The sequence below is a fragment of the Aquimarina macrocephali JAMB N27 genome, assembly GCF_000520995.1.
Taxonomy (GTDB): Bacteria; Bacteroidota; Bacteroidia; order Flavobacteriales; family Flavobacteriaceae; genus Aquimarina; species Aquimarina macrocephali.
In genome coordinates, this window is sequence record NZ_JACA01000022.1 from 57,672 (window position 1) to 173,014 (window position 115,343).

Below are 115,343 nucleotides of genomic sequence, written 5' to 3' on the forward strand. Positions count from 1 at the left end.
GAGTTAAAAATTAATTTGACCTGATAAAAGCTGAAGTCTTTAGTTTTATATTACAAGTAAACTATTATCTGTAGCAGCAAAATCGTTCCACTGATATCCATCAGCTTCGATTTCATTTGTCCATTCACCATCTACAATATATTTAAATTCAAATTTATTGTCTTTAGGAAGATTGATGGTTCCTTTAAAGTTTCCATTTTTTAACTTTTTCAAAATGGTAGCTTCTGTATTCCACTCATTAAATTCTCCAGCTACGCTAACATTATTTGCTTCTTTCGCAGGAACAATAAAAGTAACTTTACAAATAGGTTTAGATTTTAAATATTGCTTAGTAATCGCCATAATTTATATACTATTAAATATTGGTTAATAAATTAAAAACTAAGTTACTGCAAAACATTAAAAACGAAAAGAAGGAAATGTCAGATTATCAGTAATTTAATCAACATTTAACAATAAGATATTAACGATAACGATGTAGTATATCAAGTAGTTTTTCCAGGTCCTCTTTTGTGTTATAAAAATGAAGGCTAACTCTAATACCCTGTCCACGAAGAGAAGTAATTATTTGATGTTTTTTTAAATATAAATGTAATTCCTGATCGCCCTTTATATTAAAAATAGTACTATGTTTTTGTCGCTTTACCACATCTTCTTCTAATAGATTTAGTTTGGTGAATTCTGATTTTGCATACTCACATAATTTGTTCATATGATCTTCAATAGTTGCGATGCCTATTTTGTTCAGAAAATTCAGAGAATATTGTAAGCTTCCAAAATTAAAGGTATCCAAATGGCCACATTCAAATCTTGCTTGCAAACTTGTATATGATGGATCATAATTGGTATTGGTAGCAGCATCGATATATGAAGAAGGTGTAATCTGATCTAATATTCGATGGTTAAACAACATAAATCCATTACCATATCCTCCCAGTAACCATTTATAACCACTACATCCCAAAATATCAATTCCCGAAGCATTAAAATCGAAAGTTCTAGTGCCACAAAACTGTGTAGCATCAGCAATAAAAAGCACATCAGGATATTTGGCTTTTAATGAAGTAAGAAAATCAAGATCTATTGCAATGCCATTAATGTATTGTATTAAGCTAAATGCAAAAATATCAGGCTTGTGTTTTTGTATGGCACTTTCAATATTTTGTTCTACTGTAGCATCTATTGTAGCATAGCAAACATTAAATCCTTTACTGGTCACGGCAAAGTTAATAGAAGGGTAATCTTCATCTAATAATAAGACTTTTTTATTTTTATCTAACCCACTCAATATTGTATTGAATCCTAAAGAAAAATTAGGAGTTAATACCACATTGTTATCAGAACTTCCAAAAAATGTTGCGATAGTTTTACGCACATTATTTAAAAAAACTTGTTGATGATCTCTAAACAGGCTTCCCCCAATAAGAAAATCTAAATCATGCTCCTGTCTAAAATCTAAAAGCGAATCATAAAGTAATCCAGAAGATGCTGTATTGAGATACGTATTATGAGATAAAACAGGAAACTCTTTTCTTAAATTCTTCATAAGTAATTTTAGTGCTTTTTGGTAAAAACTATATCTTTACTCGCCGGTACTAAGTTAGCATTAATATGTTTTCAAAAAAGAAAGAAACAACACAAATTGATCCACAGCAACGTGAGCTATATGAGCATGCACGTAAACGTGTTATTCAGAAAAAAAGATTATTTCAGCACTTTATTATTTTTATAGTTGGATCAATATTCTTAGCAATTCTCAATCTAGTATTTGGTTATGGAAAAGAGGTTACCTTATTAGGGATAGACTGGTATATTATTGCAATACTATGCTGGGCATTCCTTTTGGTAATACATTTTTGTAATGTATGGTTGTTTAGTACATTTATGGGGCAACAGTGGGCAGATCGCCAGATGGAACGATTAATTACCAAACAAAAAGAAGAAATTGCTTTACTCCAAAAAGATGTAGATTTAATGTACCCCAAAGCAGAATTGGTTAAAAAGAAAGAAGGATTTATAAAAGGAAAAACATCAGAGATTGTGGGAGAGTTAAAAGAAGCTAAGAATATGATTACAATGATTGCAGCGGCAGGAGAAAATAATGCCTTAGGTAAGGATAATGATCTGGTTTGGCATTTGCCAGATGATTTTAAACGGTTTAAAAAACTAACGACCGGTCATCATATTATTATGGGACGTAAAACTTTTGAAACTTTTCCTAAATTACTTCCAAATCGCGTACATATTGTTATTACCAGAAATACAAACTATCAGGCAGAAGGTGTAATAGTAGTGCACAACATGCAGGATGCTTTAGAAATTGCTAAAGGTGATGCACAACCTTTTATTATAGGAGGAGGCGAGATTTATACGATGGGGATGGATTATGCAAATTGTATAGAGTTAACCCGGGTACATGAGTCTTTTGAAGCGGACGCTTTTTTTCCTGAAATTGATGCTAAAGCCTGGAAGTTGGAGAAAGAACAATTTCATGATGTAGACGAAAAGCATAAGTATCCTTTTACGTATTTGACGTATATCAAAAAATAATGCGCTCTTCAAAATTTATATCTCATTTTGAAGAATTACTTTCAGAAAAGATAATAGCGATACAGCCATTATCGGGGGGAGATATTAATGAGGTCTATCTTATACAGACTAGCCATCAAAAGGTTGTTGCTAAACTTAATAGTGCTTCAAAATTCCCTGGGATGTTTGAGGCAGAAACCAAAGGTCTTGAAAAACTTAAAAACTCAAACACATTTACGATTCCGGATATTATTTGTTTTGGTGAATTTGATGATATTGCTTTTTTGATATTAGAATATATTGATTCTGGAAAACAAACAGATGATTTTTGGGAAATGTTTGGAGAACAATTAGCGGCCTTACATCGACAAAACGAATCTTATTTTGGTTTTGAAAATGATAATTATATAGGGAGTCTACCACAGTACAATACAATAAGTGATTCTGCATACGAATTTTATGTAACCCAGCGATTACAACCACAATTTGAATTATCGCGACAAAAAGGATTTAAATTTTCAGACTTAGATGCATTTTATAAAACGATTAAAGATGAAATTCCAGACGAAAAACCTAGCCTGATTCATGGTGATTTATGGAATGGTAATTTTATGATTGATATGCAGGGATATCCTTGTCTTATTGATCCGGCAGTTGCTTATGCACCCAGAGAAATGGATATGGGTATGATGCATCTTTTTGGAGGTTTTAATTCTACAGTGTTTGATGTCTATAATGAAGTTTTTCCTCTTGTCGGGAATTGGAAAGATCGATTATCGATTTGGCAATTGTATTACCTTTTGGTTCACCTTAATCTGTTTGGGAGTTCATATTACAATGAAGTAAAGAGTATTGTGAATAGGTATTCTTAATTTGAAACGAGATGTCTGCGTCAGGGATAGTAGTAGAAATCCCGAAGTATTATCTTTTTAAGCTCGCTATACTGAGCTTGGCGAAGTGTTGTCGAAGGTTAAAAATACGAGGAATTGTAACGAATAGCCCGCCCGGACGCCCAAAACAAAAATTCTAGTTACTCGTACCAACTTTATCCTTACTTTTGTCAAAATTTTAAATACACAGTATCATATGAACGCATATGTATTTCCTGGTCAAGGAGCCCAGTTTTCAGGAATGGGTCTTGATCTATATGAAAACTCAGATATCGCTAAAGAACTTTTTGATAAAGCAAATGATATCTTAGGGTTTGAGATTACCAAAATTATGTTTGAAGGAACAGCAGATGAGTTAAAACAAACTAAAGTAACACAACCTGCTATCTTTTTACATTCTGTTATCTTAAGTAAAGTATTAGGAGATAGTTTTAAACCAGATATGGTTGCGGGACATTCTTTAGGTGAATTTTCTGCCTTAGTTGCTAACGGAACTCTTAATTTTGAAGATGCATTACGATTGGTATCCAAACGAGCGATGGCTATGCAAAAAGCATGTGAGTTGAAACCATCTACAATGGCAGCTGTTTTGGGATTAGAAGATGAAGTAGTAGAGCAGGGCTGTGAAACAATAGATGGAATTGTAGTAGCAGCAAATTATAATTGCCCTGGGCAATTAGTAATCTCTGGCGAAGTAGAAGCTATCGAAAAAGCATGTGAGTTGATGAAAGAAAAAGGAGCTCGAAGAGCACTGGTATTACCTGTAGGAGGAGCTTTTCATTCTCCGTTAATGGAGCCAGCTAGAGAAGAATTGGCCGCAGCGATTGAAGCTACAACATTTAATATACCTAATTGTCCTGTGTATCAAAATGTAACAACAAAAGCAGTTACAGATCCCGAGGAAATTAAAAAGAACTTGATCGCACAACTTACTGCACCTGTAAAATGGACACAAAGTGTACAAAATATGATCAAAGATGGTGCAACATCATTTACCGAAGTTGGACCAGGAAAAGTATTATCAGGATTGGTGAAAAAAGTAGATCGATCTATGGAAACTATTTCGGCTTCGATGTAAGAATTTCAACGATAAATTATAAACCTCGCAGAAGATGCTAAAATAAGCTTAGCATCTTCTGCGAGGTTTTTTATAACCGATATGTACAGTTTAATGATTTGATCTTGGAGCTTATTCGTTTTTTAAATCAGATAGATCTTTTTTATATTCTTGTAATCTCCAATCAGAATTTTTCTTTCCAAGTTGAATAGCACGTTTATAATAAATCATAGCTTCTTTTTTATTTTTTAAAACACGATAAACATCGCCCAATCCATTAACCGGGCGTGCCGAGTTAGGGGATTTTTTACTAAAAAAAGCATACAGTTCCTTTGCTTTTTCGGGTTGGTTGTGTTTCATGTAAAATGCAGCAAAAACACATCCCCAATTTGTTCTTAGGTGTTCGAGAAAATCATTAGGTTTAAACTGATTCATAAAAGTATTGAATGCGGTATAATTATCTTCATCAGAAGCTTTTTTTACAAGATTCCACATTGTAGGTTGTGCAACTTTTTCGGGAAAACCAAATTGTTCTGCTCTCTTTTTATAATAGGTAACCACATTATCCATTCCCCCCAATTTTTTATATTCTTCTAAGGAGTTAAACCGAAGTTCTGGATAGTAATGATAATACTGTTTTAAACCATGATAAAGGGTGTGATATGGGGTAGAGCGATGCTCCTCGTTTTGTAGATAGGTATATTCCCACCTCAAGGTATCGGGAGCTTCTGATTCTAGTTTGTTTTTAAGGTATTCGGTACCGTCTGTTACTACACCTTCATGAATACTAGAAGTAAAAAACAGAAAAGTTTCGAGTTTTTTCTTAGAGTTGAGGATACTATCTAGAGATTTCATTCTGTTTACTGATATGGGTAAACTTGTATCATGAATAGGAAAAGGACTTGCTGCCAGATATCCATTAAATAGCTCAGGGTTTTTGGTCATAGTCTCAATAACAAACCCACCAGCATATTCCCATCCAAACAATAATCGTTCTTCAGATGTTTTAAACTCTTGATCTACATATGGAATAAGTTCTTGAGTGATAAAACTTAAAAAGGTTTTTGCTCCAGAACTAAAATGACCAAATCGTTTGGGATATGTATTTGTAATCCCGACAATGATACATTCTGGGGTGAGTTTAAATTTTTTAAAGGATTGTGATAAACTTACTGCATGAAGAAAAAGCCGTTGCCCGTCTAATATATAAATTACAGGGTGTTTTTTTGAAGAATTATTATAATCTTCTGGTAGAAAGATTTGAATTTTTCTTTCTTCATTTAGTATTTTAGAAGGAATTATAAAGTTCTTTCCTATAGTATTTTCTGTTATCTGGATTTGCGAGAATGAAGAACAGAAGAGAAAATTAAATAGGATACATAGTAAAAATGGATTTTTAATCTTCATAGTAATAAGATGTATTGAATAATAGAAATTAACCTGTTGTGTATTTTAAAATTAATACTATAAAAAAAGCGTCAATTCGAGTGATTTTTCATAGTGAAACGAAGAAAAATTGTATCGAGAATAGCTTTTTTGATCCCAAATCCTATTCTCGATACACTTCTTCCTATGGTCGAAGCACTCGAATTGACGAATTTGGGATTCAAAAATATCAAAATGCACAACGGGTAGAAATTATCATTTCCCATGTTTCTCAAGTTTGGTTTTAATTTTAGCCAATTGCTCTTCATATTCAGATAGGTATTTGGTATCATATTCTTTGGCGAGCGCTATTGCTTTTTGTTGAGTTTCAAATGCAGCATTGAGTTGATTGTTTTTTTCTAATGCTTCAGATAGACTGCTATATGCCCATGGAGATTGAGGGCGGTACTGTATTCGTCGTTTAAAAACCTGTATAGATTCTTTAACTCTTCCATCTTGTAATAATTTTCTACCAATAAATCGTAAAGAATTTACACTATTCCATCGTTCAGCTTTTGGAAGGATAGGAAAACCATATGTTGTTGAGAGTTTTTGATGAAAAGCATCAATATTCTTTAAAGCATTACCGGGTTGTTTAATAATTTCCCTAAATCTTGGAGACCATTTTTCTTTCGGAAAAATCATTTCTACTGAGGAAAGCAGTGCTTTTATGATACATGCATAATGATCTTCATTAGGGATGACTTCAACTTTTAAATTTAAGTTTTTTGAAGTAAATGGAGATAAACGTTTTTTCAACTCCTCCATGTTTTTGATGTATGGTTTGTCTTTACTAATATCATTTTCAGAGACACCCAGGTAGAATTGTGCTTTACGATTGGGGTTTTTAACAAAACTCTCTTCAAAAGCATCTATGAAGGTGGTGTTGGACTGATAGCCCATACCAATCATATCTGCTGTAGCAACAGTAATATGTGCCTGAAATAGATCTGGCTCCTTTGCAAATGTGTGTAGTGGGTATACGCTACTTCCTGATACACCAACAATAATTCTGTAATCGGCAGCACGATACTGTTCTTTTAAATACGGAAATAACTCTTCTTTAAGATGTTTTGTGAATTTATCTGGATCGGCGTTAAATTCGAGTTTCTCTCTACTTCCCCACATACCATTGTTGTACACATTGGGAGCATAATGTGTTTCTTCCTCAAAACTAATAACAATAGCTTCGGGCATTCGAGTAACAGAACTTAGATGTCGTATGACCCCAGATATCATTTGAAAAAACTTAACGCCATGAGAACCACTTATCATTACTACAGGATATGTATGGTCTTTTGAAGCTACGTGAAAACTTTCTGGAACGTAAATATTCATGACTCTATTTTCATCCAGAATCTTAGAATGAAAAGTAATCTTTTCTGCATAAGTGATTGGGGAAGAGGAGATTTTGGATAATGAAGATTTATGAGACTGTTGCGCTTTCCCGGTAAAAATAAATGTGAATAAAAGGATTGTAATTATAGAGAAATTATTCGTTTTCATAATGTGATTGATGAGGTTTTTTACTAATAATTGATTTGTTTTTAATATCAAATCATAATGGTCGATGATTGATTCATGACTACCAATATTCTTCGATATAGTAGATTTTATCTTTTCTAAATTTTATAAGCGTCATTTTACTTTCGGTTTTATTTTCTTGTAATTCTTCAATAACAATAGCATTTAATCCAATAATCATATTTACAATTTTGCTTTTTGGAAAATCATTATACCTACCTTTTTTTAAGTATTTAACGGTATTGTTATAAAGCAATTCTCTGGAATAAATACCGCCATATCCGGGGTGGTTATATTCAAAATCTGTTGTGTAAAAACGATATAAAAAGTCTACGTCTGCTACTGTAGATCCTTTTTTGAAGACTTTTTGGTGAGCATCTTTATATTTTTTGAAAATTGATTTTAATTCTTCCTTAGATAAAGGTTTAATTTTTTCATATTCGGCTGCTACAATTTCTGTGACTTCTTTCCACCTTGGATCAGTATATAGAGATTTTAAATCGCTATCACTCGTTAGCTGCTTATAATTAGAAAACTTTCCTTCTTTTGCTATTTTGAATAATTGTACAAATGCAGCATCAGATTCTTTTGCTAATGCCCAGGCGCATGCAGCATTAAATCGATTAGAAACCTCTTTGTTAGACATATTTGATTGATTACCTAATACAGCGAATGCTTCTGTGTATTTTTGCCCAGATGTATAAAATTCTTTAGATTGGTATAAACCCCAGGCTTCTTTTAATAATTTAGAATAAGATTCGTTTTCTTGCCCAAATCCATGGTGCATTAAAAAACTAATCAACACGACTACAATTTTATTTTTCATATTTTTAGTAATAACCTGAGCTAAATATAGCATGTAACCCAAAAGCTAATCTTAAAATAGTGATGAATTGGGGCAAAAGAACAGTAAAGCGTTTCTTTTTACCGTTGAAGAATTAAAGTAAGTACATGCTTAAAATTGTACCCATTTTCTGAATGCAGAAGTTGTACTTGAGCTAGTGATTACACTTTGCTCAACTCCATCCAGAATAATTAATAATCTGTTTTTACTATGGCTGTCCATTGCTTTGATGTGATTAATATTCACCATTTGACTTCTGTTAATTCTGAAGAAAACTTTAGGGTCTAGCTGATCAGTTAGAGTGCCTATTTTTTGCGTTGCTCTATGTATATTGCCTTTGGTGTCTGTGATCTTACAAAAATCTCCATAAGCCTCAATTAGTGATATTGTACTTGTATCGATTAGCTTGATGCCATTTCCTTTTTTAATCACAAAACGTTTTAGGAATTGTCTTTTTTCGGGAGTCATTAATTCTTTAAGCTCTTTAAAAACATTTTTACCTACAGAAGGCGTGTTTTTTGGCAATGCAATAAGAGTTTCATATTTACGAAGTGCTTCAGAAAGTTCTTCTTTTGAATAGGGTTTTAGGATATATGCAATACCATTAGTTTTAAAAGCATCTAATAGAAATGTATCATAGGCAGTACAAAAGATAATAGGAGAAGATATTGGTATTTGATCAAAGAGATCAAATGCATTGCCATCTAATAATTGAATATCTGAAAGGATTAAATCATACTGGTGTTTGGATAACAAAACTGTGGCCTCATTTACCGATCTGGACCAATCCAAAGTAAGATGTGACTCAAAATATTCAGTAAGATATAGTTCAAGTTTTTCATAAGCTGGAATTTCGTCTTCTAAAATCAGAATATGCATAGGATCAACGATGTCGTTTTAATCTTTTAATGTTAGAAGTGGTAGCGAAACAGTAAAATACGCCTTATTTTCTTCAATAGTTACTTCTCTATCAGAAAGCAAAAGATACCGTTTTTTTATATTCTTCAACCCACTTCCCAAAGAATGATTAGTTTCTGAAATGTTTGAGGTATTATTTTTTACCAGGATATGATCTTCGGTAATCGTGATTTGCGTAGTAATAATTTGATCGCTAGTTGGTTTATTATGTTTTACTACATTTTCAATAACGGTCTGTAATGCTCCAGTAGGTAAATACTTGTCTTTTGGTAAGTTGGTTTCTGGTATTTTAAATTCATAAGAATGCCCAAATCGAGTTTTAATAAGAAAGAAATAATTTTCGGCTAATTTTATTTCTTCTTTCAAAGAGACAACTTCCTGATCCTTGGTTTGGATTAGATAGCGATATAATGCAGCTAATCGCGCAGTATACACTTTTGCTTTTTGAGGAGAAGAATCAATAAGCGCATCCATAGTATTTAAGCTATTAAACAAAAAATGAGGATCAAACTGTGATCGTAATAATTTAAGCTCTGTTTCTCGTTGTTCTTTTTCAATTTGATTAACTTTTATAAAGTTTTCATAGTACTTTTTACCCAACAATAACCCTAGGGGCATGGCAATATCTATTGCAGAGTTATAGTAGCTTTTAAAGAACAAAAGAGTTCCCATATTAGAAAAATCTAGTGGATTACCATTAGACCAAAACTCAATAATAAGAGATCCAAAACCGATTAAAATAACACTTGTCAGTGCCAAAATAAAAAACAGAATATACTTTTTACTCTTAACCAGTAATTCTATGATGAGGTATTTAAAAAGAAAGAGTAGAATAATTGTTTTTACCCAAAAAAGAGGTAGGTTTACTACATATTGTAATAAGGACATATCCAAAATGTAGTACCTAACGGCATCCCAGAGAGTAGCTAGAATAAAGTAAAATATAAGAAGCTTATAATCTGATTTATTAAGTTTTAAGTATGTCATAGATTACAAATATAGCATTCAATTCAAATAGGAAGTTTTTACTTTTTGATTTTGAATTGTATTTGTTATTTCGCTTTCGCGAAAGCTATTTTTACAGCTAATCCTGTTAATACAGAGGCCATAAACCACTTTTGAACCCTTACCCATAATGGGTTTTTGGCAAACCAACCCGCCATTTTTGCTGCCGAAATAACGATACCAAAATTAATTGAAAAACTAATAATAATCTGTATGATTCCCAATTGAAAACTTTGTCCTAAAATTGATCCGTATTCTGGTTTAATAAATTGAGGAAAAAATGACAAGTAAAACAATGCCATTTTGGGATTGAGTACATTGGTAAGAAGCCCAATATTAAATAACTTAAAAGGTTTGTCTTCTTTTAAAGAACGATCGGTGTCGAATATTTTAGTGCCACCAGATCTAATAGTATTGTATGCCAAATACAATAAATAACCAACTCCCAGAAACTTAACAATCACAAAAGCATAGGGCACTGCAAAGAATATGGCAGTTAACCCAAACGATACCATAAGAATATGAAATAAAAATCCGCAGATAACCCCAAAAAGAGAGATAATCCCAGCTTTTTTTCCTTGGGATAAGGATCTAGAGATAAGGTAGATCATATTAGGTCCGGGAGATAAAACCATAATTAGAGAGGCAAGGGCAAATATAAGAAGTTCGTTGATAGGCATCATATACTTTGATTACAGATTCATGGGATAAAAGTATTGTTTTTTTTGCAATTTCGAATACCGATGCGTAGTACTACCCTCAAAAATTTGATGTCAAATGTAAATGTCTTTAGACAAAATTTAAAATACATCGGAGTTTACAGATATCTGTATTTATCTCTTACGGAAAAACCATAATTTCGATTTTTATTACGATGTCAAAACCATAAAGAATACTATTAAAAAGAGCAATTTCTCATATTTCGTAGTACAGTGTACATTTTTAATCTATAGTTATGAATTTGATGGTAAAGCAAATACAATTGATAGAGCGAATGGATCAACTCATTCGCATGCAAGCTACGGGGTCGCCAGAAGAACTGATCTCTAAGTTAGGAATTTCAAAAACCAAACTGTATCGCATTATTAATACCATGAAAACTTTGAATGCTCCTATTGAGTATGACATTACTCTACAAAGTTTTGTGTATGCCGAACCGGTAGGATTTACTTTTGGATTCTATACAAAAAGTCAAAAAACAAATATTCTTAATGGTTTTGGAGGGTAACCAGAAGTGTGGATTGTGTAAAGTCAAATGCTACATATGAGATCCAAAATCATAAACCTAGTCCCCATTCTTAAAAAAACTTCATTTTTTCAGTTCCGTTTTTCAGAACTAGTATGTTTTATCATTATACACAATTTATTTATTAACTACGATGTATTGTAAAATTTTATAGCATGCAATAGATCACAAAAACACTAATATCATGTCTAAAGAAAATTATGACGTAAAATTAGCCGTATTAGAAGCACTACCACAAGAAAAAATAAAGGCACCAACACTTCCTGTTGATGTATTTATTCAGGAAGCTGAAAACTTGTATGTGTGGACAGAGGAAGACAAAGAAGTATTACTAGCCAAAGGGCTGGGTTGGGAGATGTTTATAGAAGATTTACCTATTAGGACGGGAGCTTGTCGATATGCTCAGGCCATGTGGATGAAAGAGCGGTATAGCCGGGAGGAAGCCTCCAAAGTTTGGAAAGAAAAATCTCCTAAAGCATACGAGTTTAGAAATGATTTGCTAGCCGATTTGCGCTTTGCGTTTCGAAAAAGACCAGACCTTATCGCTCGTGTACGAGCTATTGCAGATGGAGAAGGGGATGCAGATATGATCCAGGATTTGATGGATATTAGTGTATTGGGTAAAGCCAATGTGCGAGAACTCGAAAAAACGAAATACGATCTTCGAAACTTAGAACTGGCAGCACAGAAATCAGATGCTCTTGCCGAATTACTGGCCAAAGCTAATGGAACTACCTTAGATAATTCTAAAGTCAAAGAAAGCCGGGATAGAGCCTTTACCCATCTTAAAGAGGCTGTAGATGAGGTTCGGGACACAGGCAAATATGCTTTTAGAAAAGATCCTGAGCGTTATAAAGGATATATCAGTCAATATAAACGGCGATAATCGAGAGCTACCCCCGCTCCCGCTAGCGTCTCGCTAGTTGCGTCAAAGCTTGGAGGATAAGAATGCATAAATGATAAGAGCTAGTTACAGTGATGTAATTGGTTTTTTTATTAGGATTACAATATTCTAGTTTCATTTTTTGAAACTGTAATATTGTATTTTGGTCAGATGAGTAGAAACTACAAGTTTTATAATACATCAGGTTTGTACTTTATAAGTTTTGCTACAGTGTATTGGATAGATGTATTTATACGAGAACAATATTTATCTGTTTTGTCAGAAAGTATTACATATTGTAGATCAGAAAAAGGTATGGAGGTTTATGCGTATTGTTTTATGCCTAGTCATATACATTTGGTATTTCGTTCTTCAAATGATGATCCTTCTGGGTTGATTAGAGATTTTAAAGGGTATACTTCTAAAACGTTGTTAAAAGCAATAGAGAATAACCCTCAGGAAAGTAGGAAAGAATGGTTGTTATGGATGTTTGAGAAGGCGGGTAAAAAGAATGCTACTGTAAGCAGAATGCAATTTTGGCAGCAACATAATAAGCCTATAGAATTATGGAGTGATAAAGTGATTCAACAAAAAATAGATTATATTCACAATAATCCTGTCGAATCAGGTTTTGTAACAGATCCGGTAGATTGGAAATATAGTAGCGCAAGAAATTATCAGGATGACCATACAGTGTTAGAGATTGATAGCGATGGATATCTATTTGGATTAACAAAGCATTGATGCCACTAGCGAGACGCTAGCGGGAGCGGGGGGGGTTCTATCACATAAAAAGTTGAAAAAAGCAAAGAAGGAAAACCCTAAAATTAATATTAAATGGTTAAATATACTTCTTAGATCAGGGCTTATATTATGTGTTATCTGGCTGGTAATTTATTCATTAGCTACAAAATTTAGCCTTGGAGGTTTAAAACTTTACTATCCAATATGGTTAGGGATATCTATTATGTTCTATTGGATCGGTTACAGAGGGTTATATCAGTTTAAATTAGCAAAAGACCGTAAAGCTATTAATGAGTTACTTAAAGAAATTTCTGCTAATGAGAATCATAGTAGATTAAACAATCGTAATGTAGAAGAATACACAGAAAATCATCCAATATTTAGAAAGTTTAAAGATTTAGTTGAAAAAGAACGTGTCTATAGGCAGCAAGATTTAACTTTGGATTCAATGGCTGTACTATTAGAGACAAACAGATCGACGCTTTCTAAATTAATAAACCAAGTTTCAGAAAAAAGATTTACAGATTTTATCAATACGTATAGAATTGAAGAAGCTAAGGAGTTATTAGGTAACCCTGATTTTGATAAGTATAAGATTTCTGCAATAGGTTTTGAAGTAGGGTTTAATCGTGCAGGTACTTTTTATGATGTTTTTAAGAAGTATACAGGGGTTACACCTACAAAGTTTAAACAAAATATTAGCACTTGATTTCATTTTTTTATTGATAATTTTATCAAAAAGTGATGTATGAATATACTGGAAAAATTAATAAATGATCTTGATGGAGATTATCATCAGGATGATCTAAAAAAAAGGCATACAACAGGGGGAGCATTTATTAGTCAAAATAGTTATGGTATAATTAAAAAAGAAAATTATTCAATAAAAATATATTGTTATGATAATATGGGGATTAGGGCAGTTAATACTCTTGATGGATCCCCTTTTAAAATAGTATTAATCTTACCGTTTATTCTAAAAAAAGCACAAAGTATTTTTCCTAAATCTTTTTTTCAGAAAATGTTTAGTGTTCCAATATCTAAAAATGTGCTATCTGTTAATGCAAAAAAATTACTGAAAAAGTATAATTTAAAAGGCAATAAGGAATTAACCAATTATATTTTGAATGATGATATACTAACAGAAATATTACCAAATCATATTTTGTACATAACTACAAAAATTCAAAATGGTGATTCAACTCTAAGTCTTCGACCTAATGAATCTGTTACTACTGTTAAAGAGTTAAGAGAATTATATGATATTATGAATAGATTAGGACAAGTTGTTTTTGAACACAAACAAAAGGTAATCTAAGTAATCCAATCGCTCAGATATGATAGCACAGAAATGTTTTCTGTGCTGGGTAAGAGTAGGTGGTATGTATACTAAAAACTAAAATGATATTATCTGTATTATTTTGTTTTAGTTTCTCCTATAATTACGCCAAAGTTACCGTCTAATTGGTTCCAGTTTTTAGAAGGTAAGTATGCTCTGGATACAAATCCATCCAGATACAATGCATTTTTGCAACCGTTTTGTTTAAAATAGGAAGCAAAATCATAAAAATTTGTTTTCTCTTTAGAGATGGCAAAAAGTAAATTTCCATTGGGCAAGATTCCTACTCCGTTTCTAATATGAACATTAGAAGATCCTTTTCTAAATTTGGGATGGATTTTTCCGTCAATCAGGAGCATAGGCCCAGATTGTGTGGCATATTTGATATGCTCACTATCCGTAAATATCTTTGTAGTGCAAATGACGGGTTTGTTTTTTTTAGTCAAATAGAATATCCCATTGGGTTGAAGGTAAAAGTTACCATATCCACTTTGAGATGTGTCAATTCTGGCTTTGGTTTCTCCATTTTCAATATAAAGCCCTTGAGGGGATAAGTCTTTGTTATACATCCCCCCATTCATTGCAAAAATCAATTCCTTGTTTTCTTTTTCAAGTTCTGATTTTAAGTTTTGAAAGCTTTTGTAAGTATTAGTATTCTCATTTTTCCAATAGAAATGTAGTTCCTGTTGCAATGGATTTACCTCGTAGCTTAAAAATCTGGACTTGTCAACCTGAGTTTCTGATTTCTTAACAAAAAAGAAACTGGTTAATAGTACCAGAGCTCCAAGTATTACTATAGAACCAATGAGTTTTTTCATTACCTAGTGCCTAGTCTGAAATAGGCGATTTTTATGATTTGAATTATTTTTGATGGAATTTTGATTTTCTTTTTTGACACAGATGCCTTAGTATCAGGTGATAAAAGATAAATTGAAATTGCGCAAAAAGAAACAAATCTAATAGTGATCTATTTCCGATCAGGCACTACCTACTATTTCTTATATATTTTTCCTTCTTTCATTACAAACACTACATTCTCCATCGTATTTATTTTTTGGGTTGGATCATCATTTACTGCTACGATATCGGCTAAGAAACCTGGAGTAATTTGTCCGATCTGATCTTGCATATTCAGGATTTTGGCGTTGATAGTAGTAGCACTTTGTATAGTTGCCATTGCAGGCATACCCGCTTCGACCATAAAACCAAACTCTTTTCCGTTTTGTCCGTGTTTAAATACTCCTGCATCGGTACCAAAAGCGATACCTACCCCACGATCATATGCTTTTTTAAATGTATTTTGGATTTTTGGACCGATCTCTAGTGCCTTAGGAACAATGATAGCAGGGTAATAACCATCAATAGCTGCTTTTTCGGTAACCTCTTTTCCTGCAGTAATGGTAGGTACTAGATATGCATTATGCTGTTTCATTAAATCCATCGTTTTCTCACTCATTAATGTACCGTGCTCAATAGTTTTTACACCACCCAGGATGGCACGTTGCATTCCTTCATCGCCATGTGCATGTGCTGCAACATGAAATCCATAATCTTTTGCAGTTTCGCATATAGCCTTAATCTCCTCTACAGTAAATTGAGGGTTAGAACTGCTTTTTGCTACACTTAATACACCTCCGGTAGCTGTAATTTTGATAAGATCTGCGCCATTTTTATAGCGTTGTCGTACTGCTTTTTTTGCATCTTCGATACTATTTACTACACCTTCTTTTGGGCCTGGATCACCAATTAATGACCTTTTACTTCCGTTGGTAGGATCTGCATGTCCACCAGTGGTAGCCAGAGACTTGCCAGCTGTAAATACTCTGGGGCCTTTAATACGGCCACTTTTAATTGCTTTTTTAAGCGAAATATTTACTCCGCTCCCTCCCAGGTCTCTTACTGTAGTAAAACCTGCCATTAGTGTTGTTTTAGCAAACTGAACTGAGTTAAAAGCGACATCTGCTTCGCTATCGGTATATTTTTGAAGATATGCCTTTGGATTTGTTTCACCTTCTAGATGTACGTGCATATCAATCAAACCGGGCATCACTGTTTTATTTTTAAGATCTATAATGATATCATCTTTTTTACCGACTACAAAGCCATTTTCGATTTTAATAATTTTATTTCCGGAAACGACAATCGTTTTTTCGGTAAGGATTTTACCTGTTTTGGTATCGGTTAGTTTTCCGCATTGTAAATACGTGTTTTGAGCTAAAATGGTCGTACTTATAAAAACAAAAAGCACTGTGTATAGATATCTCATAAGTGATGGTGTGAAAAATTACTATAAATTAAAATTGAGTTTTGAATATAGAAAAGGAACAATTTAAAATAAATTGTTGTGATTAAGAGGTTGATTATGATTTCTTTTAGAAATATGGGAATTGGTTTAAGGCCTCACAAGTTTTTAAAACTTGTGAGGCCTTAGGTTTTTTATAAATAGTATCAAATTATTTTAGTAACTCTTCTAGATTTTGTTCTATGTACTGAGGGATAGCATTAATATCAATAATCTCATCAGATAAACCTTTTTTCTTTTCCTGTAGTTGCAGTATTTTTTCTTCGATAGTATTTTTGGTAATAAATCTTGTGACCATCACATTATTGATTTGTCCTATACGGTGAGCTCTGGCAATTGCTTGCTTTTCAATAAATGGATTCCACCATGGATCTAATAATACTACATAAGATGCTTTGGTAAGGTTTAATCCAACACCACCTGCTTTTAATGAAATGAAGAACAAATTGATATCATCATTTTTCTGAAACTCATTTACAATAGCTTCTCGATCGGCACTCTTGGTTTGCCCGGTTAATGTTAAATAGGATACATTATGCGTCGAACACCATTCCTGATACAAATCAAGATGAGATACAAAGGAACTGAATACGAGCACTTTTTTGTTGGCTTTGACCAGTGTGTCAAGGTAATGAGTAACATCCTGAAATTTCCCTGATAAATCTTTTGTTTTATCGTCTACAAGTTTAGGATGATTTACAATCTGGCGAAGTTTTGTGAGTGTATTAAGAACATGGATCTTATTTGTTGATGCAGAATCAATACCTAGTAATAGATTTCTGGCTGCCGATTTCTGAGATTCGTATTGCTTTTCCTGTTCAGAAAGCATCTCTGTGTATATTGTCTGTTCTGATAATTCGGGAAGATCTTTGGCAACCTGTTCTTTAGTTCTTCTTAGTATAAAAGGGTCTATTAACGCTTTTAACTCTTTGATGCATTCTGGATCTTGATGTTTTTCTATCGGAGTTTTAAAACGATCCTTAAAAAATGGATAACTGCCTAACATTCCTGGGTTAATAAATTCCATCTGAGACCAAAGATCAGATAATGAATTTTCTATCGGTGTACCACTTAGAGAAATTTTATGGGTAGTGTTTATATTATTTATCGCCTGAAATATTTTAGACTCTTTGTTTTTGATCTGTTGACTCTCGTCTGTGATTAGATAGGTGAAATTTACCTTTTTTAAAGCAGCGATATCCTTTGATACTGTAGTATAGGTTGTGAGAATAATATCGTAGGTCTCTAGGTATGGAGTGATTTTTTTGCGATCAGGACCTGTGTATTTAACAATATTGAGATGCGGAGCAAACTTTAATATCTCCTGTGCCCAATTAAACACCAGAGAAGAGGGAAGTACGATCAAAGCTTTGAGGTAGGTTTTTACCTCTAGAGGATCGATAAATAAGTCTAATCGAATTTTTTCAAGCTTTTTATCTACAGGCTCTAGTCGTTCTTTTGCATAAACTAGCATCGCAATAGTTTGCAAGGTTTTTCCTAATCCCATATCATCTGCTAAGCAGGCACCTAATTTATTGTAATGATGATTAACCAACCATTGCACTCCTTCTTCCTGATAAGGGCGTAATGTTGCTTTAAGTTTAGATGATGGTTTATAAAGATGACTGGTAGAGTCTTCTATACTAATTTCTTCTGGTGGAATAATATCCTTTAACAGGATGTAGTTACTTTTGGTGATACGTATATTTTTATCTTGTATCTGACCAAAATCTACAAGTTTTTTATATCGTGTCATCCATTCGTTAGGGATAATAAAAACCTGATCCTCATCAATTGGGAAAAAACGATTATTTTGCTTGATATATGTTATAAATTTTGAAAAAGGAATTTCCTGACTCCCAATAGTAACAACCCCTTTAATATCAAACCAATCATTCTCTTGTTGACTACCAATCTCAATGGTATGTGGAGCAAGATTAACCGTTCTCTCGCCTAGTAAAGGTAGGTTTATCTCAAAACCATCTGCTTCTAATTGGGTTTTGTTCAATTTTAACCAATTTAGAATTTCAAAAGGGTCATCAGAGGCTTTAGTTTCTAATAATAGATTATTATTAACCTCTAGCCCTTTGGATGTTAGTAAACTAATGATTTTCTGCTCAGCTTCTGGATTGCGTTTGGTTTGGATAATTTGAATTTGATCATCATTTCCGAAACGTACATTAGAAACCGTAGTTTTTGTACTGTTATAATCAAAATGAATAGTGTTGTATTCAAAAACAACCTTAATTATATAAGTGTTCTGGATAAAATCCTGGATAATTTCTATCCCATATGATGCTATATTTTTATGTGTAATAATATCAAAACCATGGGTTATAACATCTACATTTTTGATAATGGGTATGATTACTTTTTCTAAGTAAATTTTGATATGCTTACGTGCAATGGTAATTTTTTCTTTATCAAAAAAAGGTTTTAATTTATTAGCATTTAAGTTTTCAATTTGGTACAAGTATTTATCTACGATAATCCACGAAGGCTCGTTAAGTAATATTTGGATATCATTATTTTTAGGTATAATGAGCGTATCTTTGTTTTTTAGAGAAAAAGCATATTCAATGCCTTCATCTATCTTAGTGAATTCGAGAATAGGCTTTAGTGTAGTATTGCCAATTGATAATTTATGGTTTTCGAAAGGATCTTTTCTCTGGGCATTAATAGTTATTGCATATTGATGCGAAACAATCAAGGAATAGAAAACGGATAATTTTTTGCTTATATAATCAAGTACAACATCGTTTACTTTTGGATCTTTTAATACATCTGAAAAGGTTAAACTTTTTCTCCTTTTTACAGGCATAAATTGTTGTTCTAATGCTTTGATTTTTAAGCACGAGCATATCTCTAGTAATTGCTCATGAGGAGTGTCATGAAATATGATTTCGTAGCTTTCTAAAGTTTCAGGCGTTGCTTGTTTTTCTACATAACCAAGATGGCCATTCGTTATTGGTACAACATATGCTTCTGGTAAAAGGGGAATTTTAGAAAGACTGTGATCAACAAGGTTATAACAAATGCAAAGGGAATCCATGAAAAAGGAATAAGTTTAAGAGATTAAATTAGATTTTTAGAAGATAGATTTCTTTTTCTTCTATTATTTCAGACAAAGTCAAAAAACATTAAAGAAAAACTTCTTTAATGTTTTTTGACTTTGTCTTATGTTTTTTTAATGTTTTAGATTGTTACAGATTTGCCTACAAAATCAATAACCGTTTTGGTGATAAAATCAATTTGTTCATCATCCAATTCTGTATGCATTGGCAAAGAAATAACTTCTTTTACCAACTGATTAGTTATAGGGAAATCAGTTTCATTATAGCGTTCATCCTGATATGCTTTTTGACTGTGCAGAGGGATAGGGTAATAAACGCCACAAGGAATTCCATTATCATTTAAATGTTTAGCCAGAGCATCACGATCTATATCGATTATTCTAAGCGTATATTGATGAAACACATGTGTGTCTTCTTTGTCAATAATAGTTGGAGTAATAATATGCTCCTGATCGGCAAAAGCCGCAGTATATTTTTTTGCTGCTTCCCGTCGGGCATTATTATAGTGATCCAAATTAGGAAGTTTTATTCTTAGCACTGCTGCCTGTATAGAGTCTAAACGAGAATTTACCCCCACGACATCATGATGATATCTTTTATACATTCCATGATTTACTACTCCACGTAAGGTATGAGCCAGATCATCATCATTAGTAAAGATAGCACCACCATCTCCATAACATCCTAGGTTTTTAGAAGGGAAAAAAGAGGTAGACGCTACATGACCTATGGTTCCGGATTTTGAAGTACTCCCATCTTTAGAATGATAACTTCCTCCAATACCTTGAGCATTATCTTCAATTACATATAAATCATGTTCTTTGGCAATAGCCATAATAGCATCCATATTGGCAGATTGACCAAATAGGTGTACAGGTACAATAGCCTTCGTTTTTGGAGTAATTGCTTTTTTAATGGCTTCGGGATCAATATTAAAAGAATCAGGTTCAACATCTACCAGAACAGGAGTAAGTTGTAGCAATGCAATTACTTCTACTGTTGCAGCAAAAGTAAAATCTGCAGTAATTACTTCGTCACCAGGTTGAAGGCCTAATCCCATCATTGCAATCTGTAATGCATCTGTACCGTTAGCACAAGGGATAACATGTTTTACACCGAGATAATCTTCTAGTTCTTTTTGAAAACTATGTACCTCTGGGCCATTAATAAAAGCTGTAGATTGTATAACGTCGAGAACAGATGAATCGATATGTTCTTTGATTTGTTGATATTGCCCCTTAAGGTCAACCATTTGTATCTTCTTCATAAATGTTTTATTGTAACCTTACGAAAGTACAAAATATTGATGCTATTGCCAATGCGATACAAGGTTTTGATATAATTTTTATTAACGATAAACAATATATGAGCATGGATTTATTCTTTAATAAACTTAATAGATTTAAAACCTTGAATATTAAGAAAATAAACGCCGCTGCGTAATGTTTTCAGTTTTTCTGAAATATGATATTGTGAATTTTGATTTGTTCGAATCCTGAAGTTCTTAATTTCTTTTCCTGTGATATCGTATATTTTTATAGAAAATGGATCTGGTAAAACATACCCCAGAACAGATAAAAATGCTTGATTTTTGACTGAATTTGGTGTTATCCAAATTGCTTTTTCGGATTTATATATGTGACTCTCATCCTCGACCTCATTTAAACTGTTTTCAACATCTCCAACTACAAATCCAGAAATAATACTTCTTCTGAAATTATTTTTATTTTCTGAATTTAGAAATAAACTATACACTCCTTTTTCTAGATTTTTAGTGTTAAAATAGAAGCTATGGTCATTCTCATCAAATGTAATCATCTCGGGATCACTTTGTACTGGTGTACCATCTATTTCTGAAGTTTTGAGTATTACACCATGAACTTGAGTATTCAAAAATAATTGAGAATCTTTTTTATCCGAGTATAAATCAACTTTTAGTATTGGATACCTACTCATAGAAAGCTGCTCTAGAGACATTAATATTCCACTGTTTTGTTTGATAAATGCCGTAAATCGAGAATTACTTTTTAAGGTTATATTATTTTCGGAAATAGGAATAATGGTTTTATGATTTTCATGGCTAGAGCTTTTGCGAATATTCAATTTTTGAAGGTTTTTATCAAAAACTTCAAAACTAGCAGTTGGATTTTCATGTATGACTTCGGCTACCGCGTAACTAGAACCTTTATCCAGTAGTATTTGATCATATTCATTTTCAGAATAAATAATATAATAGTTACTTGTTATTTTGGAGCTATCGAATTTACTATCCGGTACAATAGCACTTTTTAAAGAACGGTTTTCGATATAAGATTTTATATAAGACCAACTAAACTGTCCAAAACTAATATCCAGGTGATCAATAATTGCTCTGGGATCATTTTTTCTGAAGACATATTCTGCACCAGGTCTAAGTGTACTTTTATACGGTGCTACTCCATCATTAGCTCCTTGAATTGGAAATAGAAACCCTCCTGTTAGTAAAAAAGCTGGAGCAGCAATGGTAGATCCTTTGTAAAAACCAGAAGCTCCCAATACAATAAACTTTTCTGGTTCGTTATCCGGATGATTATCCAGGTAAGGTCGTACTACATCTCTACAATAATATGTGGTCGAGGTTTGTGCTCCTTCGTTTAATCCAGTAAGTTTCCATGCCCAGTTTAACCAGGGCATCTGAGAAATATCTGCCAGATATGTTCCCCAAAAAGGAGTTCCAAGAGCAAAGGCCAATGCTACTTTATCCTTTTTTTTATAAGTGAACATTGCTGCTTCTGAAGCTTTTCCACCATTACTATGCCCAACCAGATATACCTGATCTACATTAAATTTTTGGGTAACAATATCGATAGATTCTGCTAATAATTTTCCGTTTACCCAGATTCCTCCACCTCTCGTAGTGGCAACAAAAACAGCTTGATATCCTTCATTGTATGTTTCTTGATAAAAGGAATTATTAAACAGAAACTGAGATTGATTAAGATCTATATAACCATGGTTAAAAAGGATTATTTTTCCATTATAATTAGGAGGAGTGGCGCCATAATGAATTGTGGATTTAAACAAGGGGCCAATAAAAAAGGGAGATACCTTGTCTGGTTTAGGAAGCTGTACTTCGTTAAAGTTTTGAGAACATAATATTGCACATGAAAATAATGCGATTAAAGTAAGTTTTAATTTCATAAATATAGAGTTTGTGTAATAGTTGATGTTAATTTAACTATTTTGTTGCTTTTCTTTTGTGAAAAAGATCATTTTGTTGGGTTTTATTTACTTTAAATTAAATATTAATGCAGTTATCTTAACCCTTAGAATCAGGTTTTTGTGATAGATAATTACCTTTTTTAATAGGAAGAAATGTATTTTAGCAATTCATAAAAATTATCATTCTTGGGCATTTTATATAACATCTTTATTGCAATATTTAATGGTTTACTTCCTGTAATAGGTCTGTTAAGCCCTAAACTCAAATTGTTTGCTAACGGAAGGAAAACAGTTTTTGAAACTCTTGAGAAACATTTTCCTGCTCAAGATCGTATTATCTGGTTTCATTGTGCATCTTTGGGAGAATACGAGCAAGGTGTTCCTGTAATAGAAGCGCTAAAGAAAAAGTATCCTACTCATAAAATAGTAGTCACTTTTTTTTCCCCTTCAGGTTACGAAGCCAAAAAAAATAGCACTTTGGCTGATATTATTGTGTATCTACCTATGGATACAAATGCAAATGCTATTCGGTTTATCCAGCTTGTAAAACCTGAACTTGCTGTCTTTGTAAAATATGAATTTTGGCCTAATTACCTAAAAGTATTAGAAAGCAGAAACATTCCGGCAGTGTTTATATCTGCGGCATTTAGAGAAGATCAGGCGTTTTTTAAATGGTATGGTGGTTTTATGAGAAAAGCTTTGCAGACCATAGATCACTTTTTTGTTCAGGATAAAATATCCCAAACGCTAATAGAAAAACAAGGTTTCACTAATGTTACTTTGAGTGGGGATACACGTTTTGATCGTGTGTCACACCAAATTGAAATGGATAACCATGTTGATTTTATTTCAGAATTTATTAATGAACGACTTTGTATAGTGATGGGGAGTTCATGGCCAGAAGATGAAGAAATTTTTATGGAGTATATAAATTGCGCCTCTAATGAGGTTTGTTTTATTATTGCTCCTCATGAAATAAAAGATAGTAGTACAAATGCATTAAAACAAAAGATTAAAAAGAAAACCGTTTTATATTCTGAAAAAGAAGGAATAGTGCTGAAAGATCAGCAGGTGTTTATAATGAACACTATCGGATACTTATCTCGGGTATACAGCTACGCAGATATAGCATATGTTGGTGGGGCTATGGGAACAGGAGGATTGCATAATATTTTAGAACCAGCAACTTTTGGAATCCCAATCATTATTGGTAAGAATTTTGAAAAATTTAGAGAGGCTAAGCAACTTCAAAAATTGGCAGGGTTATTTTCAGTTTCAAGTGAAGATGAATTTAATCAGATATTAAATAAACTTGTCGAGGATAAAAAGTTTAGAGAAAAAACGGGGATGATTTCTGGTCACTTTATCAATAGTAATACGGGTGCTACGGCAATGATTATGGCGTATTTAATTAAGAAAATTAATTAGAATAAAAACAACAAAGTGTCATGCTGGTTTTTACTTTTAACAACTATACGGTAACAGCCTGATTAAAATACCGCCTAAACGGAAGCATTTCTTTATACACTGTAATCACCTTATTCATAAAATCTTCTTTAAGGATATCTTCTTTGGTTAAGGGGTGAATTACAGCAAATGTTTTATGACGAAGCAGATCGATATATTCATGATCAGAAGGGTAACCTTTGGGAGTAGTTTTTAGCTTATCCTTATCTAAGTACATCTCTCCAAAAGTGTGTTTGAAACTTTTTTTATTCAAAATCTTAACTAGTTCTTCACCATTATAGTCAATCGCTTCTCGAATACTGTTAAGCATTTTGTTCTCTGGCCTCCAATAACCACCAGCCAATTCACATTCGTTAATCCCAATTTGGATATAAAAATCGCCTTGCTTGGTGCGTTGATCCAATCCAGCAGCAAAATGATCTTTGTATACAGGTTTATTAGGATGAAAAAGTAAATTGTTGTTAATGCGATTAATTCCTTTTTTACCCGATGTAGGATAGTAATTGGGGTCGATTGCGGCTAATTTCACATCCAATTCATCTAGCCATTGTATAAATGAATTACGAACAGTTTGATACTGTTTTCTATTAGCATCCATCCATTCTTTATGATTATTGGCCTGTAAACCTTGTAAAAACTGAAAGAGTGCATTAAAATCCATCTCGATTCAAAGATTAAAATAACCCGTTTAGCTCGGCATCAATGCGATTTATAATGTTCCCCAGATCTTCTGGATTATCCACAAAATTGATATTGTCTACATCCACAATAAGAAGATTGCCTTTATCATAATCATGTGCCCAAGCTTCATATCGTTCATTAAGCCTGCTTAGATAATCAATACTAATTGTATTTTCATATTCACGTCCACGTTTATGAATCTGATTTACTAGATTAGGAATACTACTTCTAAGATAAATCAATAGATCAGGACCTTCGACTACATTTTCCATAAGATCAAAAAGAGACCTGTAGTTTTCAAAATCACGATTGGTCATAAGCCCCATTGCATGTAAGTTTGGGGCAAAAATATAGGCATCCTCGTAGATCGTTCTATCCTGGATAATATCTTTTCCGCTTTCACGAATATCTAATATTTGTCTAAAACGACTATTAAGGAAATAAATCTGAAGGTTAAAAGACCAACGCTCCATTTTATTATAAAAATCCTCTAGATAAGGGTTCTCTAATACATCTTCAAAATGAGCTTCCCATTTATAATGTTTAGCAAGTAATCGGGTCAATGTAGTTTTTCCGGCTCCGATATTTCCAGCTATTGCTATATGCATAGTTGATTGTTTTTCTTGAGGTGTTTTGTAAAAATGTACGTTATAGTGTGGGCGTAAATATAGTGGATTTTATGGCGAACATAAAAAGGATAGAAAAGAATTTCGGTAAGATGCATGTTTTAAAAACTTAAGTGCTCGTTTAATCAATATAAGTAACGTACAAAAATTGATTTTAGCATACTAGTTTATATCCATATCCTCTTACATTAATAATTTGGATGGATTCATCTTGTTTTAGTTTTTTGCGAAGTTTAGTGATAAATACATCCATACTTCTACCACTAAAAAAATCATCATCACCCCAGAGTTTTTTGAGAATCATTGAACGATCCAGTACTTGATTTTTATTTTTGATTAGGTGAAACAACAGATGAGCTTCTCTATGTGTGAGTTGTTGTGTTTCTTCTTTATAGGAGAGTAATTGTTTAGGAAAATCAAAAGTATAGGCGCCAAAACTAATAATTTCTGCACTCTGTTGCAATGTAATACGATGTAGTAAATTATTGATTCTTACGATCAATTCTTCCATGCTAAAAGGTTTTTTTAGGTAATCATTACCGCCAATAGTAAATCCTTCTACAACATCTTGTGTTTGAGACTTAGCTGTAAGAAATATAATAGGAATGGTGTTGTCTTCTTGTCTAATTTCTTTAGCCAGAGTAAATCCATCTTTTTTAGGCATCATAACATCCAGAACAAGTAGTTTTGGCTTTACAGATTTATATAAATTATAGGCTTCTTCACCATTTTTAGCCAGATGTACTTTAAAGTTCCTGGTTTCCAGGCTCTCTTTAATGATTTGACCTAAAGAGGGTTCATCTTCTGCAAGTAGTATTTCGATTGTCTTAGTCATTAGGTAAAGTGATTTTGAAATTTGTTAGCCCTTGATCTAATGATAATTGTATAGTTCCTTCATGTTTTTCAACTATAGTCTTGGCATAAAAAAGACCGATACCAAAACCTTTAACATCATGTGTATTTCCTTTGGGTACACGATAGAATTTTTCGAATATTTTCTCTTTATGAGCTTTGGTTAATCCTGTACCATTATCTCTAATTTCTATGCTACTGTGTGAATCTGTATTTGTAATACTAATACCTACTGTGTTTCCTCCATATTTAATAGCATTGTCAATAATATTATTTATTGCATTTTCAAAATGAAACCCATCGATTTTTCTCCTAATATTTTCATGAGAATTGGTAAAAGTTATATTTTTTAGGGGCGAATTTACTTTGTGCTTTTCTGCAATGGTTTGAATTAGCGGTACTAAATTTATTTCCTCCAGATTTAATTGTAATTCATCGCTATCCAATGTAGCTGTTTCCAGGATCTTTTCGACCATGGTATTAAGTTTGTTTAATTGACCAGAAGACATTTCGATATACTTTTTTGTCTTTTCCTGATCATTATCCTGGTTGAAATTTTGAATCCCTTCCAGAGCAGCACTTATGGTGGCAATTGGGGTTTTAAATTCGTGAGTTATATTACTTATTAAGTCGTTTTTTAGTGCTGCCAGATGTTTTTGATGATTAATGATTCTTAGTAAAAATAAAAGACATGCAATCACCGCACTCACTAATAAAAATGAAAGAGTAATACTGATTAGGTTTTTTTTAAATATGACTAGTTTTTCATTAGTAAAAAATAACTGTAATGAACTTGTTTTTGGTAGATATAATGATTTTGAAGAAGTACTTAGAATTGCAGAGTTAATAATATCGCTTTTAGTTTCTTTTTTTTCTCCTAAAGTATCGTTGAACTTTAGCCCAAAATCTACGGCAATTTTTTTACGTAAAAATTCCTGCTGCACCAAAGAATCTATTTTTTGAAGTTGAAGCGAATCTTGAGTAATCGAAACTACAATTTTAGAAGTAAGTTGCTTAAATAGATCATTTTGATTTGTACTATCTTTAAATCTATTGGTAGTCACTGATATGCGTCTACGACTCCCTCTATGTTCGTGTTCACTTTCATTAAATATAGATATACCAGTCATGTCTATACTATCTGGAATCTGGAATCTTTTAAAATTTATAGTATCAGAATCTATTTTCTTTAGTAATATTTTGAAATCTCCGTTTTCTAAGAAATTTTTAAGGTTGGTAGAATCTGAGACAAACCCTATTGTATTTTCTTCAGCAAGTTTAGTATAATATTGATTTACGGCATTGTCTAAACTTATTTGTACTTCATTAATTAATTGTTGTTTTCCGATTTGATAGTTCTTATAATTCCAATACACCTGTATGCTTAATGTAATTACAATTACAGCGGTGATAAAATATAATATATTCTTGTAGCTTCCTTTTCGCATACTTCAAAAGTAAGGTTCTTATCTTATATAAAACCAATCGGTTAACACACGTTAACATTGGTTAACCTTCTGGTTAGGGTTCAGTTTTCATATTTGTAACGTATTAATCGAAGTGATTGAAAAAAGTTTATTCCACTTCATCAAAAAAATAACTATGATACGAATTATGATATTGATATTACTTTTTGTGTTTGAAGGCTTGTTTGCACAGGATTTTCAAGGCATTGTAACGTATAAGACGAATAGAAAAATGGATCTTAATATGGAAGATTCTAAAATGAATGCTGATATGCAAAAACAGCTTCAGGAAATGTTGAAAAAGCAATTTCAAAAAGAATATAGATTGAGTTTTAATGCTACAGAATCGGTATATAGAGAAGAAGAAAATCTGGGAACACCACAACCAGCTTCGGGAGTTCAAATTGTAGTTGCAGGATCCGGAGCATCTAACATTTTGTATAAAAATATTAAAGAAAAACGTTTTGCCAGGAAACAAGATATGATGGGTAAGCTATTTCTGGTAAAAGACAACTTGGAAAAATTAGATTGGAAACTCGAAGATGAAACAAAAAAGATAGGAAATTATACGTGCTATAAGGCAACAGCAAAACGAATGGGGCAACGCATTCAAAATATGAGAATTAGTACCAATGATGATAATGATGAAGTGACCGAGCCAGAAGAAGAGGAGATTACAATTACGGCATGGTATACTCCAGAGATACCTGTATCTAACGGTCCAGGAAATTATTGGGGACTTCCTGGTTTAATATTAGAAATCAATGATGGAGATCAAAGTATACTATGTGCTAAAATAGTACTGAACCCAAAAAAGAAAGTAAACATTAGCGAACCGACAAAAGGGAAAGAGGTCACAGAAGAAAAATTTGAGCAAATTGTAGAGAAAAAAATGAAGGAAATGAGAGATCGGGAATCAAGACGAGGGGATGGAGAATCAATACGAATACGAATAGGAGGGTAAGTTTATATTCGAACCTAAAAAAATAAGTATATAGCAGTAACTCTACTCTTCATTAAGAGTTACTGCTTCTATAACTCTTGTTATAGAAATAGATAAAAATCATTATAAAATGTACAAAAAACTAGGACTATTGGTTTTCCTCTTTGGGATAACCCTGGCATCTACTGCCCAAAAAGTACAAATCACAGGTTTTGTCAAAGATTCATTAGGCAGCCCTATAACAATGGCTAATGTGATTGCATATAAGAAACTGGATAATACGATGGCCAGCTACGGAATAACGAATGATAAGGGTAAGTATAAAATTTCGGTTCCTGCGAATGAAACATACATATTGAAAGTAAGTTTTATTGGTCTTACAGCAGAAACAAAATCAATTACTATATCTACCAATGATGAAGTTATTGATTTTGAGATGAGGCCTGAAGAAAATAGTCTGGATGAAGTAGAAATCGTTTATGAAATGCCAGTAGTAGTAAAAGGAGATACCTTAGTCTATAATACTGATTCTTTTGTCAATGGTACAGAAAAAAAATTGGGAGATGTACTGAAAAAACTACCGGGAGTTGAGGTTAATGAAGATGGTGAAATTGAAGTTGAAGGCAAAACAGTTTCTAAGGTTATGGTAGAAGGAAAAGATTTTTTTGATGGAGATTCTAAACTGGCGACAAAGAATATTCCCGCAGATGCTTTGGATAAGGTAGAAGTATTGCGAAATTATGATGATGTTGGCCAGATGCGAGGTCTACGAAATTCGCAAGATCAGGTAGCCATTAATATTAAATTGAAAGAAGGTAAAAAGAATTTTTGGTTTGGTGATATAACCGCTGGTGCAGGAGTAGGGGAGACAGAGCGCTATATAATTAAACCTAAACTGTTTTATTATAGTCCAAAGTACAGTATTAATGTCCTTACAGATATTAATGATATTGGTGAAGTTCCTTTTACGATGATGGATTACTTTAATTTCACAGGAGGTTTTAGAAATTTAGGGCGTGGAGGTACGTCTTTTAGTATTTCTACAGATGACCTTGCGTTTGCTGCACTACAAAATAATAGAGCCAATGAAATTAATACCAAATTTGGTGCAGTTAACTTTAATCTTATGGCCAATAAGAAATTGGATATTAGCGGTTATGGAATTGTGAGTGATAACAAAGTAGATTTAATAACCAATACCCGAAGAGTTTATGTTGATGATACCCCGGATCCTACAGATAATACAATTGAAGAAACTTTTGATAATACCAGGCAGCGGAGTACGTTGGGATTATTAAAACTAAATGCAAGTTATAGGCCTAGTAGCAATTTTAGATTAGATTATGATATTCTCGGAAAACTTTCTGAACAAAAAGAAGAGGATACTTTCTTATCTACAAGATCAACTGTTTCTGAAGATATAAATGAGAGACTTGAAAGCTCTCCATTTTCGATACAACAAAATATGAATGCTTACTATACACTAAATACAAAACATATTTTCTCTTTAGAAGCACGGCATTTATTTCAAGATGAAGATCCCTTTTATAATGCAATACGAGCAGAAATTCCTTTTAGGGGTGTTTTTACACAAATAAATGACCCTTTACTTCCAGATTCAGATACTTTTGATCCATTAGAGGAATCTTCAAACTATAGTATTAATCAAAAAAAAGAGGTGAAAACCAGTAAGTTGGACGCGAAACTGGATTATTATTATGTGATTAACAAAAAGAGTAACCTCAATCTTACGTTCGGAAGTACACTAAGTACTCAAAACTTTGATTCAAGCATTTTTCAGATTTTGGATAATGGAAACCAGAATAATTTTGAGGCTGGTGAATTTAGTAATGAGGTGAAATATAACTTTAATGATGTATATGCTGGCCTGCATTATAAGTTTATTAAAGGGATTTTTACATTTAATCCAGGGGTGAGTGTACATAACTATGGTTTAAAAGATCAACAATTAGGTACTAAAATAACCCAGAACGAATGGCAGGTTTTACCAGATCTTTTTGTTTTAGCTCAATTAAGACAAAGTGAAAGTCTAAGGTTTAACTATTCGATAACCGCAGAGTATACCGATGTTAATCGTTTAGCAACTGGTTATGTGTTTAATAACTATAATTCATTATTTCAGGGAAACCGAAACCTGGAAAATTCATTATATGATAATTATTCCATAAACTACTTCAATTTTAATATGTTTAGTTATACTAATATTTTTGCTCAACTAACATATAGTGACCGACGTAATCCTATTAAAAATACGAGTACGATTACAGGTATAAATAGGATAGATACTCCTATAAATTCTAATGTTGCGGATCAAATTTTTTCTGCCAATGGAAGTATTAGTCGAACATTTGGTAAAATAAAAGGAGGTTTAAATGTAAATATAAACCGATCTGCTTTCAATACCATTGTAAATACTTTGCTCAGTAAAAGTATAAGTCTTACCCAAATGTATAAAACAGAATGGTCTACAAACTTTAAAAAAGGACCTAATTTTGATTTAGGATACAGTCTTACAGTCAATGATTATGATAATAATGGGGTCGAAAATACATTTTATACGAGCCAACCATTTGCTCGGTTAGATTGGTCTTTTGCCAAAGGTTTTTTATTAAAGTCGTCTTATAACTATTACCAGTATCGCAATACAGAAACTATGTTAAACGAATATAGCTTCTGGGATGCAGATTTATTTTATCAAAAACCAGACAGTAAGTGGGAGTATAAGTTTTCTGTAACTAATGTATTGGATACCAAAAGTATTAATAGAGATAGTTTTAATGAATTATATAGTAGTACTTCGAGTTATGTAATTCAGCCTCGTTACTGGATTTTAAGTATAAAATATAATCTGTAATTATAGTGTAGATTATTACGACCAATTAGATACAACCTAAAAAAACTATAATGAGAACATATAAAATATTGGGGGTTTTATTGCTAATAGTAATGATATCATGTAATCAAAATCAAAATGATACGTCCAAAGCTGTACAAACGAATTCGCAACAAAAAATGGAAATTGTTAAAAAACAAGGCATAATCACAAAAGTAAGCTCTAAAAGCTTTGAAGATACTTATCATACATTAATAGAGATTATTACCAATAATCCTAATCTAAAGATTATAGCACAATTAGATCATCAGGCTAATGCGGCATCGGTAGATCTAGAATTGAACCCAACACGAGTAATTATGTTTGGTAATCCGAAGTTAGGAACTCCTTTGATGCAGAATTCTCAAATTACAGGATTAGATCTTCCACAAAGGATTCTAATATGGCAAGATGATAAAGATGTTGTTCATGTTTCGTACAATGATCCTGAATTTTTAAAGCTACGCCATGAGATTATTGGTAAAGATGATGTCTTGACAATTATTTCCAAAGCTTTAGATAATCTTTCAAAAGGAGCCACAGGAGCATAATAATCGATTACAGTACTTGAGTTAGCCCAATATTCAATATAGATGTCTCCAGAAATAAATACTATTTTATTTCTGGAGGCTAATTTTGTAGTTTTACCTTGATTGGCCCACCACTGGATACATAACTTCCTCCTATTTCATCAATATTAATATCCAATTCATCTTGTGTGCTGATAGTGCTAAGGTCTATTTTAAGCTTATCATAAGTATCTATATTTTTAATATTTACATCGATCTCATCAGTATTGCTTAATCGAACCGTTATAGATCCATCATCATTAATAGGGAGTAACCCATAGTTTGTAGGGGGGACATTGTTTGCATATGCTTTTGGAATAATATCAATATCTCTTATTACAATAATTACAAGACAAATAGCGATAATTGTAATTATAGACTTGGTATAGGTATCAGTTTTCATAAAGGATAATTTTATTTATTGAAAAAAGACACCAATAAAGATGCCAAAACCAAGCTTTCTTTACGTGAAGTGTAGGATTTGTTTTTTATAATTTATAATTGCCAATTAAGTGATACTTTAATAGAAATAAAAAAGATGCCCGCTTAGACATCTTTTTATTTCTATTTGTTACTGTGCTTTTAGGAGTTCTTTATAGTGATCCCTATAGAGATATATAGCATAAGAATATTTAGGGCCAAGAACACAACACCTATTATCCAATTTTCGGTATCAAGTTTAATGTGATATAAAAACGCATTGACAGATACACTCATTAGAATGACCATCATTAAGGGAGCAAATTTATTAGTTAATAAAGCAACCCCTGCACAGATCTCTACAATAGCCACCAGCATCATAGTTTTAGAGGATACTAAAACTTTTAAGAAACTTATAGCTATTTTGGTTGAAGGAGCTGGTGGATCCATAAAATAAAATAATTTATTACATCCAAAAAATAAAATGGCAAGGCCAAAAACTATTCTAATTCCTAAAATTACTTTTGTATTCATAGATTGAAGATTTTGGTTATTAGTATTATTGTTTAACGTATTAACCTTTTTAAAATTGCCGGGTTATACATGAGCTCTTAACGATAATATAGGGTTAAAGTCATAAAACTATCGATATAGGGCGCTTTTTAGCATTATTGTTTTACGTAAAATCCCACAAATATTAGGGATTTAGAGATAAACACCTAAAAATCAATATAGAAACCAATAAAAATTACCTAGATTTGCGCTTTTTTAAGCAATAATACAACCCGAAAACTCGTTTTTTGGGAACAACCTAACCAAAGACCATAATAATGACTAAACGTACTAGTCGATTGCATTTTCTTGATGCAATTCGGGCATTTGCTATTCTTATGATGCTTCAGGGGCATTTTGTACACTCTCTTTTGGGAGATGTGTACAGGGATAAAAGTAATCTTGTGTATACGGTATGGGAGTATTTTAGAGGAATGACTGCTCCAACATTTTTTACGATAACCGGCTTTATTTTCACGTATTTGTTACTAAAGCAAAACACAAAAGGAATAGATAATCCAAGGGTTTTAAAAGGTGTAAAACGTGCCGTTAAAGTTATTTTTTGGGGGTATTTATTGCGATTAAGCTTTTATGAAGTTTTTACAGGAACAGTAAATCCTTCGTTTTTCTATGTAGATGTATTACAATGTATAGGTACGTCATTATTGCTGTTGATAGGAGTATATCTTATTTTATGCCGAATTAATGAAGCTTGGTTTCAGAACATAGTGTTAAGCATTGGAGTGATTATTTTTCTTCTGCAACCAATGTATGGTAGTTGTATATTAGAGTTTTTACCGAAAACAGTTGCGAATTATTTCACCAATAGAAATGGATCTATTTTTACGTTACTACCCTGGTTTGGGTATGTGTGTATAGGTAGTTTTATGGCTAGCTTATTTTTGAAATACGGAAAACGAAAAATGTTTTACCCTTATGCTATTATAGCACTTTTATCTGTAGGAGTGGTATTGGTATTTTATTCTTCGACCATATTAATGGTGATATACAGTATAACGGGTGTTGGTGTTTTTAAATCAGTAGCTTATAACAACTTCTTATTTATAAGATTAGGAAATGTGTGTATGCTTTTTTCTGTATTTATTTTGGTGAAAAACTATTTTACAAATCAGATGATAACCAAAATAGGAGGGAGAACACTATCTATTTATATAGTTCACTTTTTTGTACTTTACGGAAGCTGGTTCGGATTGGGACTTAGTCGCTTTTTTTATCACAGTTTGACGCCGGTACAAGTTTTTATAGGAGCATTATTGTTTATAATTGGTGTATGTACAACGGTTTTGTATTATTATAAATATGAAGAAGAACTGAAGCTTCAAGTACACCATTTGCTTAATTCTACAAATCAGAAGATGAAAGCTACCGTGCCAGAAGCTTTTATGCTGTTTAGAAATACTATTATTCGTACATATCGAAACATTAGATATACGAGGCGATAATATTGTAATCTATAGATTGGTTAGTTGACTGTTTTTTTATTGTGTTAAAAATCAGTATCTTATAGTGGTCTAATCAATACTCATTTTGTCATGCCAACAATAAAATCATTAAACAAATGGGCTAATGCACATACGTATTATCCGTTAGATTTATTAAGAATTGCCTTAGGAGTTTTCTTATTTATAAAAGGAATAAATTTTATTAGTAATAGCCAGATTCTTGTAGATCTTATTAAACCGGTTCAAAACCTTGCAGGGGCTATGATTATAATTCATTATGTAGCTCCAGCACATTTAATAGGAGGTTTACTTATTTCTTTTGGGCTACTAACACGATGGTCAGTTACGGCACAACTTCCATTATTAATAGGAGCAGTTCTTATTAATTTTATAGGAGAAATGAACGTAGCAAATCTTATTATTGCCAGTATAATTTTGTTATTATGTATATTTTTCTTGTTCTATGGTTCTGGGAAACATTCTGTAGATTACTATTTAAAAATGCAACAGTGAAGCTGTGAAGATAAAATATGAATTTAATACATTTTAAAAATAAAAAAACCGCTCTCACCGAGCGGTTTTTTATTTCTTTTACCATCCCGATAAACGAGATTTTCCATTATGGGAGGGAATGTCTAAGTATATAGTGTCTATTTTTTTTGAAGCATAAACATTGCTTTTATATTTAGAAACTCTTTTTTTATTTCTTTGAATTTGTTTTCTTATTTTTTTCCACTTCTTTTCACTATATCTATTGGTGTTTTTCGATCGCTGGGCTACATTTTCATTTGCCTCTATTGAATTAGTAGTATAAGAGAGGTTTTGTTTTTGTAGCGTATTATTAGTGATAGTAATAGATTTGAAATCAGTTGTATTACTTTGTCCTATTGATGAATATGTTATACATAGCAATACTACTGTAGTCATAGCGATTTTCATTTTCATTTTTTTAGATTTTGGGGGGTTAGTGATCATAAGTATAAAATTGAAGTTATTTATGAAAGTTTAAATAAGATTAATTTTTACAATCTAGATGCTAAATAAGCATCTGATCTTCAGTCACTAAGATAGTTATACTAATTCAATTTTGAATACGGAAAAACCGCAATATAGTACAGGGATTTTTCCCCTAAAAGGAGCTGAGAAGTGCTGTATTTACTCATATTTTTTTCTATATATGAAGTGAAATTTTTATTTTATTTTTTTCTAATAAAAAGCATAAAATATTGAGCTAATCAAGTAATAATACGGGGTGAGAGCTGTTTTGGAATATAAAATAAACAGACCTATTTTCTTGAAAACAGTACTGTTTTCAAGAAAATAGGTCTGTTTATTATTTCACAAAATGGTGAAAAACGTCAGATTTTATATAAGATAGAAATAACTATATATTAATTAAAGCAAAATAAGGTAATTGAAAAAAATAATTTTTTTCCAGAATATTTTCGATCTAATTATAGTTTACCAACCTGATAATCGAGATTGATTACTACCAGAGTATTATATGCGGGAATATCTATGTATATAGTATCCATAACTTTAGAAGCGTAGATACTGTTTTTTGCATTAGAAACTCTCTTTTTATTTTTTTTGAGCTGCTTTTTGATTTTTCGCCACTCTTTCTTGCTATAAAAATCCTTATCCTTCATTCTTATAGGAGCTTGTATTACCAAACGATCTGTCATGGCAATTTTATCAGTACTATATTGCTCTTCCTGAATTTGGTTATCAATGGTTTTTACCGAAGTGAGATCATTTTCAAAATCTTGACCAAAAGACATGCTACATACTAATAAAAAAGCGATGCTCAATGCAAATTTTAATTTCATTTCCCTAAATTTAAATGTATTAATCAATAGTGATACACTAAAATTCTAAAAAACATACCAAAATTATTTCCCCTCAGAATAGATATGTTTTGTATCTTATTATGTTAACAGGATAAATGTAATGATAATACTTGATTTCATAATACGGGAAAACCTCATTTTTTCAAGGCTTCACCTAATTTTTCGATGAATAACTATAAAACCAGATAAACGCTATATTTTAAAGGCTTTTTGAACCGCTTCTACATAATCAAGTTTCTCCCAGGTAAATAGCTCTACTTCCTTTTCAATTTTACCAGAATATGGACTTTCAAAAACCTTAGTAATTGTTTGTGGTTCTTTACCCATATGACCATAAGCGGCTGTTTCCTGATAGATAGGATTACGTAATTTAAGGCGCTTTTCGATGGCAGCTGGACGCATATCAAAGATTTTGCCTACTATTTCTGCAATTTCACCATCTGTTAATCCAAGAGAACTACTCCCGTAAGTATCTACAAAAATAGAAGTAGGTTCAACAACACCAATTGCATAAGATACCTGTACCAATACTTCACTTGCTACTCCTGCAGCTACAAGGTTTTTGGCGATATGTCTAGAAGCATATGCAGCAGAACGATCTACTTTACTTGGGTCTTTACCCGAAAAAGCCCCTCCACCGTGAGCTCCTTTACCACCATAAGTGTCAACTATAATTTTTCTTCCGGTAAGACCAGTATCTCCATGAGGACCACCAATCACAAATTTTCCAGTTGGATTAATATGATATGTGATCTGATCATTAAACAATTGTTGAATATAACTAGGTAATTGAGCAACTACCCTAGGTATCAAAATAGAAATGATATCATTTTTTATTTTACTCAGCATTACATCATCATTACTGTCAAAATCATCATGCTGTGTAGATACAACGATGGCAACAATACGCTGAGGTACATTATCATCATTATATTCGATAGTTACCTGACTTTTAGAATCAGGACGCAAATAAGGAATTTCTGTGCCTTCACGTCTTAGTTTGGCCAATTCAATTAATATTTTATGCGAAATATCAAGAGCTAATGGCATGTAATTAGCAGTTTCTTTAGTAGCATATCCAAACATCATTCCTTGGTCACCAGCACCTTGCTCTTCTTTATTTTCACGATCAACCCCTTGATTTATATCTTGCGATTGTTCATGAATAAGAGAAATTACTCCACAAGAATCACCGCTAAATTGATATGCACCTTTGGTGTATCCAATAGTATTGATGACATCTCTTGCTATATGTTGTACATCAAGATATGTTTTTGATTTTACTTCTCCAGCAAGTACAACCTGACCAGTGGTTACAAGCGTCTCGCAAGCTACCTTAGAATCAGCGTCAAAAGCTAAGAAGTTATCTAATAATGCATCACTTATCTGATCTGCTACTTTATCTGGGTGTCCTTCAGATACACTTTCTGAAGTAAATAAATATGCCATTCTTTATTGTTTTTATGGAAAAATACTTAGGCGTAATTGCAATGTGAAGCTTTCGACAGAATATCTTAATCGAACTGCTTTAGCATTTTTATACTGTAAAAAAAAATTATTTCAGTATTCGGGTTGCAATCAGTCAAATCTTTCCCTGAAAAATATTTTGGCAAAGGTAAAAAAAATGATAATACTTAAAAGCATTTAACGTATCATTAATTTTCTTTATTGAAGATTATTTTTATTAGGTCAATTTTAGCAAAATAATTTTCGAAAGAAAAATGATGTGATTAAAAAATAATTACTAGCTTTGTCCCCGAAGTTTCTTATACATATTAGTAAGTTATTAAGAAAGGTGGAGGGAATAGACCCTGTGAAACCTTAGCAACCCTTTGATTTATTAAAGAAGGTGCTAAATTCTATCCCGATTAATCGGGAGAAGATAACTCGATACAATTTCAATTTTTGTAATTGTCGTTTTCCTTTCTTTTTAATTTTCTATTTACATACACTACTATAATCGAGTGTTTGATGTATTTGAATTTTGTTTAAAAATTTAAAATAGAAAATTATGAGTACACAAAAATTTGCAACAGGAGCTTTACATGCAGGTCATGATGTGTCGGCCAATGGTGGAACAAGAGCAGTGCCTATTTATCAAACAACATCATATGTTTTTAACAATTCTGATCATGCTGCCAATCTATTTAATTTATCCGAAACAGGATTTATTTATACGAGATTAAATAATCCAACAAATGACATTCTGGAGCAACGTCTTGCAGCTTTAGAAGGTGGTATTGCGGCAGTAGTAACGTCATCAGGTACAGCAGCAATCAATACGACTTTACTAACTTTATTAAAAACAGGCGATCATATAGTTGCATCCAGTAGTTTATATGGTGGAACATACAACTTGTTAAATGTCACGTTACCTAGATTTGGGATTACAACAACTTTTGTAGATCCATCAAATCCGGATAATTTTAAAGATGCTGTACAAGAGAATACACGTGCATTTTTTGTAGAATCATTAGGAAACCCAAAGCTGGATGTATTAGATTTAAAAGCGATTTCTTCTGAAGCCAAAACCTATAAAGTACCTCTGATAGTTGATAATACAGTTGCTACACCGGCACTTCTTAATCCTATCGAGTATGGTGCTAATATCGTAATTCATTCACTTACAAAATATATTAGTGGTAATGGGACATCTCTTGGAGGAGCAATTATCGATGCAGGAACTTTTGATTGGTCTAGTGGTAAGTTTCCTGAGTTTACAGAACCCTCACCTGGATATCACGGATTAGTATATCACGATGCATTAGGGCCGGCAGCATTTATAGCAAAAGCCAGAATAGAAGGATTGCGAGATCATGGAGCTGCACTAAGCCCATTTAATGCGTTTCAGATTTTGCAGGGTTTAGAAACCTTAGAAATCAGAATAAAAAAGCATAGTGAAAGTGCATTAGAACTTGCTAAATGGTTAGAAGAGCAAGAAGAAGTAAGTTGGGTAAAGTACCCTGGACTCAAAAATAATACGTACTACGAATTAGCTCAGGAATACTTACCAAAAGGGCAAAGTGGAATCATCACTTTTGGAGTAAAAGGAGGTTTTGATTCAGCTAAAACAGTAGCTGATGAAACAAAAATTTTCTCTTTACTGGCAAATATTGGGGATTCTAAGTCTTTAATTATACATCCTGCCAGTACTACACACCAACAATTAGATTCTGCGCAGCAAGCATCTACTGGTGTAACTCAGGATTTGATTAGGTTATCAGTTGGGCTCGAAGATATTGAGGATCTAAAAGAAGATTTAAAAGAAGCTTTTAATAAAGTAAAAGTCAAAATTTAAAAGATCAAAAAAATCTCTATCCTTTCTAAAAGGATTTATAATAAGAGGATTACCAAAATAACCTCAAAGAAATTATAAATAATGCTTCAAAAATTAGACATCTTAAACTATACCACGATAAAGGGAAGATCTATTGATCAGATTCATCTCACATACGAAGTGTTTGGAAAACCCCTTTATACGGCACCAATTGTTTTAGTTAATCATGCTCTTACAGGCAATTCTGCCGTATGTGGAGAGCATGGTTGGTGGAACGGTTTAATAGGAAAAGATAAGTGCATTGATACCAATAGATATACCGTTTTGTCTTTTAATATTCCAGGAAATGGATATGATGGAAAAGAAGAAAACTTAATTGAAGAATATAAAATATTTAATGCACGAGATATTGCTGCTATCTTCTCTGAAGGACTAAAACTATTAAAAATAGATAAACTACATGCCGTAATTGGGGGATCTGTTGGTGGCGGAATTGCATGGGAATTAGCTGCTCTTAACCCTAGTTTAATTACTCATTTAATCCCGGTGGCTACAGATTGGAAATCTACCGATTGGTTAAAGGCTAATTGTTTGGTTCAAGAACAGATTTTATTGAATTCTAAAGCGCCAGTTCATGATGCCAGATTACATGCTATGTTAATCTATAGATCTCCAGAATCATTTAAGCAAAAATTTAACCGTACGTATAATGATGAAAAAGATATGTACAATATAGAAAGCTGGCTGTTATACCATGGAGAACGACTAGATAGTAGGTTTGAACTTTCTGCCTATAAGGAACTAAATTATATTCTGGCGAATATCGATATAACCGAAGGACGAGGAGATTTTAATAAAGTAGCTGCATCAATCCAATCCAATATTCATATCATAAGTGTAAATTCTGATGTGTTTTTTACAGCAGCAGAAGATAAGATTACATTCAAAAAACTGAAAGAAGTAAAACAAAATGTTACTCATAAAATAATTAATTCGGTTCATGGTCATGATGCCTTTTTAATAGAATTTGAACAATTAAATGCATTATTGAAAGATGTATTTTAAAGAAAAAGAAAAAATGAAAGTTTTAAAATTTGGAGGAAAATCACTCGCTAACGGAAAAGGAATTCATGCAGTGATTGATATAATTGAAGATAAGGTAAAAAATGGCGAAAAGATTACCGTTGTCCTTTCTGCTCGTGGTAATACAACTGATGAACTTGAGAGAATTCTTGAAAAAGCTGTTAATGGTGAAAATTATCAGTTGCAGTTAGAAGCATTTAAAAAATATCAAATTTCCGATTTTGATAATGCTGATTTTACTCAGGAGTTCGAGACATTAGATAAACTTTTTGAAGGAGTTTCACTTTTGAAAGACTATAGCAAGAGGATAAAAGATCAGGTACTATCACAAGGTGAAGTTATTTCGGCTAAATTGGTAACGCAAATCCTTAAAGAGAAAAATATCAATGCTAATTTTACCGATAGTAGAACTCTTGTCATAACAGATGCCCAGTTTGGAGATGCCCAGCCTCTTGATAAATTGTCTAAAGAAAATGTAATTAATCATTTTCAAACGTATAATGGTGCTACGGTAAATATAGTTACTGGGTTTATCGCATCTAATACCAAAAATGAGACAACTACTTTAGGAAGAAATGGTAGTAATTATACAGCATCATTATTAGCTAATTATCTCGAAGCAGAAGAATTACAAAATTTCACTCATGTAAATGGGATCTATACAGCAAATCCTGAACTGGTGCCCGATGCTATAAAGATTGAAAAGCTGTCATTTACAGAAGCTAATGAATTAGCGTATTTTGGAGCTAATATTTTACATGCGAAAACTATAATTCCATTAATTGAAAAGAATATCCCACTTAGGATTCTGAATACTTTTGATCATAAAAATAAAGGAACCCTGATTACATCAGAGACCAGTGAAAAAGGAATTAAATCTCTTTCGGTTTTAGAGAATGTAGCTCTAATAAATCTCGAAGGAAGAGGTCTTCTGGGAAAAGTAGGGGTAGATGCGAGAATATTTAAGGCACTAGCCCATAAAAATATTAGTGTTAGTATTATTTCACAAGGTTCATCAGAACGGGGAATAGGTTTTGTTGTCGAAGCAAATAAGGCAAAAGAAGCTAAATCTATATTAGAGCAAGAATTCGAATCTGATTTTTATAAACGTGATGTGAGTGGTATTTCAATAGAAAAAGATGTGTCTGTGATTTCTATTATCGGCCAGGATTTAAGCACATTTCATAAACCATATAATGCACTGATAAAAAATCAGGTAATTCCATTACTGTTTAATAATACAGTTACAGGAAAGAATGTGAGTTTAGTAGTGCAAAAAGAACAATTACATCGCGCCTTAAATGTGATTCATGGTGAGATTTTTGAAATTTCTAAAAAAATCAACATAGCTATATTTGGTCATGGACTGGTAGGAGGTACCTTGATAGATCAAATTTTAAAATCTTCAGAGCAGATCGAAAAACGAAAAAAGATTAGCCTCAATATTTTTGCAGTAGCGAATTCTAGAAAAGTACTTCTGGATAAAAATGGGGTAGTTCAAAATTGGAAAGATGCCATCAATGAAAAAGGAACTTCATATGCAGTTGAAGATGTGATTCGATTTGCAGATGATCATCATTTAGAAAACCTAATAGCTATTGACAATACAGCTAGTCAAGGGTTTACCGAAAACTATATAAATTTGGTAGAACATGGTTTTGATTTGGTTTCCTCTAATAAAGTTGCCAATACATTAAGTTTTGATTTTTATAAAAAATTAAGAGTAAAGCTAGAAGAAAATCAAAAGCAGTATTTATATGAAACTAATGTAGGAGCCGGATTACCATTGATTGATACTATTAAGTTGTTACATTTGTCAGGTGAAAATATAACTCGAATCAAAGGAGTTTTCTCTGGATCACTAAGTTATTTGTTTAATACTTTTTCTGTAGAAGAACGACCTTTTAGCGAGGTATTACAAGAGGCAATTGATAATGGATTTACAGAGCCTGATCCAAGAGAAGACCTCTGTGGTAATGATGTAGGTCGAAAATTATTAATTCTTGCAAGAGAATTGGATCTAAGTAACGAATTTGAAGATATTAATATTCATAACCTAATTCCTGAAGAACTAAGAGCTGGAGAAGCAAAAGAGTTTTTAGGAAGACTAAAAGAGTTAGATATCGTATATAAAAATGTTAAAGAAGAGCAAAAACCTGATCATGTATTACGATATATTGGTGATCTTTGGGGTGACTTGTCGCAAGAGAAAGGAAATTTGGACGTTAAATTAGTTTCTGTACCTCAGAGTAGTGCGTTAGGACAAGTAAAAGGTTCCGACTCTATATTTGAGATTTATACAGAGTCATATGGAGACCAGCCTATTGTAATTCAGGGAGCAGGTGCTGGAGCAGCAGTAACAGCAAGAGGAGTGTTTGGAGATGTGTTACGATTAGCAGAAAAAGGATAAAATTATAATTGCGTTAGGGATTGAAGCGACATCCTTTTGTAATCCTGTTACCCTGAGCGAAGTCGAAGGGTTTCTAACAGATTACAAAAGATATAGCTGAAAGCCCGACCCTGATTAATCAGGGGAGCGCCCAAAACAAAATAAAATGAAAATACAACTCAAAAGAATAGACAGTGATTATCATTTCGAATTAAAAAACGAAAGAGGGCATGTAACATATATAGATAGTACAGCCAAAGTTGGAGGACATGATCTGGCTCCAAGTCCAATGGAATATGTTTTAATGGGAGTAGCAGGATGTAGTGCTATTGATGTGATTTCTATTTTAAAGAAACAACGACAAGAAATTACAGGCTATAGAGCAGAAGTAGATGGTGCTCGCGAAGAAATTGATGGGGCAAAACCTTTTAAGAAAATTACGGTAACCGTTTATCTCGAGGGGGATATTGTTCCAGAAAAAGCGCAGAGAGCAGCAGAATTGTCATTTGAGAAATATTGTTCGGTATCCAAAACATTAGAACCTACAGCTACAATAGAGTACAAGGTTGTGGTTAATAATAAAGAAATATGAGTCTGGAAAGTTTAAATTTTGAAACGCAAGCGGTAAGAACGCAAACTGATAAAACACAGTTTTTAGAGCATTCTACACCAATGTATTTAACCTCGGGCTTTGTTTTTGAAGATGCAGAAGAAATGAGAGCTGCTTTTGCAGAAGAGAAAGAACGAAATCTATATAGCCGTTTTAGTAATCCTAATACAACAGAATTTGTAGATAAAATCTGCAAATTAGAAGGAGCAGAAGATGGGTATGCATTTGCAACAGGTATGGCAGCAGTGTTTTCTACATTTGCTGCGTTATTAGATGCTGGTGATCATATTGTTTCTGCTCGATCTGTATTTGGTTCTACACATACTTTATTTACCAAGTATTTTCCAAAGTGGAATATTGAAACCAGTTATTTTAGGGTAGATGAGGTGGATAAAATAGAAGGTTTAATCCAGCCCAATACAAAAATTATATATGCCGAATCCCCAACAAATCCAGGGGTAGATGTTTTAGATTTAGAATTGCTGGGAGCGATAGCAAAAAAGCACAACCTACTTTTGGTCATTGATAACTGTTTTGCGACTCCATATTTACAAAACCCAATTAAGTTTGGCGCAGATTTAGTAATTCATTCTGCAACTAAGTTAATTGACGGACAAGGAAGAGTTCTGGGAGGAGTGACTGTTTGTAAAAAAGAACTGATAAGAGAAATTTACCTCTTTTCGCGTAATACCGGGCCATCACTATCGCCTTTTAATGCATGGGTATTATCTAAAAGTTTAGAAACTCTGGCAGTTCGGGTGGATCGTCATTGTGAGAATGCACTAAAACTAGCAGAATTTTTAGAATCACATCCTAAAATAAACTGGGTGAAATACCCATTTTTGAAATCTCATCCACAATACGAAGTTGCCAAAAAGCAAATGAAAATGGGAGGTAATATTATTGCTTTTGAAGTAAAAGGAGGAGTGCAAGGAGGTAAAACTTTTTTTAATAGTGTACAAATGTGTTCTCTGTCTGCTAACCTTGGTGATACCAGAACCATAATTACACATCCTGCCTCAACAACACACAGTAAACTGGCAGATGAAGATAAACTTGTTGTTGGGATTACAGATGGAATGGTACGTTGCTCTGTGGGTCTAGAGCATATTGATGATATTATATTGGATATAGAGCAAGCTCTGGAAAAGATATGAAAGCCACAACTGAAAAAAGATTTATATATACTAAGCTATCATCGTTTTTGTGAAAAAACTTAGGGAATAATATAAACATGTAAAAGCAGGAATTATAGGAAACTATAATTCCTGCTTTTAATTTTAGAAATATATGCAATATCCATTAGGTTGGCATTGCCCTGCATCACAGAGACTACCATTGCCAATTTCTCTGCAACACTGATTTCCGTTTTGATAACAAGGAGTCCCACTACGCGAACCCAAAATTTGACTTTGGTCATTTTTACTTAATAAAGTAACTCCTCCTAAATTTAAAATTTTTTTCATAATGTAATATGTTTTAAGAATGAATAGAATTACACATTTTGATTGGGGGATCATAGGTTAAATGAGCAATTCTATGATTTAGTTTCTCAAATTTAAAATTTCAATATAGGATATAGAACACTGTAAACCGTGAAGTAATACCCCCTGTAAATAGGGGGGTGTGTTCTTGATAATAAAATGAGTCTTAGGAAAGTATGTGAATAAAAAAAAGCTGAGAAACTTCTCAGCTTTTTTTTTATTCAAAGAATTTAAAATTTACAGCCTTATTTTTTTGTTAAGGTGAAAATTTGGCTTCCTGTAACTTCAAAAGTAATACCTTGTTGTTCGACTGTTTCTTTGATATCCTTTTTTATACTTAGGGTTTGTGCAGTTAATGCAATAATATCAAAAGAGACGTCTTTGTCTGCAACAGTAGTAATAAGTTTAGTTCCGTCTATTTTCCAATCACCGGCTCCGATAAAATCAGGAATTGCTTCTTCATAATCAATAGATTGAGTGGGGATAGTTATTTTTGCTACTAATGTAAACCCTCCAGAACTAACAAAAGTATTGGGTTTATCAGCTTCAGAAGCTTTTGTAAAAGTTGCTTCTGCAGTATAATCTTTACCTGATAAAGAATAACCGCCACTCACTGGTATGTTTTCAATAGTAGCGGTAACTTTTCCATTTTCAGATTTAACTTCTGTGAGACTCCAATCACCTGGGATTAAGGATTGATCAATTTCAATTGGAGAATCATCATCATCGTTACAAGAAACAAATAGTAAGGTACTTGCTAAAAATAAAAACATTGCAAATCTTTTCATTTCGACTATATATTTTGGGTTAATATTACTTTTATCAACGAGATAGAAATTCACATATTGTCATTTTTTTAAATGAAATCTCTTTTTATGTGATTTTTAAGGATAATTAGTAAAAGTTTAATAGGGTGTTCCTCAATAAATTATATAAAGATTCTGGGATTGTCTTATTAATCTACTAAGCTACTAGGGTTTTTGTTGAAGATATCATAATTCTTATGATTTTCTTTAAGAACTTATGAGGTTTTTGTGTTATAAACAAAATATTATATATACATTTGTTTAATAATCTACTATTCCGATAGGGTAATAGAGTTTTTCAAAAAAAATGATTTTAGATCAAATGATATTAGATAAAGTAGCTACACAGAAAACAACGTATCAGGATGATAAAACCTCTGAAAAACCAGTACGTAGTATCGCAAAAGCAGTAAGCTGGAGGGTAGTGGGTACATTAGATACATTGATAGTGTCTTATGTACTAATAGGAGAAATAGCTCTTGCTACTTCAATTGCATCTATTGATTTTGTAACAAAAATGATTCTGTATTTTTTTCATGAAAGAATTTGGAATCGTATTAAATGGGGAAAATAATTGCGATAGTAGAAAAACAAGTATAGTAAACTATGAGTTTAACAGAAAAAGAAATAGAAAACTTAAATAAGTCTCTAAAGGATAAAACACCTTTAGAAATTGCACAATGGGCAGTTTTAAATGCGAAGACTCCAGTTGTGACTACTAATTTTAGACCATACGAGGTTGCAATTCTTAATGTTTGCTCAAAGGCATTGTCAGATATTCCGGTAATATGGTGTGACTCTGGATACAATACTCCAAACACCTATAGGCATGCCGAAGAGGTTATTGATATGTTAAGGCTTGATGTTAAATTATATGTGCCTAAGCAGACCACAGCACATAGAGATGTAACTATGGGGATTCCGGATATTGATGATCCCAAACACAAAGTTTTTACAGAACAAGTAAAATTAGAACCATTTAGAAGAGCAATGTCTGATTTTACTCCCGATGTTTGGTTTACAAATCTTAGGAAAGGACAAACGGCACTTAGAGATTCGTTAGATATTGTAAGCATGGGTAAAGATGGAGTTTTAAAAGTAAGTCCATTTTATTATTACAGTGATGAAGAGTTAGATGTGTATTTAGAAGAATATAAGTTACCTAACGAATTCAAATATTTTGATCCAACTAAAGTGTTAGAAAATAGAGAGTGTGGATTACATACTAACTAATAAAATACGAAAAAGATAAGAATGGAAATACTAGAAAAGAAAATAGAACAATTAGAAGGGTCGGCAGGTAACCTAGCTGGAGTATCTGTTCTTAAGGTAAATCCTTTGGAGAGTGAAGCAATTTATATTTTTAGAGAAGTAGTTGCACAGTTTGAAAAGCCAGTATTACTTTTTTCTGGAGGAAAAGATTCTATTACTTTAGTACGATTAGCTCAGAAAGCATTTTATCCCGGAAAAATTCCTTTCCCTCTATTACATATTGATACAGGACATAACTTTCCCGAAACTATAGAGTTCAGAGATCGATTAGTAGAAGAATTAGGTGTAGAACTTATTGTTCGCAATGTTCAGGATTCTATCGATCAAGGTAAGGTTGTAGAAGAAAAAGGAAAATACGCTAGCCGTAATAGTTTACAAACTACTACACTTTTGGATGCTTTGGAAGAATTTAAGTTTGATGCAGCTATTGGTGGAGCTCGTAGAGATGAAGAAAAAGCTAGAGCCAAAGAACGCATATTCTCTGTTAGAGATGATTTTGGCCAATGGGATGAGAAAAACCAACGCCCTGAGTTATTTGATCACCTTAACGGAAAAATTGATTTAGGCCAAAATGTAAGGGTGTTTCCGATTAGTAACTGGACAGAATTAGATGTATGGAGTTATATCCAAAAAGAAGGAATCGAAATTCCGTCTATATATTTTGCTCATACCCGTAAAACATTTGTAAGAGACGGGATGATTTGGTCTGCCGAAGATGATGTTGTGTATAGAGAAGACGATGAAGTGGTAGAAGAAAGAATGGTGCGTTTTAGAACTGTAGGTGATATGTCATGTACCGCAGCAGTGCTTTCTGATGCGATTACTATAGATAAAGTAGTATCAGAGATTAGAGAGTCTACAATTTCAGAACGAGGAGCTCGTATCGATGATAAACGATCAGAAGCTGCGATGGAAAAACGAAAACAACAAGGATATTTCTAGATTGGCTTTTACCGTTCCAGTACTTTGTCTACGCTCAGTATAGACTTCGGCTGGAATCCAAAGTAAAGTCAGAGTGTAATAATAATAACGAATATTACTCCAAAAGGAGAAACAATAACAGCTATGGATGTATTAAAAATAGCAACAGCAGGAAGTGTAGATGACGGTAAAAGTACCTTAATCGGTCGTATTCTATATGATACAAAATCATTAACGACAGATAAATTAGAAGCAATTGAAACCAGAAGTAAAGCCAACGGTTTTGATTACTTAGATTTTTCATTGGCGACAGATGGATTAGTAGCCGAGCGTGAACAAGGGATTACTATTGATGTTGCCCATATCTATTTTTCTACAAAAACCAAAAGTTATATTATAGCCGATACTCCTGGGCATATTGAATACACCAGAAATATGGTCACAGGAGCATCAACATCACAAGCCTCTATCATTTTGGTAGATGCTCGTAAAGGTGTAATAGAACAAACGTATCGTCACTTTTTTATCAATAACCTGCTAAGGGTTAAAGATGTGATTGTAGCTGTTAATAAAATGGATTTGGTAGATTTTTCTCAAGAGAAATACAAAGCTATTAAAGCCGATTTTGAAACATTGATCGAAAAAAGCGATTACAAAGAACAAAATATAACGTTTATCCCGGTAAGTGCATTACAAGGAGATAATGTGGTAGATAAGTCTGAGAATACTCCTTGGTATAATGGACAAACTTTACTAGAACACTTAGAGAAATTGGATGCACAAGATGTATATGAAAAAGCTCAGGTACGTTTTCCAATTCAAACTGTGATTCGTCCTAAAAAAGATGAGTTTCATGACTTTAGAGGATATGCAGGTAAATTATATGGAGGTGACCTTTCGGTTGGAGATGAGGTAACAATTTTACCATCGTTAACTACATCAAAAGTAAAAGAAATTTACTTCTTCGATCAAAAATTTGATACAGCCGGTAGAGGGAGTTCTTGTACAGTTACTTTAGAAGATGATGTAAATGTAAGCCGAGGAGATATGATTGTGAAATCATCAGAAAAACCCCGAGTAGAAAAACAGCTCACAGCAACAGTATGCTGGATGGACAGTAAAGATCTAAATCCAGGAACAAATTACTTTATACAAAGTGGAAGTAATCGGATTTTGGCAAAAGTGAAAAGTATAAACGGAACCATTGCAACTGATTTTTCTGGTGATGATACTTCAAAAAATGCTTTGAGTTTAAACGAAATAGGGAAAGTTCAGATACAGTTGAGCAAACCATTAGCAGTTGATTCTTATAGCAAGAATAAAGCTTCAGGATCATTTATATTAATAGATTCACAAACCAATACTACTTCAGGAGTTGGATTTATAGAATAAATATAAGTCATTCTTTATAGGAAGAAAAACAAAAAATTAGAATCATAAAACCATCATACAAAAGTCATAACTATGACCTTTTTTAAAGGCAGAAATACGAAAAAAGATGCAAAGTTTTAGAACCGAAATAGAAAACCCAATTGTTCAAAAAGATGTTATAGAATTAGCTAATAAAATTGAGCAATTCCATAAGGGTAAGATTGATGAAGAAAAGTTTCGTAGCCTTCGTTTGGCACGTGGCGTATATGGCCAACGCCAGGAAGGAGTGCAGATGATTCGTATTAAGTTGCCATACGGTAAAGTGCTGAGTAATCAATTAAGACGTATTTGCGAAGTCTCTGATGAGTATTCCCGAGGGAGATTGCATATCACTACACGTCAGGATATACAAATTCACTATGTAGATTTAAATAGAACCCCAGAACTTTGGGCAGAGTTAGAAAAAGATGATGTGACGTTAAGAGAAGCTTGTGGTAATACAGTACGTAATGTAACCGCATCAGAAACTGCCGGAATTGATCCAAAAGAACCTTTTGATGTATCACCCTATGCCGATGCATTATTTCGTTTCTTTTTAAGAAACCCTATCTGTCAGGAAATGGGACGTAAATTCAAAGTTTCTTTTTCAGGAACTGAAGAAGATACAGGACTATCCTATATGCATGATCTTGGCTTTATTGCTAAAATTGAAAATGGAGTTAGAGGATTTAAAGTAATGCTAGGCGGTGGATTAGGGTCGCAACCAAGACATGCAGATGAGTTGTATAGTTTCTTGCCATCAGAAAAGATTATTCCTTTGATGGAAGGAGTGCTGAGGATTTTTGATCGTCATGGGGAACGAAAAAGTAGAGCCAAGGCAAGAATGAAGTTTTTACTTAAAGACATAGGAGTTGAAGCGTTCAAAGAATTAGTAGAAGCAGAACAAAACGCAATAGAACAGAAAACTGTTGCGATTGATGCAGAAGCATATAAAACTTCAGTTCCAGTTGAAGTTGAAGCACCTCAAGTAGAAATCAAAAACCAAAAAACCTTTGATCTGTGGAAATCTACCAATGTAATAGCACAAAAACAAGAGGGGTATGTAGCCATAGGTATCAAAGTGCTATTAGGTGATTTTTATACTGATAAAGCTAGGTTACTAGCAGATTTAGTTGAGAAATATGCGGCGGGAGAAATAAGATTATCATTGCGCCAGAATATTTTGATCCCTTTTGTAAAAGAAGATATAGTACCGTTTTTCTATCAAGAATTAGAAAAATTAGGATTTGTAGAATCTGGTTACAATAAAGCAGTAGATATAACCGCTTGCCCAGGAACAGATACCTGTAATCTTGGAATTGCAAGTAGTACAGGTATTGCCGAGGAACTAGAACGAGTAATCAAAACAGAATACCCTCAATATCTTGAAAAAGAAGATTTGGTGATCAAAATTAGTGGATGTATGAATGCTTGCGGGCAACACAATATGGCAAATATTGGTTTTCAGGGAATGTCTGTACGTACAAAGGATAAATTAGTTGCACCTGCATTACAAGTATTATTAGGAGGAGGGAACTTAGGAGATGGTAATGGTCGTTTTGCGGATAAAGTAGTAAAAATACCAAGTAGAAGAGGGCCAGAAGCATTACGTAGAATTCTTAATGATTTTGAAGCAAATGCTAACGGTAAAACTTTTATAGACTATTATACAGCGCAAGGAGAAAAGTATTTCTATGATTTTCTTACCGATTTATCTAATGTAGATAGTCTTACTCAAGAAGATTTTATTGATTGGGGAACAGAAGAGAATTATGTAAAGGCAATCGGAGTAGGAGAATGTGCAGGAGTAGTTATAGATTTAATAGCTACTTTGTTCTTAGAAAGTGAAGAGAAAATAGAAAATGCGAAAATATCTTTTGAGAATGAGATATACTCTGATGCTGTATATCATGCATATAGCTCATTAGTTAATTCTGCAAAAGCATTATTGTTAGCCGAAAACAAAAAAACAAATACACATGCAGGAATCATTCGTCAATTTGACGAAGAATTTGTAGCAAGTGGAAAAGTACAATTAGAAGGAACATTTGCAGATTTGATCTACCAACTTCAAAAAAATACGCCTACCAGAAATTTTGCAGTGGATTATATCAAAAGTGCAAAACAGTTTTTACAAAAAGTACAAGAGTTTAGAACTGTCGAAGTAGAAAATGCATAAAGAAAATGATGAATACTAAAACACCAAAATTAACAGTAGTAGGAGCAGGTCCGGGAGATCCGGATTTGATCACTCTTAAGGCGATTAAAGCTTTAGAGTCTGCAGATGTGGTGTTGTACGATGCACTTATCAATGAAACCTTATTGGATTATGCATATAAAGCAGAGAAGATATTCGTTGGTAAAAGAAAAGGATGCTATGCATATCAACAAGAGCAGATTAATGAATTGATAGTAAGTAGAACCAAAAGCCATGGACATGTAGTGCGATTAAAAGGAGGAGATCCTTTTATTTTTGGACGCGGAGCAGAAGAGATTGATTATGTACAACAATTTGATATAGAAACCGATATAGTTCCGGGTATATCATCATCTTTAGCTGTTCCTGCATATCAAGGAATCCCATTAACAAAAAGAGGATCCTCAGAAAGTTTTTGGGTAATTACAGGAACCACAAAATCCCACAAATTATCACAGGACATATGCCTGGCAGCAAAATCAAATGCAACTGTGGTAATTTTGATGGGAATGAGTAAGTTGAATGAAATAGTTAGTATCTTTGCAGCCGAAAATAAGCAAGACATTCCGGTTGCTATTATCCAAAACGGAACTACAAAAAAAGAGAAGTTTGGATATGGTACAATAGAGAACATTGAGGAAGTAGTTTTAGAAAAAGAATTATCCTCACCGGCAATTATTGTAATAGGAGAAGTAGTAAGCCAACGAGTTCGGCTAGCTTCGATTTATAATGAAGTTCGGGAAGAAATTGTATCTTAATAGTTCGGGACTAGCTTAAAGATGAAAGAAAGAAATAATTTATATCCGGTTTTTTTAAAGGCTGCAAACCTTGAAATCCTAATAATAGGAGGAGGGAATGTAGCAGAAGAAAAGCTTACGTTCTTACTAAAATCTAGCCCAGATGCTAAGGTGACTATAGTATCGCCAATGTTTAGAAAAGATACAATAGCATTAGCAAAGAAGTTTGGAGTGGAAATGATACATAAAAAATATCACAAACGTTTTCTCAAAAGAAAACACATTGTGATTGCTACTACAGATGTTCCCAAAGTTAATATGCAAGTATATAAAGATTGCAGGAAACGAAGTATATTGGTTAATGTAGCAGACAATCCACCATATTGCGATTTTTATATGGGTGCAATTGTCACCAAAGGTAATGTAAAAGTGGCTATTTCTACTAATGGGAAATCGCCAACAACAGCCAAACGATTACGTCAGTTTTTTGAGGAAGCAATACCTGAAAACATTGATGATTTAGTCAAAAATTTAAACGAGTACAGAAAAACAATAAAAGGTAATTTTGAAGAAAAAGTGGAGACATTAAACGAATTTACCAAAGGATTAATAGGAAAAAAAGAAGTTGAAAAATGATCAAGACTGATATTTTAATAATCGGAGCGGGACCAACAGGGTTATTTACTGTTTTTGAAGCAGGATTACTGAAGTTAAAGACGCATCTTATTGATGCCTTACCACAACCAGGTGGGCAATGCTCAGAAATATATCCCAAAAAACCAATATATGATATTCCTGGATTTCCAGAAATACTAGCAGGAGAATTGGTAGATAACTTAATGGAGCAAATAAAACCTTTTAACCCTGGGTTTACTCTGGGCGAAAGAGCAGAAACTATCGAGAAATTAGAAGACGATACTTTTTTGGTAACTACCAATAAAGGAACGAAGCATAATGCGCCGGTAGTTGCAATTGCTGGAGGATTAGGTTCTTTCGAGCCTCGTAAACCACCAATTCCAAATATTACTGATTTTGAAGATAAAGGAGTAGCATATATTATACGTGATCCAGAAGTATATAGAGATAAACGAGTTGTAATTTCAGGCGGAGGAGATTCTGCTTTAGATTGGTCGATTTTCTTGGCAGATGTTGCTAGCGAAGTAACTCTAGTACATAGACGAAACGAATTTCGAGGAGCTTTAGATTCTGTAGAACGAGTAGCAGAACTTTCTAAATTAGGTAAAATAAACCTGATTACTGAAGCTGAGGTAAAAGAATTAAAAGGTGATGATCACATTACAGCCGTTGGTATAAAACATAAAACAAAAGGAGAAATTATTTTAGATACAGATTACTTCATCCCGTTATTTGGATTATCACCAAAATTAGGACCAATAGGAGATTGGGGATTAGAGATCGAAAAAAATGCGATTAAAGTAGATAATTCATATGATTATCAGACTAATATCCCGGGAGTTTATGCTATTGGTGATGTAAATACGTATAAAGGAAAACTAAAATTGATTCTTTCAGGTTTTCATGAAGCAGCGATTATGTGTCAGAGCGCTTACCAAAGAATTTTTCCAGATAAAAAGTATGTAATGAAATATACAACTGTTGGAGGAGTAGAAGGATTTGATGGAACTAAAAAAGAAGCTAAAAAAGAAGTGGTAAAAGCCATTAATTAAAAATAGATTTTACCATAAAAGCAAAACAGGTGCATACTGAAAAATCGGTTTCAGTATGCACCTGTTTTATTTTGAATCCTGCCAACAAAGATGTAGTTGCTTCAATATCTTGTTTGGATATTATCAAAAATGGTATAATAGATTATAAAACAGGTTGTACTTCTATGAAATGATGTGTTTTGTAGAAAAAAATTTAAAACTCTGTTTTTTTTCTTTACCTATGGTTCTAATTTTTTTTAAACGTTCTTATGAAAAAGCTATTTTTTATTCTTTCGATTGTTTTTTTATTAATTGCTTGTAAAAATAAAACCGAAAAAAGTGTAGTCACTAAAAACAAAATACCTGTTTATGCATGGGCACAATTGCCCAAAGATGCATCAGATGAAGAATTAAAACATCAGTTTCAAGAATTAAAAAATAAAGGAATTGACGGCTTAATGTATTCTGCAGGCCATGATCCTTTAACTTATAAAAGGGTTGGTGAAATTGTAAAAGAAACAGGTATGGAGTTTCATGCATGGATACCTACCATGATACAAAACTCTAATCCAAAATTAAAACCAGAATGGTACGCCATTAATCGAAATGGTGAATCTGCATATGATAAACCTGCATATGTTTCACATTACCAGTTTTTATGTCCTAATAAAGAAGAAGTTTATGATTTCCTCAAAAATCTATACAGTAGTGTTGCTGATGTAAAGGAAGTAGACGGAATTCATTTAGATTATATACGTTTTCCAGATGTAATTTTGGCAAAAGGATTATGGGAAAAATATGATTTAGTAATGGATAAAGAATACCCTCAATTTGACTATTGCTATTGTGATAAATGTGTTCATGACTTTAAATCATTATCGGGTATTGATATTAAAGATGTTGAAGACCCTTCACAAGTTAAAGAATGGAAACAATTTCGTTATGATTTGATAACTAAAACAGTGAATAGATTGGCAGATGTAGTACATGGTAAAAATAAAGAGATTAACGCAGCAGTGTTTCCAGGGCCGAATTCTATTGCAAAAAAACTAGTCAGACAAGAATGGGATAAATGGAATTTGGATGCATTTTTTCCAATGAATTATAATGACTTCTATCTGGGAGATACAAAATGGATTGGTGAACTTACTAAAGAGGAGGTAGCTGCTGTTAATGGTGAGAAACCTGTTTATAGTGGTTTGTTCATTTGCCCGAAACCTAAAAATAAAGCAAATGAAGCCGATCCCGAAAATCATGGTTTATTACCAGAAGAATTAGAAGCTGCAATTATTGAATCAATTCAAAATGGAGCAACTGGTATTTGTCTTTTTACACCAAATAGAATGACAGATGAACATTGGGAAGTTTTGCAAAAAACAATTAATGCAGATTTTTAAATATGAGGATTGCTTCAATAGATATTTTTAGAGCTTTGACAATGGTTTTAATGATCTGGGTAAATGACTTCTGGACACTTACAGATATTCCTAAGTGGCTTCAACATGCCAATGCGAGTGAAGATTACATGGGATTTTCTGATATTATTTTTCCTTTGTTTTTATTTATTGTTGGTCTTAGTATTCCTTATGCAATCGAAAATAGACTTGCGAAAAAAGAAAGTAAATCTTTGATTGCTAAACATATATTGATAAGGTCTCTATCGTTGTTATTAATTGGAGTTTTTATGGTGAATTATGAAAATGCACACCATGAAAGTATTCTTATCGGGAAATATTTTTGGGGTTTACTTATGGCCTTTGCAATACTATTAATTTGGATGAATTGGAAAAAAAGTCCAATTCAAAAAAAATGGCATATTTATTTTCAAGTCTTAGGGTTTATTATACTTGTTTTTTTAGCAGTTATATACAATGGAGGTTCTCAGGGAGAAAGTTGGATGAAAACACATTGGTGGGGAATTTTGGGACTTATTGGTTGGGCTTATCTTATAAACGGGTTGGTTTATCTATATAGCAAGAGAAACATTACTACAATGGTTATTTTATGGGGAATTTTTAATGTGCTTTCTATATTGAATCAGACTGATAAACTAATTTTTGAAAACGATATTATTACTTTGTTTTCTACATTATATACAGGTACTATTCCTGCATTTACTACCGCTGGTATTGTAGCAACATTAGTATTTAAAAAGTTATCGGTGACAAATATAAAATGGTGTTATATAAGTTTAATAGGATTAGGAGTCCTACATATTGTTTTTGGAATGGTAACCCGGACTTATTGGGGTATTTCTAAAATACAGGGAACACCATCTTGGTTAGCTATCTGCACAGGAATAGGTTTTCTTATATTTACAATGTTGTATTATATCACAGATGTGAAAAAACAAACAAGTTGGGCAAAAATAATCGCTCCGGCAGGTACAACAACGTTAACATGCTACATGATCCCCTATCTCATATATCCAATTTATGTAATTACCAATATTAAGTTTCCTGATATATTAAACTCTTCTATTATAGGACTATTTATGTCTTTTGTTTTTTCTTTATTGGTAGTCATTTTTACAGGCTGGTTAGAACAAAAAAAATACAAACTAAAACTATAATAAATCTTAGTAGTATCTAATTTTGGTAATTTCTTTTTATTAATTTTCATTACAGAAGCCTCTATACTATAGTAGTTGTGGGATAGTTATAGGTTTTTAGTGTAATCGATGTTTTCTTGTCCTGTTATTTCTCATTATATGGTATGTTTTTTGTTGGTTTAATTTTTACAAAATTGTATACTTATACGTTGATTATTATATAGGCATTTTTTATAAGATTCAGTATATTTGGCCTTTTAAAAAATCTTCATAATTACCAGTTTAAAGAAACAAGATATAGCTCCTAAATAGATGCTCTAAATAATTTAAAATAAAATATAAAGACCTTGCATGAGACCTGTGTGGTCTTTGATTATATTTGCAGACAGAAATAAAAAGATATGTCAGATGTTACCATAAAAATAAAAGATAGAGAAGGTGTAGTACATGAGATACAAGCACCTACAGATATGGCTATGAATTTAATGGAAATTTGTAAAGCTTATGAGTTGCCAGTAGAAGGAACTTGCGGAGGAATGGCCATGTGTGCTTCTTGTCAATGCTATATTTTATCTGATCACGAATTACCAGAAATGGGGCAGGATGAAGATTTGATGTTGGCAGAAGCCTTTTATGTAGAAGATAATAGTAGATTAGGATGTCAAATCCCAATTACTCCTGAGTTGGATGGGTTAGAAATAGAATTGGCCCCGGAATCTTAATTATATTATTCTCCCAGGATTTTAATAGATTCTTTTTTTGGCTTTTTAATTCTAACCGTAATTTTTTGATATTCCCAGTTTGTCCCTTTTTTATAAGCTACAATATCTAATTTAGCTTTTCCTTTGGTGCCTCTAATCCCAACTGTTATTGCAATTGAAGTATTGTGATTTGAATATTGAACTTCTCCCTCTAGTAATCGAAAGAAATCTACAGGAGATAGTTCACCTAATTTTTCAATAACAAGATCATTTTTTTTGGCTATTTCAACAGCATTTCCTGTAAGATTTGGTTGAACATAAACAGATCCGTATCTAAAAGCAGCATTACCTGTCATTATAAAAAACACAAATACACAAACAACGAACCCTGTTGTAGGAAGTACCCATTTCCAGTTTCGACTCCACCAATTATTTTTAGAAATTAATTCGTTCATAAAAGCGAATAGTATTGTTGTTAAGCTCTTTTTTGTAAAGACCTCTTATCGAATATGTATGTTGCAATAATCACAAGAAGAAAAAGGTGTTTTCCTCTTATAATAGATGTATTACACTTATGTGAAATGGGGTTTTTGACCCCGTTTTTTTTTCTGTTTTGGCTGTATTTTTGAATTGAAAAAAATAGACTTAAAAATATTGTTAGGAATATTTGTTTAATGAGAATTAGCATAACTAGAGTATAGAAAACACAAAAAAATGAAGAGGTATGAGAACAAAAAAAACTAGATTTAATTTAAGTATTTCGATTCTTTTATTATCAAGCATATTATTATTTGCAAGTTGTGAAAAAGAATCAATTGTAGACCAAGAATTAAATACAATAAATGTAGAGCAAGAAGAATTCCTCACTAAAGCAAAAAAAGATTATTTGAAGGAAAATGGAATCAATATTGATATCATAGATTTCGATTGGTGTTCTATTATACCAAATTTGTCTGGGTACTATTATGCTAATGATGGAGGGCATTATTATGTTAGACATATTGGAAACAAGGTGTATTGGTTTGGAGAACATCCATCAGGTATTTGGGCCAATGTTTTTAAAGGTACTATTAGTGGTAAAATAATTACCGGAAGTTTTTATGATGTACCTAAAGGTAGAATAGCAGGAAGTGGAAGTTTAACATTGTCTATAGGTTGTTTTGGAAGCGGTTTTACTAAGGTGTCTGGAAGTAATTTTGGGGGTTCAGCTTGGACAAAAACTGCGCGGCCTTCATACCTTCCTCGTCCACGTCAGGCAGGATTTGGAGTTGTAAATGATAGCAATAATATTACTGGTCGGTGGGTAGGAGATGATGGTGGTATTTACTATATCAGGCAGATAGGTAATATGGTTGTTTGGTTTGGAGAACGCAATTTTGTAAATGGTCGCCCTACATGGTCTAATGTTGCCTGGGGAAGTCGTTTCTATAGCCAGTTATGGTTGGATTGGGTAGATGTTCCTAAAGGGAATACAAATAATGGCGGAATTCTAAGAGGGTTTGTCGAAGGACCAAATTATATCTCTCTGGGGCATAATACAGGAGGTTTTGGAGGTTCAGAACTTCGAAGGTAATAAAAAAATATATGTATGTAGAATAGAGATTACCCTTTTGGGTAATCTTTTTTTGTTAATACGAGATGAAATTGATAAATAAACTTGCATAACAAAAGGCTATGCCTTTTATTTGTAGTTAGATTAACAGCAGGTGCTGTTTAGTTCATATATATACTAATTGTTATCGAGAAAGGTGGAGGGAATAGACCCTATGAAACCTTAGCAACCCTTTATCTTGTAAAGAAGGTGCTACATTCTATCCGTTATAGCGGTATAGATAACGAAGATTCATAGCTCTGCTATGTTTTTCCATTTATTTTTCTTGATACACTAATTCTTTATTTTAATAGAGAATTAATACTATTTTTTGTTATTCCAGTATTTTGTCTGCACATAGTACAGACTAGAACTGGAATCCACAATAATACTTGATAAGTAATGAAAGAGATATACAAAATACTAGAAGAAAGAATCCTTGTGCTTGATGGAGCCATGGGGACCATGCTGCAAAGACATAAGTTTACAGAAGAAGATTTTAGAGGAGAACGATTCAAGGATTGGCCTACTCCTGTGCAAGGTAATAATGATTTATTGAGTATTACCCAGCCCGAAGCAATAAAAGAAGTACATCGACTTTATTTTGAAGCGGGAGCAGATATCGTAGAAACTAATACCTTTTCGGGAACAACCATTGCTATGGCAGATTATGAAATGGAAGATTTGGTATATGAGCTAAATTATCAGTCAGCAAAAATAGCCAAAGAAGTAGCAGATGAGTTGACCGAAAAAGAACCTCATAAACCTCGCTTTGTAGCAGGATCTATTGGTCCCACGAACAGAACAGCAAGTATGTCCCCCGATGTAAATGATCCTGGATATAGAGCAGTAACTTTTGATGAATTAAGAATCGCTTATAAACAACAGGTTGAAGCACTATTAGACGGAGGTGCGGATATTTTATTGGTAGAAACTATTTTCGATACATTAAACGCTAAAGCAGCACTTTTTGCAATTGAAGAAGTAAAAGACGAAAGAAATATTGATGTACCCATCATGGTAAGTGGTACAATAACGGATGCAAGTGGAAGAACATTATCAGGCCAAACTGCAGAAGCATTTTTAATTTCTTTATCTCATATTCCGATGTTGTCGGTTGGATTTAATTGTGCATTGGGAGCAAATCAACTGACTCCCTATTTAGAAGTTTTAGCTCAGAAAGCAAGTTTTGGAATATCTGCACATCCTAATGCCGGATTACCAAATGCATTTGGAGAGTATGACGAAACACCAGAGCAAATGGCAGAACAGATTAAAGAATACATGGAAAAAAACTTAGTAAATATTATTGGCGGTTGTTGTGGTACTACTCCAGAACATATTAAAGCAATAGCAGATTTAGCAAAAGATTATAAACCAAGAGTAGTAGGAGTAGAAGTATAGCATATGAGTACTAAGGAAGAAAGAAAATATCTTAAGCTCTCTGGTCTGGAACCAATGATCGTTTCTGCTGAAACGAATTTTATTAATGTTGGGGAGCGAACTAATGTAGCAGGATCACGTAAGTTTTTGCGGTTGGTCAAAGAAGAAAAATTTGATGAAGCTTTAGATATAGCAAGACATCAGGTAGAAGGAGGAGCGCAGGTCATTGATATCAATATGGATGATGGTTTGATCGATGGTAAGGATGCAATGGTGAGGTTTCTTAACCTTATCATGGCAGAACCAGATATTGCTCGAGTACCCATTATGATAGATAGCTCTAAATGGGAAATCATCGAAGCTGGATTGCAAGTGGTACAAGGAAAATGTGTGGTAAATTCTATAAGCCTTAAAGAAGGAGAAGAAGAGTTTATATCACATGCAAAAGCTATAAAAAGATATGGTGCAGCTGTAATTGTAATGGCATTTGATGAGGTTGGACAAGCAGATAATTATGAACGTCGTATAGAAATTTCAAAACGATCCTATGATATATTGGTTCATAAATTAAAGTTTCCACCAGAAGATATCATATTTGATCTAAATATATTTCCGGTGGCAACCGGAATGGAAGAACATCGTAAAAATGCGATCGATTTTATTGAAGCCACACGATGGGTAAGAGAAAATTTACCACATTGTAGTGTAAGTGGAGGTGTAAGTAATGTGTCTTTCTCATTTAGAGGAAATAATACAGTTCGCGAAGCAATGCATTCCGTTTTCTTGTATCATGCAATTAAGGCCGGAATGAATATGGGAATCGTAAACCCTGCAATGCTAGAAGTATATGATGATATTCCCAAAGATCTTTTAGAACATGTAGAAGATGTAATTCTGGATCGGAGAGATGACGCTACCGAACGATTATTAGATTTTGCAGAAACTGTAGTAGGAACGAGTAAAGAAAGAACTGTAGATCTTTCGTGGCGAGAAGAATCACTGCAGAATAGGATTACAAGAGCACTTGTAAAAGGGATTGATCAATATATCGTTGAAGATGTAGAAGAAGCAAGGCAAGTAGCAGATAAACCTATAGAAGTGATAGAAGGAAACCTGATGACAGGAATGAATGTTGTTGGCGACCTTTTTGGGTCTGGTAAAATGTTCTTACCCCAGGTAGTAAAATCTGCTAGGGTAATGAAAAAAGCAGTAGCATATTTACTTCCATTTATTGAAGAAGAAAAGAAAAAGAGTGCGCTCTCTGGAGAAAAAGTAAGAGAAAACGATTCTAATGGCCGTATTTTGATGGCAACAGTAAAAGGTGATGTACATGATATTGGCAAAAATATTGTTTCGGTAGTATTAGGATGTAATAATTATGAGATTGTAGATCTTGGAGTAATGGTTCCTCCCGATAAAATTATTCAGACAGCAATTGATGAACAAGTAGATATCATAGGATTAAGTGGATTAATAACTCCATCACTAGATGAAATGGTTCACCTGGCTAAAGAAATGGAACGCAAGAATTTCAATATTCCATTATTGATTGGTGGGGCAACCACATCAAAAGCTCATACCGCAGTTAAGATTGATCCACAATATAAGAATGCAGTAGTGCATGTTAATGACGCATCAAGAGCAGTAACAGTTGTTGGTGATTTATTAAATAAAAGAAACAATCAAAAATATGTAGGTGATCTTAAAGAAGATTATGAAAAATTTAGAGATGGGTTTCTAAAGAGAACAAAACAAAAAGAATATTTGAGTATTGAAGAGGCCAGAAAAAATAAATATGTAATTGATTGGCAAACTTCTGAAATTGTAACACCAAACAAACTTGGAGTTAAGGTTATAGAAGATTTTGATTTGAAAAAATTAGAACCTTATATCGATTGGTCACCGTTTTTTAGATCCTGGGACTTACATGGTAAATATCCTGCTATTTTAACTGATACTGTCGTTGGAGAACAAGCCACATCTTTGTTTAAAGATGCACGAGAATTATTACAGAGAGTATTTGATGAAAAATTATTAGGAGCAAAAGCTGTGTATGGACTTTTCAAGGCTAATACGGTAGATGATGATGATATTGAGGTGTCTTCAGAACAAGGAGCTTTTAAATTCAGAACACTACGTCAACAATTAAAAAAACATGCTGGTAAACCAAATTTTGCATTATCTGATTTTGTAGCTCCAAAAGAAAGCGAAATTCAAGATTATATGGGGTGTTTTTGTGTAACAACAGGTTTTGGAACCAAGGAACTAGCAGAAGCTTTTGAAGCAGATCACGATGATTATAATTCGATTATGATTAAAGCATTGGCAGATCGATTAGCCGAAGCTTTTGCAGAATATTTGCATAAAAAAGTACGTAAAGAAGATTGGGGATATGCTAATAATGAATCATTAACCAATGAAGAATTAATAAAAGAAGCATATAAAGGTATTCGACCTGCACCAGGATATCCTGCTTGCCCGGATCATCTCGAAAAGATAACGATTTGGGAATTGCTTAGGGTTAAAGAACGAATCGGAGTAGAATTAACAGAAAGCCTTGCTATGTGGCCTGCAGCATCTGTATCTGGATATTATTTTGCTAATCCCGAAGCTCGATATTTTGGATTAGGAAAAATGAAAGAAGATCAGGTAAAAGATTTTGCAGAACGTAAAGATGTAGATATTGAGTATGCAAAGAAATGGTTGAGTCCTAATATAGTTGACTAAATACAAACCCGGATGAATATAAAAGATAGTATTAAAAAGTATGATGAGGTTTTTGAAGGAGAACCATGGTTTGGAAATTCTATATTAAAATCATTAGAACATATTCCTGTACTTTTTTGGGATAAAAAACCAAAGAAAGTATCGCACTCAATATCAGAGTTACTTTACCATCTGGTAGATTGGAGAGGGTTTGTCATCGAAAAACTAAAAGGAAATGAAACTTTTGATATTGAACTAAATTCTGAGAAGGATTGGAGAAAAAATGTTTCAATACAAAATGAAAAAGAAAAGAAAAAAATCATTGAAGAATTAATTGAGACTCAAAATATAATATGCGAATTACTATTAACAAAACCGGATTCATGGTTAAATGAACAAGTAGCTGGACGTAGATATAGAAATGAGTACATGATAAATGGTGTGATACAACATGACATCTATCACTTAGGACAAATCAATATGGTATATAGTCAATTAAAATAAGGAATATTAAGAATAGGAACTTTGTTAAAATGAAAGATTTTATGTTAGATTTTTTTAATACGATGCAGATATTAAAGAATAGATCTTAAAATGTAGATAATGAAAGTTATCCTAACACCGAAAAAGATAAACGAAGAATAAGGAATTATAGATTAGATGAAAGTAACAGATCACATAAAAAAAGCAAAAGAAAAAACATTGTTTTCTTTTGAGTTAATACCTCCACAGAAAGGAAGAAGTATACAAGAGTTATATGATAATATTGATCCATTAATGGAATTTAATCCTCCTTTTATTGATGTAACTACTTCTCGAGAAGAATTTATTTATATTGATAGAGAAGGATTATTAGATAAGAAACTAACCCGTATGCGTCCAGGTACCGTAGGTATTTGTGCTTCGATTACTCATAAATACAATGTAGATACAATCCCTCATGTACTATGTGGTGGGTTTACTAAAGAAGAAACAGAATATTTATTGGTAGATTGTCACTATTTGGGAATTGAAAATGTAATGGCTTTGCGTGGTGATGCAATGAAGGAGGAAAAATATTTCACTCCTACCAAAGGAGGGCATAGTTATGCTAGTGAGTTGGTAGAGCAGGTATTGAATATGAATAAAGGGCAATTTCTTCATGAAGTGATTGAAACGGATAACAAATCCGATTTTTGCATAGGAGTTGCTGGTTACCCAGAAAAACATATGGAAGCCCCTTCTGTAGATTCTGATATCAGAAGATTAAAAGATAAGGTAGATGCAGGAGCAGATTATGTAGTAACCCAAATGTTTTTTGATAATAAAAGATATTTTGATTTTGTCAAAAAAGCTAGAGAAGCAGGAATTAATGTACCTATAATTCCCGGGATTAAACCCGTAGCAGTAAAAAGACATTTGCAATTATTACCTCAGGTTTTTAAACTGGATATGCCAGATGAATTGGTGAGAGCAGTAGAAAAATGCAAAACCAATAAGGAAGTCAGAGAGGTAGGAGTAGAATTCGCAATACAACAATCTAAAGAACTGATGGAGTATGGAGTTCCTGTATTGCATTATTATTCGATGGGTAAGTCGGATAATATTAGAAAGATTGCTGAAGGGGTGTTTTAAAAAAACTTCAAAGTTTTGACACTTTCTTTCCTAAAAGAAAAGAGCGGTAATAATCGCCGGTTTTAAACGTATAATTTTAGCAAAACCCTGTTAGATATTAATCTAACAGGGTTTTTTGTGAAGTAAAAACTAAACAAAGTTTTTACTTTTTTATCAGATTCACTGTTTACAGGGGTGTTATCATTCTATGCAAAACGGATTTTTGTATTCGAACTACTGCAGTAATAAAATTATTCTAAAAACTTAAAATAAAACTCATGAAAAATCTGAAATTCTTTGTTGTGCTGTTTATCAGCGCAATGGTTATCTCATGCTCTAATGATGATACAAATACCATGCAGGATAAGGCATCGGTAAATCTAAATAAAACAGCAAAAGCAGAAGTTATTGGTGGCAATATTATATTTCCTGATCCTAATTTTAAAAAGGCATTGCTAGAAGATTACGTAGACACAGATAATGACAAAGAAATCTCTGTAGAAGAAGCGAAAAATGTAAGATCACTTTACTTAGATTTTAAAAACATCTCCAATCTTTCAGGGATCAAATATTTTGTTAACTTGGTCAATCTGAGTTGTAATTACAATCAACTTACTGCATTACATGTATGTGAAAATACTAAATTGAACTCTCTGAGTTGTAGAAGTAATCAACTCACTACATTAGATGTAAGCAAAAATGCAGTATTGAAAACTCTGGATTGCAGTGATAATTGGTTTATTGCTACTCTGGATGTAAGTAAAAACACGGTGTTGAAAACCTTGGAATGCAGTAATAACCAACTTACTGCCTTGGATGTAAGCAAAAACGCGAAGTTAACTAAGTTAGATTGTAGTAATAACCAAATTACTGCACTGGACATAAGTAAAAATGTTATGTTGAAAGATCTGGATTGTGGTTATAACCAACTTGCTGTCTTGGATATAAGTAAAAATGACTTGAATTCGCTTTTTTGCCAAGAGAATAAACTAACTAAGCTAGATGTAAGTAATCATGTAATGATGAGAACCTTGAATTGTGGGAGAAATAAACTCACTAATCTAAATGTAATTAAAAATAGGAGATTAAATTATCTGATTTGTTCAAATAACCCATTAAATACGTTGGATGTAAGTAAAAATAGAGCATTGAGTGTGCTATCTTGTTCCAACAATCGCCTTACTACTTTGGACATAACGGAAAATACAGCCTTAAGTAGCTTTCATTGTGATGGCAATCAATTAACTACTCTGGATGTTAGTAAAAATACAGCCTTGTACGGGTTATATTGCTATAAGAACAAACTGATAACACTGGATATACAAAAAAATAATGTTTTACGCTATCTATCTTGTTATAACAATCAACTTACTACTTTGAAAGTAAAAAATGGATCCAATGCAAGGCTAGTAAGATCAGAGCTACAAAATAACCCTTCTCTTACTTGTATAGAAGTAGATGACCCTACTGCACCATATTTAAGTAAGTGGAAAAAAGATGCTATGGCTAACTATTCTAGTGATTGTACACCATAATTATTAAAATTATATTGCCCTCTAATACAAAAATCCTAGTAACAGTGAGTTTAAACTCACTGTTACTAGGATTTTTTTGTTACAGACTTAAATATATATTTAAGTCGGGATCCAAGACAGGTTTTTGGACTCTTTACAAGGGTTATCTTAGATTCATAACCTTTTTTGAAGCAATATTACTAAGCTTATGTTATTGGTGAAATATTTGATTTACAGCGGTTTAATTAATGAAAACAATGCAAGGGTAAAACCAGATCCATCAGTGTTTGGAAACCTCGAAGGTCTATCATACTTTTGCCGGATGATAAAAAGGATTTATTTACTCATCTTTATCGTTCATTTTGGTACGTATGCTCAGATAGAATCTAAAGTTAATTATACGTTGGATGTGAATAACTTTTATGGTGCCATCCTAAAACATAATCCTGATATCTCGCATTTAATCACAGGTCATCCATCTGGTGTGATTCTTTCCTTTCAGCGTAAGACATTTGGAGATGAAAAATGGCAACGATTATATAATTATCCTGATTATGGCGTTTCTTTTTTATATCAAGATATGGATAATGAGTTTTTGGGAAAGCATTTAGGTCTGTTTGTCCATTATAATTTTTATTTCTTAAAACGGTATCTAAATCTTAGGATAGGCCAAGGAATTGGATATAGCACAAATCCATATGATGAAGATGATAATTATAGAAATGTAGCCCATGGTACACATTTATCCAGCGGAACTTATTTTTTATTACAAGCAAAAAAGGAGAACCTTATTAAGGGTTTTGGGTTGCAAGCAGGCTTAGGGGTTGTTCATTATTCTAATGGAAATTCTAAGGCGCCAAATAAAAGTACTAATACATTATTTTTAAATGTAGGAATAACCTACGCATTAGATCAGGAAACTCCAGATTACATAGAGAAGGAAGAAGGGGCTCTTAAAGGAGGAGAACCAATAGGTTATGGTTTTATTTTTAGAAGTGGAGTTAATGAAAGTGATGTAGTAGGATCAGGAAGATTTCCTTTTTATACGTTTGGAGGTTTTGTAGATAAGAGATTAAATAAAAAAAGTGCCATTCAGTTAGGAGCAGAAGTGTTTTTTTCTAAAACCTTGGAGCGTTATATAGATTTTAGAGCAGCAGGAGGAGGGTTTAATGATGGAACTACAGGGGATGAAGATGCTAAACGAGTAGGAATGTTCCTGGGACATGAATTAAGAGTAAATAGAATTTCGGTACTCACACAAATAGGGTATTATGTGTATTATCCTTATGATTTTGAAGGACAAACGTATCTTAGAGCAGGAGTTCAATATTATTTTACTAAAAACATATTTAGTTCACTAACTGTTAGATCTCATGCTGCCAAGGCTGAGGCTATGGAGTTTTCGATAGGGTATAGATTATAAAAGCACTGCTATGGATCTTAGTATAAATTTAGAAAAACAAAATACCAGACTTAATTCGTCGAAGTCTTTTTTAAAATATATAGCGGTAAGATGTATAGGGATATGGGTTGTGTTATTTTTAATTGGTTGTGATTCTGAAAATGCTTCAGATTGTTTTCAAAGAACAGGAACAATAGTTAGAAAAGAAATTGAAGTTTCTGATTTTACACGTATTTTGGTGAATCCAAATGTAGAACTTATCATAAAAGAAGGAACAACTACTTCAGTAGTTATTGAAACAGGAGATAACTTGCTAAACGAAGTTTCGGCAATAGTCGAAGATAGCCGTCTAGTGCTTAGCAATACTAATGATTGTGCCTTTTTTAGAGATCTTAATCAAACTAGGGTTTTTGTTACTGCCCCTAATATCACAGAAATAAGGAGTGGGACACAATTTGATATTTCTTCTGATGGAATATTAGCCTATACTTCATTAACATTACTTTCCGAAGATTTTGGTGAAAATACCGAAACTACAACAGGGACATTTAATTTAAATGTAGATTGTGAAGATATTAGTGTGGTAGGAAATAACATTGCTTCATTCTCTATCTCTGGAGTGGTTAAAAATCTTTCAGTAGGATTTTTTTCAGGAACCGGAAGATTTGAAGGAGCTAATTTAGTGGCAGAGAATGTTCAGGTTTTTCATAGAGGAACCAATAAAATCATAGTAAACCCTCAACAATCAATTACAGGAGAGATACGAAGTACGGGAGATGTAATTTCGGTTAACAGACCTTCAATTGTTGAAGTAGAGGCGTTTTTTATAGGGAAACTTATATTTCAATAAAGATGTCAATACTCTTCCTTAGTATTGATGAATAGAGTACTTATCTCTTTTTATACCTGTTTTGGTATTTCATTTTGATTCAAATTATCACTTCAACTCCAAGCTGATTTCAGGAAAAACTTAACGAAAAGAGATGTGAGGTAACACCATAAAAAGTTTGCGGAATTTAAATCTTTTTAATTGAAATTAATGTCTAACTTTATAAGACACCAAGGTTTTATTCCAAATTTTATATTTAAAAATGATTCAAAATCAGTTTGATAAGGCTCAAGATGTTGAGAATGTAGAAGAAAATTATCTTAAAGAAGAACTGTATGCTCTTATTAAGAAAGACGATTATATTTTTGATTTTATACAAAAATCGAGCCTTGATGGGCTTTGGTTTTGGGATTTAGATAATCCCGAAAATGAGTGGATGAATTCTAAGTTTTGGACGACTTTGGGGTATGATCCAGAAAAGATGCCACATAATGCTTCTGCATGGCAGGATATTATAAATAAGGAAGACTTAGAAGTGGTGTTTCTTAATTTTACAAAACATTGCAAAGATCCATCACATCCATATGATCAGATCGTAAGATATAAACATAAATTTGGGCATACTGTATGGATTCACTGTAGAGGATTAGCGATACGTGATAGTAAAGGGAAACCAGTACGAATGCTGGGTGCTCATACCGATATTACTAAATTAAAAGAAGTAGAAGTACAACTGCAAAGACAGGTAGATCGCTATCAACATATTATTGAAGGTACGCACCTAGGGACTTGGGAGTGGAATGTAAAAACAGGAGAAACCATATTTAATGAGAGGTGGGCTAATATAGCGGGCTATACACTTTTAGAATTAGAGCCAGTTTCTATCAATACATGGGCAGAAGCTTCACATCCAGATGATTTAAAAAAATCTAATAAATTGTTACAAGATCATTTTGCAGGAAAAACACCTTTTTATGAATGTGAAGCTCGAATGAAGCATAAAAATGGAGAGTGGATATGGGTTCTGGACCGGGGAAAAGTGGTGAGCTGGGACTCAGAAGGAAACCCAGAATGGATGATTGGTTCACATCAGGAAATCACTGAGAGTAAGAAAGATTTAGAAAAAAGCAAATTATTTATAGAACAGGCTCCAAGTGCAATAGCGATGTTCGATACTAATATGTGCTACTTGGCAGTTTCTCAAAAATGGTATGAAGATTATAGTATTAGTGATAATAATATTATTGGTAAGTCACATTATGAGGTTTTTCCAGAAATAGGAGAAAAATGGAAAGATGATCATAAAAGATGTCTTAATGGAGAAGTCTTAAAAAGTGAAGAAGATCGTTTTGAAAGATTAGATGGATCTTTACAATGGCTTACGTGGGAGTTGCGACCATGGTATACCGATGAAAATAAAATAGGAGGTATCTTAATGCATACTGCAGATATCACTAGGACCAAAAAAGCAGAAATTGGTTTACGTATTAGCGAAGAAATGTTCAGAAGAAATTTTGAAAATGCCGCAATAGGAATGGTCATGTTGGATCAAAAAGGTCATTTTACAAAAGTAAATTATAAATTGTGTGAGATTCTTGGGTATTCTAATAAAGAATTGACAAAACTGGCTTTTAAAGATATTCTTCATCCAGATGATTTGGCAATCAGTGATAAATTGTTTCAAAGACTTTTTAGAGGAGAAACATTATATAGCAATATGGAAGAAAGATGCTTTCATAAGGATGGCCATATTGTATATATCAATCTTTCGGTTTCGGTTATTAAAGGAGAAAGTGATAAGCCAACGTATTTTATTGCGCAAATCGCAGATATAAGCCATGAAATCCTTGCTAGGCAAAAGCTGCAAAATACAGTTGGTGAACTAAAAAGTATAATAGACGATATAAGTCAAGTAATTATAATAGGTACAGATAAGAATGGTTTGATCACTACATTTAATAAAGGAGCAGAAAATTTATTAGGGTATACTAAAGATGAAGTACTATTAAAAGAATTCCCTTCACGGTTTCTTCAAAAGGAAGAATTGGAAAAAAGAGGAAAAGAACTATCATTGTTGCTTGGTAGAGAAATAACAGGTTTTGAGTATTTTATAGCATTGTTGGAGAAAGAAGAATATGATGCCAGAGAATGGACACATGTAAGAAAAGACGGGACTTGTTTTCCTGTTCAGATAACAGTGTCGCCAATAAAAGAGAATAATGAAATTACTGGATACTTGGGGGTTGCGGTAGATATTAGCGAAATCAAAAAAGCAGAAAAAGATTTAAAATTATGGTTAACTGTTGCAGAAGATCAAAATAAAAGGCTACGTAATTTTGCACATATAGTTTCACATAATCTAAAATCACATTCTGGAAATTTTCAAATGTTACTGGATTTGTTTATTCAGGAAAATCCAGAGATTGAGGATAATGAAATTATTCAACTTTTTAAAACAGCATCCGAGAACCTTACCGAAACCATAGTGCATTTAAATGAAGTAGTCTTAATGAATTCTTCTGTTGATGAGAATTTAGTCGGATTGAATTTATATGAGGCAATTAATAAAGTGACAGAAAGTGTTTCTGCTATTGCAAAAGAGACTATAGTGACTATAAATAATAATACACAACCAGATATAAATATTTTAGGAATCCCGGCATACTTGGATAGTATTTTATTGAATTTTATAACTAATGGGATAAAATATAGTTCTGAAGAAAGAGAAAGTTATATTGATTTAAGTACTAGAATAGAAGGTGAATTTGCGATCTTGGATATCAAGGATAATGGATTAGGGATTGATTTGAAAAAACATCAGGCCAAACTATTTGGGATGTATAAGACTTTTCATAATAATAAAGAAGCCAGAGGTATAGGGCTATTTATTACCAAGAACCAGGTAGAAGCCATGGGCGGTAAAATAGAAGTAGAAAGCACAGTAAATAAAGGAACAACTTTTAAAATTTATATGAAACATGAAAAAAATTGATATAGCTTGTATTATTGATGATGACCCAATTTTTGTATTTGGTATTAAAAAAATAATGGAACTTGTTGATTTTTGCAATGGTTTTATGGTTTTCCGAAATGGAGAAGAAGCATTAAATAATCTAAAAGCAATTATTTCGGCAAATGAAAAATTACCAGACGTTATTTTGTTGGATTTAAATATGCCAGTGCTTGATGGGATACAGTTTTTGGAAGAATTCATAAAAGTGCCATGCACAAAGAAAATAATTATTTATGTAGTTTCTTCATCTGTTGATCCAGAAGATATCCTAAGAGCTAAATCTTTTGAGTATGTAAGCGATTACATCGTTAAGCCTATTTCTGTAGAAAAACTCAAAGATATTTTAAATGATATAGAAAAGACAAGCCATTGTCAATAAAAGGATTAAAATATAGGTGTAAGAATTATATTTAAGAAGGATTAGTGAGTTCTCTAAACAAACCTTCCAGGTTTTTATTTTTTCGAGATAGTTGTAGTATCTTTAGTTTATTGTCATGAGCAAAGTCAAAAACTACTGGACGCATATCTGTTTTAGTATCAAAAGTAATTTGATAAACAAACCCATGAATGTTTTTTACATCACTTACATTAGACAATTTTTGTAAAAAGGCTTCTTCTATACGATAATCAAACTCGACTTCGATAATCTGCTCAGTCTCGTCTGCTATTTCATGTAAATATTTGTCTGCAACAATTTCTCCTTTATTAATAATAATGACCCGATCACACATTGCTTCAACCTCTTGCATTATGTGGGTAGATAAAAAAACTGTTTTTTCTTTACCAATTGTTTTTATTAATTCTCTAATCTCTACTAGTTGATTGGGGTCTAAACCTGTTGTAGGTTCATCCAGTATTAAAACTTGAGGATCATGAAGTAATGCACATGCCAAACCAACTCGCTGGCGATATCCTTTAGAAAGTTGACTGATTTTTTTATTGGCCTCTGGAGTTAATCCTGTTAGTTTGATTACTTCTTCAATTCTGGATTTTGAAATCTTATATACTCGAGCATTAAATGCTAAATACTCTCGTACATACATTTCCAGATACAAAGGATTGTGTTCAGGAAGGTACCCTATGCTTTTTTGTACATCAATAGCTTGAGAGTATATATCAAAATTATTAACAACGGCAGAGCCCTCAGAGGGATCAAGATAGGTCGTTAGAATTTTCATCATAGTCGATTTACCCGCCCCGTTAGGACCAAGAAAACCAACAATCTCACCTTGTTTTATTGCAAAAGAAATAGCATTAAGTGCTTTTTGATCATTATAAAGTTTAGAAATATTAGATACCGAAATTGACATATAGAGCAAGTATGAAATCTGTTTATACCCAAAAATACATAATTCATATATGTATTGTATGAGAAACTTAGAAAAAATAATTTAACGTAAATTTTCTTTATTCAGTATTCACATTAAATTAATTAATGTGAGTAAAAAGATTATTTATTATTTTTTTGACCAATCATTTTCTATCCAGAAGAGCCCGGTAATAAAAATGAATACTCCTAAAAAAGCAGGAAATAGATGTGAGAAATTTAAATACCCGATAGCAAAATGAACTAAAATAGCAGAAGAATATCCTATTGTTATTGCAATTGCCAATGTTTCCCATAAGATTTTCGAAGGGTTAGCATACCAAATTATAAAATATAACATAATACCGATAGTAGCCAAACTACCGCCAAATGAAGCTCTGTCATGTGCTATTACAGGAATAAGGTTAGGGTTTATATCCTGAAGCCCACATACCTTGATATCCATAAAGGCAAGATCTTGAGGAACAAAAACAGAAGTCATGCCTACTGTCATTATAATTACACCTCCCAGAAAAAGCGATAAAGCACTAAGTAACATTAAACAGTTTCCTCTACCTAGTTTTGAATTTAGATGAAATCTTTTCTGTTTTTTTAAAAGAGAATTAAATTGATATTTTCGTTCTTTCTGATAAGAATGATATAATCCTAATATAAATAATGGGGTTATTGCTATTGTTCCTAGTGCATGCCATGAGTCAAAATAATTATATCCCAAATAAGAGAAAAAACTTGCAAAACCATAGATGCCCGAAATAAAAAGAACCCACCATGCCCAAGGTTCTTTTTTTTGTAATGGAACTAATGCTAACCAAAGATATAGGATGCCAACTGTAATTAAAGCACCTCCATAGGAAACACGATCATGAAACATGAATTTCACAATTTTTCCATTTTTATAATTGGAAAGTTGTTTTGCTGTCATTCCTATAATATCAATATCATGTGGTAAAAAGCTTCCAGAAATCGATTGGCCTATTAAAAACACACCAATAAACAATAATATAATGCCCAAAACAACAAAAGGAAGAATTCCATTTTTAATAAATAGGCGATATAATTTCATTAATTTTTATTTTATAATTTGATAGTTTCGAGATCGTAATTTTTAAGATGTGGTAGTAATCTTTTTCCAAGTTTTCTCCAGTTTTGATGAGGAACCATGGGATATAAGTGGTGTTCTAAATGATAATTATGATGGGCAAAGAAGAAGCTTATGATTGGACCTCTAAATAGTTTTGTTTGAAATATTGGATGCGTATAATTTACTTTATGGGGAATATATACTGTAAACAATGGGTAAAACCAACTTCCCATTTGAACTAATAAAAAATAGTATAATAAAAATGGGTAGTGTTGATATAGTAGTATTGCTATTATTATATATATCAGGAATATAGATCCTTCAACATTGATCCAAATTTTATCCTTAGTCTTTGAGTGTTTACGTGCCCAGAAAAATAGTTTGAATACATAAATAGCACTTTCTAGAACTAATTCGTATGGTTTCATATGTATAGACGCACCTTCTATGTCGTTTTCTTTAGGAAAATTGCGATGGTGGTTGATATGAGATACTTTAAAAGCATGACCGCTTCTTAATGTTAGCATTTCAATAATTGATAAGAAAAATCTATTCATACCAGGAGGTAATTTTAAAGTCCCATGTACAAGATCGTGAGAAGTCGAAACATAAGTAACAAACATCAATATAATAACAGATAGGATTGCCAAGATCCATAATTCATTAACTGCAAAATAAAAATATCCAAAACAACACAGAAATGGCTTGGTAATAGTCCAGACCTTTTGCGTCTTGGTTAAATATAATAAGTCCTTGCCTAATACTTTAATACTTGGCAGAATTATCTTCTGCTCCATTCGTTTTTTGGTTAGATTATAGTATAGATAGCCTTTATTTCTATAATTCTTCTACGATTTGTTTAATAGAAATATAGTTTCAAGTGCTTTCTCATCATTAAAAGTTAATGTTCAAAAGTACATAATTCAATATCTATTGTATGAGAAACTTAAAAAAATGATATTAACATTAAGATAATGTTGGGGTAAAATGAGAAGATAAAGGATGTGTTATCTTTATATAGGATAAGATTTTTAATATGTCACTAATCAATTTAAAACAAATAGCCCATAATTTTCTTCATAAACTGGTTTGTCTAAGTCAGCAAATTATTTTTTTTATAGTCTCCCTTTTTCTTAAAAAAGGGTTGTTTAAGCATTGACATGTTATGTTTTTATTTTTTAGAATTTTAAGGCGTAATGAACAAAATTAAGAGCCTTAAATGGGGAGTTGCAATTGCCGCTCATCAAACCGAAGGAGCTTATAATAAAGATGGAAAAGGTCTTTCTATTTGGGATACATTTACTCAAAAACCGTATAGGGTCAAAGATCGTTCTAATGCCAGAATAGCAACAGATTTTTATCATAGATTCGAAGAAGATATTGATCTTGCTGTTGATATTGGGCTACAGATATTTCGTTTTTCTATTTCCTGGTCAAGAATATTTCCAGAAGGTACAGGAGTAGTAAATCCAAAAGGAATCGAATATTATGATAAGGTAGTTAACTACTGTTTAAAAGTAGGTATAGAACCTTGGATTACAACATATCATTGGGATTTGCCACAAAAATTACAAGATAAAGGCGGTTGGACAAATCGGAATATTATTAGTTGGTATGCAGCATATATAACTGTACTAAGAGATCACTTTGCAGACCGGGTAAAGCATTGGGTGTTGATTAACGAGGGGATAGTATGTATAGGAGGAGGTTATTTTCTTGGTGTACATGCTCCTGGTAAGAAAGGAATTCGCAATTTTATTTCGAGTACACATCATCTTTTATTGGCGCAAGCCGAAGGATTTAAAATTTTGAAGGAAAAAAAAGAACTTCAGGTGGGTACTGCAATAAGTTGTACTAAAATAGAACCCTATAGAAATAAGATTGCTGATCATAATGCAGCTATTAGGATTGATACATTGATGAACCGCCTGTTTATAGAGCCTCATTTAGGATTAGGATATCCCGATGATGATTTTCCGGTTCTAAAACGTATGTCCAAATATTATAAAAAAGGAGATATGGAAGCATTAAAAACGGATTTTGATTTTTGGGGAATTCAAACCTATGCAAGAGAAGTGGTAAAAGCAGCTTGGTATGTTCCATATCTTGGAGCAATCCAGGTAAAACCTGAAAAAAGAAATGTAAAAACTTCGGTGATGGGATGGGAAACATATCCAGAAGGAGTGCAGTATTTTTTAGAAAGGTTTGCTCAATATAATCCTAAAAAAACACTTTGGCTTTCTGAATGTGGAATGGCACTATCTGAAAATGAAGATGACCAGATAAGAATCGAGTATTACCAAAGAGTAATTAAAGGGATGGAAACTATGTTGGATAAAAACATAAATCTCAAAGGAATTTTACTTTGGACATTGGTGGATAATTTTGAATGGGCAGAAGGATATATTCCTAAGTTTGGGATAATAAGTTTAGATAGAAAAACTATGCAACGCCGAATGAAAAAATCTGCACTCTGGCTAAAAAAATATTTATCAAATATAAAACTCTGATGTGTGCTTAATTTCCTTAAGAACAAAAGTGCTATTTAGGACACCAATATTTTCGATTTTTGAAAGCTTTGTTTTTACAAAATCATGATATTCTTCCAAACTTTTGGTGTGAATTTTTAAAACAAAATCTACCTGCCCTGCCATATGGTAACATTCTTGTACTTCTTGTAGATTCTGAATTTGCTTTTCGAATTTTTCTATAAAAGCTTCATTATGATAGCGCATAGAAACCTGACAAATTGTGGTAATAGCACGATCAATTAATTTTTTATCTAAGATGGCAACATATTTTTTGATGAATCCTTGTTTTTCTAGTCGCCGTATTCGCTCATATACAGGAGAAGCAGTAATGTTAAGGATTTTGGCAATTTCTTTTGCTGTTTTTTTAGAATCTTCCTGCAGGATTCTAAGTATAGTAATGTCAGTATGATCTAATTGTTCCATTTTAATTCAAAAAAAAATTACTTCAAAAGTAGAATTTAAGCTTATGTTGAAGTAAATATAGCTGAAATTATTATAATAATTAGTAATTATTGCTTAATTATTTAGTAATCATGGCAGGAAAAGTTACATTTTGTACTTTGCGAAGTAAATAACACTGTTAAGTACTTGAATTTTAAAGTGAAAATAGAACATATGGAAACGATTATTTTGGTAATAGGAGCGAATGGTCAATTAGGATCTGTATTAACAGAATCTCTTAAACAAAAATTTGGAAGCTCTAATGTAATTGCTTCTGATTTAAGATCTAGAGAAGGGTATGAAGGCTCTTTTGAAATAATCGATGCAACAGATATAAATAGAATAGAAGAGGTAGTTGTTCAATATAAAGTTACTCAGGTATACCATCTTGCGGCAATTCTTTCTGCCAAAGGAGAAGAAACACCCTTAAGAACTTGGGATATTAACATGAAAACTTTATTTAATGTACTCGAAGTTTCTAGACAACACAATATTGATAGAGTGTTTTTTCCGAGCTCTATAGCTGTTTTTGGTGAAGGAGCACCTATAGAGAATACACCAAACGATGCTTATTTGGATCCCGCTACTGTATATGGGATCAGTAAAGCAGCAGGAGAAAATTGGGCCCAATATTACTTTTTAAGATATGGGCTTGATGTTAGATCAATTCGTTACCCTGGTGTAATTGGATACCAATCATTACCAGGAGGAGGTACTACAGATTATGCAGTAGATATCTATCACAAAGCAGTTCTAGGAGAAGAATTTAGTTGTTTTTTGAAAGAAGATGCTACCTTGCCCATGATCTTTATGGAAGATGCCATACGGGCAACTTTAGAATTAATGGATGCGCCTAAAGAAGATATCAATATGAGGACTTCGTATAATATTGCAGGAATTAGCTTTTCTCCTGCAGAAGTAGTGGCAGAAATTCGTAAATTATATCCTGATTTTAAAATCAAATATGATCCTGATTTTAGACAGGAAATTGCTGCACGTTGGCCTAAATCTATAAACGATTCTGCTGCGATTAAAGATTGGGGATGGAAACCAGAATTTGACCTTAAATCAATCACAAGTACAATGATTCAAAAGCTAAAAGAAAAATATAAAACAGGATCAAAAAATCAGAAAACGATAGTGCTTTGATGCGATGTATCTTTTCATGAAATGAAATATAACAATAAAGAATAAATACCAAGTAACATGTTTTCAAATATAAAAGACGACTTACAAAAAGAGCTGGATGAGATTATATCAGCAGGATTATATAAATCCGAAAGAATAATTACCACCCCACAAGGAGCCAGTATTGATACGACAAATACTAAAAATGTGCTAAATTTTTGTGCAAATAATTATTTAGGCCTTTCATCACATCCTGATGTAATTGATGCAGGTAAAAAAGCCATAGATTCTCATGGGTATGGATTGTCATCTGTGAGATTTATTTGTGGAACTCAAGATATTCATAAAGAATTAGAGTATAAAACTGCTGAATTTTTGGGAATGGAAGACTGTATTTTATATGCAGCTGCTTTTGATGCTAATGGAGGAGTGTTTGAGCCTATTCTTGGGCCAGAAGATGCTATCATCTCTGATGCGTTAAACCATGCTTCTATTATAGACGGAGTTAGGCTATGTAAAGCAAAACGTTTTAGGTACGAACATAATAATATGGTAGATCTAGAAAAGCAATTAAAATCGGCAGAAGGATGCAGACGTGTACTTATTGTGACAGATGGTTCCTTTTCTATGGATGGCACAATTGCCCAATTAGATAAAATCTGTGATCTGGCTGATCAATATGAAGCTATGGTTATGATAGACGAATGTCATTCAACTGGTTTTTTAGGAAAAACAGGTCGTGGGACACATGAGTATCGTGATGTAATGGGACGTATAGATATTATTACGGGAACCTACGGTAAAGCTTTGGGTGGTGCTTCAGGTGGATTTACTGCTGCCAGAAAAGAAATTGTAGAAATGTTAAGACAACGATCCAGACCTTATTTGTTCTCTAATACAGTAGCACCATCAATTGTAGGGGCGTCGATTAAAGTATTAGATCTGTTAAGTTCTTCTACAGTACTACGAGATAAACTAGAAGAAAATACGAAATATTTCAGATCAGAAATGACTGCAGCAGGATTTGATATTATTCCAGGAGATCACCCTATAGTCCCGGTAATGTTGTATGAAGCAAAACTTGCACAAGAATTTGCAGCTAAATTACTTGAAGAAGGAATTTATGTTATAGGATTTTTCTATCCGGTTGTACCTAAAGGGAAAGCAAGAATTAGAGTGCAATTATCAGCTGCTCATGATCGTAATCACTTAGAAAAAGCAGTAAAAGCTTTCACTAAAGTGGGTAAAGAACTGAATGTGATATAAATACAAACGTTTGTTAGTGTTTTAAAAAGTAGAGGATTCATAGAATACTTAGGGTTTTATTTAAAATATTTCAGTAATACCCATTAAAACATCAGGATTTGATGATAATACTCTGGTGATTATGAAAAAAATCAAAAATTATTTTGAATCGTAATAGTTTTAGCTAATTTAGCAACGTAATAATGATACAATAATGAGCAATTTATTTACTTGGAACGGATTCTATTTTTTCTTCTTTTATTTTAAAAGCAAGATCGGGATCGTTATGTAAATAAATCAGCAAAATTTATAAAACTAAAATCCCGATGAAAAATCGGGATTTTTTTTTGCAATAAAATTAAAAGATGAAACAAAAGGTTGCTATACAAGGAATAAAAGGTTCATATCATCACGGCGTTGCTCAGGCATATTTCGGCGAAGATATAGACGTAAATGAATGTATGTCTTTTCAGGAATTGGTCCATAGTTTAGAGCATAATAAGAGTACAGATGCTGTAATGGCAATCGAAAACTCTATTGCAGGCTCTATTATTCCTAACTATGCTTATATAGACGAGCATGATCTTACGATTAGGGGAGAGTATTTTTTACCAATTCATCACTGTTTAATGGCTTTAGATGGGCAAGAAATTTCAGATGTCAAAGAAGTATATTCTCATCCAATGGCTTTGCTACAATGTAAAGAGTTTTTTAGAGGACAACCACATATAAAATTGATTGAGGATGCAGATACGGCTGATGTTGCAAGAAGAATTCATAAACAACAATTAGAAGGAGTTGCTGCTGTAGCAGGAGAAACTGCTGCAAATATTTATCAACTAAATATTTTAGCTAAAGAGATTCAAACTATAAAATCAAATAGTACTCGGTTTTTTATTTTAAATACAGAAGAAGAGTCTAACTCAGAAAAGAAAGATATCAATAAAGCATCTTTAAAATTTCTAACAGATCATAAAAAAGGAAGTTTAGCTACAGTGCTTAATGTAATGAGTGATTGTGGATTGAATTTAACTAAAATCCAATCATTACCTATTATTAGTATGCCTTGGAAATATTCTTTTTTTGTTGATGTAACCTTTATGGATTATGATGATTATGCTAAAGCAATGTCTATCTTAAAAATCATGGCATTAGAACTAAAAGTATTGGGTGAATATAAAAACCAAAATGGATGAGCATTCAAACAGCAAAAAGATTAGAAACGGTAGAGGAGTATTATTTCTCTAAAAAATTGAGAGAGGTTAGAGAGCTTGTTGCTTCAGGAAAACCAGTTTTAAATATGGCTATTGGGAGTCCCGACCTGGATCCGCCAAAAGAAGTAGTGCAAGCTATCCAAGAAGCGGTACTTGTAGATGGGGCTCATAAATATCAAAGCTATCAAGGGTTGCCAGAGTTACGAGAAGCTATTGCAGATTTTTATAGTGCAAAATATCAAGTTTCCCTAAACCCTAAAAACGAAATCTTACCCTTAATGGGGTCCAAAGAAGGAATCATGCATATTTCTCTGGCGTATCTTAATGAAGGAGATGAAGTGTTGGTTCCTAACCCTGGATATCCAACATATAGCGCAGTAACTAATTTGGTAGGTGCAAAACCAATTTTTTATGATTTAATTGAAGATAATGGATGGGAGCCAGATTTTCATAGCCTTTCAAAAAAAGATTTAAGTAAGGTGAAAATTATGTGGATAAACTATCCAAATATGCCAACAGGAGCTTCAGGGGATGTGAAGCTATTTAAAAAAATGATTGATTTTGCTAAAAAACATAGTATCCTATTGGTGAAAGATAATCCATACAGTTTTATCTTAAACGATAGTCCAACAAGTATTTTATCAATAGAAGGAGCAAAAGAAGTCACACTGGAGTTAAACTCTTTAAGCAAAACTTTTAATATGGCTGGATGGCGTGTAGGGATGGTTAGTGGTAGCTCTGATAAAATTGAAGCAATCTTAAAAGTAAAAAGCAATATGGATAGCGGTATGTTTCAGGGAATTCAAAGAGGAGCTATCGCAGCATTACGCATTTCTAATGGTTGGTATGATAAAATGAATGCAATCTATAAAGAAAGAAGAACCTTGATATGGGAATTAGTAGATCTTTTGGGTTGTAGTTATGATAAAACTGCAAAAGGGATGTTTGTTTGGGCTAAGTTACCAAAAGGAGTGGATGCTGTAGAATTCATAGACACTATCTTATATGAGAATGATATTTTCATCGCTCCTGGTGATATTTTCGGAAGTAATGGAAAAGGATATATACGTTTTTCACTTTGTGTAACCAAAGAGAATATCAAAGAGGCTATAGGAAGATTTAATAAAACAGAATTGCCATTGATGAAAGATACCGTAAATCAAAACTGTAACTAGATGAATGTATTTGTAGTAGGGATAGGGCTAATCGGAGGTTCTTTTGCCATAGATATTAAAGCAGCTTTTAATGAAGCTAAGATTTATGGGATTGATAGAAGTGATGATAATCTAAACGAAGCACTATCATTAGGCCTTATTGATCATAAATCTAGTTTGGATACGTTGGATAAAGCAGATGTGGTTATAGTTGCTATACCTGTAGATGCGACCGTTGAGATATTACCTTCTATTTTGGATAAAATAGATGATAATTGTTTAGTTTTTGATGCTGGTTCGACCAAGAAGAAGTTATGTAATGCGGTTGAAAACCATAACAAAAGAAGGAATTACCTGGCAGTACATCCAATTGCTGGTACAGAATTTTCTGGACCACAAGCAGCAATAGCAAACTTATATAGAGGAAAAACAAATATTATCTGTGAGGTAGAAAAAACGGCATTTAAATTACAAGAAAAAGGAATGGAGATTTTTTCCAGATTAGGTATGCGAATTCGTTATATGGACCCTTCATCACATGATAAGCATATTGCCTACGTTTCACACTTATCACATATTAGTTCTTTTATGTTAGGTAAAACTGTGATCGAAAAAGAGAAAAATGAAAGAGATATTTTTGATATGGCTGGCAGTGGTTTTGCATCTACTGTTCGATTAGCAAAGAGTTCACCCGCTATGTGGGCGCCGATTTTTAAGCATAATAAAGAAAATATAATAGAAACACTAGAAGAATATATTGCTAATCTTACTCAATTTAAGGAGTTGATTGAAAACGATGATTTTTTAGCAGTATATAGAGAAATGGAAGATACAAATCACATAAAGACAATTTTAAAAGGAATTGCTTAAACTTGGGCTATGCATTATAACTTCGTTATGAGACTTGAAAATACTATAAAATATGACATTTTCTTTGTTTTAGCATAGCATCGCTACGGTTAAACTGAAAAATGTAGTGCAACGGTATATTTTGAAGTAGTTTTTAAGGCGTAATAGATTTTCTAATGCATAATCCGGGTTAAACTATAAAACCAATACAAACTTTAATAAATTAAGAATAAAAAATAAAAATGGAGAATAAAAAAGAACTTAGAAACTGGCTAGATGATTACAATCTGGATCACCCATTGGTGATCGGGGGGCCTTGTAGTGCCGAAACAGAAGACCAGGTAGTAAAAATAGCGCATCAACTTAAAGATTCTGATGCTACAGTATTACGGGCAGGAATCTGGAAACCAAGAACAAGACCTGGGAATTTTGAAGGAGTAGGTGCTTTAGGATTAAAGTGGTTGCAAAGAGCTAAAGAAGAAACAGGGATGAAGATTGCTACAGAGGTAGCAAATCCACATCATGTAGAATTAGCTTTAGAACATGGAGTTGATGTTTTATGGATAGGAGCAAGAAGTACGGTGTCTCCTTTTATTGTTCAAGATATTGCAGATGCCTGTAAAGGAATTGATAATCCGGTCTTAATAAAAAATCCGATTAATCCTGATTTATCCCTTTGGTTAGGCGCTGTAGAACGTTTTTATACTGCAGACGTTAAAAATCTGGGAGTAATTCATAGAGGATTTTCAACATATGAGAAGACAAAATACCGTAACATCCCAGAGTGGCAGATTCCGATTGATTTACAAAACCGTTTCCCGGATTTACCATTGATCTTAGACCCTTCTCACATTGCAGGAAGAAGAGATTTGATTTTTGACCTGTCTCAAACAGCGTTGGATCTTAACTTTGACGGACTTATTGTAGAAACACACTACGATCCTGATAATGCATGGAGTGATGCTAAACAACAAATTACACCAGAAACATTGGTTCAGTACATGAAAGATTTAAAGATTCGTAAAGAAATAGGAGAAGATGAAGCGTATCAAAAAGTACTTGATGAATTACGTGCTAAGATTGATATAGCAGATAATCAATTGTTAGAAGTTTTATCAAAAAGAATGAAAATTTCTGATGATATAGGAAAAGCAAAAGCCAAGCAAAACGTTGCTATTTTGCAATCTAAGCGATGGAACGAAATACTAGGAAGAATGATCCTTGAAGGAGAAGAAAATGGATTGAGTGAAGAATTTATACTTCGTATTTACAAAGCAATTCACCAAGAATCTATTAATCATCAGAAAAAAATAGTAAAAGGATAATTAATATAAGGAGAACCACTCGCTATAAAACTAACGAGTGGTTTTTATGTTTTATTTTGAGTGGATATTGAATGATATAATTTTTTATTATACGTTACCGTCAAAAAATTCTATTTCAGTATAATGATATTTCTATAGTAGATTCTACTAATTTTCGTACAAACTTTTTAATTAAGAAAAGAAATAAGGCCTCTACAAATATTAATATTTGCATCTTTGTGTTTATGACAGGTACCGTTTATAAATCTACAGGAAGTTGGTATACCGTAAAAACTAATAACGGAAAAGTATACGAATGCCGTATAAAAGGAAAATTTAGAATTAAAGGCATCAAAAGTACTAATCCTGTGGCTGTAGGAGATCTTGTAGATTTTAAATTAGAAACTAATAACGATCAGGAAACGGGAGTTATCGAATATATTCATGAGAGGCATAATTACATCATTAGAAAATCAGTGAATCTGTCGAAACAGACACATATCATTGCTTCAAATGTAGATGTGGTCTTTTTGTTAATAACCTTAAATAATCCTACAACATTTACAACATTTATAGATCGATTTTTAGTTACAGCAGAAGCATATGGTATTAAAGCAGTTTTGCTTTTTAATAAAATAGATACCTATGATGAAGAGGAACTTCTGGAGATTAAATATCTCGCAGCGATATATCGAAAAATAGGATATGAATGTATAGGGATATCTGCTAAGAAAGGTAAAAATGTAGACAAAGTAAAAGCAATAATGAAAAGTAAAGTGAGTATGTTTTCTGGTCATAGTGGAGTAGGAAAATCTACTTTGGTTAACACGATTGCTCCAGATTTGTCATTAAAAACAGCAGAAATAAGCGATCAACATCAACAAGGATTGCATACTACTACTTTTGCAGAAATGTTTGATCTTAATTTTGATGCCAAGATTATCGATACACCTGGGATAAAAGGTTTTGGAGTTGTTGATATGGATAAAGAAGAGTTGGGGGATTATTTTCCCGAGTTTTTTGAGTTAAAATCAGATTGCAAGTTTAATAACTGTTTACATATTAACGAACCAAAATGTGCTGTTAAAGAAGCATTGGATAACGAAGAAATCGCTTGGTCGAGATATAAAAGCTATTTGCAAATTCTTGAAGGAGAAGAAGAACACTACAGAAAAAATAATTACGACGACGAATAATTTTTGTAATCCACAGAAGCAAAATAGATTAAAATTCTAAGTTGTACAAAATCAGTCGATAAGAAAATAAAAAAAAAATTCTCAGTTCCGAAAAATGAAACTCAAACATTGTATACTTGTGCCGTAAAGTTGTTAATTAAAATAATTTTTAGAATTATTTAATGTAATAATTGAATGAAAAAACATGCAAACAAAACACGTTGTCTCATATCAACTTATACGCAGACTATAAAATAAAAAAAGAAATGAGAAAAATAATAGTATTAATTGGAGCACTTGGAATTATAATTGGAGTCAATGCTCAAAAAAAAGTAAAACTTGAAGACAATACTAACGCAAATAATTTAATCTATAAAAATGGAGAGCTTGGAATAGGCATAATTAGTCCTCTAGATGCCAAATTACATATAAAGGGTGATTATAATATACGAATAGATCCTTCTCAAGGAATCTCTCCATTTTATTATATAACCTCCAACTCAGCAAACAATATTATTGGAACCAATATAAGAACAAAATTTGGGGCTTGGGATGTTCCAGACAAAACAAAACCTTCTTCATATATAGATTTTGATACATATAATATTAATAACCCTACATATGGAGGCATTTCATTTTTAACTAGAACGGCTGGAGATCAATCCGATCTGGGTAGTAAAAAAATGACAATTTTAAATAATGGAAATATCGGGATAGGAACAATTAGTCCAGACATGAAATTAACTGTTAATGGAAATATTCACGCTAAAGAAGTGAAAATTGATCTTAATGTTCCGGCTCCTGATTATGTGTTTAAAAAAGATTATAATCTTATAACTATTGAAGAAGTAGAAAAATTCATTAAAAAAAATAGTCATCTTCCCGAAATCCCATCAGCAGAAGAATTTGAACAAAACGGAGTGATGCAAGCCGAAATGGATATGAATCTTCTTAAAAAAATTGAAGAATTGACCCTTTATACTATACAGCAACAGAAAGAGATTGAAAAACTTAAAAAAGAGAATACAGAATTAAAATCTTTATCTGATCGATTAGTAGAAATTGAAAAATTACTTGAATCTAAAAAGTAGAATAACTTTTGTTTTTTAAAAACAATAATGAATAAATGAGGGCAGTAATTCAGAGAGTTGCTGAGGCATCGGTAAGTGTCGACGGCAAGGTTATATCAAATATGAATCAAGGATTACTTATTCTAATAGGAATAGAAGAAAAGGATTCACAAGAGGATATAGATTGGTTATCAGGAAAAATATCTCGTCTTAGGATATTTGATGATGAAGCCGGTGTAATGAATAGAAGTATATTGGATATAAATGGAGATGCTATAGTTGTGAGTCAATTTACATTGCATGCAAGTATCAAAAAAGGTAATAGACCCAGTTATATTAAAGCTGCAAAGCCAGAAATAGCGATTCCGCTCTACGAGAACTTTGTACAGCGATTAGAGTTGGATTTAGAAAAGAAAATAGGCACAGGTGTTTTTGGAGCTGATATGAAAATATCATTACTTAACGATGGGCCTGTTACGATTACAGTAGACACAAAAAACAAAGAATAAACTACCCCCTAAAATAATTTTTATGTTACAAAAAATACTACTGGTTTCGGTTGTGCTTACATTATCCTGTATTGAGCAAATCTCAGCTCAGGATAATGTAAAATTACAGACTGTACTCTTGGATTCTACACTTACCAAAAATGCTAATGCTATTGTAAGGTCTGAAGAGGTTACTATTGAGATAAAATCGGTAAATTCTGTTGTTGTAAAAACCAAAAGAATTGTTACCGTACTTAATAAATATGGAGATGGATACGCTGATTCTTATGAAGGGTATAGCCCATCTACAAAAATTAGAAAATTAGAAGCCATAGTTTATGATTCTTTTGGGAAAGAGATTAAAAAATATAAAAAGAAGGATTTTAAAGATAGAAGTGTTTCTGATGGGATATCATTGATGAATGATAATAGAATAAAATATTTTGAATACACACCATTGAATTATCCTTATACACTTGCATTTGAAAGTGAAGTAGAAAGTTCAAGTACAGCATTTATAAAACATTGGAGACCTATTCTGGCTTATAGATTAAGTATTGAAAAATCTAAATATAAGATTTTAAATTCATCAAAAATATCAATTAGATACAGAGAAACAAATTTTGGTGATTATCCAGTTGAAACGAATAAGACGAATCTGGAAACTTTGTATTCAATTTCTAATATCCCTGCACGATTACCCGAAGCATATAGTCCTTCTCTCAATGATATGGCACCAATGGTAAAGGTGGCATTAAACGAATTCTCATTAGAAGGAGTTAAGGGTACAGCAACAGACTGGAAATCTTTTGGAAAATGGCAATATGATAAACTCATATCTGGTAGAGATAAATTACCTCCAGAGACTACCGAAAAGATAAACAAATTGGTTGCAGATGCAAAAACTAAAAAAGAGAAAGCCAAGTTGATTTATGAATATGTACAGGATAAAACTAGGTACATAAGTGTGCAATTAGGTATCGGAGGTTGGGAGCCATTTTTGGCAAGTGATGTTGATAGATTAGGGTATGGGGATTGTAAAGCACTAACAAACTATACTAAATCTTTATTAGATAGCCAGAATATAACTTCTTATTATACTATAGTGTATGCAGATGAAAGAAGGGATGTTGATTCAGAATTTGCTTCAATGCAAGGGAATCATGTGATATTGAATATTCCTGATGAAGATAAAAATCTGTGGTTAGAGTGTACAAGTCAGACACTTCCATTTAATTTTATAGGAGATTTTACAGATGATAGAAACGTTTTAGTTGTAAAGCCTGAAGGTGGAGAAATTAAAAGAACCAAGAAATATGAACCTGAAGAAAATATACTTCATACCACAGCAACAGTTAATCTCCTAGTAGATAAATCCATGTCTGCAACTATTAAAAGAGTGTCACAAGGGCTTGAATATGATTGGAACTATAACATTCAGTTTGAAACACCAAAAGATCAAAAGTTATATTATAAGGAGTTTTTGGGGCATATTAATAACCTAGAAGTAGGTAAGATAAAGCTTAATGATAATAAAGATGATATCAAATTTACAGAAGATGTAGAAATTTCTTGTAGCTCTTATGCCAAAAAAGTAGGAAGTCGTTTATTGATATCTCCTAATCTTTTTAGTCGAGATCAGATTAATTTACCTAAATATGATACCAGACAAACACCTTTGGTAATATCACGAGGGTATGTAAATACAGATGAATACATCATTAATTTACCCGATGGATATGCGACAGGAAATTTACCAGAAAAAAAATCTATCGAAACTGTATTTGGTAGGTATAGCTATGAACTCGAAAAAATTGATGATAAGCAACTTAAATTCAAGCGATTTTTGAAAATAGTTGATGGCAAATTTCCGAAGGAAAAATACGAAGAATATAGAAGGTTTAGATCCCAAATTAAGAAAATAGACAAATCTAGAATAGCATTAAAACAACAATAAATAACCATCTCAATGAAAAATATAAATAAATTACTATTAGGTTGTATTCTTATAGTTTCCACAAGCGGTTTTGCGCAGGAATATAAATATGGAAAAGTTTCTAAAGAAGAATTAACAGAGCAATCATATCCTATTGATAGCACAGCACATGCTGCCGTTCTTTATGAAAAGAAACATATACATATGAATTATAATCAATCTCAGGGTTTTCAATTGATTACCGAGGTGTATAAAAGAATAAAGCTATATAAAAAAGATGGATTTGACTATGCAACAGATGAGGTGTTTTTGTATCATAAAAATAGCGAGAATGAAAAAATAGTAAGTTTAAAAGGGGTTACATATAATTTGGTGGATAATAAAATTGTAGAAACCAAGCTTAAAAAAGATGGGATTTTTAAAAATGAACACTCTAAATATTATGATCAAACAAAATTTACAATGCCCTCTTTACAAGAAGGTTCGGTAATTGAGTATAAGTATAAGATCATTTCACCATTTATATACAATATGGATAGAATCTATCTTCAATATGAAATACCAATTAAAAAACTCGATGTAGTAGTTGAATCACCAGAGTATTTTATATTTAAAAAGTTTACATCAGGATATCTTCCAATAGATGTTAAAGAATCTAATCATAATGGTAAAATTACATTGACATCTAAAACCAGAACAAGTACTGGAGGTATAGGAGGAGCTCCAGTAAAATCAACATTTTCAACCAATGGTGTTGATTTTAAGGTTATTAAAAATACGATTAACTCTACCAATGTACCTGCTTTTAAAATAGAACCTTTTTCTGGAAATGTTAAAAATTATATTTCAAGTATAAGCTATGAGTTGTCTAGTGTTAATTGGCCAAATAGACCTGTTAAATACTATTCTACAACTTGGGAAGATGTTACAAAAACAATTTATAAAAGTGGCAATTTTGGTGAAGAATTAAAAAAGAAAAGTTATTACGAAGAAGATTTGAAAGCGGTAGTATCCCGGTCAGAAAATCAGACAACCAAGATGACGAAAGTATTCAATTATGTAAAAAACAGAATGCGATGGAATGATACGTATGCTGTGAGTACAAGTGTTGGGGTCAAAAAGGCATATAGAGAAAAGACAGGTAATTCTGCAGAAATCAACCTAATGCTTACTTCTATGTTATCTTCTGTAGGACTGGATGCTAACCCGGTACTAGTAAGTGCAAGTAACAGAGTTATTGCTATGTTTCCTACTGTAGATGGGTTTAATTATGTGATATCCAGAGTAAAATTAGCCGATGGTAGTCATGTTTATTTAGATGCTACAGATAGATATGCCTTACCTAATGTTTTACCAGATAGAGTAATTCGTGGATCAGGGAGAGTAATTTCTAAAAATGGTACTTCACAAAGAGTAGACCTTAGGCCAAGAAAATCTTCTTTAAAAAGATATAGTGCCCAGTGCCAGGTTGATAAAGACGGAGTTATAAAAGGTAAATTTAATGTTCGTCACATGGACTATTTTGCACATGATTTTAGAGTAGATAATGGAGCAAAAGATGATGAAAGTAAAGTAAAGCGTTTTAAGAAAAGATTTGGCCTGGATGAAATTGAGGAATATACGGTTAAAGGTATAAATGAAACCGGGAAAGGAGTTAGCGAAAGCTTTAATTTTATATCTTACGACCAGGTAGAATCCATCGAAAATGAAATGTATTTTTCTCCGTTGTTATTTTTAAGAGATAAAGAAAATGTATTTAAATCTAATGATAGAGAGTACCCGATAGATTTTGGTTATGGATTTACCAATACTTATATGGTAAATATCAAAATTCCCGAAGGATATGAAGTAGCCGAACTTCCAAAATCCGGAGGTTTTAAAATGCCAGAAAACATAGGTGCTTTTTCATTTAGATCAAATATAGCAAATGGGATGATACAGGTTGTTGTTAATGAAACCGTTAATGTAGCTTTTCTTCCTTCTGAGTATTATTTGACATTAAAGGAGTTTTATAGTCAAGTTATTGAAAAAGAAAATGAACAGATAGTTCTTAAAAAAATATAATTATGAATATCCAGGATGCCCAACGTGCTGTAGATGATTGGATCAAAAATCACGGAGTACGGTATTTTAATGAGTTAACCAACATGGCACAACTTACAGAAGAAGTAGGAGAAGTTGCCAGAATTATAGCACGACGCTATGGTGAGCAAAGTGAAAAAGAAAGTGATAAAAATAAAGATCTTGGAGAAGAGTTGGCTGATGTTTTATTTGTAGTGTTATGCCTGGCTAATCAAACAGGAATTAACCTTCAGGAAGCTTTTGATAAAAAGCTGGATGTTAAAACAAAAAGAGACCATGATCGTCATCATAATAACGAAAAATTAAAATAATGTTCACATCAATTCTTTTGTCAAAAAGGTACTGGCTCTCTGTGTTTTTTGTAGGATTTAGCTTTATAATTATTTTTAGTGTTATTGAGTATTTTATGCAATACAGTAGCTCTACCTGGGATATTTTTATAGAAGAAAGAATTAATCATCAACAATGGATTAGATATATGATATCCCGAATCGTAGGAGGATTAATATATGGGATGATCATGGGATATTATTTTGAATTAAGAAAACGGAAATCAAATCGATAAAATGAATTTGAAATTAGAACACATTCCTAATATAGAAGGTAATACACTGCAAATTACGGGATCAAAAAGTGAAACAAATAGATTACTAATACTCCAGGCATTATACCCCAATATAAGGATCGAAAATGTATCCAATAGTGATGATTCTGAGTTAATGCAAAAAGCTTTGCATAGTGATGAACTCATTGTAGATATTCATCATGCAGGCACAGCAATGCGTTTTCTTACGGCATATTTTGCTGTTAAAAATGGTAGAGAGACTGTACTCACGGGAAGTAAAAGAATGAAAGAACGACCAATTAAAATATTGGTCGAAGCATTACAACAATTAGGATGTGAAATTAGTTATGAAAACGAACATGGGTATCCTCCGATACGTATTCAAGGAAAGCCACCCGAAACCAGCTCTGTTTCTTTACAAGCAAATGTGAGTAGTCAATATATTTCGGCATTAATATTAATAGCCTCTTCTTTACCCAATGGATTAGAAATTTTATTAGAAGGAAAAGTAACCTCTGTACCATATATTAATATGACATTAAGTTTGTTAAATGATGCAGGTATTAAAGGGGTCTTTAAAGACAATAAAATTACCATTAAACCTTGTAAAGAAATTTCTCCAAAAAATGTTATAGTAGAATCAGATTGGAGTTCTGCTTCCTATTTTTACAGTGTTGTTGCTCTATCTGATAATAAATCTGTCACTATTGGAAGTTATAAAAAACAGAGCTACCAAGGAGATGCTGAACTTGCAGAAATTTACAAAAACCTGGGGGTAGAAACAACTTTTGATCAAAATACAATTACCTTAAAAAAGGTATCAGATAAACACCAGATGCTTCAGGATGGGTTAGATTTATCCAATTCTCCTGATATCGCTCAAACAATTGTTGTAACCTGTTTTGGATTAGGTATTGGTTGCTATCTTACGGGTTTACATACGTTAAAAATAAAAGAAACAGATCGTCTTGAGGCTTTAAAAAATGAAATAGGAAAACTAGGAGGCCAAGTTCATATTACTGAGAATTCTCTTCGTTTAGAGTCTTCTGCATCAATAAAAAAAGATGTAACTGTAGCAACATATAATGATCATCGTATGGCTATGGCATTTGCACCTCTTGCGCTTAAAACATCATTACAAGTTGAAGATGCTAATGTTGTTTCTAAATCCTATCCCGATTTTTGGTTAGATTTAGAGAAATTAGGATTTAAAATTTCAGAAGTGTAAAGAGGGTTAAAGCAGGTTAGTAGTGCTTTGAAGGTGGTTTTCTTACGGAATATTTAAAAAACAGTACCTCTGGATATGTAAATATATTCTAATTTACTTGACAACCCCTATCCCAAGATTGTATATTTGCACCTTCAAAAAATAAACACGAATGAAGCTATCACATTTCAATTTTGATCTTCCACAAGATTTATTGGCTGAGTATCCAGCTGAAAACAGAGATGAATCTCGACTAATGGTTCTTAATAGAAAGGATCAAACCATAGAGCATAAACAGTTTAAAGATCTTATAGATTATTTTGAGCCAAATGATGTGATGGTTGTTAATAATACTAAAGTTTTTCCTGCTAGACTGTACGGTAATAAAGAGAAAACAGGAGCTAGAATTGAAGTATTCTTATTACGTGAACTAAACCCAGAAACAAGACTTTGGGATGTGCTCGTTGACCCAGCTAGAAAAATACGTATCGGAAATAAGCTGTATTTTGGAGATGATGAGAGTTTGGTGGCAGAAGTAATAGATAATACGACATCTAGAGGACGTACATTACGTTTTTTGTATGATGGTTCTTATGATGAATTTAGACAAAAACTTAATGATCTGGGAGAAACACCTTTGCCTAAATATATTAAAAGAGATGCAGAACCCGAAGATGAAGAAAGATATCAAACTATATATGCTAAAAATGAAGGCGCTGTTGCTGCTCCAACTGCAGGACTTCATTTTTCTAAACATTTAATGAAAAGACTAGAAATCAAAGGAGTTGATTTTGCAGAAATTACATTACATGTAGGTTTAGGAACATTTAACCCTGTTGAGGTTGAAGATTTATCTAAACATAAGATGGATAGTGAAGAAGCTTATGTTACTGCTAATGCTGCTCATACCATTAATAACGGGATAACAAATAAAAGAAGAATTTGTGCTGTCGGAACTACAGTAATGAGAGCTCTCGAAAGCTCGGTATCATCAGAAAGAACGTTAAATGAATTTAGAGGATGGACTAATAAGTTTATTTTCCCCCCTTATGATTTTAGTATTGCAAATTGTATGATTACGAATTTTCATACGCCTAAATCTACTTTATTAATGATGGTATCTGCATTTGCAGGACATGATTTCATTAAAGAAGCATATGAAGAAGCTGTGAAAGAAAAATATAAATTTTATTCTTATGGTGATGCTATGTTAATCATCTAAAAGTAAAAAATGAATAATATTAAAAGCCCTGCTAAACCCTGAATTTGGTAGGGTTTTTTTGTATGTTTCTAGAAATTAGCTTATTAAATTGCATTATTCGCAAAAAAAATGCTATTTTCGAGGCCTTAAAAAATTATGGTAAAACCGTAATTTGTTAAAATGTCAGAAAACGATTAATATCGGTTTTTGTCGAAAAACATGCTAGATGAGGCTTATAAACGTACTTTTTATAAATTTGTACTGTTTTTTTTGTATGTTCCAATTATGAAAAAAGAACTAAACCTAATTATAGAATGAGAAAAGTAATTTATTACATAGCATTTTTCAGTACTGTTTTTTCTTATGCTCAAACCAAAGTTGGTAGTATTAGCTTTAACGATGTTGATGTTTTTAATGAATCAGAGTTAATGCTTAATGGTGCAGGATCTACCGAAAAGTTATATGCGATGGCATTATATTTGGACTTTGAAGTAGATGGAGTAGAGGATGGAGTTATGGTAGCAGAAAAAGATGTTACTATGGCTATTACAATTAAGATTATTTCTTCAATTACTGATAGTGAATTTAAGGATATTATAAGAAATGGTTTAGAAAGAGCTACAGATGGTAATAGCTATTTATTAGAAAACCAAATAAGAGATTTTCTTAACCTTCTTCCTAATGAAATAGATAAATTTGATATTTATAAAATTTTATACGTTAAAGGAGGAAAATTAACTCTTTATAAGAACAAAGAATTACTGGGAACAATAAATAGTAAAGAGTTTAAAAAGGCCTTATTTAAAATTTGGTTAGGAGAAAACCCTATAGATTCACAATTAAAGGAAGATTTACTTGCTTCTTATGAACCTAACCCTATACTAGGAAGATGGAAAACTTATGATAAAAAAACAGGGGTCGCTATTAGTATCGTTCAATTATATATTATAGATAATAAAGTGTATGGCTCAGTACAAAGGATGATGCGTATATCAGAAAGAGATGCGATCTGTTATGAATGTGAAGGTGCTGATAAAAATCAAAATGTAGAGGGATTGGTCATTTTGAAAGGATTAAGATTAAAAGGAGATAAATATGTAAATGGAAAATTTACAGATATAAAAAATGGTAGAATTTCAGAATGCCAAATATGGATTGATGAGGATGAACCAAATATGCTTAAGGTTAAGTATAAAGGCGGAGGTGGAGTTCATGAATGGAAAAGAATGAAAAAGTAAGATGCCTATTATAAGATAATGATCAAAAAACCCCTGGATATTTTTTCCAGGGTTTTTTGATCACTACAATAAAGAACGAAGATGTATGTTACAGTACCATTTATCTTTATACTTTTGCAGAAGTTATGAATGTGAAGAAAAAAGACATAAGAACCTTAACTAAAGATCAGTTACGGCTTTTTTTTGAAGAAAATGGAGATAAATCTTTTAGAGGAAATCAGGTTTATGAATGGCTATGGAGTAAAGGCGCTCATAGTTTTAATGATATGACCAATATTTCCATAGCTACTCGAAAAATACTTGAAGAAAACTTTGTGATCAATCATATTCGGGTTGACCAAATGCAACGAAGTACAGACGGTACTATTAAAAATGCAGTAAAATTGCATGATGGATTAATAGTAGAATCAGTACTAATTCCTACGCCAACCAGAACTACAGCTTGTGTGTCTTCTCAAGTAGGGTGTAGCTTGGATTGTAAGTTTTGTGCAACAGCTCGATTAAAAAGAATGAGAAACCTTAATCCTGATGAAATTTATGATCAGGTAATGGCTATAGATAAAGAAAGCCGATTATATCACAATCGTCCTTTATCAAATATTGTGTTCATGGGTATGGGAGAGCCTTTAATGAACTATAATAATGTATTGAAAGCCATTGATAAAATTACTTCCCCTGAAGGATTGGCAATGTCTCCAAAAAGAATCACTGTATCTACTTCTGGTGTCCCAAAAATGATTAAGAAAATGGCAGATGATGAGGTGAAATTTAAATTAGCAGTTTCATTACATTCTGCAATAGATGAAATAAGAACATCAATAATGCCTTTTAATGAAACATTTCCACTTAATGATCTTAGAGAGGCATTAGAATATTGGTATGCAAAAACAAAAAGTAAGATCACTTATGAGTATGTTGTTTGGGAAGGTATAAATGATAGAAAAGAAGATATTGAAGCTTTGATACGATTCTGTTCTTATGTACCATGTAAAGTAAATTTGATAGAATATAACCCAATTGATGATGGAGCATTTCAACAAGCATCAAACAAAGCAATTGATAACTACATTAATGGACTAGAATCTCATGGGATTGTTATAAATGTTCGCCGTAGCCGTGGAAAAGATATAGATGCAGCCTGTGGTCAATTAGCTAACAAATCTTAGAGATACTTCTTATATTTTTTAAATTATAAGTAATATTCTTGATATATAACAGTATCGGTTTCAAAGAAAAACTATTTACGCTATCTTCGCGTTACTATAGAAAACAGAATCAAGTACAGCATATTGAAAGTTGTAGAACAAATAAAATTACCAATCATTGATGAAATGGAACTTTTTGAAAAAAAGTTTTCAGATTCAATGATCTCTAAGGTAGCCTTACTCAATAGAATTACACATTATATTGTAAATAGAAAAGGTAAGCAAATGCGGCCTATGTTTGTTTTTCTGGTCTCTAAAATGGTATCTGGAGGAGAAGTAAACGAACGAACATACCGAGGAGCTTCGGTAATTGAATTGATTCATACTGCAACTTTGGTCCATGATGATGTCGTTGATGATTCTAATCAAAGGCGAGGCTTCTTTTCTATTAATGCCCTATGGAAAAACAAAATAGCAGTTTTGGTAGGGGATTATCTATTGTCAAAAGGATTGTTACTCTCTATTGATTATGGAGATTTTGACCTTTTAAAGATTATTTCGGTAGCAGTAAGAGAAATGAGTGAAGGAGAACTGTTACAAATCGAAAAAGCTAGAAATCTTGATATCACAGAAGAGATATATTATGAGATCATTCGCCAGAAAACGGCAACATTAATAGCGGCTTGTTGTAGCTTGGGAGCATGTTCTGTATCCCCTGATTCTGATGATGTTGAAAAAATGAGAAAATTTGGAGAACTCATCGGGATGGCTTTTCAAATTAAGGATGATTTATTTGATTATGGTGATACAGCCATAGGAAAGCCCACTGGGATTGATATTAAAGAGCAAAAAATGACACTCCCTCTCATCTACACATTAAATCACTGCACTAAAGAAAAAAAGAAGTGGCTCATTAACTCGGTAAAAAATCATAATAAAGATAAAAAAAGAGTTAAAGAAGTTATAGACTTTGTGAAAATAAGTGGAGGATTGGAGTATGCCATTAAAATAATGCATCAATTTAAAAATGAAGCACTTTCCATCTTATCAGAATATCCAGATTCTGATTATAAATCTTCTTTAGAACTTATGGTTGATTATGTTATCGACCGAAAAAAATAATTAAAACCTTTTTGGTGCTAAAAAAGAGATACCCATTGCGTATACGATAAGTTTTTTAAGAAAAATATATATCGGATTATCTCTAAATATTTATAATTCAACATTAATTATTTAAAATACGAGGCAACCTTTTTATTCTTATTCTCGTCTATGTAAATAGAAGACCTAATTAATTGACTTTATATTGAAAGTTATTCAATTTTATAAAAGTGAAACCCAACTCATTAAAAGGGCAGCGAAGCAATATCGCGATGCACAGCATCAGCTATACAATCAGTATGCGCCCAAAATGCTTAGTGTGTGCAGGCGATATATTAAGGATATTCATTTTGCGGAAGAAGTTATGCTTGGCGGGTTTTTAAAAGTTTTTATGAATCTGAATAAATTTAAATTCGAAGGAAGTTTTGAAGGATGGGTGCGAAGAATTATGGTTAATGAATCTATCTCTTTTTTAAGAAAAGAAAAACAGGTTCTTTTTACCGAAGAAATAACAAGCTATACCGAAGAATCCTGGAACAATATTAATACAGAATTAGAAGTAGACCAGATTCAGGAATTAATAGATAGTTTACCAGAAGGATATAGAATGGTATTTGTGTTATATGCTATAGAAGGATATAAGCATAACGAGATAGCTAAGATGTTAGAAATTTCTGTAAGTACTTCAAAATCTCAACTATTTAAAGCTAGGAAAACGTTACAACAAAAGTTAAACCAACAAAATAAGATAAGTAATGGCGCCATTGAAATTTGAAGAAAAGATGAAAGAAAAGCTAGAGCAGCGCGCTATACAGCCTTCAAGTGATTCTTGGGAACAATTAACAACGCAGTTAGATAGTGTAAAAAAACAAAAAAAAGAAAGTAAAAAAATCCAGTGGTATAGTATAGCAGCAATCTTTGTTGGAGTATTGATTTTGACTTCAATATTAATGAATCAAAATCCAGCCTCTAAACAAAATAACATCCAATTTGTTGATAATAGTAATGAGATTATAAAAAAAGAAAATACTGAGGTAGTTAAAAATAAGGATACAAAACAGAAAGTTATTGAAAAAAATAATTCTAAAGTTTTTGAAGAAAATCCAATATCGAATAATACTGTGACATCCTCTCTTAAAAAGAAAAATGTTACCTCAGAAATAATAATGCATGAGGGTATGACTGCAAAAAAGATGTTAGGAAATAGGGATTATGATACTGAGTTAGCAGAAAATGATAAAAATGCCAATACGATTAAAAACAAAATTTCACCTGTAGATTCTTTAATAATTGAAGATAAAGTGGCAGGAGTAGTGGCGCAAATTCAAGAGCTTCAAAAAAACAATGCTCAAGTGACCGATGATGAAATCAATCGGTTATTGCTAAAAGCTCAACGAGAAATTTCAACAGCAAAAATATTAAAATCTAGTACAGTGAGTGCATCAACCCTTCTGCAAGATGTAGAAGCAGAACTTGATGAGACTTTTAAACAACGTGTTTTTGAAGCGCTTAAAACAGGTTTCCAAAAAGTTAAAACAGCGGTAGTAGAAAGAGATAATTAAAATCATTCATCAATCAAATAATCAGTAATCTCCCTGGTATACTAGGGAGATTACAAATAAAATTCAAAAAAATGAAGACGATAGTTACAATAGCTACATTTGTGGCCATGGCACTTTTTGCCCAATTGTCAAGTGCGCAGGAAGTAAGTGATAATAATGCAATAGAGCAATTGAAACAGCAGAAAGAACGTGTTATCAATGTAGAAAAAGAAGCATTAAAAAAAGAAGTAGAGGAGATTAATGAAAAGTTGGTAAATGGCGAAATAACTAAAGAAGACGCTCAAAGACTTAAGGAAGAAGTTGCTAAAAAACACGCTCTTAATATTGAAAACAGGATAGCTATTATAGAAAATAAAATAGCATTTTTAGAACGAAATGGGGGGAGTACAATTGAACTTTTAGAAAAAGATATGGAATATAGTCTTACTTTCTTAGGGTTTAATTTTGGATCTAATAAAGACAGAGAAATACGATATGATAGACGCACAACATCAAATTTAGTAATTGCCTTTGGGCTTAACAATGCAATTGTAGATGGGCAATCATTGGATGATTCTGATTATAAAATTTCTGGAAGTAGGTTTTTTGAAATTGGATGGGCTTGGAAAACAAGAGTGTTTAAAAATACCAATTTCTTAAGAATTAAATATGGGATTTCATATACTTCTAATGGTTTAAAACCTACAGATAATAGATATTTTGTAGAAAATGGTAATCAAACGACATTAGAAGAATTTAGAGTAGAATTGGATAAATCAAAATTTAGAATGGATAACCTTGTGGTTCCTGTACACTTTGAATTTGGTCCGTCAAAAGTAACAGAGACAGAAAAGAGTATACGATATTCTACTAGAAATAGATTTAGAATAGGCCTGGGGGGATATGTCGGAGTAAATATAAGTACTCGCCAAAAATTAAAATATAAAGAAAATGGCGATCGCGTTAAAGATAAAATTAAAAGAGATTATAACACCAGTGATCTAATATATGGATTAAGCGGATATATTGGCTTTGGAGATATGTCTATATATGCTAAGTACGATCTGTCTCCAATTTTTAAAAATGCAGAGATTGAACAAAATAATGTGTCGTTAGGATTACGTTTTGACTTTTAATCGATAAATAAATTGATGCGATTACCCGTATATTTTATGAAATTAGTGGACTATAATAGATGAAATAGTTTTTTGTTAATAAAGTAGGAGCAAGTAATGATTATTTTAAAAGAGCGATATGACTATATCGCTCTTTTATTTTTTTCACCTCATAAGCTATTTGTGTTATGATTCTCAGACCTTTATTTAACGGCTACCCTATCAAATCGATATGCTAAACATTTATATTTTTTTGTTAAATAATTTACTAATAATGAATATTTGTTAAATATATAAATAAAAGTATTCCCCTTAAATTAATTATGGTTTTAACGTAACTATTTGAATGTAAGTATTTTATGACAATTTATTTTTTTGTTTCTAGATGAAATATTCTATATTTATCCAAGTCATAGTTGAAATAATTCTTTCCAAAATTTTAATAACGATTCTACATTTTTTGCCTCAAAATGTTAGTCGTTACTACTTATGCTGAAATTGGTATAAAACCGAACAATTAACCAAATTTCACTCATATGAAAACTAAATTTTTTTATCTAACATTATTTGTGTTTTGCAGCTTCGGGCTGCTTGCTCAAAAGGGAACTCCCGTAAAAGCTAACTCTGTAAGTGAATCAGCTTACAAAAGGGATATCCCAGCATTTTCTAAAATGAAAAATATTATTTCTGCCAAAGGGTTTCAACATGTTGCTCCTCCTAAACGTAAAGGAAGTAATACTTTCGTTCCGGGAAAAGGCTTCCCTCAGGGAAATGATCCGCTTATCGAGCGACAAAAAAGTGCTCGTAAAATGGCAGTTCGAGCTCCAGTAGCATCTTTTGATGCTCATGTTGGAACTGTGTTAAATGATGCAACAGGGGCTATTGGCCCTAATCATTACGTGTATGCATTTAACTCTGGTTTTGGTATCCTCGATAGAACGGGTAACGTTCTATTAGCTGAAGCCTCTTTAGGAACCTTGTTTCCTGGAGAAACATTAGGAGATCCAGTGGTGGTATATGATAACTTCGCCGATAGATTTATTATCATGGAGTTTAGTAACTCACCAAATGGATTTTTAATAGCAGTCTGTAAAGGACCAGATCCAGTAAATGATGGATGGTCTACCTATAGATTTAACACGGGAACATTTCCTGATTATGAAAAATTATCTATCTGGAGTGATGGATACTACATTACTGCAAATAAAGATCAAAATGCTCCAGATACTAATGATGTTGTATTTGTGGTAGAACGAGATAAGATGATTGCAGGAGAAACAACGGCTCAAATGGTAAGTTTTCCTTTACCAGGAGCAGAAACCAATGGGTTTTACAGTCCAGGAGGATTTAATGCTACAGGTACAACACTTCCTCCGGCAGGCGTAGGTTGTTCTATCGTGTACATGCAAGATGATAGCTGGTCTGGGATTTCAACAGATCACTTAAAAGTATGGACAACTAGTGTAAATTGGACGACTCCAGCGAATTCTACAATTTCACAACCGCAATCGATCAATACAGCACCTTTTGATAGTGTGTTTGATAATGGATCTTTTCAAAACCTTGATGAACCAGGTAGTGGACCAGACATAGATGCATTACAAGCAACTATGATGTATATGACAAACTATAGACGTTTTGGTACTCATAACTCTGTGGTAATGAATTTTGTGGTAGACTTAGATGGTAATGATAGCTTAGCTGGTATTCGTTGGTATGAACTTCGCCAAACTGCAGATGGGCAACCATGGACTATTTATCAAGAAGGTACATATACACAACCAGATGGACTTAGTGCTTTCTGTGGAAGTATTGCTCAGGATTCACAAGGTAATATCGGATTAGCATATACAGTAGTAAGTACTAGTGTATATACTTCACTACGATACACTGGTCGATTAGCTAGTGATCCGGTAGGAACAATGACTGTTGCAGAACAGGTTTCTGCAGATGGAGATAGCCAGAATAATAGAGGTGATGGTCGTTACGGAGATTATGGTCAAATGACTATAGATCCATTAGATGATAAAACTTTCTGGCATATTAGTGAGTATATGAAAGGACCAGCTCCTAATGTGAGAAAGAGTCATGTTGTAGCTTTTAGAATTGAACCAGATACTCCGGATACAGAAGCTCCTACAGCTCCTGCTAATCTAACTGCATCTAATACTACTGATGTTTCTACTTCATTGAGCTGGGACGCATCTACTGATAATGTAGGAGTTACTGCATATGATGTATATCAAGGTGGTGCGGTAGTGGCAACTGTAGCTACAACTACAGCTGATATCACTGGGTTAACAGCAAGTACATCTTATGATTTCTCTATAAAGGCAAAAGATGCAGCAGGAAATGAATCTGCTGCAAGTGCAACACTTACTGTTACTACAGTTGCACCAGATACTCAGGCACCAACTGTACCTGCAAATTTAACAGCATCTAATACTTCAGCAGGTCAGACTACCTTAAACTGGGATGCATCTACTGATAATGTAGGTGTTGCAGGATATGATGTATTACAAGACGGAGCTGTAGTTGCTACTGTAAACGCTACAACTAATATAGTAACTGGACTTTCTCCTGAGACTACATATGAGTTTAAGGTGTTAGCAAAAGATGCTGCCGGAAATGAATCAGCTACGAGTACACCAATAAGTGTAACTACTCTAGCCGCAACAGGGTGTTTAAATGGAGTTGCTGTTCCATATAGTGAAAGTTTTGAAAGTGATTTTGGAGGATGGACGCAAGCATCAGGAGATGATCTAGACTGGTCAAGAGATTCTGGAGGTACACCTTCTAATAATACAGGACCTTCAAGTGCAGATGATGGATCAACTTATATTTATGTTGAAGCATCTGGAAATGGTACTGGGTATCCAAACAAAAGAGCAATTCTTAATTCTCCTTGTGTTGACCTTAGCGGTGCTACAGCGGCTGTATTTTCATTTAGTTACCATATGTATGGTGGTGCTGATTTTGGATCACTGGATGTTGAAGCAAGTAATGATGATGGTGCAACCTGGACCAGTATTTGGAACAAAAGCGGAAACCAGGGGGACTCTTGGCAAGCTGCTACAATAGATTTGGCAGCTTATCTTGGAGTTGGACTACAATTACGATTTAATCGTGTAACTGGGAATACTTGGCAAGCTGATGCAGCAATAGACAAAATATCACTTACTAGTGATACTACAGGAAATTGCGCTACAGGTGATTTATCCTTAAGTATAACATTTGATAACTACCCAGAAGAGACTTCTTGGACATTAACTGATGCAGGAGGTGCAACAGTGGCTTCAAAAAGCTATTCTACGGCAAACCCAGATGGATCTACTGTTACAGAAACTATTAGCGCACCAGCTTCAGGAAGCTATACATTTACAATTTCTGATTCTTTTGGAGACGGGATTTGCTGTTCATATGGTAATGGTTCTTATACGTTATCAAGTAGTGCAGGTACTATTGCATCAGGAGGAGAGTTTACGAATTCTGACGCTACAGAGTTCTGTGTGCAGGGATCAAGTGTAAGGTTAGATACTTATGAATTAACAGATGTTAACTCAAATGACAAGCGATTTATGTTGTATCCGAACCCAACTAAAGATGTTTTAAATATAACAGTTGGTAAAACACCAATCCAAAAATTAGAGATCTTCTCTATGTTTGGTCAAAAAGTTCGTAGCATTGATGGTCAGGGAATTAAGCAAATTGATGTAAGTAATCTTACAGCAGGAACTTATTTTGCAAGAATTACTGCTAAAGAAACTATTGTTACAAGAAGTTTTATTGTAGCAAAATAATTTCTGAACAAATAAAAAATTAATGTTAAGAGGCTGTCTTTTTTAGACAGCCTCTTTTTTTATTAAATCAAGAAGAGGATGGTGTTTCAGGAATTATATTATTTTTGCGTTGAGCTTGTCGATATAAACAAAGACAAACTTTTGTAGTAGGATTCTCAATAAAGTACTTACTGCTCAATATTAATTATATAATACCAGATAATGATCAATAAGTCCACTATAGATGCTGTATTCGAAACTGCTCGGTTAGAAGAAGTAATAGGTGACTTTGTGCAATTAAAAAAAGCAGGGAGTAATTTTAAAGGATTAAGTCCATTTAGTGATGAAAGAACACCTTCTTTTATGGTGTCGCCCGTAAAACAGATTTGGAAAGATTTTTCTAGCGGAAAAGGAGGTAATGTAGTTGCTTTTTTGATGGAACATGAGCATTTTACATATCCTGAAGCCATAAAATATTTGGCTAAAAAATATAATATTGAATTTGAAGAAACCGAGCAAACCGATGAACAAAAGCAGCAAGCAGATGAAAGAGAAAGTATGTATCTGGTTAGTGAGTTTGCTAATACTTTTTTTCAGAATTCTTTACTTAAAACAGAACAAGGTAAAGCCATAGGGCTAACTTATTTTAAAGAAAGAGGATTTACCGAAGAAACTATAAAAAAGTTTGGACTAGGATATTCTCCTGATGTTTGGGATGCATTGACGGCAGAAGCAATTAAAAAAGGATATCAATTAAACTACCTGGAGAAAACAGGTCTTACCATAGTAAAAGAAGAAAAACAATTTGATCGTTTCAAAGGTAGAGTGATGTTTCCCATTCAATCAATGTCTGGCCGTGTCCTGGGTTTTGGAGGGAGAATCTTAACCAATGAGAAAAAAGCGGCAAAATATCTTAACTCTCCAGAGAGTGATATCTACCATAAGAGTAAGGTGCTTTATGGGATTTATCATGCAAAACAAACTATTGCCAAAGAAGATAACTGTTATCTTGTAGAAGGATACACAGATGTTATTCAGTTTAATCAAACAGGTGTCACCAACGTAGTTTCTTCGTCTGGTACGGCATTAACGTCAGATCAAATTCGTCTAATTAGCAGACTAACCAAGAATGTCACGGTATTGTTTGATAGTGATGCCGCTGGGATGCGAGCATCTTTAAGAGGGATTGATTTGATTCTTGAACAAGGAATGAATGTAAAAGTCTGTAGTTTTCCTGATGGGGAAGATCCAGATAGCTTTGCCAAGCAAAATACGCTAGAAGAACTAAGAGGGTATCTCGAAGAAAATGTTCAGGATTTTATTAGTTTTAAAGCGTCACTATTACAGCAAGAATCTAAGAATGATCCTATTAAGAGGGCAGAATTAGTTAGAGATATGGTAACTAGTATTTCTAAAATTCCTGATGTGATCAAACGAGAAATTTATGTCAAAGAATGTTCTAGAATAATGGACATTTCTGAAGATGTATTGTTCGATACTTTGGCGCAAATTCGTAATGTTGATGTAAAAGGAGGCCGTAAACAGCAAAAACAACATCAGAAGTCATTAGAAGTTGTAAAAACAGAAACTTCACAATCTCCAAAGGTTAACGAACAGTATGAACTAGAACGAAAGATAATAGAGATATTGCTACTTTATGGAAGCCATGAAGAAGAGTTTGAAGATCTTGTCTTAAAAGAAAATGATGAAGGGAATCTCGTTTTAGAGCCAGAAGTACACACCACAAAAGTATTTGAGAAAATATATCTTGATCTTCAGGATGATGAAATAGAATTTACTAATAATAGTTTTAAAGAGATATACGCCGTTTTGATTGAGCAATTACAACAAAATGAGGAATTTAAAATCGAAACCTTTATTAATCATATAGCTCCAGAAATAGCCTCAGAGATTACGGCTATCATGATGAATGAAGAGCGATATACATTACATAGATGGATAGATATGGAGATCCATGTAAAACAAAAAAACTTTACGATAGCTCAGTATGTAAGTGATATTATCTTAAACCTACGAAGATTCCTGATTAGTCAAAAAGTAGAAGAGCTCTCACAAGAAGTGAAAGCTCCAAATACTGATGCCAATGATAATCAAGAAACCATACAGGATATCATGGATTATCTATCATTAAAAAGAATATTGTCTGAAAAGCTAAACCGAGTGGTCTAGCTAATATGCAATAATCTGGATTGATGAATTAGGTCTGCAAGATTATCTACTTTTAGTTTTTTGAGCAGTCGCGTCTTATACGTACTTACTGTTTTCTCATTAATAGATAATGTAGAAGCTATATCTTTATTACGTTTTCCGGAAGATAATAGATTGAGTACCTCTATTTCTCTGGAGGATAGTTTTTTATATTTTACAACCATATTATTTTCATTAGCATTTCCATTTGCTAATTGCTGTGTAAGGTTATCATTTAAATATATACCACCCCTTGCAACGCGTTCGATTGCTTTTTTAAGTGTTTTTGTTGGTACTGTTTTGGATAAGTATGCCGAAGCTCCTGCTTTAATAGCACTTAAAGCGTACATTTCTTCAGGATGAGAACTAAAAATAATTACTTTGATTCTAGGAAATTCTTTTTTAATTGTTCTCAATGCCATAATTCCATTGATTTGAGGTAAATCTAACTCCATGATGAGTACATCTGGAGTATTAGCTTTCAAAACATCATACATCTCGTTTCCGTTACTTACTTTGCCAATGATCTCATAATCTTCTGAGTTGCGAAATAAAGAAACGATCCCCTTCCTTGTAATTGGATGATGATCTGCGATTAATACGGTTGTCATTCTTGTTTACGATTGTTAATGTTAGTTTAATTTTAAGAGTGTAACATCTTAGGCTAGGGGTAATTTTTAAATCTTTGTGCAAAATTACTAAGAACTAGTCCTCGTAAACTTTTTTTTATGTATTTATCGACAAAATGTTGCTTATAATAGATTAACGGGTATTTTACACACCGGAATAGGGGTCATTTTATGTTGGTTTACGGTATTTAGACGGACGAAAATTTCAAAAACCTCTTGCTCTCTTCCTTTAAAATCATCAATATTTTTACCTTCATCTTTCATTTTCATAGCCCATTCTAATTCATCATAACTTGCACCAATTTGATCTTCATCACTCCTGCTATCTCCAAATAACCCATCGGTTGGAGAAGCAATTTGTATAGAATTTGGTACCCCTAGAGCTTCTCCTATTGTGTAGACTTCACTTTTTAATAAGTTTGCAATAGGACTCAAATCTACACCACCATCCCCATATTTGGTGTAAAAACCAACTCCAAAGTCTTCAACCTTATTGCCTGTTCCGGCAACTAGGTATTTATATAAACCAGCAAAGTAATATAATGTAGACATTCTTAATCGCGCTCTGGTGTTTGCTAATGATAGATCAAGTTGTGCACTTGGAGCCATTTCTGGAACGACAGATTTTAGTTCTTCAAAAACAGGAGTCAAATCAACTCTTGTATCAGAAACATTAGGAAACCTTCCTTTTAAATGATTAATATGCTCTTGGGCTCTTGTTACTTGACTCTGAGCTTGATGAATGGGCATTTCTACGCAAAGCGTTTTTAATCCTGTTTTTGCACATAAAGAAGAAGTAACAGCGCTATCAATCCCCCCGCTTACACCAATAACAAAACCTTCTATGTTTGCATTAGTAGCGTATTCCTTTAACCAGTTTACAATATGATCAATTACTTTTTCTGTTTGCATTCTTCGTTATTTGTTAGTGTTAATTTAAATCTAAATACTATGAGTATTTCAATTTTATACTTCGTATTTCGATCTTTGTCTGTGGTAATTTGATATATTACCTTTGCGAATATAAAATTAATAAAAAAAGATGGCGTTCTGGAATAGTAGAAATTATTTAGAGAGATATTATAATTTAGGAATGAATAGTATTAAGTATATAAAATTAGCCATTGTTTTTTGCGTTTTATTTTCTTGTTCAAACAAAGATAAAGTAGATAAAGAAGTTGCTGAAATCCCGGTAGAAATTAAAGTTGAACGTTTTGATCGATTATTTGCAGAAGTAACACAAGAAAACTTACCTAATCTTAAAAAAGAGTACCCTTTTTTATTTTCAGAAAAGTATGCAGATAGCGTATGGATTAAAAGATCTCGAGATACAATACAGCAAGAAGTAAACAAAGAAGTAGAAAAAACTTTTTCTGATTTTTCTTCTGAAGAAAATGAACTGCATTCACTTTTTCAACATATTAAATATTATTTCCCAGAAATTAAAGAACCTAGAGTGGTTGCAATTACCAATGATGTAGATTATCATAATAAGGTCGTGCTTTCAAAAGGATTACTTATTATTTCCTTGGATACATATCTAGGTAAAGATCATCACTTTTATGAAGGGATACAAAAATACTTAAGGCAGCATTTTGATAGACAAAATATAGTACCAGATGTAGCTTCTATGTACGCCAAAAACCAGATAGGGCCGATTAGAGATAGAACGTTTTTAGGAAATCTTGTGTCCTTTGGAAAAGAGCTATATCTAAAAAATTTGCTTTTACCTGATTTTAGCGATGCCAGAAAAATAGGGTATACCGAAGAACAGTATGCCTGGGCAAAAGCTAATGAAGAACAAATCTGGAGATATTTCATAGATCGCCAATTGTTATACAGTACAGATAGTACTCTTATGCCTAGATTTTTGTATCCTGGGCCTTTTTCAAAATTTTATTTGGAAGAAATTGATCAGGAAGCACCAGATAGAATAGGACAATTTATAGGATGGAGAATTGTAGCTTCGTATATGAAAAATAACAATGTATCTTTGCGGCAATTAATAGTGGCAGATGCCGAAACGATTTTTAATAGATCAAAATATAAACCCGAAAGATAATGGCGAATAATCATAAATCAGAAATAAAAATAGATATAGAGTTAGATGAAAACAGGATTCCAGAAAAATTAAGATGGACAGCAAAAGATGGTGGTGTAGAGAACGAAGAAACCAAAGCAATGCTGCTATCTGTATGGAATAGCAAAAATAAAGAAAGTCTTCGTATTGATTTATGGACCAAAGATATGCCCGTGGATGAAATGAAGATCTTTTTTCATCAAACATTAGTCGCTATGAGTGATACTTTTTATCGAGCTACGCAAGACGAAAAAATGTCGGCAACCATGAAAGATTTTTGTGATTACTTCGCCGAAAAATTGGAACTTAAACAAAAATAATAGTTTATTTTTTTTTGAAATGTTTTGCCAACTTTGTTGACTAAATGTCAAAATCCAAACGTTGAAAAAAACCTTGTTTTTTGTATATAATGCACAGTCAGATATTTGGAATAAATATCTTGATAACCTTCATAAAATTATAAGTCCGACTACATATTCATGTGATCTTTGCAGTCTTACTCATGGTAACTTTTCTGAAAAAAAGGTATGGAAGGATTTTAGGGAAAATTCAGATTATGAATTTGTGTTTATGTATAAAGATGAGTTTTTAGATGCATATTCGTATCTAGAAGATAAGAGCTTTAATCTTCCTATTATCTTTCAAAAACAAGAAGAAAAAATTGATTTACTATTTGATTCAGAAGGATTATCGTCCTTAAACTCTGCAGAAGAATTAATAGATTTTTTGAAAAAGAAAATAAGCTAAGATTTTTTTAGCTTCGAATTAATTTCTGTTATGTAGTTAAGAACGTCCTCTTTGCCTAAGCCAGAAGAAGAAGAAGTGATGAAATAATTAGGCATTTCTTCCCAGTACTTGAGCATTTCTTCGGTATAGGCAGCTATTTGAGCGGGCAGCTTATTTTTTGAAAGCTTGTCAGATTTTGTGAAAATAATAGAAAATGGTATTTGATTTTCACCCAACCATTGCATAAATTCAAGGTCTATTTTTTGTGGTTCATGACGACAATCCACTAATACGAAGGCACTAACTAATTGTACTCGTTTAGAGAAGTATGCCGTAATAAATTTCTGAAATACTTTTTTTGAAGATTTAGATACTCTTGCATACCCATACCCTGGTAAATCAACTAAAAACCAGGTTTTATTGATAATGAAATGATTAATCAGCTGTGTTTTTCCTGGTCTTCCAGATGTTTTAGCAAGACTCTTACGGCTAGTAAGCATATTGATCAATGAGGATTTGCCAACATTAGATCTGCCTATGAATGCATATTCAGGGAGTTTGTCTTTAGGACATTTGTCAACATCGCTATTACTCATTACAAATTCAGCGCTACTAATCTTCATAGTATCAATTATGATTAGAAGTTACGTTCTTGTAACCAATTGTATAGTAAACGGTTAAATTCTTCTGGATGCTCCATCATAGCAGCATGACCACATTTGTCAATCCAATACAAGTCAGAATCAGGTAATAAACGATTAAAATCATCTGCAACTTCTGGAGGAGTAACATTATCATTTTTTCCCCAGATAACACAAGTTGGGGTATTCATTTTGGGTAAGTCTTTTGCCATGTTATGCCGAATAGCACTTTTAGCAATTGCAAGAGTTCTGATTAACTTATTGCGATCATTAACAGTAGCGTATACTTCATCTACAATTTCTTTGGTAGCAATTTCGGGATCATAAAATACATTTTCTGCTTTAACTTTAATGTATTCATAATCACCTCGCTTTGGATAGCTTTCTCCCATGGCACTTTCATAAAGGCCAGAACTTCCTGTTATAACCAGACCTTTTACTTTTTCAGGAAACATTTTGGTGCATAAAAGTGCAATGTGTCCTCCTAGAGAGTTGCCTAGAAGTATAACTTCTTTATCACCATATCCTAAGTGATCTATAAAATCCTTAAGGTACTTGGCATAGGTACTAACTTTGGTTTTTAGTAAAGGTAAAGTGTATACAGGTAGCTCAGGAATTAGTACCTTATATCCGTGTTCAGGAAAGTAAGAACCAACACCTTCAAAATTACTCAATCCACCCATCAGTCCGTGTAAAATGATGATTGGTGTGCCTTCCCCTAAATCTAGATAACTAAATTTTCCGTCTTTTTTTAATTCGTGCTTCATTAATACTTCTTACAAGAATTAAAAGCAAATATAGCATTTTCATAATTAGTTTTGGGATTTTTTATTAATACTACAGAATGAATTTTTATATTTTTTTTTGTGATCGATTATTTCTATCTCAAAATGAGTGAAACCAAGAATCTACAAGTGTTGCCATAGTATGCTGATAAACAAAATCTTAAAGTTTTTAGTTGCCTTGACTTTACTGTTTAGAAGACAATTTATTAACAATGTGGTAAATTGTGGTAAAAAGTGGTAATTTTTTCAATATATTTGACTAATTAAACGTTTAGGGAAATAAAAGTGGTAAATCTAATCGGCACATATGAGTGTAAGGCAGACGCTAAGGGACGTCTAATGATGCCTGTGGCTTTTAAGAAGCAACTCTCGCCAGTGCTACAAGATGGATTTGTGTTAAAAAGAGCTGTTTTTCAATCTTGTTTGGAGTTGTATCCAATGGCAGAATGGAATCTTTTAATGCAAAAAATCAATAAACTCAACCGCTTTAAAAAGAAAAATAATGATTTTATCAGAAAGTTTACAGCTGGTGTAAAAGTAGTAGAAATTGATGCTGCTGGCCGCCTTTTGATTCCAAAAGATCTAGTTGGTTTTGCAGGAATTACTAAAGACTTAGTGTTGTCATCTGCTGTAAATATCTTAGAGATTTGGGACAAAGATCAGTATGAAAAGGCAATTGATGATGCAGCTGTTGATTTTGCAGATTTGGCAGAAGAGGTAATGGGGTTTGATGATGAAATAGAGCATGATTAATAGAATTGATAGAGGTTAAGAGGCTTGTTTTGATAAAGATTAGTAGAAGCTTAACTTTTGTTTAGACTGTTGAAAACTAGAAAAGAAGAGATGGAAGAGATGGAATATCATAACCCGGTTTTACTCAAAGAGACTGTAGATGGGTTGGCAATAAAACCTGATGGAACCTATGTCGATGTGACATTTGGAGGAGGAGGTCATTCTAGTGAAATTCTCAAACGATTGGGACCAGAAGGGAAGTTATTTGCTTTTGATCAGGATAAGGATGCTTTGGAGAATGCAATTGATGATGATCGATTTACTCTAATAAATGAAAACTTTAGATTCATTAAACGATTCCTTCGATTCTATGGGGTTAGAAAAGTAGATGGAATTTTGGGGGATTTTGGGGTTTCTTCACATCAATTTGATGTAGCAGATAGGGGCTTTTCTACTAGGTTTGAAGCAGATCTGGATATGAGGATGAATCAAAGTGGAGAAATATCAGCTTATCATGTAATTAATGAATATGATGAGTCTGATCTAAGAGTAATGTTTTTGCAATATGGAGAATTACGAAATGCTCCTAAGTTAGCGAGAGCAATAGTTGGAGCCAGAAAAGAAGAAAGTTTAAAAACCAGTGTGGAATTAAAAGAAGTTCTAAAACCATTTTTACCAAAGCATAAAGAACATAAAATACTGGCTCAGATATATCAAGCGATTAGAATTGAAGTAAATCAGGAGATTGAAGCTCTTAAGGAATTTTTAATACAAACAACAGGACTTTTGGACACTAAAGGAAGGATTAGTTTAATCTCTTATCATTCTCTTGAAGATAGGTTGGTAAAGAGATTTATACGTAGTGGAATGTTTGAAGGAGAGCCAGAAAAAGATCTATACGGTAACGTATCGGTACCTTTTAAAAAAGTAGGTGGGTTGATAGTTCCTGGAGAAGAAGAGATTAAAGAAAATAATAGAGCACGAAGTGCAAAACTTAGAATAGCTGAAAAAATTTGAAGCAAACAATTTACGACATATTAAAAGGTAAATTTCTTATTGCAGATGATGCAATGAAGAATTGGAGAATGCTATTGTTTCTCTCCTTTTTGGCAATAATAATGATCGCAAGTTCGCACAATGCAGAAAGTAAAGTGCATGAGATTGCTAGATTGAATAATGAAGTTAGGGAATTAAGAACACATTTTGTAGATGGGAAGACCGAATTAATGAGATTGAAGATGGAGTCGTCAATAATAAAAAAGATGACACAAAAAGGATTAAAACGCCCTGAAAGCCCCCCAAGGAAAATAATAGTAAAAAACTAAGCTGTTGGCAATAAAAGAAAAAAACATATTAAACCGATTGTATTTCATAGCAGCGTGTATGTTCATCTTTGCAATAGCAGTATTGGCCAAGTTAGTGAATATACAGTTTGTAGAAGGAGATATGTATCGCAAGAAAGCTCAGGAACGAGTTTTTAAAACCTTTGATATACCTGCAAATCGAGGTAATCTGTATGATAGTAAAGGAAATCTTTTAGCAACATCTGTTCCTAAGTATGATATACGATTTGATGCACTGGCAGTAAACGATAAAGACTTTAGAGCACACATTAAACCACTTTGTAAAGCATTATCCAAAGAATTTGGAAAACCGGTTTCGTATTATGATAAGATCATAAGAACAGCTAGAGCAAATAAAAATAGATACTTGTTACTACGAAGAAATTTGGGGTATTCTCAATATATGAGAGTCAAAAAATTCCCTTTGTTTGAATTTGGAGCTAATCGAGGAGGGTTAATAGTAGAACAGCGCACAGTAAGAGAACATCCTATAGGGAAAATAGCTGAACGTACTGTTGGGTATGAAAGAAGGGATGAACAAGGATATTATACCAGAGTAGGTTTGGAAGGGGCTTATGGACCATTTTTAAGAGGGAAAGAAGGAAAACGAAAAAAACAAAAGATAGCAAAAAACCAATGGAAACCTATAGGAGATGCTAACGAAGTAGAACCACAAGATGGGTATGATGTTGTTTCTACCATTGATGTAAACATACAAGATATAGCACATCACGCATTACTGGCTCAGCTTGAAACATTTGAAGCAGAGCATGGTACTGTAGTAGTTATGGAAACTAAAACAGGAGAGATAAAAGCGATCTCCAATCTGGGACGTACGAATGCAGGAAAATATTATGAGAAACTAAATTATGCTGTTGGAGAATCTCATGAACCAGGGTCTACATTTAAATTGATGACAATGGTTGCAGCTTTAGAGGATAGAGTTATAGATTCAAGTTATGTCGTAGATACCGAAAATGGTCGTGTAAAGTTTTATGATAGAATTGTAAAAGATTCTAAATGGGGAGGATACGGAAAAATATCTGCTGCAAAAGCATTTGAGTTATCCTCGAATACTGCTTTTGCTAAGATGATTAATGAAAACTATAAGGATAATCCTAGGAAGTTTGTAGATCGGTTAATTAATATGGGCCTTGGAGAAACACTTGGATTAGCAATTAAAGGAGAAGGGAAACCTAAAATCCCGTATCCAGGAGATAAAGATTGGTACGGAACCACATTGCCATGGATGGCTCACGGTTATGGAGTTGCAATTACCCCATTACAAACATTGGTTTTTTATAATGCAATCGCTAATGATGGCGAAATGGTAAAACCCAGATTCATTAAAGAAGTAAAAACTTGGGATAAAACCAGAGAGAGATTTGATAAAGAAATTCTTAATCCAACAATATGCTCTAAAAAAACTGCAAAAATCGTTCAGGAGATGATGAAGAATGTTGTTAAGAGAGGAACAGCAGATAATATTCGTACTGATAATTTTGGTATTGCTGGTAAGACAGGTACATGTTGGGGGAACTATGGAAAAGATAAAGAACGCGAATATATATCATCTTTTGCTGGTTATTTTCCTGCTGATAAACCAATCTACTCTTGCATTGTAGTGGTTCATAAACCAAATAAGAAAAAAGGATATTATGGTAGCGAGGTTGCTGCTCCGGTCTTTAAAACTATTGCCACAAAAATATATAATGATATACCAGTAATTGATGAGGTTTCTTATGCCGTTGTAGAGAGTAACTCGGTTGTTAATAGTTATGAGAAGTATTATCAGAATGCTCAAAAATACAAGACTATAATGCCTAATGTAACAGGTATGCCAGCAATGGATGTGATCTCTCTTCTAGAAAATATGGGACTGAAAGTCGAACTAAAAGGATCAGGAAGGGTGAAAAAACAATCTATAGAACCAGGAACTAAAGTAAAGATAAACCAAACAGTGAGATTAGAATTATCGTGACAGAGTTAAAAGACATTCTATATAAGGTAGCGATTAATGCCGTAGTTGGTAATACAACAATGAGCGTTAATAAGATTGAATTCGACTCAAGAAAAGTTGAACAGGACGATGTGTTTGTTGCTATTAGAGGTTCCGTTTCAGATGGTCATGATTATATAGAAAAAGCTATTAATCAGGGAGCTTTGGTTGTGATCTGCGAAAAGGTGCCAAATATTGCAGTTAGTGGTGTAACCTATGTAGAAGTTGAAGATACCCAATCTGCATTGGCGATCATGGCATCTAATTATTATGATTCTCCTTCGGGGAATCTAAAACTAGTTGGAGTGACCGGTACCAATGGTAAAACAACGATAGCAACTTTATTATATCAGCTTTTTAAGAAAGCTGGGTTTAAAGTAGGAT

At 32.8% G+C, this 115,343-nt stretch carries 105 protein-coding genes and 2 riboswitches (1 of these 107 only partly in view); of the genes, 72 read left to right on the forward strand and 33 right to left on the reverse strand.

What is annotated here, in order from left to right:
• Positions 1 to 45 precede the first annotated feature (45 nt).
• Together Z054_RS0113575 and Z054_RS0113580 are read right to left on the reverse strand one after the other, a co-directional pair.
• Entirely contained in the window at positions 46 to 342 is a 297-nt protein-coding gene (locus tag Z054_RS0113575; protein WP_024770604.1) for an isoamylase early set domain-containing protein, read from the reverse strand.
• A 121-nt stretch (positions 343 to 463) separates the two neighbouring features.
• Positions 464 to 1,546: an aminotransferase class V-fold PLP-dependent enzyme gene (locus tag Z054_RS0113580; protein ID WP_024770605.1), complete on the reverse strand. Its 1,083-nt coding sequence runs from the start codon at positions 1,544 to 1,546 to the stop codon at positions 464 to 466.
• 65 nt (positions 1,547 to 1,611) lie between these two features.
• Here Z054_RS0113580 and Z054_RS30235 point away from each other — a divergent pair, with 65 nt between their 5' ends.
• The 3 genes from Z054_RS30235 to fabD all read left to right on the forward strand — a co-directional run bounded on the left by Z054_RS30235 (position 1,612) and on the right by fabD (position 4,497).
• Positions 1,612 to 2,550, forward strand: a complete 939-nt coding sequence (locus Z054_RS30235) for a dihydrofolate reductase (RefSeq protein WP_024770606.1) — start codon at positions 1,612 to 1,614, stop codon at positions 2,548 to 2,550.
• Entirely contained in the window at positions 2,550 to 3,401 is an 852-nt protein-coding gene (locus tag Z054_RS0113590; protein ID WP_024770607.1) for a fructosamine kinase family protein, read from the forward strand. The genes Z054_RS30235 and Z054_RS0113590 overlap by 1 nt, the downstream gene beginning before the upstream one ends.
• Before the next feature lie 214 nt (positions 3,402 to 3,615).
• Positions 3,616 to 4,497 (forward strand): ACP S-malonyltransferase, encoded by an 882-nt coding sequence (fabD, locus tag Z054_RS0113595; RefSeq protein WP_024770608.1) that lies wholly within the window; start codon positions 3,616 to 3,618, stop codon positions 4,495 to 4,497.
• A gap of 111 nt (positions 4,498 to 4,608) precedes the next feature.
• Here fabD and Z054_RS0113600 read toward each other — a convergent pair whose 3' ends face one another.
• The 6 genes from Z054_RS0113600 to Z054_RS0113625 all read right to left on the reverse strand — a co-directional run bounded on the left by Z054_RS0113600 (position 4,609) and on the right by Z054_RS0113625 (position 10,875).
• A complete protein-coding gene (locus Z054_RS0113600; RefSeq protein ID WP_024770609.1) occupies positions 4,609 to 5,883 on the reverse strand; it encodes an alpha/beta hydrolase-fold protein in 1,275 nt (424 codons plus the stop codon).
• A gap of 234 nt (positions 5,884 to 6,117) precedes the next feature.
• On the reverse strand, positions 6,118 to 7,407 hold the full coding sequence (locus Z054_RS0113605) for an alpha/beta hydrolase-fold protein (RefSeq protein WP_024770610.1): 1,290 nt from the start codon (positions 7,405 to 7,407) through the stop codon (positions 6,118 to 6,120).
• A gap of 79 nt (positions 7,408 to 7,486) precedes the next feature.
• A complete protein-coding gene (locus tag Z054_RS30240; protein ID WP_152538555.1) occupies positions 7,487 to 8,251 on the reverse strand; it encodes a hypothetical protein in 765 nt (254 codons plus the stop codon).
• A 129-nt stretch (positions 8,252 to 8,380) separates the two neighbouring features.
• A complete protein-coding gene (locus tag Z054_RS0113615) occupies positions 8,381 to 9,148 on the reverse strand; it encodes a LytR/AlgR family response regulator transcription factor (RefSeq protein WP_024770612.1) in 768 nt (255 codons plus the stop codon).
• Between the two features lie 18 nt (positions 9,149 to 9,166).
• A complete protein-coding gene (locus Z054_RS0113620; RefSeq protein ID WP_024770613.1) occupies positions 9,167 to 10,174 on the reverse strand; it encodes a sensor histidine kinase in 1,008 nt (335 codons plus the stop codon).
• A gap of 65 nt (positions 10,175 to 10,239) precedes the next feature.
• On the reverse strand, positions 10,240 to 10,875 hold the full coding sequence (locus Z054_RS0113625) for a LysE family translocator (RefSeq protein WP_024770614.1): 636 nt from the start codon (positions 10,873 to 10,875) through the stop codon (positions 10,240 to 10,242).
• Positions 10,876 to 11,147: 272 nt separating this feature from the next.
• Between Z054_RS0113625 and Z054_RS28525 the strand changes: the two genes are divergently transcribed.
• From Z054_RS28525 to Z054_RS0113650, 5 genes are all read left to right on the forward strand, one after another.
• Positions 11,148 to 11,420 (forward strand): hypothetical protein, encoded by a 273-nt coding sequence (locus Z054_RS28525; RefSeq protein ID WP_024770615.1) that lies wholly within the window; start codon positions 11,148 to 11,150, stop codon positions 11,418 to 11,420.
• Between the two features lie 202 nt (positions 11,421 to 11,622).
• Positions 11,623 to 12,324 (forward strand): hypothetical protein, encoded by a 702-nt coding sequence (locus tag Z054_RS0113635; protein WP_024770616.1) that lies wholly within the window; start codon positions 11,623 to 11,625, stop codon positions 12,322 to 12,324.
• Between the two features lie 168 nt (positions 12,325 to 12,492).
• Positions 12,493 to 13,065 carry an REP-associated tyrosine transposase gene (locus Z054_RS0113640; RefSeq protein WP_024770617.1) on the forward strand — a complete coding sequence of 191 codons (573 nt, stop codon included), beginning with the start codon at positions 12,493 to 12,495 and terminating at the stop codon, positions 13,063 to 13,065.
• Positions 13,066 to 13,117: 52 nt separating this feature from the next.
• Positions 13,118 to 13,774, forward strand: a complete 657-nt coding sequence (locus Z054_RS0113645) for a helix-turn-helix domain-containing protein (protein WP_024770618.1) — start codon at positions 13,118 to 13,120, stop codon at positions 13,772 to 13,774.
• A gap of 39 nt (positions 13,775 to 13,813) precedes the next feature.
• Positions 13,814 to 14,383: a hypothetical protein gene (locus Z054_RS0113650; RefSeq protein WP_024770619.1), complete on the forward strand. Its 570-nt coding sequence runs from the start codon at positions 13,814 to 13,816 to the stop codon at positions 14,381 to 14,383.
• Between the two features lie 98 nt (positions 14,384 to 14,481).
• Here the strand turns inward: Z054_RS0113650 and Z054_RS0113655 are convergent, their stop codons facing one another.
• From Z054_RS0113655 to Z054_RS0113675, 5 genes are all read right to left on the reverse strand, one after another.
• Positions 14,482 to 15,222: a phosphodiester glycosidase family protein gene (locus tag Z054_RS0113655; RefSeq protein WP_024770620.1), complete on the reverse strand. Its 741-nt coding sequence runs from the start codon at positions 15,220 to 15,222 to the stop codon at positions 14,482 to 14,484.
• Positions 15,223 to 15,395: 173 nt separating this feature from the next.
• Positions 15,396 to 16,670 (reverse strand): metal-dependent hydrolase family protein, encoded by a 1,275-nt coding sequence (locus Z054_RS0113660; RefSeq protein WP_024770621.1) that lies wholly within the window; start codon positions 16,668 to 16,670, stop codon positions 15,396 to 15,398.
• 187 nt (positions 16,671 to 16,857) lie between these two features.
• Positions 16,858 to 19,758 (reverse strand): DEAD/DEAH box helicase, encoded by a 2,901-nt coding sequence (locus Z054_RS0113665; protein WP_024770622.1) that lies wholly within the window; start codon positions 19,756 to 19,758, stop codon positions 16,858 to 16,860.
• 143 nt (positions 19,759 to 19,901) lie between these two features.
• Entirely contained in the window at positions 19,902 to 21,047 is a 1,146-nt protein-coding gene (locus Z054_RS0113670) for a DegT/DnrJ/EryC1/StrS family aminotransferase (RefSeq protein WP_024770623.1), read from the reverse strand.
• A 110-nt stretch (positions 21,048 to 21,157) separates the two neighbouring features.
• On the reverse strand, positions 21,158 to 22,960 hold the full coding sequence (locus Z054_RS0113675) for a T9SS type A sorting domain-containing protein (RefSeq protein WP_024770624.1): 1,803 nt from the start codon (positions 22,958 to 22,960) through the stop codon (positions 21,158 to 21,160).
• Between the two features lie 207 nt (positions 22,961 to 23,167).
• On the opposite strand from Z054_RS0113675, the gene Z054_RS0113680 reads away from it, so the two are divergent.
• Positions 23,168 to 24,409, forward strand: a complete 1,242-nt coding sequence (locus tag Z054_RS0113680; RefSeq protein ID WP_024770625.1) for a 3-deoxy-D-manno-octulosonic acid transferase — start codon at positions 23,168 to 23,170, stop codon at positions 24,407 to 24,409.
• A gap of 43 nt (positions 24,410 to 24,452) precedes the next feature.
• On the opposite strand, the gene Z054_RS0113685 is transcribed toward Z054_RS0113680, so the two are convergent.
• The 4 genes from Z054_RS0113685 to Z054_RS0113700 all read right to left on the reverse strand — a co-directional run bounded on the left by Z054_RS0113685 (position 24,453) and on the right by Z054_RS0113700 (position 28,055).
• Positions 24,453 to 25,109, reverse strand: coding sequence for a DUF2461 domain-containing protein (locus Z054_RS0113685; RefSeq protein WP_024770626.1), 657 nt, complete (start codon positions 25,107 to 25,109; stop codon positions 24,453 to 24,455).
• Positions 25,110 to 25,122: 13 nt separating this feature from the next.
• Positions 25,123 to 25,737, reverse strand: coding sequence for a deoxynucleoside kinase (locus tag Z054_RS0113690; RefSeq protein ID WP_024770627.1), 615 nt, complete (start codon positions 25,735 to 25,737; stop codon positions 25,123 to 25,125).
• A 172-nt stretch (positions 25,738 to 25,909) separates the two neighbouring features.
• A complete protein-coding gene (locus tag Z054_RS0113695) occupies positions 25,910 to 26,590 on the reverse strand; it encodes a response regulator transcription factor (RefSeq protein ID WP_024770628.1) in 681 nt (226 codons plus the stop codon).
• Positions 26,583 to 28,055, reverse strand: coding sequence for a sensor histidine kinase (locus Z054_RS0113700; RefSeq protein WP_024770629.1), 1,473 nt, complete (start codon positions 28,053 to 28,055; stop codon positions 26,583 to 26,585). The genes Z054_RS0113695 and Z054_RS0113700 overlap by 8 nt, the downstream gene beginning before the upstream one ends.
• 154 nt (positions 28,056 to 28,209) lie before the next feature.
• Between Z054_RS0113700 and Z054_RS0113705 the strand changes: the two genes are divergently transcribed.
• The 3 genes from Z054_RS0113705 to Z054_RS0113715 all read left to right on the forward strand — a co-directional run bounded on the left by Z054_RS0113705 (position 28,210) and on the right by Z054_RS0113715 (position 32,460).
• Entirely contained in the window at positions 28,210 to 29,037 is an 828-nt protein-coding gene (locus tag Z054_RS0113705; protein WP_035091931.1) for a GLPGLI family protein, read from the forward strand.
• Between the two features lie 109 nt (positions 29,038 to 29,146).
• A complete protein-coding gene (locus Z054_RS0113710; RefSeq protein WP_024770631.1) occupies positions 29,147 to 31,891 on the forward strand; it encodes a carboxypeptidase-like regulatory domain-containing protein in 2,745 nt (914 codons plus the stop codon).
• Positions 31,892 to 31,941: 50 nt separating this feature from the next.
• The gene (locus tag Z054_RS0113715; RefSeq protein ID WP_024770632.1) at positions 31,942 to 32,460 is read left to right on the forward strand and encodes a DUF302 domain-containing protein; all 519 of its coding nucleotides are present in this window, start codon (positions 31,942 to 31,944) and stop codon (positions 32,458 to 32,460) included.
• A gap of 79 nt (positions 32,461 to 32,539) precedes the next feature.
• Here Z054_RS0113715 and Z054_RS0113720 read toward each other — a convergent pair whose 3' ends face one another.
• Complete coding sequence (locus tag Z054_RS0113720; protein ID WP_024770633.1) at positions 32,540 to 32,881, reverse strand: hypothetical protein; 342 nt, start codon at positions 32,879 to 32,881, stop codon at positions 32,540 to 32,542.
• A 179-nt stretch (positions 32,882 to 33,060) separates the two neighbouring features.
• Positions 33,061 to 33,432, reverse strand: a complete 372-nt coding sequence (locus tag Z054_RS28530) for a DoxX family membrane protein (protein WP_051473749.1) — start codon at positions 33,430 to 33,432, stop codon at positions 33,061 to 33,063.
• 296 nt (positions 33,433 to 33,728) lie between these two features.
• On the opposite strand from Z054_RS28530, the gene Z054_RS0113730 reads away from it, so the two are divergent.
• Both Z054_RS0113730 and Z054_RS0113735 read left to right on the forward strand, forming a co-directional pair.
• The gene (locus tag Z054_RS0113730; protein WP_024770634.1) at positions 33,729 to 34,913 is read left to right on the forward strand and encodes a heparan-alpha-glucosaminide N-acetyltransferase domain-containing protein; all 1,185 of its coding nucleotides are present in this window, start codon (positions 33,729 to 33,731) and stop codon (positions 34,911 to 34,913) included.
• 90 nt (positions 34,914 to 35,003) lie between these two features.
• On the forward strand, positions 35,004 to 35,426 hold the full coding sequence (locus Z054_RS0113735; RefSeq protein ID WP_024770635.1) for a DoxX family protein: 423 nt from the start codon (positions 35,004 to 35,006) through the stop codon (positions 35,424 to 35,426).
• Positions 35,427 to 35,504: 78 nt separating this feature from the next.
• Here the strand turns inward: Z054_RS0113735 and Z054_RS0113740 are convergent, their stop codons facing one another.
• From Z054_RS0113740 to metK, 3 genes are all read right to left on the reverse strand, one after another.
• Complete coding sequence (locus Z054_RS0113740; RefSeq protein ID WP_152538556.1) at positions 35,505 to 35,858, reverse strand: hypothetical protein; 354 nt, start codon at positions 35,856 to 35,858, stop codon at positions 35,505 to 35,507.
• A gap of 509 nt (positions 35,859 to 36,367) precedes the next feature.
• Positions 36,368 to 36,742 (reverse strand): hypothetical protein, encoded by a 375-nt coding sequence (locus Z054_RS0113745; protein WP_152538557.1) that lies wholly within the window; start codon positions 36,740 to 36,742, stop codon positions 36,368 to 36,370.
• Positions 36,743 to 36,955: 213 nt separating this feature from the next.
• Entirely contained in the window at positions 36,956 to 38,212 is a 1,257-nt protein-coding gene (metK, locus tag Z054_RS0113750) for a methionine adenosyltransferase (protein WP_024770638.1), read from the reverse strand.
• Positions 38,213 to 38,543: 331 nt separating this feature from the next.
• A riboswitch (SAM riboswitch) is annotated at positions 38,544 to 38,652 on the forward strand.
• Positions 38,653 to 38,774: 122 nt separating this feature from the next.
• Here metK and Z054_RS0113755 point away from each other — a divergent pair.
• The 5 genes from Z054_RS0113755 to Z054_RS0113775 all read left to right on the forward strand — a co-directional run bounded on the left by Z054_RS0113755 (position 38,775) and on the right by Z054_RS0113775 (position 45,279).
• Positions 38,775 to 40,061 carry an O-acetylhomoserine aminocarboxypropyltransferase/cysteine synthase family protein gene (locus Z054_RS0113755; RefSeq protein WP_024770639.1) on the forward strand — a complete coding sequence of 429 codons (1,287 nt, stop codon included), beginning with the start codon at positions 38,775 to 38,777 and terminating at the stop codon, positions 40,059 to 40,061.
• Between the two features lie 81 nt (positions 40,062 to 40,142).
• Entirely contained in the window at positions 40,143 to 41,105 is a 963-nt protein-coding gene (locus Z054_RS0113760; protein ID WP_024770640.1) for an alpha/beta fold hydrolase, read from the forward strand.
• A 13-nt stretch (positions 41,106 to 41,118) separates the two neighbouring features.
• Positions 41,119 to 43,533 (forward strand): bifunctional aspartate kinase/homoserine dehydrogenase I, encoded by a 2,415-nt coding sequence (gene thrA, locus Z054_RS0113765; RefSeq protein WP_024770641.1) that lies wholly within the window; start codon positions 41,119 to 41,121, stop codon positions 43,531 to 43,533.
• Positions 43,534 to 43,678: 145 nt separating this feature from the next.
• Positions 43,679 to 44,104: an OsmC family protein gene (locus tag Z054_RS0113770; protein WP_024770642.1), complete on the forward strand. Its 426-nt coding sequence runs from the start codon at positions 43,679 to 43,681 to the stop codon at positions 44,102 to 44,104.
• Positions 44,101 to 45,279, forward strand: a complete 1,179-nt coding sequence (locus Z054_RS0113775; RefSeq protein ID WP_024770643.1) for a trans-sulfuration enzyme family protein — start codon at positions 44,101 to 44,103, stop codon at positions 45,277 to 45,279. Before Z054_RS0113770 ends, Z054_RS0113775 begins: the two co-directional genes overlap by 4 nt.
• 123 nt (positions 45,280 to 45,402) lie before the next feature.
• On the opposite strand, the gene Z054_RS31345 is transcribed toward Z054_RS0113775, so the two are convergent.
• The gene (locus Z054_RS31345; RefSeq protein WP_152538558.1) at positions 45,403 to 45,588 is read right to left on the reverse strand and encodes a hypothetical protein; all 186 of its coding nucleotides are present in this window, start codon (positions 45,586 to 45,588) and stop codon (positions 45,403 to 45,405) included.
• Between the two features lie 263 nt (positions 45,589 to 45,851).
• Positions 45,852 to 46,394: a hypothetical protein gene (locus tag Z054_RS0113785; RefSeq protein ID WP_024770644.1), complete on the reverse strand. Its 543-nt coding sequence runs from the start codon at positions 46,392 to 46,394 to the stop codon at positions 45,852 to 45,854.
• 325 nt (positions 46,395 to 46,719) lie between these two features.
• Between Z054_RS0113785 and Z054_RS0113790 the strand changes: the two genes are divergently transcribed.
• From Z054_RS0113790 to Z054_RS0113845, 11 genes are all read left to right on the forward strand, one after another.
• A complete protein-coding gene (locus Z054_RS0113790) occupies positions 46,720 to 46,986 on the forward strand; it encodes a DUF2061 domain-containing protein (protein ID WP_024770645.1) in 267 nt (88 codons plus the stop codon).
• Positions 46,987 to 47,018: 32 nt separating this feature from the next.
• Positions 47,019 to 47,645 carry a phosphoadenosine phosphosulfate reductase domain-containing protein gene (locus Z054_RS0113795; protein WP_024770646.1) on the forward strand — a complete coding sequence of 209 codons (627 nt, stop codon included), beginning with the start codon at positions 47,019 to 47,021 and terminating at the stop codon, positions 47,643 to 47,645.
• Between the two features lie 21 nt (positions 47,646 to 47,666).
• The gene (cysD, locus tag Z054_RS0113800) at positions 47,667 to 48,626 is read left to right on the forward strand and encodes a sulfate adenylyltransferase subunit CysD (protein ID WP_024770647.1); all 960 of its coding nucleotides are present in this window, start codon (positions 47,667 to 47,669) and stop codon (positions 48,624 to 48,626) included.
• A gap of 123 nt (positions 48,627 to 48,749) precedes the next feature.
• Positions 48,750 to 49,997 (forward strand): sulfate adenylyltransferase subunit 1, encoded by a 1,248-nt coding sequence (locus tag Z054_RS0113805; RefSeq protein WP_024770648.1) that lies wholly within the window; start codon positions 48,750 to 48,752, stop codon positions 49,995 to 49,997.
• Positions 49,998 to 50,103: 106 nt separating this feature from the next.
• Complete coding sequence (locus tag Z054_RS0113810) at positions 50,104 to 52,194, forward strand: HEPN domain-containing protein (RefSeq protein WP_024770649.1); 2,091 nt, start codon at positions 50,104 to 50,106, stop codon at positions 52,192 to 52,194.
• 8 nt (positions 52,195 to 52,202) lie between these two features.
• Entirely contained in the window at positions 52,203 to 52,970 is a 768-nt protein-coding gene (gene cobA / locus Z054_RS0113815; RefSeq protein ID WP_024770650.1) for a uroporphyrinogen-III C-methyltransferase, read from the forward strand.
• A 21-nt stretch (positions 52,971 to 52,991) separates the two neighbouring features.
• A complete protein-coding gene (locus Z054_RS0113820; RefSeq protein WP_024770651.1) occupies positions 52,992 to 53,585 on the forward strand; it encodes a precorrin-2 dehydrogenase/sirohydrochlorin ferrochelatase family protein in 594 nt (197 codons plus the stop codon).
• Positions 53,582 to 54,637 carry an NAD(P)/FAD-dependent oxidoreductase gene (locus Z054_RS0113825; RefSeq protein ID WP_024770652.1) on the forward strand — a complete coding sequence of 352 codons (1,056 nt, stop codon included), beginning with the start codon at positions 53,582 to 53,584 and terminating at the stop codon, positions 54,635 to 54,637. The genes Z054_RS0113820 and Z054_RS0113825 overlap by 4 nt, the downstream gene beginning before the upstream one ends.
• Positions 54,638 to 54,885: 248 nt before the next feature.
• Positions 54,886 to 56,013 carry a glycoside hydrolase family 10 protein gene (locus Z054_RS0113835; protein WP_024770653.1) on the forward strand — a complete coding sequence of 376 codons (1,128 nt, stop codon included), beginning with the start codon at positions 54,886 to 54,888 and terminating at the stop codon, positions 56,011 to 56,013.
• 2 nt (positions 56,014 to 56,015) lie between these two features.
• Positions 56,016 to 57,188, forward strand: coding sequence for a heparan-alpha-glucosaminide N-acetyltransferase domain-containing protein (locus Z054_RS0113840; RefSeq protein WP_024770654.1), 1,173 nt, complete (start codon positions 56,016 to 56,018; stop codon positions 57,186 to 57,188).
• Positions 57,189 to 57,568: 380 nt separating this feature from the next.
• Positions 57,569 to 57,889, forward strand: coding sequence for a 2Fe-2S iron-sulfur cluster-binding protein (locus tag Z054_RS0113845; protein ID WP_024770655.1), 321 nt, complete (start codon positions 57,569 to 57,571; stop codon positions 57,887 to 57,889).
• Positions 57,890 to 57,894: 5 nt separating this feature from the next.
• Here Z054_RS0113845 and Z054_RS0113850 read toward each other — a convergent pair whose 3' ends face one another.
• Entirely contained in the window at positions 57,895 to 58,323 is a 429-nt protein-coding gene (locus Z054_RS0113850; RefSeq protein ID WP_024770656.1) for a cytochrome c oxidase assembly factor Coa1 family protein, read from the reverse strand.
• A gap of 269 nt (positions 58,324 to 58,592) precedes the next feature.
• Between Z054_RS0113850 and Z054_RS30245 the strand changes: the two genes are divergently transcribed.
• The 10 genes from Z054_RS30245 (at position 58,593) to Z054_RS0113905 (ending at position 72,278) form a co-directional block, all read left to right on the forward strand.
• Entirely contained in the window at positions 58,593 to 59,441 is an 849-nt protein-coding gene (locus tag Z054_RS30245) for a hypothetical protein (RefSeq protein WP_051473751.1), read from the forward strand.
• 160 nt (positions 59,442 to 59,601) lie between these two features.
• Positions 59,602 to 59,707, forward strand: a riboswitch (SAM riboswitch).
• Positions 59,708 to 59,861: 154 nt separating this feature from the next.
• Complete coding sequence (locus Z054_RS0113865; protein ID WP_024770657.1) at positions 59,862 to 60,863, forward strand: homocysteine S-methyltransferase family protein; 1,002 nt, start codon at positions 59,862 to 59,864, stop codon at positions 60,861 to 60,863.
• Between the two features lie 3 nt (positions 60,864 to 60,866).
• On the forward strand, positions 60,867 to 63,569 hold the full coding sequence (gene metH / locus Z054_RS0113870; protein WP_024770658.1) for a methionine synthase: 2,703 nt from the start codon (positions 60,867 to 60,869) through the stop codon (positions 63,567 to 63,569).
• 12 nt (positions 63,570 to 63,581) lie between these two features.
• The gene (locus tag Z054_RS0113875; protein ID WP_024770659.1) at positions 63,582 to 64,052 is read left to right on the forward strand and encodes a DinB family protein; all 471 of its coding nucleotides are present in this window, start codon (positions 63,582 to 63,584) and stop codon (positions 64,050 to 64,052) included.
• Between the two features lie 156 nt (positions 64,053 to 64,208).
• Positions 64,209 to 65,162 carry a methylenetetrahydrofolate reductase [NAD(P)H] gene (gene metF / locus Z054_RS0113880; RefSeq protein WP_024770660.1) on the forward strand — a complete coding sequence of 318 codons (954 nt, stop codon included), beginning with the start codon at positions 64,209 to 64,211 and terminating at the stop codon, positions 65,160 to 65,162.
• A gap of 257 nt (positions 65,163 to 65,419) precedes the next feature.
• Positions 65,420 to 66,676 carry a leucine-rich repeat domain-containing protein gene (locus tag Z054_RS28540; RefSeq protein ID WP_152538559.1) on the forward strand — a complete coding sequence of 419 codons (1,257 nt, stop codon included), beginning with the start codon at positions 65,420 to 65,422 and terminating at the stop codon, positions 66,674 to 66,676.
• A gap of 301 nt (positions 66,677 to 66,977) precedes the next feature.
• Positions 66,978 to 68,078: an acyloxyacyl hydrolase gene (locus Z054_RS0113890; protein ID WP_035091994.1), complete on the forward strand. Its 1,101-nt coding sequence runs from the start codon at positions 66,978 to 66,980 to the stop codon at positions 68,076 to 68,078.
• Between the two features lie 10 nt (positions 68,079 to 68,088).
• Positions 68,089 to 68,907 (forward strand): head GIN domain-containing protein, encoded by an 819-nt coding sequence (locus Z054_RS0113895; protein ID WP_024770663.1) that lies wholly within the window; start codon positions 68,089 to 68,091, stop codon positions 68,905 to 68,907.
• A 241-nt stretch (positions 68,908 to 69,148) separates the two neighbouring features.
• Positions 69,149 to 71,878 carry a PAS domain S-box protein gene (locus Z054_RS30250; protein WP_024770664.1) on the forward strand — a complete coding sequence of 910 codons (2,730 nt, stop codon included), beginning with the start codon at positions 69,149 to 69,151 and terminating at the stop codon, positions 71,876 to 71,878.
• Entirely contained in the window at positions 71,865 to 72,278 is a 414-nt protein-coding gene (locus Z054_RS0113905; RefSeq protein ID WP_024770665.1) for a response regulator, read from the forward strand. Before Z054_RS30250 ends, Z054_RS0113905 begins: the two co-directional genes overlap by 14 nt.
• 31 nt (positions 72,279 to 72,309) lie before the next feature.
• Here Z054_RS0113905 and gldA read toward each other — a convergent pair whose 3' ends face one another.
• The 3 genes from gldA to Z054_RS0113920 all read right to left on the reverse strand — a co-directional run bounded on the left by gldA (position 72,310) and on the right by Z054_RS0113920 (position 75,104).
• Entirely contained in the window at positions 72,310 to 73,209 is a 900-nt protein-coding gene (gldA, locus tag Z054_RS0113910; RefSeq protein WP_024770666.1) for a gliding motility-associated ABC transporter ATP-binding subunit GldA, read from the reverse strand.
• Between the two features lie 147 nt (positions 73,210 to 73,356).
• A complete protein-coding gene (locus Z054_RS0113915) occupies positions 73,357 to 74,289 on the reverse strand; it encodes a hypothetical protein (RefSeq protein WP_024770667.1) in 933 nt (310 codons plus the stop codon).
• Between the two features lie 11 nt (positions 74,290 to 74,300).
• Positions 74,301 to 75,104: a fatty acid desaturase family protein gene (locus tag Z054_RS0113920; RefSeq protein ID WP_024770668.1), complete on the reverse strand. Its 804-nt coding sequence runs from the start codon at positions 75,102 to 75,104 to the stop codon at positions 74,301 to 74,303.
• Positions 75,105 to 75,503: 399 nt separating this feature from the next.
• On the opposite strand from Z054_RS0113920, the gene Z054_RS0113925 reads away from it, so the two are divergent.
• Complete coding sequence (locus Z054_RS0113925) at positions 75,504 to 76,817, forward strand: glycoside hydrolase family 1 protein (RefSeq protein WP_024770669.1); 1,314 nt, start codon at positions 75,504 to 75,506, stop codon at positions 76,815 to 76,817.
• On the opposite strand, the gene Z054_RS0113930 is transcribed toward Z054_RS0113925, so the two are convergent.
• Entirely contained in the window at positions 76,800 to 77,261 is a 462-nt protein-coding gene (locus Z054_RS0113930; RefSeq protein ID WP_024770670.1) for an Lrp/AsnC family transcriptional regulator, read from the reverse strand. The two genes, Z054_RS0113925 and Z054_RS0113930, sit on opposite strands and share 18 nt — an antisense overlap.
• Before the next feature lie 192 nt (positions 77,262 to 77,453).
• Here Z054_RS0113930 and Z054_RS0113935 point away from each other — a divergent pair, with 192 nt between their 5' ends.
• The 23 genes from Z054_RS0113935 to dnaG all read left to right on the forward strand — a co-directional run bounded on the left by Z054_RS0113935 (position 77,454) and on the right by dnaG (position 106,006).
• Entirely contained in the window at positions 77,454 to 78,428 is a 975-nt protein-coding gene (locus Z054_RS0113935) for an NAD-dependent epimerase/dehydratase family protein (RefSeq protein WP_024770671.1), read from the forward strand.
• 57 nt (positions 78,429 to 78,485) lie between these two features.
• The gene (gene kbl / locus Z054_RS0113940) at positions 78,486 to 79,673 is read left to right on the forward strand and encodes a glycine C-acetyltransferase (RefSeq protein WP_024770672.1); all 1,188 of its coding nucleotides are present in this window, start codon (positions 78,486 to 78,488) and stop codon (positions 79,671 to 79,673) included.
• Positions 79,674 to 80,017: 344 nt separating this feature from the next.
• On the forward strand, positions 80,018 to 80,848 hold the full coding sequence (locus Z054_RS0113945; protein ID WP_024770673.1) for a prephenate dehydratase: 831 nt from the start codon (positions 80,018 to 80,020) through the stop codon (positions 80,846 to 80,848).
• Complete coding sequence (locus Z054_RS0113950) at positions 80,845 to 82,041, forward strand: pyridoxal phosphate-dependent aminotransferase (RefSeq protein ID WP_024770674.1); 1,197 nt, start codon at positions 80,845 to 80,847, stop codon at positions 82,039 to 82,041. Before Z054_RS0113945 ends, Z054_RS0113950 begins: the two co-directional genes overlap by 4 nt.
• Positions 82,042 to 82,890, forward strand: a complete 849-nt coding sequence (locus tag Z054_RS0113955) for a prephenate dehydrogenase (protein WP_024770675.1) — start codon at positions 82,042 to 82,044, stop codon at positions 82,888 to 82,890.
• A 221-nt stretch (positions 82,891 to 83,111) separates the two neighbouring features.
• Positions 83,112 to 84,194, forward strand: coding sequence for a bifunctional 3-deoxy-7-phosphoheptulonate synthase/chorismate mutase type II (locus Z054_RS0113960; RefSeq protein ID WP_024770676.1), 1,083 nt, complete (start codon positions 83,112 to 83,114; stop codon positions 84,192 to 84,194).
• A gap of 224 nt (positions 84,195 to 84,418) precedes the next feature.
• Positions 84,419 to 85,369: a ribosome small subunit-dependent GTPase A gene (gene rsgA, locus Z054_RS0113965; protein WP_024770677.1), complete on the forward strand. Its 951-nt coding sequence runs from the start codon at positions 84,419 to 84,421 to the stop codon at positions 85,367 to 85,369.
• A gap of 245 nt (positions 85,370 to 85,614) precedes the next feature.
• Positions 85,615 to 86,439, forward strand: coding sequence for a tail fiber protein (locus tag Z054_RS30255; RefSeq protein WP_152538560.1), 825 nt, complete (start codon positions 85,615 to 85,617; stop codon positions 86,437 to 86,439).
• A 35-nt stretch (positions 86,440 to 86,474) separates the two neighbouring features.
• A complete protein-coding gene (gene dtd / locus Z054_RS0113975; protein WP_024770679.1) occupies positions 86,475 to 86,927 on the forward strand; it encodes a D-aminoacyl-tRNA deacylase in 453 nt (150 codons plus the stop codon).
• A 22-nt stretch (positions 86,928 to 86,949) separates the two neighbouring features.
• Positions 86,950 to 88,863 carry a DUF3857 domain-containing protein gene (locus Z054_RS0113980; protein WP_024770680.1) on the forward strand — a complete coding sequence of 638 codons (1,914 nt, stop codon included), beginning with the start codon at positions 86,950 to 86,952 and terminating at the stop codon, positions 88,861 to 88,863.
• Positions 88,864 to 88,875: 12 nt separating this feature from the next.
• Complete coding sequence (locus tag Z054_RS0113985) at positions 88,876 to 90,906, forward strand: DUF3857 domain-containing protein (protein ID WP_024770681.1); 2,031 nt, start codon at positions 88,876 to 88,878, stop codon at positions 90,904 to 90,906.
• A gap of 2 nt (positions 90,907 to 90,908) precedes the next feature.
• Positions 90,909 to 91,235 (forward strand): nucleotide pyrophosphohydrolase, encoded by a 327-nt coding sequence (locus Z054_RS0113990; protein WP_024770682.1) that lies wholly within the window; start codon positions 90,909 to 90,911, stop codon positions 91,233 to 91,235.
• On the forward strand, positions 91,235 to 91,489 hold the full coding sequence (locus tag Z054_RS0113995) for a hypothetical protein (RefSeq protein ID WP_152538561.1): 255 nt from the start codon (positions 91,235 to 91,237) through the stop codon (positions 91,487 to 91,489). The genes Z054_RS0113990 and Z054_RS0113995 overlap by 1 nt, the downstream gene beginning before the upstream one ends.
• Before the next feature lies 1 nt (position 91,490).
• Positions 91,491 to 92,717, forward strand: coding sequence for a 3-phosphoshikimate 1-carboxyvinyltransferase (locus Z054_RS0114000; protein ID WP_024770684.1), 1,227 nt, complete (start codon positions 91,491 to 91,493; stop codon positions 92,715 to 92,717).
• 151 nt (positions 92,718 to 92,868) lie between these two features.
• On the forward strand, positions 92,869 to 93,918 hold the full coding sequence (gene queA, locus Z054_RS0114005; protein WP_024770685.1) for a tRNA preQ1(34) S-adenosylmethionine ribosyltransferase-isomerase QueA: 1,050 nt from the start codon (positions 92,869 to 92,871) through the stop codon (positions 93,916 to 93,918).
• A 293-nt stretch (positions 93,919 to 94,211) separates the two neighbouring features.
• Entirely contained in the window at positions 94,212 to 95,135 is a 924-nt protein-coding gene (locus Z054_RS30260) for a chalcone isomerase family protein (protein WP_024770686.1), read from the forward strand.
• Between the two features lie 125 nt (positions 95,136 to 95,260).
• Positions 95,261 to 96,301 (forward strand): 23S rRNA (adenine(2503)-C(2))-methyltransferase RlmN, encoded by a 1,041-nt coding sequence (rlmN, locus tag Z054_RS0114020; RefSeq protein WP_024770687.1) that lies wholly within the window; start codon positions 95,261 to 95,263, stop codon positions 96,299 to 96,301.
• Between the two features lie 123 nt (positions 96,302 to 96,424).
• Positions 96,425 to 97,402: a polyprenyl synthetase family protein gene (locus tag Z054_RS0114025; protein WP_024770688.1), complete on the forward strand. Its 978-nt coding sequence runs from the start codon at positions 96,425 to 96,427 to the stop codon at positions 97,400 to 97,402.
• A gap of 184 nt (positions 97,403 to 97,586) precedes the next feature.
• The gene (locus Z054_RS0114030) at positions 97,587 to 98,156 is read left to right on the forward strand and encodes an RNA polymerase sigma factor (protein ID WP_024770689.1); all 570 of its coding nucleotides are present in this window, start codon (positions 97,587 to 97,589) and stop codon (positions 98,154 to 98,156) included.
• Positions 98,137 to 98,943, forward strand: coding sequence for a hypothetical protein (locus Z054_RS0114035; protein WP_024770690.1), 807 nt, complete (start codon positions 98,137 to 98,139; stop codon positions 98,941 to 98,943). The genes Z054_RS0114030 and Z054_RS0114035 overlap by 20 nt, the downstream gene beginning before the upstream one ends.
• Before the next feature lie 71 nt (positions 98,944 to 99,014).
• Entirely contained in the window at positions 99,015 to 100,058 is a 1,044-nt protein-coding gene (locus Z054_RS0114040; RefSeq protein WP_024770691.1) for a hypothetical protein, read from the forward strand.
• 515 nt (positions 100,059 to 100,573) lie between these two features.
• Positions 100,574 to 103,837, forward strand: coding sequence for a fibronectin type III domain-containing protein (locus tag Z054_RS0114045; RefSeq protein WP_024770692.1), 3,264 nt, complete (start codon positions 100,574 to 100,576; stop codon positions 103,835 to 103,837).
• Between the two features lie 201 nt (positions 103,838 to 104,038).
• Positions 104,039 to 106,006 carry a DNA primase gene (gene dnaG / locus Z054_RS0114050; RefSeq protein WP_024770693.1) on the forward strand — a complete coding sequence of 656 codons (1,968 nt, stop codon included), beginning with the start codon at positions 104,039 to 104,041 and terminating at the stop codon, positions 106,004 to 106,006.
• Here dnaG and Z054_RS0114055 read toward each other — a convergent pair.
• On the reverse strand, positions 106,003 to 106,635 hold the full coding sequence (locus Z054_RS0114055; protein WP_024770694.1) for a response regulator: 633 nt from the start codon (positions 106,633 to 106,635) through the stop codon (positions 106,003 to 106,005). The genes dnaG and Z054_RS0114055 overlap by 4 nt on opposite strands.
• Positions 106,636 to 106,776: 141 nt before the next feature.
• Positions 106,777 to 107,565 (reverse strand): NAD(+) synthase, encoded by a 789-nt coding sequence (nadE, locus tag Z054_RS0114060; RefSeq protein ID WP_024770695.1) that lies wholly within the window; start codon positions 107,563 to 107,565, stop codon positions 106,777 to 106,779.
• 181 nt (positions 107,566 to 107,746) lie between these two features.
• On the opposite strand from nadE, the gene gldB reads away from it, so the two are divergent.
• The 3 genes from gldB (at position 107,747) to Z054_RS0114075 (ending at position 109,480) form a co-directional block, all read left to right on the forward strand.
• The gene (gene gldB, locus Z054_RS0114065) at positions 107,747 to 108,715 is read left to right on the forward strand and encodes a gliding motility lipoprotein GldB (RefSeq protein WP_035092034.1); all 969 of its coding nucleotides are present in this window, start codon (positions 107,747 to 107,749) and stop codon (positions 108,713 to 108,715) included.
• Positions 108,715 to 109,053, forward strand: a complete 339-nt coding sequence (gene gldC / locus Z054_RS0114070; RefSeq protein ID WP_024770697.1) for a gliding motility protein GldC — start codon at positions 108,715 to 108,717, stop codon at positions 109,051 to 109,053. Before gldB ends, gldC begins: the two co-directional genes overlap by 1 nt.
• 61 nt (positions 109,054 to 109,114) lie before the next feature.
• Positions 109,115 to 109,480: a hypothetical protein gene (locus tag Z054_RS0114075; RefSeq protein ID WP_024770698.1), complete on the forward strand. Its 366-nt coding sequence runs from the start codon at positions 109,115 to 109,117 to the stop codon at positions 109,478 to 109,480.
• Here Z054_RS0114075 and yihA read toward each other — a convergent pair.
• The gene (gene yihA, locus Z054_RS0114080) at positions 109,477 to 110,082 is read right to left on the reverse strand and encodes a ribosome biogenesis GTP-binding protein YihA/YsxC (RefSeq protein ID WP_024770699.1); all 606 of its coding nucleotides are present in this window, start codon (positions 110,080 to 110,082) and stop codon (positions 109,477 to 109,479) included. The genes Z054_RS0114075 and yihA overlap by 4 nt on opposite strands.
• A 14-nt stretch (positions 110,083 to 110,096) precedes the next feature.
• Positions 110,097 to 110,867, reverse strand: coding sequence for an alpha/beta fold hydrolase (locus Z054_RS0114085; RefSeq protein ID WP_024770700.1), 771 nt, complete (start codon positions 110,865 to 110,867; stop codon positions 110,097 to 110,099).
• Positions 110,868 to 111,170: 303 nt separating this feature from the next.
• Between Z054_RS0114085 and mraZ the strand changes: the two genes are divergently transcribed.
• The 5 genes from mraZ to Z054_RS0114110 form a co-directional block, all read left to right on the forward strand.
• Positions 111,171 to 111,638, forward strand: a complete 468-nt coding sequence (gene mraZ, locus Z054_RS0114090) for a division/cell wall cluster transcriptional repressor MraZ (RefSeq protein ID WP_024770701.1) — start codon at positions 111,171 to 111,173, stop codon at positions 111,636 to 111,638.
• A 99-nt stretch (positions 111,639 to 111,737) separates the two neighbouring features.
• Positions 111,738 to 112,634 carry a 16S rRNA (cytosine(1402)-N(4))-methyltransferase RsmH gene (gene rsmH, locus Z054_RS0114095; protein WP_024770702.1) on the forward strand — a complete coding sequence of 299 codons (897 nt, stop codon included), beginning with the start codon at positions 111,738 to 111,740 and terminating at the stop codon, positions 112,632 to 112,634.
• Positions 112,631 to 112,942 (forward strand): FtsL-like putative cell division protein, encoded by a 312-nt coding sequence (locus Z054_RS0114100; RefSeq protein WP_024770703.1) that lies wholly within the window; start codon positions 112,631 to 112,633, stop codon positions 112,940 to 112,942. The genes rsmH and Z054_RS0114100 overlap by 4 nt, the downstream gene beginning before the upstream one ends.
• 4 nt (positions 112,943 to 112,946) lie before the next feature.
• On the forward strand, positions 112,947 to 114,941 hold the full coding sequence (locus tag Z054_RS0114105; RefSeq protein ID WP_024770704.1) for a penicillin-binding protein: 1,995 nt from the start codon (positions 112,947 to 112,949) through the stop codon (positions 114,939 to 114,941).
• Positions 114,938 to 115,343, forward strand: the 5' portion of a protein-coding gene (locus Z054_RS0114110; RefSeq protein ID WP_024770705.1) for a UDP-N-acetylmuramoyl-L-alanyl-D-glutamate--2,6-diaminopimelate ligase. The gene runs 1,058 nt beyond the window's last position; only the first 406 of its 1,464 coding nucleotides appear in the window; the start codon lies at positions 114,938 to 114,940; its stop codon lies off the right edge, out of view. Before Z054_RS0114105 ends, Z054_RS0114110 begins: the two co-directional genes overlap by 4 nt.

Excerpts from the sequence above, each read along its gene's own strand:
- Z054_RS0113575 (WP_024770604.1), bottom strand. The coding sequence starts at position 342 with ATGGCGATTACTAAGCAATATTTAAAATCTAAACCTATTTGTAAAGTT.
- Z054_RS0113580 (WP_024770605.1), bottom strand. The coding sequence starts at position 1,546 with ATGAAGAATTTAAGAAAAGAGTTTCCTGTTTTATCTCATAATACGTAT.
- Z054_RS30235 (WP_024770606.1), top strand. The coding sequence starts at position 1,612 with ATGTTTTCAAAAAAGAAAGAAACAACACAAATTGATCCACAGCAACGT.
- Z054_RS0113590 (WP_024770607.1), top strand. The coding sequence starts at position 2,550 with ATGCGCTCTTCAAAATTTATATCTCATTTTGAAGAATTACTTTCAGAA.
- fabD (WP_024770608.1), top strand. The coding sequence starts at position 3,616 with ATGAACGCATATGTATTTCCTGGTCAAGGAGCCCAGTTTTCAGGAATG.
- Z054_RS0113600 (WP_024770609.1), bottom strand. The coding sequence starts at position 5,883 with ATGAAGATTAAAAATCCATTTTTACTATGTATCCTATTTAATTTTCTC.
- Z054_RS0113605 (WP_024770610.1), bottom strand. The coding sequence starts at position 7,407 with ATGAAAACGAATAATTTCTCTATAATTACAATCCTTTTATTCACATTT.
- Z054_RS30240 (WP_152538555.1), bottom strand. The coding sequence starts at position 8,251 with ATGAAAAATAAAATTGTAGTCGTGTTGATTAGTTTTTTAATGCACCAT.
- Z054_RS0113615 (WP_024770612.1), bottom strand. The coding sequence starts at position 9,148 with ATGCATATTCTGATTTTAGAAGACGAAATTCCAGCTTATGAAAAACTT.
- Z054_RS0113620 (WP_024770613.1), bottom strand. The coding sequence starts at position 10,174 with ATGACATACTTAAAACTTAATAAATCAGATTATAAGCTTCTTATATTT.
- Z054_RS0113625 (WP_024770614.1), bottom strand. The coding sequence starts at position 10,875 with ATGATGCCTATCAACGAACTTCTTATATTTGCCCTTGCCTCTCTAATT.
- Z054_RS28525 (WP_024770615.1), top strand. The coding sequence starts at position 11,148 with ATGAATTTGATGGTAAAGCAAATACAATTGATAGAGCGAATGGATCAA.
- Z054_RS0113635 (WP_024770616.1), top strand. The coding sequence starts at position 11,623 with ATGTCTAAAGAAAATTATGACGTAAAATTAGCCGTATTAGAAGCACTA.
- Z054_RS0113640 (WP_024770617.1), top strand. The coding sequence starts at position 12,493 with ATGAGTAGAAACTACAAGTTTTATAATACATCAGGTTTGTACTTTATA.
- Z054_RS0113650 (WP_024770619.1), top strand. The coding sequence starts at position 13,814 with ATGAATATACTGGAAAAATTAATAAATGATCTTGATGGAGATTATCAT.
- Z054_RS0113655 (WP_024770620.1), bottom strand. The coding sequence starts at position 15,222 with ATGAAAAAACTCATTGGTTCTATAGTAATACTTGGAGCTCTGGTACTA.
- Z054_RS0113660 (WP_024770621.1), bottom strand. The coding sequence starts at position 16,670 with ATGAGATATCTATACACAGTGCTTTTTGTTTTTATAAGTACGACCATT.
- Z054_RS0113665 (WP_024770622.1), bottom strand. The coding sequence starts at position 19,758 with ATGGATTCCCTTTGCATTTGTTATAACCTTGTTGATCACAGTCTTTCT.
- Z054_RS0113670 (WP_024770623.1), bottom strand. The coding sequence starts at position 21,047 with ATGAAGAAGATACAAATGGTTGACCTTAAGGGGCAATATCAACAAATC.
- Z054_RS0113675 (WP_024770624.1), bottom strand. The coding sequence starts at position 22,960 with ATGAAATTAAAACTTACTTTAATCGCATTATTTTCATGTGCAATATTA.
- Z054_RS0113685 (WP_024770626.1), bottom strand. The coding sequence starts at position 25,109 with ATGGATTTTAATGCACTCTTTCAGTTTTTACAAGGTTTACAGGCCAAT.
- Z054_RS0113690 (WP_024770627.1), bottom strand. The coding sequence starts at position 25,737 with ATGCATATAGCAATAGCTGGAAATATCGGAGCCGGAAAAACTACATTG.
- Z054_RS0113695 (WP_024770628.1), bottom strand. The coding sequence starts at position 26,590 with ATGACTAAGACAATCGAAATACTACTTGCAGAAGATGAACCCTCTTTA.
- Z054_RS0113700 (WP_024770629.1), bottom strand. The coding sequence starts at position 28,055 with ATGCGAAAAGGAAGCTACAAGAATATATTATATTTTATCACCGCTGTA.
- Z054_RS0113705 (WP_035091931.1), top strand. The coding sequence starts at position 28,210 with ATGATACGAATTATGATATTGATATTACTTTTTGTGTTTGAAGGCTTG.
- Z054_RS0113710 (WP_024770631.1), top strand. The coding sequence starts at position 29,147 with ATGTACAAAAAACTAGGACTATTGGTTTTCCTCTTTGGGATAACCCTG.
- Z054_RS0113715 (WP_024770632.1), top strand. The coding sequence starts at position 31,942 with ATGAGAACATATAAAATATTGGGGGTTTTATTGCTAATAGTAATGATA.
- Z054_RS0113720 (WP_024770633.1), bottom strand. The coding sequence starts at position 32,881 with ATGAAAACTGATACCTATACCAAGTCTATAATTACAATTATCGCTATT.
- Z054_RS28530 (WP_051473749.1), bottom strand. The coding sequence starts at position 33,432 with ATGAATACAAAAGTAATTTTAGGAATTAGAATAGTTTTTGGCCTTGCC.
- Z054_RS0113730 (WP_024770634.1), top strand. The coding sequence starts at position 33,729 with ATGACTAAACGTACTAGTCGATTGCATTTTCTTGATGCAATTCGGGCA.
- Z054_RS0113735 (WP_024770635.1), top strand. The coding sequence starts at position 35,004 with ATGCCAACAATAAAATCATTAAACAAATGGGCTAATGCACATACGTAT.
- Z054_RS0113740 (WP_152538556.1), bottom strand. The coding sequence starts at position 35,858 with ATGAAAATGAAAATCGCTATGACTACAGTAGTATTGCTATGTATAACA.
- Z054_RS0113745 (WP_152538557.1), bottom strand. The coding sequence starts at position 36,742 with ATGAAATTAAAATTTGCATTGAGCATCGCTTTTTTATTAGTATGTAGC.
- metK (WP_024770638.1), bottom strand. The coding sequence starts at position 38,212 with ATGGCATATTTATTTACTTCAGAAAGTGTATCTGAAGGACACCCAGAT.
- Z054_RS0113755 (WP_024770639.1), top strand. The coding sequence starts at position 38,775 with ATGAGTACACAAAAATTTGCAACAGGAGCTTTACATGCAGGTCATGAT.
- Z054_RS0113760 (WP_024770640.1), top strand. The coding sequence starts at position 40,143 with ATGCTTCAAAAATTAGACATCTTAAACTATACCACGATAAAGGGAAGA.
- thrA (WP_024770641.1), top strand. The coding sequence starts at position 41,119 with ATGAAAGTTTTAAAATTTGGAGGAAAATCACTCGCTAACGGAAAAGGA.
- Z054_RS0113770 (WP_024770642.1), top strand. The coding sequence starts at position 43,679 with ATGAAAATACAACTCAAAAGAATAGACAGTGATTATCATTTCGAATTA.
- Z054_RS0113775 (WP_024770643.1), top strand. The coding sequence starts at position 44,101 with ATGAGTCTGGAAAGTTTAAATTTTGAAACGCAAGCGGTAAGAACGCAA.
- Z054_RS31345 (WP_152538558.1), bottom strand. The coding sequence starts at position 45,588 with ATGAAAAAAATTTTAAATTTAGGAGGAGTTACTTTATTAAGTAAAAAT.
- Z054_RS0113785 (WP_024770644.1), bottom strand. The coding sequence starts at position 46,394 with ATGAAAAGATTTGCAATGTTTTTATTTTTAGCAAGTACCTTACTATTT.
- Z054_RS0113790 (WP_024770645.1), top strand. The coding sequence starts at position 46,720 with ATGATTTTAGATCAAATGATATTAGATAAAGTAGCTACACAGAAAACA.
- Z054_RS0113795 (WP_024770646.1), top strand. The coding sequence starts at position 47,019 with ATGAGTTTAACAGAAAAAGAAATAGAAAACTTAAATAAGTCTCTAAAG.
- cysD (WP_024770647.1), top strand. The coding sequence starts at position 47,667 with ATGGAAATACTAGAAAAGAAAATAGAACAATTAGAAGGGTCGGCAGGT.
- Z054_RS0113805 (WP_024770648.1), top strand. The coding sequence starts at position 48,750 with ATGGATGTATTAAAAATAGCAACAGCAGGAAGTGTAGATGACGGTAAA.
- Z054_RS0113810 (WP_024770649.1), top strand. The coding sequence starts at position 50,104 with ATGCAAAGTTTTAGAACCGAAATAGAAAACCCAATTGTTCAAAAAGAT.
- cobA (WP_024770650.1), top strand. The coding sequence starts at position 52,203 with ATGAATACTAAAACACCAAAATTAACAGTAGTAGGAGCAGGTCCGGGA.
- Z054_RS0113820 (WP_024770651.1), top strand. The coding sequence starts at position 52,992 with ATGAAAGAAAGAAATAATTTATATCCGGTTTTTTTAAAGGCTGCAAAC.
- Z054_RS0113825 (WP_024770652.1), top strand. The coding sequence starts at position 53,582 with ATGATCAAGACTGATATTTTAATAATCGGAGCGGGACCAACAGGGTTA.
- Z054_RS0113835 (WP_024770653.1), top strand. The coding sequence starts at position 54,886 with ATGAAAAAGCTATTTTTTATTCTTTCGATTGTTTTTTTATTAATTGCT.
- Z054_RS0113840 (WP_024770654.1), top strand. The coding sequence starts at position 56,016 with ATGAGGATTGCTTCAATAGATATTTTTAGAGCTTTGACAATGGTTTTA.
- Z054_RS0113845 (WP_024770655.1), top strand. The coding sequence starts at position 57,569 with ATGTCAGATGTTACCATAAAAATAAAAGATAGAGAAGGTGTAGTACAT.
- Z054_RS0113850 (WP_024770656.1), bottom strand. The coding sequence starts at position 58,323 with ATGAACGAATTAATTTCTAAAAATAATTGGTGGAGTCGAAACTGGAAA.
- Z054_RS30245 (WP_051473751.1), top strand. The coding sequence starts at position 58,593 with ATGAGAACAAAAAAAACTAGATTTAATTTAAGTATTTCGATTCTTTTA.
- Z054_RS0113865 (WP_024770657.1), top strand. The coding sequence starts at position 59,862 with ATGAAAGAGATATACAAAATACTAGAAGAAAGAATCCTTGTGCTTGAT.
- metH (WP_024770658.1), top strand. The coding sequence starts at position 60,867 with ATGAGTACTAAGGAAGAAAGAAAATATCTTAAGCTCTCTGGTCTGGAA.
- Z054_RS0113875 (WP_024770659.1), top strand. The coding sequence starts at position 63,582 with ATGAATATAAAAGATAGTATTAAAAAGTATGATGAGGTTTTTGAAGGA.
- metF (WP_024770660.1), top strand. The coding sequence starts at position 64,209 with ATGAAAGTAACAGATCACATAAAAAAAGCAAAAGAAAAAACATTGTTT.
- Z054_RS28540 (WP_152538559.1), top strand. The coding sequence starts at position 65,420 with ATGAAAAATCTGAAATTCTTTGTTGTGCTGTTTATCAGCGCAATGGTT.
- Z054_RS0113890 (WP_035091994.1), top strand. The coding sequence starts at position 66,978 with ATGATAAAAAGGATTTATTTACTCATCTTTATCGTTCATTTTGGTACG.
- Z054_RS0113895 (WP_024770663.1), top strand. The coding sequence starts at position 68,089 with ATGGATCTTAGTATAAATTTAGAAAAACAAAATACCAGACTTAATTCG.
- Z054_RS30250 (WP_024770664.1), top strand. The coding sequence starts at position 69,149 with ATGATTCAAAATCAGTTTGATAAGGCTCAAGATGTTGAGAATGTAGAA.
- Z054_RS0113905 (WP_024770665.1), top strand. The coding sequence starts at position 71,865 with ATGAAAAAAATTGATATAGCTTGTATTATTGATGATGACCCAATTTTT.
- gldA (WP_024770666.1), bottom strand. The coding sequence starts at position 73,209 with ATGTCAATTTCGGTATCTAATATTTCTAAACTTTATAATGATCAAAAA.
- Z054_RS0113915 (WP_024770667.1), bottom strand. The coding sequence starts at position 74,289 with ATGAAATTATATCGCCTATTTATTAAAAATGGAATTCTTCCTTTTGTT.
- Z054_RS0113920 (WP_024770668.1), bottom strand. The coding sequence starts at position 75,104 with ATGGAGCAGAAGATAATTCTGCCAAGTATTAAAGTATTAGGCAAGGAC.
- Z054_RS0113925 (WP_024770669.1), top strand. The coding sequence starts at position 75,504 with ATGAACAAAATTAAGAGCCTTAAATGGGGAGTTGCAATTGCCGCTCAT.
- Z054_RS0113930 (WP_024770670.1), bottom strand. The coding sequence starts at position 77,261 with ATGGAACAATTAGATCATACTGACATTACTATACTTAGAATCCTGCAG.
- Z054_RS0113935 (WP_024770671.1), top strand. The coding sequence starts at position 77,454 with ATGGAAACGATTATTTTGGTAATAGGAGCGAATGGTCAATTAGGATCT.
- kbl (WP_024770672.1), top strand. The coding sequence starts at position 78,486 with ATGTTTTCAAATATAAAAGACGACTTACAAAAAGAGCTGGATGAGATT.
- Z054_RS0113945 (WP_024770673.1), top strand. The coding sequence starts at position 80,018 with ATGAAACAAAAGGTTGCTATACAAGGAATAAAAGGTTCATATCATCAC.
- Z054_RS0113950 (WP_024770674.1), top strand. The coding sequence starts at position 80,845 with ATGAGCATTCAAACAGCAAAAAGATTAGAAACGGTAGAGGAGTATTAT.
- Z054_RS0113955 (WP_024770675.1), top strand. The coding sequence starts at position 82,042 with ATGAATGTATTTGTAGTAGGGATAGGGCTAATCGGAGGTTCTTTTGCC.
- Z054_RS0113960 (WP_024770676.1), top strand. The coding sequence starts at position 83,112 with ATGGAGAATAAAAAAGAACTTAGAAACTGGCTAGATGATTACAATCTG.
- rsgA (WP_024770677.1), top strand. The coding sequence starts at position 84,419 with ATGACAGGTACCGTTTATAAATCTACAGGAAGTTGGTATACCGTAAAA.
- Z054_RS30255 (WP_152538560.1), top strand. The coding sequence starts at position 85,615 with ATGAGAAAAATAATAGTATTAATTGGAGCACTTGGAATTATAATTGGA.
- dtd (WP_024770679.1), top strand. The coding sequence starts at position 86,475 with ATGAGGGCAGTAATTCAGAGAGTTGCTGAGGCATCGGTAAGTGTCGAC.
- Z054_RS0113980 (WP_024770680.1), top strand. The coding sequence starts at position 86,950 with ATGTTACAAAAAATACTACTGGTTTCGGTTGTGCTTACATTATCCTGT.
- Z054_RS0113985 (WP_024770681.1), top strand. The coding sequence starts at position 88,876 with ATGAAAAATATAAATAAATTACTATTAGGTTGTATTCTTATAGTTTCC.
- Z054_RS0113990 (WP_024770682.1), top strand. The coding sequence starts at position 90,909 with ATGAATATCCAGGATGCCCAACGTGCTGTAGATGATTGGATCAAAAAT.
- Z054_RS0113995 (WP_152538561.1), top strand. The coding sequence starts at position 91,235 with ATGTTCACATCAATTCTTTTGTCAAAAAGGTACTGGCTCTCTGTGTTT.
- Z054_RS0114000 (WP_024770684.1), top strand. The coding sequence starts at position 91,491 with ATGAATTTGAAATTAGAACACATTCCTAATATAGAAGGTAATACACTG.
- queA (WP_024770685.1), top strand. The coding sequence starts at position 92,869 with ATGAAGCTATCACATTTCAATTTTGATCTTCCACAAGATTTATTGGCT.
- Z054_RS30260 (WP_024770686.1), top strand. The coding sequence starts at position 94,212 with ATGAGAAAAGTAATTTATTACATAGCATTTTTCAGTACTGTTTTTTCT.
- rlmN (WP_024770687.1), top strand. The coding sequence starts at position 95,261 with ATGAATGTGAAGAAAAAAGACATAAGAACCTTAACTAAAGATCAGTTA.
- Z054_RS0114035 (WP_024770690.1), top strand. The coding sequence starts at position 98,137 with ATGGCGCCATTGAAATTTGAAGAAAAGATGAAAGAAAAGCTAGAGCAG.
- Z054_RS0114040 (WP_024770691.1), top strand. The coding sequence starts at position 99,015 with ATGAAGACGATAGTTACAATAGCTACATTTGTGGCCATGGCACTTTTT.
- Z054_RS0114045 (WP_024770692.1), top strand. The coding sequence starts at position 100,574 with ATGAAAACTAAATTTTTTTATCTAACATTATTTGTGTTTTGCAGCTTC.
- dnaG (WP_024770693.1), top strand. The coding sequence starts at position 104,039 with ATGATCAATAAGTCCACTATAGATGCTGTATTCGAAACTGCTCGGTTA.
- Z054_RS0114055 (WP_024770694.1), bottom strand. The coding sequence starts at position 106,635 with ATGACAACCGTATTAATCGCAGATCATCATCCAATTACAAGGAAGGGG.
- nadE (WP_024770695.1), bottom strand. The coding sequence starts at position 107,565 with ATGCAAACAGAAAAAGTAATTGATCATATTGTAAACTGGTTAAAGGAA.
- gldB (WP_035092034.1), top strand. The coding sequence starts at position 107,747 with ATGAATAGTATTAAGTATATAAAATTAGCCATTGTTTTTTGCGTTTTA.
- gldC (WP_024770697.1), top strand. The coding sequence starts at position 108,715 with ATGGCGAATAATCATAAATCAGAAATAAAAATAGATATAGAGTTAGAT.
- yihA (WP_024770699.1), bottom strand. The coding sequence starts at position 110,082 with ATGAAGATTAGTAGCGCTGAATTTGTAATGAGTAATAGCGATGTTGAC.
- Z054_RS0114085 (WP_024770700.1), bottom strand. The coding sequence starts at position 110,867 with ATGAAGCACGAATTAAAAAAAGACGGAAAATTTAGTTATCTAGATTTA.
- rsmH (WP_024770702.1), top strand. The coding sequence starts at position 111,738 with ATGGAATATCATAACCCGGTTTTACTCAAAGAGACTGTAGATGGGTTG.